This window comes from Clostridium sp. DMHC 10 (genome assembly GCF_001270375.1).
In the GTDB taxonomy this organism is placed as follows: Bacteria; Bacillota; Clostridia; order Clostridiales; family Clostridiaceae; genus Clostridium_S; species Clostridium_S guangxiense.
The window spans coordinates 749,728-865,070 of the sequence record NZ_LGVB01000015.1; the positions used below are offsets into that span (position 1 = coordinate 749,728).

106 protein-coding genes, 15 pseudogenes, 2 CRISPR repeat arrays and 1 riboswitch (2 of these 124 only partly in view) are annotated in these 115,343 nt (G+C 29.9%); of the genes and pseudogenes, 85 read left to right on the forward strand and 36 right to left on the reverse strand.

Annotated features, from left to right (window positions below; all coding sequences use genetic code 11):
- Together AGR56_RS05500 and AGR56_RS05505 are read left to right on the forward strand one after the other, a co-directional pair.
- Positions 1–109 carry the 3' end of a DUF6063 family protein gene (locus AGR56_RS05500; protein WP_053241439.1) on the forward strand. The gene continues 656 nt to the left of window position 1, outside the view, so the window shows 109 of its 765 coding nt (coding positions 657–765); its start codon lies off the left edge, out of view; it ends in the stop codon at positions 107–109.
- Complete coding sequence (locus tag AGR56_RS05505) at positions 93–4,586, forward strand: hypothetical protein (protein ID WP_053241440.1); 4,494 nt, start codon at positions 93–95, stop codon at positions 4,584–4,586. The genes AGR56_RS05500 and AGR56_RS05505 overlap by 17 nt, the downstream gene beginning before the upstream one ends.
- A 337-nt stretch (positions 4,587–4,923) precedes the next feature.
- On the opposite strand, the gene AGR56_RS05510 is transcribed toward AGR56_RS05505, so the two are convergent.
- The gene (locus AGR56_RS05510; RefSeq protein WP_053241441.1) at positions 4,924–5,229 is read right to left on the reverse strand and encodes a hypothetical protein; all 306 of its coding nucleotides are present in this window, start codon (positions 5,227–5,229) and stop codon (positions 4,924–4,926) included.
- 253 nt (positions 5,230–5,482) lie between these two features.
- Between AGR56_RS05510 and AGR56_RS05515 the strand changes: the two genes are divergently transcribed.
- The 23 genes and pseudogenes from AGR56_RS05515 (at position 5,483) to AGR56_RS05620 (ending at position 26,983) form a co-directional block, all read left to right on the forward strand.
- Entirely contained in the window at positions 5,483–5,827 is a 345-nt protein-coding gene (locus AGR56_RS05515; RefSeq protein ID WP_053241442.1) for a CidA/LrgA family protein, read from the forward strand.
- Between the two features lie 2 nt (positions 5,828–5,829).
- Positions 5,830–6,536 (forward strand): annotated as a pseudogene (locus AGR56_RS05520) (LrgB family protein).
- Between the two features lie 17 nt (positions 6,537–6,553).
- Positions 6,554–7,144: pseudogene (locus AGR56_RS05525) on the forward strand (hypothetical protein).
- A 45-nt stretch (positions 7,145–7,189) separates the two neighbouring features.
- Entirely contained in the window at positions 7,190–8,365 is a 1,176-nt protein-coding gene (locus tag AGR56_RS05530) for a cyclopropane-fatty-acyl-phospholipid synthase family protein (RefSeq protein WP_053241443.1), read from the forward strand.
- A gap of 121 nt (positions 8,366–8,486) precedes the next feature.
- The gene (tlp, locus tag AGR56_RS05535) at positions 8,487–8,762 is read left to right on the forward strand and encodes a small acid-soluble spore protein Tlp (protein WP_053241444.1); all 276 of its coding nucleotides are present in this window, start codon (positions 8,487–8,489) and stop codon (positions 8,760–8,762) included.
- A gap of 135 nt (positions 8,763–8,897) precedes the next feature.
- Positions 8,898–10,574 (forward strand): annotated as a pseudogene (locus AGR56_RS05540) (2-oxoacid:acceptor oxidoreductase subunit alpha).
- A gap of 1 nt (position 10,575) precedes the next feature.
- Positions 10,576–11,418, forward strand: coding sequence for a thiamine pyrophosphate-dependent enzyme (locus tag AGR56_RS05545; protein WP_053241445.1), 843 nt, complete (start codon positions 10,576–10,578; stop codon positions 11,416–11,418).
- A 276-nt stretch (positions 11,419–11,694) separates the two neighbouring features.
- Positions 11,695–12,159, forward strand: coding sequence for a hypothetical protein (locus AGR56_RS21430; RefSeq protein WP_242851327.1), 465 nt, complete (start codon positions 11,695–11,697; stop codon positions 12,157–12,159).
- Positions 12,160–12,203: 44 nt separating this feature from the next.
- Entirely contained in the window at positions 12,204–13,274 is a 1,071-nt protein-coding gene (locus AGR56_RS05550) for a glycosyltransferase family 39 protein (protein WP_242851328.1), read from the forward strand.
- Positions 13,275–13,369: 95 nt separating this feature from the next.
- Positions 13,370–13,620: pseudogene (locus tag AGR56_RS05555) on the forward strand (YkuS family protein).
- Between the two features lie 383 nt (positions 13,621–14,003).
- Entirely contained in the window at positions 14,004–15,911 is a 1,908-nt protein-coding gene (locus AGR56_RS19365; protein ID WP_084756881.1) for an acyl-CoA dehydrogenase family protein, read from the forward strand.
- A 43-nt stretch (positions 15,912–15,954) separates the two neighbouring features.
- The gene (locus AGR56_RS05565; protein ID WP_053241446.1) at positions 15,955–17,151 is read left to right on the forward strand and encodes an FprA family A-type flavoprotein; all 1,197 of its coding nucleotides are present in this window, start codon (positions 15,955–15,957) and stop codon (positions 17,149–17,151) included.
- Positions 17,152–17,403: 252 nt separating this feature from the next.
- The gene (locus AGR56_RS05570) at positions 17,404–18,018 is read left to right on the forward strand and encodes a TetR/AcrR family transcriptional regulator (RefSeq protein WP_053241447.1); all 615 of its coding nucleotides are present in this window, start codon (positions 17,404–17,406) and stop codon (positions 18,016–18,018) included.
- Between the two features lie 338 nt (positions 18,019–18,356).
- Positions 18,357–18,767, forward strand: a pseudogene (locus AGR56_RS21435) (DUF6064 family protein); the annotation flags it as partial.
- 259 nt (positions 18,768–19,026) lie between these two features.
- A pseudogene (locus AGR56_RS05580) lies at positions 19,027–19,736 on the forward strand (ABC transporter ATP-binding protein).
- 145 nt (positions 19,737–19,881) lie between these two features.
- Positions 19,882–20,514 carry an NAD(P)-dependent oxidoreductase gene (locus AGR56_RS05585; RefSeq protein ID WP_053241449.1) on the forward strand — a complete coding sequence of 211 codons (633 nt, stop codon included), beginning with the start codon at positions 19,882–19,884 and terminating at the stop codon, positions 20,512–20,514.
- 14 nt (positions 20,515–20,528) lie between these two features.
- Positions 20,529–21,401, forward strand: a complete 873-nt coding sequence (hemC, locus tag AGR56_RS05590; RefSeq protein WP_053241450.1) for a hydroxymethylbilane synthase — start codon at positions 20,529–20,531, stop codon at positions 21,399–21,401.
- Positions 21,402–21,411: 10 nt separating this feature from the next.
- Positions 21,412–22,899: a uroporphyrinogen-III C-methyltransferase gene (cobA, locus tag AGR56_RS05595; protein WP_053241451.1), complete on the forward strand. Its 1,488-nt coding sequence runs from the start codon at positions 21,412–21,414 to the stop codon at positions 22,897–22,899.
- A 120-nt stretch (positions 22,900–23,019) separates the two neighbouring features.
- Positions 23,020–24,138, forward strand: a complete 1,119-nt coding sequence (locus AGR56_RS05600) for a helix-turn-helix transcriptional regulator (RefSeq protein ID WP_053241452.1) — start codon at positions 23,020–23,022, stop codon at positions 24,136–24,138.
- Between the two features lie 2 nt (positions 24,139–24,140).
- Positions 24,141–24,341, forward strand: coding sequence for a PLD nuclease N-terminal domain-containing protein (locus AGR56_RS05605; RefSeq protein ID WP_157055676.1), 201 nt, complete (start codon positions 24,141–24,143; stop codon positions 24,339–24,341).
- Positions 24,341–25,257 (forward strand): annotated as a pseudogene (locus AGR56_RS05610) (ABC transporter ATP-binding protein). Before AGR56_RS05605 ends, AGR56_RS05610 begins: the two are co-directional and overlap by 1 nt.
- Complete coding sequence (locus tag AGR56_RS05615) at positions 25,254–26,018, forward strand: ABC transporter permease subunit (protein ID WP_053241453.1); 765 nt, start codon at positions 25,254–25,256, stop codon at positions 26,016–26,018. Before AGR56_RS05610 ends, AGR56_RS05615 begins: the two are co-directional and overlap by 4 nt.
- 608 nt (positions 26,019–26,626) lie before the next feature.
- Positions 26,627–26,983 carry a GNAT family N-acetyltransferase gene (locus AGR56_RS05620; protein WP_053241454.1) on the forward strand — a complete coding sequence of 119 codons (357 nt, stop codon included), beginning with the start codon at positions 26,627–26,629 and terminating at the stop codon, positions 26,981–26,983.
- Between the two features lie 115 nt (positions 26,984–27,098).
- Here the strand turns inward: AGR56_RS05620 and AGR56_RS05625 are convergent, their stop codons facing one another.
- Positions 27,099–28,016: an AEC family transporter gene (locus tag AGR56_RS05625; RefSeq protein ID WP_278279579.1), complete on the reverse strand. Its 918-nt coding sequence runs from the start codon at positions 28,014–28,016 to the stop codon at positions 27,099–27,101.
- A 500-nt stretch (positions 28,017–28,516) separates the two neighbouring features.
- Here AGR56_RS05625 and AGR56_RS23260 point away from each other — a divergent pair.
- The 15 genes and pseudogenes from AGR56_RS23260 (at position 28,517) to AGR56_RS05695 (ending at position 41,356) form a co-directional block, all read left to right on the forward strand.
- Positions 28,517–29,032, forward strand: a pseudogene (locus AGR56_RS23260) (nucleoside hydrolase).
- Positions 29,014–29,256, forward strand: coding sequence for a nucleoside hydrolase (locus AGR56_RS05635; RefSeq protein WP_053241456.1), 243 nt, complete (start codon positions 29,014–29,016; stop codon positions 29,254–29,256). Before AGR56_RS23260 ends, AGR56_RS05635 begins: the two are co-directional and overlap by 19 nt.
- Before the next feature lie 35 nt (positions 29,257–29,291).
- Positions 29,292–30,209 (forward strand): nucleoside hydrolase, encoded by a 918-nt coding sequence (locus AGR56_RS05640; RefSeq protein ID WP_053241457.1) that lies wholly within the window; start codon positions 29,292–29,294, stop codon positions 30,207–30,209.
- A 185-nt stretch (positions 30,210–30,394) separates the two neighbouring features.
- Positions 30,395–31,441 carry a BMP family ABC transporter substrate-binding protein gene (locus tag AGR56_RS05645; protein WP_084756883.1) on the forward strand — a complete coding sequence of 349 codons (1,047 nt, stop codon included), beginning with the start codon at positions 30,395–30,397 and terminating at the stop codon, positions 31,439–31,441.
- A gap of 117 nt (positions 31,442–31,558) precedes the next feature.
- Entirely contained in the window at positions 31,559–33,085 is a 1,527-nt protein-coding gene (locus AGR56_RS05650) for an ABC transporter ATP-binding protein (protein ID WP_053241459.1), read from the forward strand.
- A gap of 103 nt (positions 33,086–33,188) precedes the next feature.
- Positions 33,189–34,285, forward strand: a pseudogene (locus AGR56_RS05655) (ABC transporter permease).
- A 3-nt stretch (positions 34,286–34,288) separates the two neighbouring features.
- On the forward strand, positions 34,289–35,221 hold the full coding sequence (locus AGR56_RS05660; RefSeq protein WP_084756884.1) for an ABC transporter permease: 933 nt from the start codon (positions 34,289–34,291) through the stop codon (positions 35,219–35,221).
- 72 nt (positions 35,222–35,293) lie between these two features.
- Positions 35,294–35,446, forward strand: coding sequence for a hypothetical protein (locus tag AGR56_RS21440; protein WP_242851329.1), 153 nt, complete (start codon positions 35,294–35,296; stop codon positions 35,444–35,446).
- Complete coding sequence (locus AGR56_RS05665; RefSeq protein ID WP_242851330.1) at positions 35,443–35,946, forward strand: RsiV family protein; 504 nt, start codon at positions 35,443–35,445, stop codon at positions 35,944–35,946. Before AGR56_RS21440 ends, AGR56_RS05665 begins: the two co-directional genes overlap by 4 nt.
- Positions 35,947–36,465: 519 nt before the next feature.
- Positions 36,466–37,233, forward strand: a pseudogene (locus AGR56_RS23265) (sensor histidine kinase); the annotation flags it as partial.
- Positions 37,234–37,281: 48 nt separating this feature from the next.
- The gene (locus AGR56_RS20715) at positions 37,282–37,938 is read left to right on the forward strand and encodes a response regulator transcription factor (protein ID WP_053243285.1); all 657 of its coding nucleotides are present in this window, start codon (positions 37,282–37,284) and stop codon (positions 37,936–37,938) included.
- Positions 37,939–38,152: 214 nt separating this feature from the next.
- Complete coding sequence (locus AGR56_RS05680) at positions 38,153–39,145, forward strand: ABC transporter ATP-binding protein (protein ID WP_084756885.1); 993 nt, start codon at positions 38,153–38,155, stop codon at positions 39,143–39,145.
- On the forward strand, positions 39,118–40,068 hold the full coding sequence (locus tag AGR56_RS05685) for an ABC transporter permease (RefSeq protein WP_053241460.1): 951 nt from the start codon (positions 39,118–39,120) through the stop codon (positions 40,066–40,068). The genes AGR56_RS05680 and AGR56_RS05685 overlap by 28 nt, the downstream gene beginning before the upstream one ends.
- A 269-nt stretch (positions 40,069–40,337) precedes the next feature.
- Positions 40,338–40,646: an ABC transporter permease gene (locus tag AGR56_RS05690; RefSeq protein ID WP_157055679.1), complete on the forward strand. Its 309-nt coding sequence runs from the start codon at positions 40,338–40,340 to the stop codon at positions 40,644–40,646.
- Positions 40,647–40,693: 47 nt separating this feature from the next.
- The gene (locus tag AGR56_RS05695; protein WP_053241462.1) at positions 40,694–41,356 is read left to right on the forward strand and encodes an ABC transporter permease; all 663 of its coding nucleotides are present in this window, start codon (positions 40,694–40,696) and stop codon (positions 41,354–41,356) included.
- A 59-nt stretch (positions 41,357–41,415) separates the two neighbouring features.
- Here the strand turns inward: AGR56_RS05695 and AGR56_RS05700 are convergent, their stop codons facing one another.
- Positions 41,416–42,708 (reverse strand): hypothetical protein, encoded by a 1,293-nt coding sequence (locus AGR56_RS05700; RefSeq protein ID WP_157055680.1) that lies wholly within the window; start codon positions 42,706–42,708, stop codon positions 41,416–41,418.
- An 81-nt stretch (positions 42,709–42,789) separates the two neighbouring features.
- Here AGR56_RS05700 and AGR56_RS05705 point away from each other — a divergent pair, with 81 nt between their 5' ends.
- From AGR56_RS05705 to AGR56_RS05720, 4 genes and pseudogenes are all read left to right on the forward strand, one after another.
- Positions 42,790–43,005: a hypothetical protein gene (locus tag AGR56_RS05705; RefSeq protein WP_053241464.1), complete on the forward strand. Its 216-nt coding sequence runs from the start codon at positions 42,790–42,792 to the stop codon at positions 43,003–43,005.
- A 44-nt stretch (positions 43,006–43,049) separates the two neighbouring features.
- Entirely contained in the window at positions 43,050–43,511 is a 462-nt protein-coding gene (locus AGR56_RS05710; protein WP_207642163.1) for a hypothetical protein, read from the forward strand.
- A 95-nt stretch (positions 43,512–43,606) separates the two neighbouring features.
- Positions 43,607–44,261 (forward strand): annotated as a pseudogene (locus tag AGR56_RS05715) (response regulator transcription factor).
- Positions 44,262–44,329: 68 nt separating this feature from the next.
- Entirely contained in the window at positions 44,330–45,694 is a 1,365-nt protein-coding gene (locus AGR56_RS05720; RefSeq protein ID WP_242851331.1) for a HAMP domain-containing sensor histidine kinase, read from the forward strand.
- A 238-nt stretch (positions 45,695–45,932) separates the two neighbouring features.
- Here the strand turns inward: AGR56_RS05720 and rd are convergent, their stop codons facing one another.
- The 3 genes and pseudogenes from rd to AGR56_RS05730 all read right to left on the reverse strand — a co-directional run bounded on the left by rd (position 45,933) and on the right by AGR56_RS05730 (position 47,285).
- A complete protein-coding gene (gene rd / locus AGR56_RS19370; RefSeq protein ID WP_084756887.1) occupies positions 45,933–46,097 on the reverse strand; it encodes a rubredoxin in 165 nt (54 codons plus the stop codon).
- 14 nt (positions 46,098–46,111) lie between these two features.
- A complete protein-coding gene (locus AGR56_RS05725) occupies positions 46,112–46,342 on the reverse strand; it encodes a glutaredoxin domain-containing protein (RefSeq protein WP_053241466.1) in 231 nt (76 codons plus the stop codon).
- 15 nt (positions 46,343–46,357) lie between these two features.
- A pseudogene (locus AGR56_RS05730) lies at positions 46,358–47,285 on the reverse strand (FAD-dependent oxidoreductase).
- 273 nt (positions 47,286–47,558) lie between these two features.
- On the opposite strand from AGR56_RS05730, the gene AGR56_RS05735 reads away from it, so the two are divergent.
- On the forward strand, positions 47,559–48,713 hold the full coding sequence (locus tag AGR56_RS05735; RefSeq protein ID WP_053241467.1) for a CapA family protein: 1,155 nt from the start codon (positions 47,559–47,561) through the stop codon (positions 48,711–48,713).
- 617 nt (positions 48,714–49,330) lie between these two features.
- Here the strand turns inward: AGR56_RS05735 and AGR56_RS05740 are convergent.
- Positions 49,331–49,921 carry a pentapeptide repeat-containing protein gene (locus AGR56_RS05740; RefSeq protein ID WP_242851332.1) on the reverse strand — a complete coding sequence of 197 codons (591 nt, stop codon included), beginning with the start codon at positions 49,919–49,921 and terminating at the stop codon, positions 49,331–49,333.
- A 295-nt stretch (positions 49,922–50,216) separates the two neighbouring features.
- On the opposite strand from AGR56_RS05740, the gene AGR56_RS05745 reads away from it, so the two are divergent.
- From AGR56_RS05745 to AGR56_RS20720, 25 genes are all read left to right on the forward strand, one after another.
- On the forward strand, positions 50,217–51,374 hold the full coding sequence (locus AGR56_RS05745) for an ROK family protein (RefSeq protein ID WP_053241468.1): 1,158 nt from the start codon (positions 50,217–50,219) through the stop codon (positions 51,372–51,374).
- 12 nt (positions 51,375–51,386) lie between these two features.
- Entirely contained in the window at positions 51,387–52,913 is a 1,527-nt protein-coding gene (xylB, locus tag AGR56_RS05750; protein WP_053241469.1) for a xylulokinase, read from the forward strand.
- Between the two features lie 477 nt (positions 52,914–53,390).
- On the forward strand, positions 53,391–54,800 hold the full coding sequence (locus AGR56_RS05755; protein ID WP_053241470.1) for an amino acid permease: 1,410 nt from the start codon (positions 53,391–53,393) through the stop codon (positions 54,798–54,800).
- Between the two features lie 67 nt (positions 54,801–54,867).
- Entirely contained in the window at positions 54,868–55,044 is a 177-nt protein-coding gene (locus AGR56_RS05760) for an aspartyl-phosphate phosphatase Spo0E family protein (RefSeq protein WP_053241471.1), read from the forward strand.
- Between the two features lie 274 nt (positions 55,045–55,318).
- Positions 55,319–56,404, forward strand: coding sequence for a hypothetical protein (locus AGR56_RS05765; protein ID WP_053241472.1), 1,086 nt, complete (start codon positions 55,319–55,321; stop codon positions 56,402–56,404).
- A gap of 11 nt (positions 56,405–56,415) precedes the next feature.
- Positions 56,416–57,012, forward strand: coding sequence for a hypothetical protein (locus tag AGR56_RS21450; protein WP_242851333.1), 597 nt, complete (start codon positions 56,416–56,418; stop codon positions 57,010–57,012).
- Positions 57,013–57,038: 26 nt separating this feature from the next.
- Positions 57,039–57,605, forward strand: a complete 567-nt coding sequence (locus AGR56_RS21455) for a hypothetical protein (protein ID WP_242851334.1) — start codon at positions 57,039–57,041, stop codon at positions 57,603–57,605.
- A gap of 11 nt (positions 57,606–57,616) precedes the next feature.
- Positions 57,617–57,871, forward strand: coding sequence for a hypothetical protein (locus AGR56_RS05775; protein WP_157055681.1), 255 nt, complete (start codon positions 57,617–57,619; stop codon positions 57,869–57,871).
- Positions 57,837–58,511 (forward strand): hypothetical protein, encoded by a 675-nt coding sequence (locus AGR56_RS05780; RefSeq protein WP_053241474.1) that lies wholly within the window; start codon positions 57,837–57,839, stop codon positions 58,509–58,511. The genes AGR56_RS05775 and AGR56_RS05780 overlap by 35 nt, the downstream gene beginning before the upstream one ends.
- Before the next feature lie 21 nt (positions 58,512–58,532).
- Complete coding sequence (locus AGR56_RS05785; protein WP_053241475.1) at positions 58,533–59,909, forward strand: hypothetical protein; 1,377 nt, start codon at positions 58,533–58,535, stop codon at positions 59,907–59,909.
- 101 nt (positions 59,910–60,010) lie between these two features.
- Positions 60,011–60,310 carry a hypothetical protein gene (locus AGR56_RS05790; protein ID WP_053241476.1) on the forward strand — a complete coding sequence of 100 codons (300 nt, stop codon included), beginning with the start codon at positions 60,011–60,013 and terminating at the stop codon, positions 60,308–60,310.
- Positions 60,307–61,233, forward strand: coding sequence for a hypothetical protein (locus AGR56_RS05795; RefSeq protein ID WP_053241477.1), 927 nt, complete (start codon positions 60,307–60,309; stop codon positions 61,231–61,233). The genes AGR56_RS05790 and AGR56_RS05795 overlap by 4 nt, the downstream gene beginning before the upstream one ends.
- A 249-nt stretch (positions 61,234–61,482) precedes the next feature.
- Entirely contained in the window at positions 61,483–63,213 is a 1,731-nt protein-coding gene (locus AGR56_RS05800; RefSeq protein ID WP_053243286.1) for a vWA domain-containing protein, read from the forward strand.
- A 216-nt stretch (positions 63,214–63,429) separates the two neighbouring features.
- Positions 63,430–65,694, forward strand: coding sequence for a tubulin-like doman-containing protein (locus AGR56_RS05805; RefSeq protein WP_242851335.1), 2,265 nt, complete (start codon positions 63,430–63,432; stop codon positions 65,692–65,694).
- Positions 65,691–66,836 carry a hypothetical protein gene (locus AGR56_RS21460; RefSeq protein WP_242851336.1) on the forward strand — a complete coding sequence of 382 codons (1,146 nt, stop codon included), beginning with the start codon at positions 65,691–65,693 and terminating at the stop codon, positions 66,834–66,836. The genes AGR56_RS05805 and AGR56_RS21460 overlap by 4 nt, the downstream gene beginning before the upstream one ends.
- 214 nt (positions 66,837–67,050) lie before the next feature.
- Entirely contained in the window at positions 67,051–67,332 is a 282-nt protein-coding gene (locus tag AGR56_RS05810; RefSeq protein ID WP_053241478.1) for a hypothetical protein, read from the forward strand.
- A gap of 65 nt (positions 67,333–67,397) precedes the next feature.
- Positions 67,398–69,362 carry a hypothetical protein gene (locus tag AGR56_RS05815; protein WP_198149945.1) on the forward strand — a complete coding sequence of 655 codons (1,965 nt, stop codon included), beginning with the start codon at positions 67,398–67,400 and terminating at the stop codon, positions 69,360–69,362.
- A 15-nt stretch (positions 69,363–69,377) separates the two neighbouring features.
- Positions 69,378–70,664: a vWA domain-containing protein gene (locus AGR56_RS05820; protein ID WP_053241480.1), complete on the forward strand. Its 1,287-nt coding sequence runs from the start codon at positions 69,378–69,380 to the stop codon at positions 70,662–70,664.
- 210 nt (positions 70,665–70,874) lie between these two features.
- Complete coding sequence (locus AGR56_RS05825; RefSeq protein ID WP_053241481.1) at positions 70,875–71,513, forward strand: hypothetical protein; 639 nt, start codon at positions 70,875–70,877, stop codon at positions 71,511–71,513.
- Between the two features lie 11 nt (positions 71,514–71,524).
- Entirely contained in the window at positions 71,525–71,662 is a 138-nt protein-coding gene (locus tag AGR56_RS20085) for a hypothetical protein (RefSeq protein ID WP_157055682.1), read from the forward strand.
- On the forward strand, positions 71,652–72,734 hold the full coding sequence (locus AGR56_RS05830; RefSeq protein WP_053241482.1) for a hypothetical protein: 1,083 nt from the start codon (positions 71,652–71,654) through the stop codon (positions 72,732–72,734). Before AGR56_RS20085 ends, AGR56_RS05830 begins: the two co-directional genes overlap by 11 nt.
- 64 nt (positions 72,735–72,798) lie before the next feature.
- Positions 72,799–74,097, forward strand: a complete 1,299-nt coding sequence (locus AGR56_RS05835; protein ID WP_053241483.1) for a hypothetical protein — start codon at positions 72,799–72,801, stop codon at positions 74,095–74,097.
- Positions 74,078–74,755 carry a hypothetical protein gene (locus tag AGR56_RS05840; RefSeq protein WP_157055683.1) on the forward strand — a complete coding sequence of 226 codons (678 nt, stop codon included), beginning with the start codon at positions 74,078–74,080 and terminating at the stop codon, positions 74,753–74,755. The genes AGR56_RS05835 and AGR56_RS05840 overlap by 20 nt, the downstream gene beginning before the upstream one ends.
- Before the next feature lie 36 nt (positions 74,756–74,791).
- Entirely contained in the window at positions 74,792–74,956 is a 165-nt protein-coding gene (locus AGR56_RS20090; RefSeq protein ID WP_157055684.1) for a hypothetical protein, read from the forward strand.
- A 73-nt stretch (positions 74,957–75,029) separates the two neighbouring features.
- On the forward strand, positions 75,030–75,281 hold the full coding sequence (locus AGR56_RS20720) for a YARHG domain-containing protein (protein ID WP_278279680.1): 252 nt from the start codon (positions 75,030–75,032) through the stop codon (positions 75,279–75,281).
- Between the two features lie 395 nt (positions 75,282–75,676).
- Here the strand turns inward: AGR56_RS20720 and AGR56_RS05850 are convergent, their stop codons facing one another.
- The gene (locus AGR56_RS05850; RefSeq protein ID WP_053241486.1) at positions 75,677–75,916 is read right to left on the reverse strand and encodes a hypothetical protein; all 240 of its coding nucleotides are present in this window, start codon (positions 75,914–75,916) and stop codon (positions 75,677–75,679) included.
- 461 nt (positions 75,917–76,377) lie between these two features.
- Positions 76,378–80,265: a CRISPR direct-repeat array (repeat unit 30 nt; unit sequence GTTGAACCTTAACATAGGATGTATTTAAAT).
- Positions 80,266–80,869: 604 nt separating this feature from the next.
- Between AGR56_RS05850 and AGR56_RS05855 the strand changes: the two genes are divergently transcribed.
- From AGR56_RS05855 to AGR56_RS05915, 14 genes are all read left to right on the forward strand, one after another.
- Positions 80,870–81,565: a CRISPR-associated endoribonuclease Cas6 gene (locus AGR56_RS05855; protein WP_053241487.1), complete on the forward strand. Its 696-nt coding sequence runs from the start codon at positions 80,870–80,872 to the stop codon at positions 81,563–81,565.
- 13 nt (positions 81,566–81,578) lie between these two features.
- A complete protein-coding gene (locus AGR56_RS20095) occupies positions 81,579–81,812 on the forward strand; it encodes a hypothetical protein (RefSeq protein ID WP_053241488.1) in 234 nt (77 codons plus the stop codon).
- 11 nt (positions 81,813–81,823) lie between these two features.
- A complete protein-coding gene (locus AGR56_RS20725; RefSeq protein ID WP_053241489.1) occupies positions 81,824–82,336 on the forward strand; it encodes a hypothetical protein in 513 nt (170 codons plus the stop codon).
- Between the two features lie 988 nt (positions 82,337–83,324).
- Positions 83,325–84,287: a type I CRISPR-associated protein Cas7 gene (locus AGR56_RS05870; protein ID WP_053243287.1), complete on the forward strand. Its 963-nt coding sequence runs from the start codon at positions 83,325–83,327 to the stop codon at positions 84,285–84,287.
- A gap of 3 nt (positions 84,288–84,290) precedes the next feature.
- Positions 84,291–85,031 carry a type I-B CRISPR-associated protein Cas5b gene (gene cas5b / locus AGR56_RS05875; RefSeq protein ID WP_053241490.1) on the forward strand — a complete coding sequence of 247 codons (741 nt, stop codon included), beginning with the start codon at positions 84,291–84,293 and terminating at the stop codon, positions 85,029–85,031.
- Positions 85,032–85,040: 9 nt separating this feature from the next.
- Entirely contained in the window at positions 85,041–86,738 is a 1,698-nt protein-coding gene (locus AGR56_RS05880) for a CRISPR-associated endonuclease Cas3'' (RefSeq protein ID WP_242851337.1), read from the forward strand.
- Between the two features lie 26 nt (positions 86,739–86,764).
- A complete protein-coding gene (locus AGR56_RS21465; RefSeq protein WP_242851338.1) occupies positions 86,765–87,589 on the forward strand; it encodes a helicase-related protein in 825 nt (274 codons plus the stop codon).
- 31 nt (positions 87,590–87,620) lie between these two features.
- Positions 87,621–88,115: a CRISPR-associated protein Cas4 gene (gene cas4 / locus AGR56_RS05885; protein WP_053241491.1), complete on the forward strand. Its 495-nt coding sequence runs from the start codon at positions 87,621–87,623 to the stop codon at positions 88,113–88,115.
- 97 nt (positions 88,116–88,212) lie between these two features.
- The gene (cas1b, locus tag AGR56_RS05890; RefSeq protein ID WP_053241492.1) at positions 88,213–89,220 is read left to right on the forward strand and encodes a type I-B CRISPR-associated endonuclease Cas1b; all 1,008 of its coding nucleotides are present in this window, start codon (positions 88,213–88,215) and stop codon (positions 89,218–89,220) included.
- Positions 89,220–89,504: a CRISPR-associated endonuclease Cas2 gene (gene cas2 / locus AGR56_RS05895; protein WP_053241493.1), complete on the forward strand. Its 285-nt coding sequence runs from the start codon at positions 89,220–89,222 to the stop codon at positions 89,502–89,504. The genes cas1b and cas2 overlap by 1 nt, the downstream gene beginning before the upstream one ends.
- Positions 89,505–89,714: 210 nt before the next feature.
- Positions 89,715–92,544: a CRISPR direct-repeat array (repeat unit 30 nt; unit sequence GTTGAACATTAACATATGATGTATTTAAAT).
- A 209-nt stretch (positions 92,545–92,753) separates the two neighbouring features.
- Positions 92,754–93,008: an aminotransferase class I/II-fold pyridoxal phosphate-dependent enzyme gene (locus tag AGR56_RS05900; protein WP_053241494.1), complete on the forward strand. Its 255-nt coding sequence runs from the start codon at positions 92,754–92,756 to the stop codon at positions 93,006–93,008.
- 113 nt (positions 93,009–93,121) lie between these two features.
- Positions 93,122–94,024 carry a formate/nitrite transporter family protein gene (locus AGR56_RS05905; RefSeq protein WP_053241495.1) on the forward strand — a complete coding sequence of 301 codons (903 nt, stop codon included), beginning with the start codon at positions 93,122–93,124 and terminating at the stop codon, positions 94,022–94,024.
- Between the two features lie 59 nt (positions 94,025–94,083).
- A riboswitch (THF riboswitch) is annotated at positions 94,084–94,184 on the forward strand.
- Between the two features lie 62 nt (positions 94,185–94,246).
- On the forward strand, positions 94,247–94,765 hold the full coding sequence (locus AGR56_RS05910) for a folate family ECF transporter S component (protein ID WP_053241496.1): 519 nt from the start codon (positions 94,247–94,249) through the stop codon (positions 94,763–94,765).
- 189 nt (positions 94,766–94,954) lie between these two features.
- Positions 94,955–95,149, forward strand: coding sequence for a YwbE family protein (locus tag AGR56_RS05915; protein WP_053241497.1), 195 nt, complete (start codon positions 94,955–94,957; stop codon positions 95,147–95,149).
- A 118-nt stretch (positions 95,150–95,267) separates the two neighbouring features.
- On the opposite strand, the gene AGR56_RS21470 is transcribed toward AGR56_RS05915, so the two are convergent.
- The gene (locus AGR56_RS21470; RefSeq protein ID WP_242851339.1) at positions 95,268–95,573 is read right to left on the reverse strand and encodes a helix-turn-helix domain-containing protein; all 306 of its coding nucleotides are present in this window, start codon (positions 95,571–95,573) and stop codon (positions 95,268–95,270) included.
- A 507-nt stretch (positions 95,574–96,080) separates the two neighbouring features.
- Between AGR56_RS21470 and AGR56_RS19385 the strand changes: the two are divergent.
- Positions 96,081–96,227: pseudogene (locus AGR56_RS19385) on the forward strand (hypothetical protein); the annotation flags it as partial.
- Here the strand turns inward: AGR56_RS19385 and AGR56_RS05925 are convergent.
- The 27 genes and pseudogenes from AGR56_RS05925 to AGR56_RS06035 form a co-directional block, all read right to left on the reverse strand.
- Positions 96,210–97,091 carry an MFS transporter gene (locus AGR56_RS05925; protein WP_084756889.1) on the reverse strand — a complete coding sequence of 294 codons (882 nt, stop codon included), beginning with the start codon at positions 97,089–97,091 and terminating at the stop codon, positions 96,210–96,212. The pseudogene AGR56_RS19385 and the gene AGR56_RS05925 overlap by 18 nt on opposite strands.
- 90 nt (positions 97,092–97,181) lie before the next feature.
- On the reverse strand, positions 97,182–98,150 hold the full coding sequence (locus AGR56_RS05930) for a permease (protein ID WP_053241498.1): 969 nt from the start codon (positions 98,148–98,150) through the stop codon (positions 97,182–97,184).
- A 114-nt stretch (positions 98,151–98,264) separates the two neighbouring features.
- Positions 98,265–98,504 carry a thioredoxin family protein gene (locus AGR56_RS05935; RefSeq protein ID WP_053241499.1) on the reverse strand — a complete coding sequence of 80 codons (240 nt, stop codon included), beginning with the start codon at positions 98,502–98,504 and terminating at the stop codon, positions 98,265–98,267.
- Positions 98,505–98,538: 34 nt separating this feature from the next.
- Positions 98,539–98,832: a metalloregulator ArsR/SmtB family transcription factor gene (locus tag AGR56_RS05940; protein ID WP_053241500.1), complete on the reverse strand. Its 294-nt coding sequence runs from the start codon at positions 98,830–98,832 to the stop codon at positions 98,539–98,541.
- 544 nt (positions 98,833–99,376) lie between these two features.
- Positions 99,377–99,997, reverse strand: coding sequence for a helix-turn-helix domain-containing protein (locus AGR56_RS05945; protein WP_053241501.1), 621 nt, complete (start codon positions 99,995–99,997; stop codon positions 99,377–99,379).
- A 23-nt stretch (positions 99,998–100,020) separates the two neighbouring features.
- Positions 100,021–101,007 carry a hypothetical protein gene (locus tag AGR56_RS05950; protein ID WP_053241502.1) on the reverse strand — a complete coding sequence of 329 codons (987 nt, stop codon included), beginning with the start codon at positions 101,005–101,007 and terminating at the stop codon, positions 100,021–100,023.
- Positions 100,982–101,146, reverse strand: a complete 165-nt coding sequence (locus AGR56_RS20730; RefSeq protein ID WP_198149947.1) for a hypothetical protein — start codon at positions 101,144–101,146, stop codon at positions 100,982–100,984. The genes AGR56_RS05950 and AGR56_RS20730 overlap by 26 nt, the downstream gene beginning before the upstream one ends.
- A gap of 20 nt (positions 101,147–101,166) precedes the next feature.
- Positions 101,167–102,000, reverse strand: coding sequence for a C39 family peptidase (locus AGR56_RS05955; protein ID WP_053241503.1), 834 nt, complete (start codon positions 101,998–102,000; stop codon positions 101,167–101,169).
- Between the two features lie 139 nt (positions 102,001–102,139).
- On the reverse strand, positions 102,140–102,868 hold the full coding sequence (locus tag AGR56_RS05960) for a GGDEF domain-containing protein (RefSeq protein ID WP_242851340.1): 729 nt from the start codon (positions 102,866–102,868) through the stop codon (positions 102,140–102,142).
- Positions 102,869–103,002: 134 nt separating this feature from the next.
- Positions 103,003–103,353, reverse strand: a complete 351-nt coding sequence (locus tag AGR56_RS05965) for a hypothetical protein (RefSeq protein ID WP_008423847.1) — start codon at positions 103,351–103,353, stop codon at positions 103,003–103,005.
- 128 nt (positions 103,354–103,481) lie between these two features.
- Positions 103,482–104,048 carry a type IV secretory system conjugative DNA transfer family protein gene (locus AGR56_RS23270; RefSeq protein ID WP_347460401.1) on the reverse strand — a complete coding sequence of 189 codons (567 nt, stop codon included), beginning with the start codon at positions 104,046–104,048 and terminating at the stop codon, positions 103,482–103,484.
- 250 nt (positions 104,049–104,298) lie between these two features.
- Positions 104,299–105,312 (reverse strand): DUF87 domain-containing protein, encoded by a 1,014-nt coding sequence (locus AGR56_RS23275; RefSeq protein ID WP_347460402.1) that lies wholly within the window; start codon positions 105,310–105,312, stop codon positions 104,299–104,301.
- A 20-nt stretch (positions 105,313–105,332) separates the two neighbouring features.
- Entirely contained in the window at positions 105,333–105,611 is a 279-nt protein-coding gene (locus AGR56_RS23280; RefSeq protein WP_347460404.1) for a hypothetical protein, read from the reverse strand.
- An 86-nt stretch (positions 105,612–105,697) separates the two neighbouring features.
- A complete protein-coding gene (locus AGR56_RS23285; RefSeq protein WP_347460405.1) occupies positions 105,698–106,006 on the reverse strand; it encodes a hypothetical protein in 309 nt (102 codons plus the stop codon).
- 120 nt (positions 106,007–106,126) lie between these two features.
- Positions 106,127–107,192 (reverse strand): annotated as a pseudogene (gene dcm, locus AGR56_RS05980) (DNA (cytosine-5-)-methyltransferase).
- A gap of 12 nt (positions 107,193–107,204) precedes the next feature.
- Positions 107,205–107,582: a DUF3846 domain-containing protein gene (locus AGR56_RS05985; protein ID WP_053241504.1), complete on the reverse strand. Its 378-nt coding sequence runs from the start codon at positions 107,580–107,582 to the stop codon at positions 107,205–107,207.
- A 6-nt stretch (positions 107,583–107,588) separates the two neighbouring features.
- Positions 107,589–108,155: an MT-A70 family methyltransferase gene (locus tag AGR56_RS05990; protein ID WP_053241505.1), complete on the reverse strand. Its 567-nt coding sequence runs from the start codon at positions 108,153–108,155 to the stop codon at positions 107,589–107,591.
- A 10-nt stretch (positions 108,156–108,165) separates the two neighbouring features.
- Entirely contained in the window at positions 108,166–109,893 is a 1,728-nt protein-coding gene (locus AGR56_RS05995; RefSeq protein WP_053241506.1) for a hypothetical protein, read from the reverse strand.
- 70 nt (positions 109,894–109,963) lie between these two features.
- Positions 109,964–110,497, reverse strand: coding sequence for a DUF6550 family protein (locus tag AGR56_RS06000; RefSeq protein WP_027626224.1), 534 nt, complete (start codon positions 110,495–110,497; stop codon positions 109,964–109,966).
- A 159-nt stretch (positions 110,498–110,656) separates the two neighbouring features.
- Positions 110,657–111,211, reverse strand: a complete 555-nt coding sequence (locus AGR56_RS06005; protein ID WP_008423829.1) for a hypothetical protein — start codon at positions 111,209–111,211, stop codon at positions 110,657–110,659.
- Complete coding sequence (locus AGR56_RS06010; protein ID WP_008423827.1) at positions 111,202–111,609, reverse strand: DUF4320 family protein; 408 nt, start codon at positions 111,607–111,609, stop codon at positions 111,202–111,204. The genes AGR56_RS06005 and AGR56_RS06010 overlap by 10 nt, the downstream gene beginning before the upstream one ends.
- An 11-nt stretch (positions 111,610–111,620) precedes the next feature.
- Positions 111,621–112,493 carry a hypothetical protein gene (locus AGR56_RS06015; protein WP_053241507.1) on the reverse strand — a complete coding sequence of 291 codons (873 nt, stop codon included), beginning with the start codon at positions 112,491–112,493 and terminating at the stop codon, positions 111,621–111,623.
- A gap of 65 nt (positions 112,494–112,558) precedes the next feature.
- A complete protein-coding gene (locus AGR56_RS06020) occupies positions 112,559–112,843 on the reverse strand; it encodes a helix-turn-helix transcriptional regulator (RefSeq protein ID WP_008423823.1) in 285 nt (94 codons plus the stop codon).
- Positions 112,836–113,042, reverse strand: coding sequence for a type II toxin-antitoxin system RelE/ParE family toxin (locus tag AGR56_RS21475; protein WP_347460515.1), 207 nt, complete (start codon positions 113,040–113,042; stop codon positions 112,836–112,838). The genes AGR56_RS06020 and AGR56_RS21475 overlap by 8 nt, the downstream gene beginning before the upstream one ends.
- Positions 113,006–113,200: a type II toxin-antitoxin system RelE/ParE family toxin gene (locus AGR56_RS21480; RefSeq protein WP_242851341.1), complete on the reverse strand. Its 195-nt coding sequence runs from the start codon at positions 113,198–113,200 to the stop codon at positions 113,006–113,008. The genes AGR56_RS21475 and AGR56_RS21480 overlap by 37 nt, the downstream gene beginning before the upstream one ends.
- Positions 113,201–113,275: 75 nt before the next feature.
- A complete protein-coding gene (locus AGR56_RS06030; protein ID WP_053241508.1) occupies positions 113,276–114,205 on the reverse strand; it encodes a hypothetical protein in 930 nt (309 codons plus the stop codon).
- Positions 114,202–115,343: pseudogene (locus tag AGR56_RS06035) on the reverse strand (CpaF/VirB11 family protein); it runs 222 nt beyond the window's last position. Before AGR56_RS06035 ends, AGR56_RS06030 begins: the two are co-directional and overlap by 4 nt.

The window sequence follows — 115,343 nt, forward strand, 5'->3', positions numbered from 1 at the left end:
ATTATACGAAAGATTAGACAAGCTGTATCACAATCAAGATAGATATAGAGAATTCATGAAACTTATAGAAGCTGCAAAGGAGGAAAAAAGCAATGCCGAGACTAACTAAAATTAGAATAGTAGGAAATAAGTATGATAATTTTAAAAAGTGTCACGACAATAGTATTTTTGATTTGACAAAGATGGGAGAACCAGACCATACTTTGTTTACTCTAAATAACGGAAGTGGTAAGGGAGTACTGATGCAGCTTATATCTCAGATAATGCTTCCAAATACGAGATGGGGTAAAAATGATGGAAATAAGATTGCTGGCATGTTTTTAAATAGAAACAATCAATTTAAACCCTACACTTTTCATGTGCTTTTAGAGTGGAAACTGGATACAATGCCGGATAGATGGTTAATGACAGGTATTTGCATCACTGCGGTAAAAAAGCTTGATAATAAGGAGGAGGAAAAGGAAGAAGAAAAAATAGGTGTAAAGTATTTTTTATATACTCATGAGCATTATGTTGATGACCCTTATATAGTAGAAAATATTCCTCTTTATTTAAAAGATGAAAGAAAAGCAGTGAGTTATAAAGCATTAGAAGAATTTTTAGGAGATAATAAAAGGGATTTTAGAAAATTTTCTGAGTCGGATTCCAGAAGTACAAACTCCGAATACTATCAGTATTTAGCGGGACTTGGAATATACCGCTCAGAGTGGTCTATTTTAAAGCTTATAAATAAAGTGGAAGGCGGAGTTGGGGAATATTTTTCAAAGGCAAAAGATAATAAAGGTATTTTTGATGAATACATAATTCCAGCTATTTCTGAAAATTTAAACAGTCAATTTGAAGAAAATAAGAATGTGCTTAAAGATATGTTTAAAAGCAATATTTCTATAACTAAAAATCTTCCTATACTTATAAATAGAGAAGTAGATTATAAAAATATATCTTCATTATTAGATCCGTTAATACGAGATGCAGAGCAGGGAATTATTTATGAAGATAAGAAAAATAGCTGTATTATAAATGGAAATAACCTTTACTGTAGTTTAAACAGTATTCAAAATAATGTGCTAAATGAAATAGAAACCTGGGAAAAAGAAAAAAGTAAGGCAGAAACAAGAAAACGTGAGCTGCTTTTTGAAAAGGACAATCTGGAGTATGCAAAACAAATTAGAGCAAAAAAGGATTATGAAGGGAATAAGGCCTTTGAACAAAAAGAATTTGACTATATAAACAGCGAAATAGATGATTTGAATGAGGAAAAGAAAAAATATGAAATAAATAAGCTTATTATTCCTATGGAGAAAGATGAATATAAGAAAAAATCTACTCTTGAAGAAATAGAAAAGCTCATGAATTCTTTAGCTTTAAAAGATGTACATGGGGAAATGAATAAGGTAGAAGAAGAAATTAAAGATAAATGGAAAATTACACAGGAAAAATGGAGCAATATAAGCAGCCAATATAAAGCTTATGAAGCTTTTCTAAATAATAAAGAAGCAAAGCTAAAAGTGGAAATTAAAAGTTTAAATGAAAAAAAGCAGAGTATACAGGTTAATTTAAAGGCAATTGAAGATAAAAAGAAAGAATTTAATAAAAAAGAAAAGGAACTTGGCACGGAGTTTGATCCTTTTAGGATAGTTTATCCAGAATTATTGCTTGAAGATATTAAAAAGGAAAAGGAAGAAGAGGATAAAAAACTTTTAACTTTAAATAGCAAGTGCGAAAAGCTGGAGGAAAAAATAAATAGCCTAAAGCTAAAAATAGCTGAGTTTAAAATGAAACTTGAACAATATGGGGATAGTAAAAAAGATATTACAAAAAAGTATAATGAAAAGAAAGAGGAGGAAGAAAAACTTTTTGCAAGAGTTTTAGAAGTTTGTAAGCTTGATCCTTTGATGGAAACTTATTCGGAAAATTGGCTTCAAAATAAGGCATTTGAGGTGAAGAAGCTTAAAGAAGAAAAAGAACTTCAAGAAAAGAAGCTTTACAAGGAATTATGGGAAAACAGTATTGATTTAAGCTTAAATACAGAAGAATACTGGATAGCAAATAACGATGTAAATAGTGTGAAAGATAAAATAGAGGCTTTAGGAATAAAAGTTATTTATGGAACTCAGTTTTTATATGCTCTTCATGAAGAACAAAAAAAGAACATGCTTTCAAATTACCCAATGCTGCCTTTTGGTTTAGTTATATCTAATGTTAATGAATGGAAAACCATAGAAAGTAACATAGATAAAGAAAGTTTTCTAAGAGCTTTAGTTCCAATTTATGTTCGAACAGAAATGAATAAGGTTGAAAGTGTTAACTATAAATTAGTAGACCACAAAGCTTTAAAGTTTGTAGAGGATTATGATAGTTATGTATCTTGGAAGGAAAGCTTAAGTAAAAAAGAACTTGAAGCAAAAGAAACTATTAGAGTAGTTGAAGGCTCTATAGAAAAAATAGGAGAACTTCTTAATGCTATTAGTCTTGCACTTAAAACTGAAAGCTCTGCAGCGTTAGACCAAAAACTTAAACAAATAGAGCTTAATATTAATGAAAATTTAAGTGAGATAAGTGCAGCGGAGACTGGCATAAATAATTCTACAGAAAAACTTAATATTAATAAAAAAAATAGAGAAAATGTGGATGAAAATATTAAAAAGCTTTCTTATCAAATTGAAAAACTTGTGAATTTTATAGAATTTAAAAATAAAATAGATAAAAAATTAAAAGAAGAAAAAGAAGCGATGCAGGAGTTAAACAATTTAGTTTCTAAGCTTAGTGAAAAAGAACTAGAAAAAGAGCTTTTAGATAAAAATATAAATGATGAGAATTTAAACTATGAAAGATGGAAGGTTAAACTTGTTGAGCCAGGACTTAAGGACATAAGGGAGGTTGTAAAGGAAGCGGAATTTAAGGAAATAAATCCTAAAGATAATTTACAGTGCAGCACAGCTCCAAATTATGAAGCTTCAAAAAAAGATGAGATATACAGCAGTATTTCCTACAGAAAGAGTTTAAATACAAAGCTTGAAAGCAAAAATAATAGCATTGCTCTTTTGAAAAAGAATGCAGAGGATATTCAAGAAAATATAGACAGGCAGATTAAAATGCTTAAAAAAATTGATTTGAATTGGAAAAACTATAAGGTAGAAAACATATCCTTGGAATTTGCTGAAATGGAATTTGATAATTTAGCTAAGAAAATAAAATTAAAAGAAAAGTTGGCTAAAGAGAAGTCTCAAAGCATAAGCAAGCTTGAAGGTCTTATAGAAGCTGTAATTAAAGACATAGAAAAGCAAGCTAATAAAATACTTGAAGAACACCAAAAAGCAGCTAATGTGTGGGAAAACTTAAATTTAGAAGAAAAGGAATTTAAAATTAAAAGTGGGATAGAGGATAATAGCAAATATTTAGCTAGAACAGAAAATATATTGAAAGCTTTAGAGGTTAGAAAGGCAAATATAAATAATTGTATTTCAGAAATTAAATACTTTGAAATTGATCCGCTAAAAGGAAAGACCTCAGAGTACGATATGAATAAGATAAAAGACAATGAAAAGAATGAAGTAGACAAATGGATACAAGATTTTAAGAATATAGATCAAAGTATAAAAAATCATACTACAAATGCCGAGGAGAATTTTGAAGTTTTTTTAGAGGCTTTAAAAAATGATATAAAAGATGAAATTTTAAAACACAAAATCAAAGAAATTATAGGGGATAAGACGAATATAGGCAATTTTACAAGCAACAAGGATTCTTTTAAAAGTATGAAGGAACACGCAGAAAGAGAAATAAATCAAATAAAAACTGACAAACTTGAAGCGGAAGAGGCAAAGGAACAGTGGGTTTCTAGAGCTGCAAGACAGGCAATTAAAATATCAGAGTGCTTAAAGGAAATGGTAAATAAAATGGTATATGTTAATGAAAATAATTATGCCTTTAAGCTTGTAAGACTTAAGGGAGAAGAACTTTTGCCTAAAGAAGAAAGTGATATTAATATACTTTTAAATGAATACTTTATTGAGTGCATTGAAAAGCTAGAAAAGAAGGACGCCGACTTTGATAATCTTGATAACAAGGAACTAAACGAGCTTATGAGCGATAAAAAAATATTCTCAAAGGCTCTGAGGGGGAAATATCCCAGCTTAGAAGTATACAAAATGTCAGAGAAGAATGAATTTTTATACGCAAAACCACAGGATTATCATTACGCAACCTGGGGAGCAGTGAATTCAGGAGAAGGAGATTCACCAGAAGGCAGCGGGGGACAAACTCTATCTATAAATACCTTTATAATTATGATGCTTATGAATTATAAAAAGAGAACCTTAGGCAATGAAAATCCATGGACTGTGTTAATGCTGGACAATCCTTTTGGCAAGGCTTCAGGAGCTCATGTATTAGACCCTATATTTACCATAGCAAACAAACTTAATTTCCAAATTATAGCCTTTGCAGCACCAGAAATTATAAAAACAGAAATAAGTGAAAGATTTCCTGTTTTTTGGGCTTTAAAGATTAATAATGAAGAGGAAGATGGAAATCTAGGCAATGTAGTTGGTAGAGTAGTGCATGGAGGTAGAGTTAGAGGATAGTTATCATAGATAAACCACTTGAAAGCTTTAAAATATGTTTGGTAAGTTTTACAAGTAATGTTTTTTTAATTCACAATTCACAATGCACAGTTCACAATGAAGGATGATTTTCTTTCGCTTTGTTACAGAAAATTTAAAACTTATTGCTGACGCCAATTTGAGATAAATCCATATCAGCTCGCTTTGCCAGCTGAACATTGCATTTTTATATAATTTTAGATTTATCTGGCGAGAGGAAGATAAATCATCCTTCATTGTGCATTGATTTTAAATAAGTTAAATGTTACCAAAAAAATCTTGCTAATTTTAACCTTTCAAGTTGTTTATCTTTAATCTACTATCTATTGTGTATATACACATCTACTGCTTCTTTTACATGTTTTTTTGCAGCTTCACTGCAGGTTATGCTAAACTCATTTCCTATAAGCTCAGAACTAAATTCAGTAAAGCCCTGTGTTTTTAAAAAACTTTTTATATCCTCAACTCTTTCACCTTCAGCTGCTAATACTTTTTTGCCAACATAATCTTTATTTACATATATATCGTAAAAATCATGAGCTGTTTTAGAGCTATAATCATCTCCGCCAAATTTATTCCAAAGAACTGGAAAATTCCAAAATCCATTATTATAATTACCATACATAAGAAACACATCCTTATAATATTTACTGTATATTATGTATTAAAAAATATTTTTTATTCATGCCTTTAAATTTATATTATTTTGCTGTATAATAACGCCTATTCATGAGCAAATAATTAAGTAAACGATAAGATTACAGCGAAAGTGGTCATAGTTGAGAATACGTTAGTTGAACTAATAAAAAATATATGATATATTAGCGCCATATGGTCAGACCACTACACCAATGATAAATTACAAAAGAGGTGATTTTTTGAAGCATATAAAGCAATTAATGATTATTTTGACCGCATATTTTTTAGGGGTGATTATACAGCTGGCTCTTAACTTGCCTATACCAGGCACAGTTCTTGGTTTGATACTACTTTTCTTGGCCTTATATTTTAAGATAGTTAAAGTTGAAATGATTGAGGACATATGTGAAGTTTTAATATCTTGTATGTCATTTTTATTTGTTCCTGCTGGTGTTGGCTTAATGACATCTTTTGGTATGCTTAAAGGTAAAGTTATGGCATTTTCTATTATTATTTTTATTTCTACCGTTGTTGTCTGGGTTGTAACTGCTTATGTTGTTAAATTTTTAAGAAAGGTGTGCTAAAGATGAGGGCTATAGCAACTTCACCTATTTTTGGTGTGTTAATATCTATAATTGCCTATGAAATAGGTGCTTTAATCAAGCAAAAATTCAAGTTATCAATTTTTAATCCATTACTTATTGCAATAATAATTTTAATTGTATTTTTGTTGAAATTTAATATTAAATATAATGATTATGATAAAGGCGGACAAGTAATTTCTTTCTTTTTGGCTCCTGCTACTGTGGCTTTAGCGTTACCTTTATATAAGAAGTTTTCCTTATTTAAAAAAATGCATTACCTATTATAGTAGGTATTTTATGTGGTGCTATTTCCGGAATGATATGTGTAATTGTACTTTCAAAATTATTCAATCTTTCAGATAAACTTACAAAATCATTAATACCTAAATCTATAACAACACCCATAGGAATGGCATTATCTAGACAATTAGGGGGAATTCCATCTATAGCTGTGGTTGCTATTATAATTACTGGAATATTAGGTTCTATTATTGGACCATTCTTGTACAAAATATTAAAAATAAATGATAAGGTAGCTATGGGAATAGCTATGGGTAGTGCATCGCATGCTGTTGGAACGGCTAAAGCTATAGAAATAGGGGAAATTGAAGGGGCTATGAGCAGTTTAACTATTGCTATTTCTGGAATTATGACAGTAATTATAGCACCCATATTGTGGAATTTATTTTCAGCGTTTTTTATTAAGTAATTTATGGAGGTATTAATGTGACTGATAATAAAAGTAATTCTAAAAAAGCATATGTGCATTTAATAAGTTATTTGATTCAATTGATAATTTATTAGTTGAAGAAAGAGAACAAAGATTAAAATTAAAACTTGGCAAAGAAATAAAAAACAATATATTTACTAATGAAATCTTAATAAAACTTAACGAAAATGACTTTTCTGGTTTAATTGATGAGGAAAATAATAATATGACAGAACTTTTTTCTAGCATATTCCCTATATTTATAAAGAATGGCGATATAATTTTTAGATTATACAAGCATAAAATTGAAGTTGATTTATCTGACGAAATGAGAGATAGATATATTTACATATTTTCTGATGGAAGATTAACTTCTGGATTATTTCAATGTTTTAGTCTCGGCGATGATGAATATGTGTATGGAATAAAAAAAATAATTGATGCTATCCCACTTTTTTAAAAATGCTATCATTGATACTTTGGAAAATTTTAAAAAGAATATTGATGTACATAATAATAAAATAGAAAATTCAAAAAATAGGGAACAATTAGCGGAAAAAAATTATAATGAATTACTTAATTATTTATCAAAAGGCAAAGAGAATTAACTTTTAGTAGAAACATATCAATTTAAGTAGAGGGAGATGACAGTCATGATTATTGACAAAATATTTTATAAAACATTGTTTAAAAAATTATTTTCAGATACCTTTGAATTAAAATTATGGGATGGAAGTTCTGAAGTTTATGGAGAAGGAGAAGTAAAATTTAAAATAATCTTCAATGAGCCTATTCCTAAAGCTGATATTATTAAAGATCCTTCATTAACCTTTGGAGAAGCTTATATGACTAAAAAAATAGATATTGAAGGAAGCGTTCAAACGGTTATAGAATCTCTATACAACAATAAAGAAAGTTTTTTATCCAACAGTGATAAATATGCAAGCTTATTAAAGATGGCTACAAATAATATTAAAAATAGCAGAAAAAATATCGAATTTCACTATGATATAGGAAATGATTTCTACAAGTTATGGTTAGATGATACTATGACATATTCTTGTGGTTACTTTAAGTCTAAAGACGATTCTTTAAATCAAGCTCAAAAAAATAAAGTACAGCATATTCTTAAAAAACTAGATTTGAAAGAAGGAGAGACTTTACTTGATATAGGTTGCGGCTGGGGAGAATTGATTATTTCAGCAGCAAAACAATATAAAGTAAAGGCTATGGGTATAACTTTAAGTTCTGAACAACTTAATAAAGTTAAGGAAAGAGTAAAAAATGAAGGCTTAGAGGATTTAGTTGAAGTTCAACTTGTAGATTATAGAGAATTAAAAAATAGAAAGTTTGATAAAGTAGTCAGTGTAGGCATGCTTGAACATGTAGGACAAGATCATCTTTCTGAGTATTTTGATACTATAGATAAACTACTAAATGATAAGGGTGTATCTTTACTTCATTGCATAACAGGCATAAAAACTGGAGGAAACAACACATGGATAAATAAGTACATTTTCCCAGGAGGATACGTTCCTGGAATTGCAGAACTCATTAACTGTATGTCGGAAAGAAATTTTAACGTAATTGATGTAGAGAATTTAAGATTGCACTATGGAAGAACTTTGGAACACTGGGCGGAAAACTTTGAAAATGCACTGCCTGAAATAAGAAAAACTAAAGATGAAACTTTTATAAGGATGTGGAGATTGTATTTAAATTCTTGTGCAGCATCATTTAATTGTGGAAATATAACTATCCATCAATTCTTATTTAATAAAGGCGTAAATAACGATTTAGAGTGGACTAGAGATTACATGTATAAATAGAAACTGTTTAAATATAATTTACCCTAGCTGGTCTATAAAAGAATAATACACATATCTCTTGAACATAATAAGCATTGAGTCAAAATCAATTTTAAAATTTTATTAAAGGAGATGTGTAGTTATGAGAAGTAATCCAGATGATAGAAGAGATAATGTGGATAGAATTCAAGAAAATATAGACAATACTATTCAAAATATTCATCAAGCAAATGAAATGATTAAAAATGAAGATAATGAAAAAACTAAACAAGATTTAAAGGCAAAAAATTGTAGAAGAGAAGAATCGTTAAATGAATTAAGATCAGAAATTAAAGATGAAGCAGCAGATAAAAAAGAGGATACGAATAAAGATATATTTAAAGAAAAAGGATATTCACTAAATGATAGTATTATTTAGTGAATATCCTTTTTTATACTTAACAAAAATAATTACTTATTAATAATTAATATTGATTAATAATAACTGGAGTGATATGATTAATTTGTAAGATAAATAATATTTTGAAAATTTAAAGAAAAGAGGGTTTTGAGTATGATTTACAATATTCTCATTGGAGGAGCAGCAGGTCAAGGTATGGAGACTCTTGCTTCTATATTAGAAAAAATCTTAAAAGAAAAGGGATTTGGAACTTTTTCAATTCAAGATTATATGTCTAGAGTTAGAGGTGGACATAATTTTTTTTCAAATTCGTTTTGGAAATGAAGAAATATACTCTCATTCTAAAAAAATTGATGGAATATTAGCGTTAAATAGTGATACAGTTAAACTTCATATAGGAGATTTAAAAGAAACAGGATTTGTAATTTGTGATGAAGAAGTAGATTATGAAGATGCCAGAATATATAAATTGCCTTTAAAAAAGATTGCTAAAAAGATAGGCAATTCAAGGGTTTTTGGAAGTGCTGCTTTGGGAGCAATTTTGAAATTATTTAATCAAGATTTGAGCTCTGTAGCGGATGTATTAAATAGGAAATTTAAGGCTGAAATTGCTGTTAAAAACCTAGAGGCCTTTAAAGAAGGTGCAAAATTGGTTTTGCCTAAATACTATACAGTATCAAACGGCAAAAACGATAATATTTTAATTAATGCTAATGATGCTATAGCACTAGGAGCTCTTGCTGCAGGCTGCAAACTTTATTCGGCTTATCCAATGACACCATCTACAAGTATTATGACTTATTTGGCATCAAAAATGGGAGAAGCTGAAATAGTTGTAGAGCAGGCAGAAGACGAAATTGCTGCTATTAATATGGCAATCGGTGCAGCCTATACAGGCGTTAGGGCAATGACTGGTAGCTCTGGAGGTGGCTTTGCATTGATGGTTGAAGCGGTAGGACTTTCAAGCATGCTGGAGGTTCCTATTGTAATAGCGGAAATACAAAGACCAGGCCCAACAACAGGACTACCTACTAGGACTGAACAAGGAGATTTAAGCTTTGTTATTCATGGTACGCCAGGAGAGATACCTAAAATGGTTATTGCAGTAAGAAGTCCAGAGGATGCTTTCTATCAGACGATGAGAGCCTTTAATCTTGCAGACAAGTATCAAATACCAGTAATTTTACTTGGAGACCAATTTCTTGCAGATAATTTAAGGACAGTAAAGCCATTTGATTTTAATAAAGTAAAAATCGAAAGGTATTTAAGTGATGATAAAATTGCAGGTGGTAAGGAGTATAGAAGATATGAGGTTACAGAAAACGGAGTTTCACCTAGAATAACACCTGGAAAGATACCTGGAACATCCGTTCTTGTAGACAGTGATGAGCACGATGAATCTGGACATATAACTGAATCCAGTGAAGTTAGAATAAAAATGAATGACAAGAGGCTTAGAAAAATTGAACATTTAAAAGAAGAACTTTTGGAACCTGAATATATAGGAGGAGAAGAAATAGATACACTTCTTGTTGGATGGGGTTCACTTTACAGCCCTATAAAAGGTGCGGTTAAATTTTTAAATAAAGAAGGAAAAGTAAAATATGGAGCTTTAGTTTTTGGAGATGTTTGGCCTCTTCCAGAAAAGCTTATAAGAGAAAAGGCAAAAAAGGTAAAGACACTTATAGATGTTGAACAAAATGCAACGGCACAGCTTGCTAGACTTATAAGAGAAAACACTGGAATAGAATTTGATGCTAAGATTTTAAGATATGACGGAAGTCTCTATCTTCAGAAGATATAATTAAAAAAGTAAAGGAGGATAAATAAAATGGAATTTTGTGCTTTAGAAACTGCATGGTGTCCTGGATGCGGAAATTTTATAATATTGGACGCGCTTAAGGAGACCCTCATAGAGTTAAATAAAAAACCACATGAAGTGCTTTTAGTTGGCGGTATTGGTCAGGCTGCGAAAATGCCTCAATATTTAAATACTAATGGATTTTGTGGACTTCATGGAAGAGCTCTTCCAGCAGCAGCGGCAGCAAAGATTGCAAACAAGGCTTTAACTGTAATTGTTGATTCTGGTGATGGAGATTCTTATGGTGAAGGAGGAAATCACTTTATTCACAATATTAGGAGAAATGTTGATATAACACATTTTGTTCACGATAACCAAATTTATGGACTTACAAAAGGTCAGGCATCTCCAACCACTGATATGGGTCAAGTTACATCAATACAGCCTTATGGATCAAATAACATTCCAATGAATCCTGTACTTCTTGCAATTACTTTAGGAGCAGGTTTTGTTGCAAGAGCTTTTAGCAATGATAAAGAACAACTAAAAGAAATAATGAAGGCGGCCATAAATTATAAAGGATATGCCTTGGTAGATATACTTCAACCATGTGTAAGCTTTAATAAGGTTAATACTTATCAATGGTATAAAAAGAGAATTTATACTTTAGATGAAAGCTATGATAAAACCAATAAATTAAAGGCCATGGAAAAAGCTATGGAATGGGGAGATAAGATTCCTGTTGGAATTCTTTATGAAGAAGAAAAGGAAGACTTTCACGATAAACTTAATTTCTTAAAGGATGGAAAACCCCTTGTATATAGTGATTTTGATATTGATAAGATTAGCACATTTATTGATGATTTTAAATAAGGATTACCTTCATAAAAAATAAGGATGTGAAAAATGTAGGTATTCTTTTTACGGACCGCTTATAATGCTTTATGCGTGGTGTAGTAAAACCTATAGAATACCTTTTTCACAACCTCCTATAAATGTTATGTAATAAAAATTTTTGAATTTATTAAGCATAATAATATAATATAAACAATTAATGTAAAATAAGTTAATAATAGGAGGATAATGAAGCTTTTTATAGTGCAAGCTTAGTTAAAAGAATAACAATTATCATAAAGGGGCTTTTATATGTTGGGGTTTATTAAAAAGATAATATATTTTATACTTATTTTTTTTATTGGGCTTTTTATAGGGTCTTCATTTTTTGTTAGAGCAGAGTATAACAACTTTATATATGGAGATAGAGCAGTTTTCCAAAGACAAAAGCTTAGTGATTTTATTTTACTTATAGTGATACTAATCTTATTAAGCATAGTCTTGTATTGGTTGTGTTTAAAGCTTAATAAATATAGTAGAAGAGATGTAATTACATTAACTCTCATAGCTAGTTTTATAATTCAAATGGTTATTATAGTTATATTTCCTAAGTTACCTACAGATGACTCTAATGAGGTACTTTCATTGGCTTTAAAAATGTTATACAATAATGATTATTCCTCATTTCAAACCGGTGGATATCTTTATATGTTTCCTTTTAATTTTTCAACGGTATTATATATAAAAATTTTATTATCTATATTTCAAATAGCTATTTGATTTTAAAAATTTTTAATATATTATTTTCCCTTGTTACAACTTCAATGATTTACTTAATATATAAAGAAGTAAACTATAGGTCAAAAGAAAATGACTATGGTGTTTTAATATTTGCTGCGACGTATATACCATCATTATTTATGAGTAACTATATATATAATGACATTATAGCTGCAGCATTTCTTACTACTGCTGTGTATTTTTTTGTAAGACTTGTAAAAGAAAAGTATATTAAGTATATTATTATTGCATCAATTCTTTTATCAATCGGTAATTACTTTAGAGGAATAGGAGCTATTTTCTTAATAGCGGCGCTTATCTACGTTTTACTAAATACAAAAGAGCTTGGAATTAAGAAGGCAATGATATCCCTTTGTGTAATGGGGCTGATATTTAATATTCCAGGATGGACTGAAAATATTGTTTTACAGGCAACCCATGTTGTAAATCAATCCATCACGAAAAATTCTGCACCTATATCTATGTGGCTTAATATGGGGATTAATAAGGACAAGTTTGGCTTTTGGGACGATATGCAAAGCTACAATATATATCAGGTAAAAGCAAAGTATAATAAAGAAAAAAGTACAGAGTTATTTAAAAAAGAAATTAAAAATAAATTTTCTAATGCAAGTTTTAGTGACTTAGTAAAAATGTATTATAAAAAGATTATATGGATTTGGACGGAAGGAACATATCAAATTGATACATTTGGTATTGGTAATGTAAGAATATTTAAATTAAATCAGAAAAGGATCATTATACAACAACCTTATAGCTACTATACTTTTGCCACAAAATTATTTAAAGGAAATTCAAAATATAGGAGTGGACTATTTTGGATATTATATGTAATGAATTTTCTAATGTATTGTTTCATTTTTATTAGATTAATAAATGAAATGAAAGTTAAAAGATTTGGGGAAGTGTTTTTAATTCTAATAATTTTAGGATTTATTGCATTCTATATTTTGTGGGAAATTAAATCTAGATATATTTATCCAGTATATCCACTATTAATAATTTTATCATATATGGGCTTTAAAGATTCATATGACTTTGTGTCAAAAAGAAATATTTCGCAGCACTTATCATTGCTTAGAAGAAGGTTGTAATGTAATTTTATTTGAAAATTTTTACTAGAATAAGCACGTATATCATCACCTATGAGTGGAAAAAATAAAAACGAGGTGATAACTTATGAAAAAAAATTGGCGTAGAAGAAGGATTATCTAACATTGCTAGTTATTTAAAAACTGAGGGTTATTCAGTAGAAACTTTAGGACCAGATATTGAAGGTAATGTTTGCAAGTGCAAAATTTAGATGCAATTATTACATCAGATCGCAACACAGACATGATGGGGATTAGTGATACTTCTACTAAGATACCTGTTATTAACGCTAGTGGTTTAACACAAGAAGAAGTAAAAAATATGATTCAGCAGAAGACAACTAGATAAATGATTGGATAATAGGATTAAGGAGAGAAATGCCTTAGTCCTATTTTTGGAGCGATATTATAAAAATACAATTAGTTAATTATTTTTATGTCCGCGTATTCGTACTATGAACATATTTTTACATATGATGTTATTTGAAATTGAATACATACTGGATAAATTTTGTAATTAGTATTGAAAACTATACCAATAAGGTATATAATAAATGTATACGATTTGGGTATACATTTAAGAAATATTTTTTACAATATGATTGGTGTAAAAAGGTATTCATTAAACCATATTAAGGGTTACAATTTTAAAACTTATTTGTATCAAAATTCTGTGTTCTTAGTATTTTATTACAAATAGTAGTATATCTATAATTAAAAGGAGGTGTTCTTATGTATTTCACAACTACAAAACAACATGAAATTTTTAGGACAAAAATTAGGGAGTTTGCTGAAGAAGAAGTTAAACCTATTGCATTTATGTTGGATCAGGAAAATAAATTTCCTGCAGAAACAATTCATAAGTTAAAAGATTTAGGAATGATGGGAATTCCATATTCTAAGGATTATGGTGGAGCAGGGTTGGATGTAATCAGCTATGCAATTGCTGTTGAAGAATTATCAAAGGTAGATGGTGGTACAGGTGTAATTCTTTCTGCTCATACATCTTTGGGAACATATCCTATTGCTGCCTATGGAACAGAGGAACAGAAGCAAAAATACTTAGTTCCACTAGCAAAAGGAGAGAAGCTTGGTGCTTTCGGTCTTACTGAAGAAAATGCTGGTAGTGACGCTGGTGGCACAGAGACTACTGCTGTTTTAGAAGGCGATTATTATATTTTAAATGGGGAAAAGATTTTTATTACTAATGGTGGTGAGGCTGATATTTACGTTGTTTTTGCCGTCACTACACCAAATATTGGTATTCATGGTATCAGTGCTTTTATCGTAGAGAAGGGCTATGAAGGTTTTAGTTTTGGCAAACATTATGACAAGATGGGTATTCGTTCTTCTGCTACTGCGGAACTAATTTTTAATGACGTAAAAGTACCAAAAAAAAATTTATTAGGCAAAGAAGGCGAAGGTTTTAAAATTGCTATGGCTACCTTAGATGGTGGACGTATTGGCATTGCAGCTCAGGCTCTTGGTATTGCTCAAGGTGCTTATGAACATGCACTTGAATATTCAAAAGAAAGAATTCAATTTGGTAAACCTATATGTCAGCAGCAAAGCATTGCTTTTAAGTTAGCAGATATGGCAACAAAGCTTAGAGCAGCTAGACTACTTATTTACAGTGCTGCAGAATTAAAGGAGAATCATGAGCATTATAGTATGGAAGCTGCTATGGCAAAACAATATGCTTCAGATGTTTGTCTTAAGATTGTAAACGATTCACTTCAAATATTTGGAGGAAGTGGATATTTAAAAGGAATGGAGGTTGAACGTGCTTATAGAGATGCTAAAATTTGTACAATATATGAGGGAACAAATGAAATTCAGCGTGTAGTTATTGCTGCTCATATAATTGGTAAAATGTCGAAGAGTGAGAGCTCAGGTAGAGCTTATAAGAGAGAATCTGCAACTGGCTATCGTAAAAAAGTGATTTTTAAGGATGGAACTTTGGAAGAGAAAGTTAATGCTCTTGTAGAAGCTCTTAAAAAAGATGGTTATGATTTCACAGTTGGGATTGCGTTGGATACTCCTATAAGTAAGGCTGAAAGAGTGGTTAGTGCAGGTTTAGGCATAGGAGAAAAAGAAAATATGAAGTTAATAGAAGCTTTGGCAGTTCAAGCTGGTGCAGCTATAGGTTCCTCTCGTCCTGTAGCTGAGACGCTTAGATATGTGCCGCTCAACCGTTATGTTGGTATGTCGGGTCAAAAATTTAATGGTAACCTTTATGTTGCCTGTGGAATTTCTGGTGCAGGCCAGCATTTGAAAGGTATAAAGGATGCAACTACAATTGTTGCTATAAATATTGATCCTAATGCTAAGATTTTTAAAAACTCAGATTACGGTATCGTTGGTGATTTAAAAGAAATATTGCCACTTCTAACTAAAGCTTTAGATAATGGGCAGCCGAAGAAGGAGGCTCCACCAATGAAGAAGATGAGGAGAGCAGTTCCAAAGAAAGCTGCTAAAGTTTGGAAGCACTATGTTTGTAACGGATGTGGTTATGAATATGATCCTGGTGTAGGAGATTCAGAAGGGGAAATATCTCCAGGTACACTTTTTGAAAATTTACCAGAAGAATGGACTTGTCCTGCTTGTGGTGAAGAAAAGGACATGTTTATAGAAGTTTAATTTTTATAAGAATATGCTTTTGGCGTAAAGGAGGATTAAGGCCATGTATTGTGTTAGAAAAATAACTGAAGATCTTTATTGGGCTGGTGGAAATGATCACCGCCTTGCATTGTTTGAAAATATTCATCCCATTCCACGAGGTGTTTCCTATAACTCTTACGTACTTTTAGATCAAAAAGCTGTGTTATTTGATACAGTAGATTGGTCAATTTGCCGTCAGTTTCTTGAGAATATTGAAGCAGTTTTAAATGACAGAAACTTAGATTATATGGTAATTAATCATGTGGAACCAGACCATGCAGCTTGCATTGAAGAGATTATTCTTCGTTATCCAGATGCAAAAATTATATGTACTGAAAAGGCTTTTATGTTTATGCATCAGTTTGGATTTCCAATTGATGATAAGGCAATAAAAGTCAAAGAAGGAGATACAATGTCTTTTGGAAAACATAAGGTCGCATTTGTTTCTGCTCCAATGGTGCATTGGCCAGAAGCTATGGTTAGTTATGATACTACAAATGGTGTATTGTTCTCTGCTGATGCTTTTGGATCTTTTGGTGCTTTGGATGGTAAACTATTTAATGATGAGGTAAATTTTGACCGTGATTGGATTGATGATGCTAGAAGATATTATACAAACATTGTAGGTAAGTATGGTCCTCATGTTCAAGCTCTTTTAAAGAAAGCAAGTAATCTTGATATTAAGTTTATTTGCCCACTTCATGGACCAGTATGGCGTAATGATTTTGTATACTTGCTAGATAAGTATGACAAATGGAGTCGTTATGAACCGGAAGAAAAGGGCGTAATGATTGTTTATGCAACAATGTATGGAAACACGGAGTCAGCCGCTAGTGATTTGGCAACAAGATTAGTTAAAAAGGGGATGACGAATGTAGTTATGTATGATGTTTCAAAAACGCATGTATCATATTTGATTTCTGAAACCTTTAAATATAGTCATGTAGTTCTTGCTTCTGTAACTTATAATTTAAAGATTTATCCTCCTATGCTTAACTATATAATGGATATGAAGGCACTAAATCTTCAAAAACGCATATTTGCTATTATAGAAAATGGCTCATGGGCTCCTCAAGCTGGTAAGCTTATGCGTGAACTTTTGGATGAGATGAAAGAAATGACCATTCTAGATAGTGACGTGACAGTAAGCTCAGCTATGAAGGAAGATAACGTGGACTCAATGGAGGCCATTGCCAACAGTATTGTTGATTCAATATAATATTGAGATTTAGGCGGTAATCTATGTGATTTTTGATAAACTTCAATAGTCATAAAAAATGTGATGCCAAGATGAATGGTGCAAAGCTTTAAAGAAGATTCAAGGAACAATCATTGAAGATTTGCTTAAGCGTTATAATGTAATCTAAAGAATATGTGAAAACGGATGTGCAGGCTATTGACAAAATAATATTGAAGTGGTTAAAGTTGAAGTAGAGTAAATAAGTTCATATTAAACACTATGGAGGTTATTATGTCAAGAATAACAAAAGCGCCGGAAGAACGTAGACAAGAAATTATTGAAACGGCACTGCAGATATTTCAAGAAAAGGGATATGAAAATACAACTATTAAAGATATAGCAGGAAGGATGAATGTAGCACAGGGATTATGCTATAGATATTTTAAATCTAAGCAAGAGATATTTGCTGCAACTTCTGATTATTATGCTTTAAATTTTGTAGATCACATTAAGGCACCACTGTTAAATGATAATATTGTTGATAATTTTAATTTGATAATATTAAGGATGCTTGAGTATGCTGTAAAGCATGAAGAATTTGAAGCGGCTTTTAAGAAAGAACCAGAAATAAGTGCAGCACGTTTAGAAAGAATTACAGATCAGGTTGTAGAATTGATGATACCTATAGTTAATAAAGGCGTTGAAAAAGGAATTTTTGAATGTTCGGATGTTCCAACAACGGTAAGATTTTTAACATTTGGATTAGTCAATATTATTCATCATGATATGCCTGAACAAAATATAAAAGATCATATTCTCTCTTTTACTAATGTGATTAAAACTATTTGCAAAAATGTTTTGCAATCAACAGATGAAAATATAGGAGCTAATTGGGATGATTTATAAAAGTTAAAATAATTAAAAAGCATTGTGGAAATACCATGATGCTTTTTTTGACATTAATGGATTTATAAATTATAATTACTTTAGTGAATGAATTCATTCACTAAAGTAATTAAGTTGTCTAAATAGGAAAAGGAGAAATAAATGAGTAATGTATTTTGGAACACAATAGCAAATTATAATTTGAATACGTGGATTATTCAAATTATTTTATTGATTGTATGCATAGCACTTACAATATCATTGTATTTAAAACCAACACCAATTTTTAAAAAAATTTATTAAGTTTTATGTTGGAATTATTTTTCTATGGATTGGAATAGTTTTCTTTTTATACTTATGGATCTGCAGAAGCAAAAAAATATTTAACAGGATCTTTGTTTGTTATAATTGGAATTTTATGGATCATAGATGTTTTATGGAAAAAGATTGATTTTGTATTTGAAAAAAAGCAAATGATATTTACCTGCATATTTTATGCTTTATGGCTTTTATATCCGGTTATAAGTATGCTATTTGGAAAGAGATACCCATCAATAAGTACTAGTATTATGCCGTGCCCAATGACCGTTTTTTCACTGGCTCTGCTTTGTTCATGCCCTAAAAAAACAAACCTATTTTTAGTAGGGCTGCTAATTATATGGGCATTAACTGGTTTTCCTAAGATATTTATTTTTAATGTACCAGAAGATTCAATTTTATTTGCCAGCGGCATTTATGCAATTATTACTTTTGGAAGCAGAATAATATAGTGAAACTAGCTTAACTACAAATTATATGTGTACCATAATCCCTTTAAGAGTGGTATTTTGGTACATAAATAGTTCAAGTTTCGCAGTAGTTTCACTATAAAAAGTCATCATAAGTAAGTTTTTTTGTACATACTGTATATTGTTAAGGTCTCTATAACACAAGATTTTATAATAGGTTATAGGGGCCTTTTATAAAAGAGTTTTTTCATTAAAACTATATAAAAGTTCATCAAAATTAAATCCAATAGAGGTGATTGAAATGCATAATATAATAAGATTAAATAATATAAATAAAGCCTATGGATGGTGATAAAGACAAAAGTTTTAAAGGGTATAAATCTTTCTTTTGAAGAGGGAACGTTTAATTCAATCATTGGAGCTTCTGGCAGTGGGAAAAGTACTTTACTAAATATAATGGGAACTTTAGACAGACCTACGGAGGGGGAAGTTTATATAGATGGAATAAGAACAGATACTATGAATAAAGATGAGTTAGCTGAACTTAGAAATAAAACTATAGGTTTTGTATTTCAATTTCATTATTTACTTCCTGAGTTTACTGCTATTGAGAATGTTCTAATCCCCTATATGATTGGAAATTCAAAACCTTCAAAAGAAGTAATAAGAAGGGCTAATGAACTTTTAGAACTAGTTTGTCTTGGAGAAGTTAAAAACAATCTCGTAAATGATATGTCTGGTGGGCAGCAGCAGAGAACAGCTATTGCTAGATCGCTTATAAATAACCCCAAAATTATACTGGCAGATGAACCTACAGGTAATTTAGATTCCGAAGCAACAGAGAATATATATGATCTTTTAAGGGATATCAATAAGAAAATAAAAACCACCTTTGTTGTAATTACTCATGATGATAAAATTGCTGAAAAGGCAGATAGAGTTATAAAAATTAAAGATGGAGTGATAGCCATGGATTCTCTAAAGAAAAGCAGGATGAGAATAATAAAATAGCATTTATATACAAATCATAGTATAATTACACTGATTTTAAAGAAATAAAAAAACTTTAAAACTAAGCGTAATTGATATAATATTAATATAATGAAGTAAAATTATAACTGTAAAACTGTTAAAAGTTATATGGAAGTGATGAGGAATGCTTGAAAATGATATTATGTTTATTTCTATTATCCCAAGCAGGGTAAGAGTTGGAATAATAGGTGGTGGAAGAGGAGCTTATATTAAGGCTCGCAGTTTTATTTATCACAACTGCGAGGTGCAAGTTGTGGCTAGGAATTTCATAAAAGAATTTGAAAGTTTAAGTGGTGTAGAAATAATTCAAGGTGAATATAAAAGTGAATTTATAGAAGATAAGCATATTATAATCATAGCTGTGAAAAAGGGAGAACTTGAAGAAGAGATAATTGCTGACTGCAATAAAAAATCAAAACTGTTTTTTACTTTAAGTGACTTTAAAAGAGGTATGGGAACAGTTCCAGCTCAAGCTTCTTTAGAAAATATAAGCTTTGCTTTGAATACTAAAGGTGGCAATCCTAAAGCAGCAGTTATGTTAAAAGAAGAAGTTAAACATAGTTTAAAGGATTATGATATATTTATAGGTTTCATAAATAATTTAAGAAATAAGGCAAAGAAATTTGATAGGCATAAAACGGAAATAATTAATTTTATAGCTACAAAAGATTATAAATTTATGTGGGAAAAGGGGAAGGCTAGAGAAGTTTTAATGCTGTTTTTTCCCGAAGACGTAATAGGTGAATTATTTGATTGAGGTGAAGTGAAAATATGAGTTTGATTATTGCTACAAGGAAAAGTAAATTAGCTCAAATTCAAACAGAAATAGTAATGGATTTGTTAAAAAAGGCACATGGAATAGAAAGTGAAAAGTTATTAATAACTACAGAGGGAGACAAAAAGCTAAATGTTACTTTAGATAAAATTGGTGGAAAGGGTGTTTTTGTTAAGGAAATTGAAATTGCACTTCTAGAAGAAAAAGCCCATGCCGCTGTTCACAGCATGAAGGATGTACCTTATGCGTTAGATCCCGCTTTGGAAATCGCGGCTATCCCTGAAAGAGAAGATGTTAGAGATGCAGTTATCACTAGAGAAGGAATAGCTTTTGAGGAATTAAAAAAAGGAGCTAAAATAGGTACTAGTAGCATAAGAAGGGCAGTTCAACTTAAAAAGAAGCGTGAGGATTTAGAAATTGTACCAATAAGGGGTAATGTTCAAACAAGGCTCAAAAAGATGAAGGAGGAAAAATTGGATGGAATAATACTAGCAGCTGCCGGTATTAAAAGATTGGGTTTAGAAAGCATTATTTCAACTTATTTAGATCCAAAAGAGTTTTTGCCAGCCGTAGGACAGGGCGCTTTAGCTATAGAAGTTAAGAAAAGCAGCAGCAAAAGGCATTATTTTGATACTTTAGACAATAAGGAGGAGAGATGTAAGCTGGAGGCTGAAAGAAGTTTCATGAGAGAATTGAATGGCGATTGTCATTCTTTAATAGGAACCTATAGTGAACTTGAGGGTTCAGAACTTTATTTATTGGGAACATATGAGGTTAATGGAAAGGTGATAAAAAAGGATTTGGTTGGAAGTAAAGAAGATAGTGTAAGGCTGGGTAAGGAACTAGCTAAGTTAATATTAAAGGCTTAAGGAGAAGAGTATGGGAAAAGTTTATTTAATTGGAGCAGGGCCTGGAGATGAAGAACTTATAACTTTGAAGGCCGTAAGAAAACTAAAGGAATGTACAGCTGTGCTTTATGATAGGCTTGTTGGAAATAATATTTTGAATTATGTAAGTGAAGGCTGTGAAGTTTATTACTGTGGAAAGGAACCAGGTGCACATTACAAAACCCAAGAGGAAATAAATAAGATATTAGTGAAATTGGCTAAAGAAGGTCATATAGTAGGAAGGGTTAAAGGTGGGGATCCATATGTCTTTGGCAGAGGAGGAGAAGAAGCTTTAGAATTAGTTAAAGAAAACATTCCGTTTGAGGTGATCCCAGGAATAACTTCTGCTATAGCTGTATTAAATTATGGAGGTATACCAATAACTCAAAGGGGAATTTCCCAAAGCTTCCATGTAATAACTGGTATGTCTGCTAGTGGTGAAAAGGTTAATTGGCAAGCTGTGGCTAAAGAAACAGGTACTTTGGTGTTTTTAATGGGGTTGGAAAATCTATCGAAAATAGTAGAAAATTTAGTTTATAACGGTAAAAATAAAAGCACGCCAGCTGCCATAATAATGAGAGGAACCTCTTCAAAGCAGAAAAAAGTAGTGGGAATTTTAGAAAATATAGAAGTGAAAAGCAAAAGAGCAGAGCTTAAATCTCCGTGTATAATCGTTGTAGGAGAAGTTGTTAATTTTAATGAAAGTTTAAACTGGTATGAAAGCCAGCCTTTGTTTGGAGCTAATATTTGCGTGACGAGGTCAAAAAAGCAAGCTTCTAGCATAAGATATACTTTAAAGGATTTGGGAGCAGAGGTTACAGAAATAAACTCCATTAAATTTAAATCAACTACATACAATCTAAAAGGATACTTATCAAGGCTTAATCATTATAATCATATAATATTTACTTCTGTAAATGGAGTGGATTTTTTCTTTGAGTATTTAAAAGAACAAAACTATGATATAAGAAACCTTAAGGCAAAGTTTAGTGTTGTTGGAAAGGCTACCTCAAAAGCTTTAAAAGAAAAAGGCGTAATGCCTTTAAAGGTAGCAGAGAAATTTCAAGCAGAGGGACTATTTGAGATTATAAAACCTATACTTAAGCCAGGCGAAAAGGTGCTTATGCCTAGTTCCTCAAAAGCTAGAAATTATTTAGCTCAAGAAATAAGTAAATTGAGTTTAGAGGTAGATAAGGTTAATATTTATGAAACAATAGTAGGCGAAGTTAAAAATACAAGAGCCTTTGACGAAACGGATATAGTTTTATTTACAAGTCCTAGCACTGTTAGAAATATGATAGAACTTGTAGGAATAGAAAAAATAAAGGAGAAGATATCCATAGCTATTGGACCTATAACTCTTGATGTGCTTAAGGAAAATAATATAGGTGCTGTATTATGCGAGGAGCACAGTGAAAAAGGGCTTGTAGAAAAAATACAAGAAGTATGGATAAATTTTGCTGTTAGGGCAAATAAGTGAAGTGAGAAATCTGTATGTAAATTTACCCACAGTTGACTTTTTTAACTTAAATCAACCACAAATCCATTGAGTGGTTGATTTTTTTTGCATACAATATAGATGTAAGAAGGAGGAGATCCTATGAAAGAAATAAACTTAGCAAAAGTAATTGTAAGTAAAAGAAGAGAAAAGGGAATAACACAAGAAGAGCTTGCAAATTATATTGGTGTTTCAAAGGCTTCTGTTTCAAAATGGGAAACAGGCTTAAGTTATCCTGATATTGTTTTTCTGCCGCAGCTTGCAGCATATTTTAACATCAGTGTTGACGAGCTAATTGGATATGAGCCGCAAATGACAAAGGAGGATATAAAAAAGCTTTATCATAAATTAGCCGCTGATTTTGTAGAAAAGCCTTTTGATGGGGTTATAAAACACTGCCGTGAAATTATAAAAAAATATTATTCATGTTTTCCGCTGTTATTGCAAATGGGTATACTTTTACTTAATCACAGTATGCTTTTAAAGGATAGAGAGGAACAAATGGCTTTGCTGAAGGAAGCAAAGGAGCTTTTTATAAGAGTAAAGGTGGAAAGTGAGGATATAGAGTTAACTAGACAGGCATTGAATTTAGAAGCAGCTTGCTTAATATATACTGCTGACCCTAAAGCTGCACTTGAACTGTTAGAGGATGCAAATGATAGGGTAATGATACCTAATGAAACCTTAGCAGCAATGGCATATCAAATGCTTGGTAAAAATGAAAATGCCAAAGAAACTTTGCAAATTAGCATGTATCAATATATATTGAGTTTAATTGATGCCTTTGATCTTTACAGTACTTTTTATATTAATGATAAAGAGAAATATGAAGAAATATTCCGCAGGGTGTTTGCAATTACAGAAGTTTTTAATATGGAAAAACTTCACCCAACATTTTTATTAAAGATTTATATATATGCAGCTCAAGGCTATGCAAGTTTGGGAGAGCAAGATAAAGCCCTGGATATACTAAATAAATATACAGAAATTTCAATAGGCGATATTTATCCAATTAAACTCCATGGAGATGATTTCTTTGACTTATTAGATGATTGGCTTTTGCAGCTTGATCTAGGAGTAAATCCTGTAACGAATGAAAAAACTATAAAACAAAACATGTTGAATTCTGTAATATGTAATCCAAGTTTTGCAGTGCTTAAGGAGAGTTCCCGCTTTAAAAGTATAGTAAAAAAACTAAAAAATAATTGCGAGGAGGCATAAATATGAGTAATCTTTCAGAATATTTACCTTTTTTAATCCCACTTGCTATTATAGAAATTGTTTTGGCAGTTACAGCTCTTATTCATGTACTAAGACACCCAAATTACCGTTTTGGAAATAAAGTAATGTGGATAGTTGTAGTGCTAATTCTTGAATTTATAGGTCCTATTGTTTATTTTACAATAGGTAGAGGTGATGAATAATGAATGTTTTAGAGATTAAAGGACTTTATAAAAGTTTTGGAAGCAATGCAGTAATAAATGACCTAAATTTAGTGGTGCCAGAACATTCAATATTTGGTTTCATGGGACAAAATGGTGCAGGAAAGACAACTACAATGAAAATGATACTTGGACTTTTAAGGCTAATAGTGGAAATATTTACGTGTGCGGTGAAAAAGTCAGTTATGGAGAAACAAAAACTAATCGCAATATAGGTTATCTTCCAGATGTACCTGAATTTTATGGATATATGAAACCTATGCAATATCTTAAGCTATGTGGTGAAATCACTGGCTTATCAAAAAATCAAATTAAGGAAAGAAGCGGAAAACTCCTTTCTTTAGTTGGAATTTCAAATGTAAATAGGAGAATTGGAGAGTTTTCCCGCGGCATGAAGCAGAGGCTTGGAATTGCACAGGCACTTTTAAATGAGCCCAAACTATTAATTTGTGATGAGCCTACTTCGGCACTTGATCCGATTGGTAGAAAGGAAATTCTTGATATTTTGCTGTCTGTAAAAGGAAAAGCTACAGTAATATTTTCAACGCATATTCTTTCTGATGTTGAGCGTATTTGTGATCATGTTGCCATTTTAAATAAAGGGAAAATTGCACTTTCAAGTACTTTTTCGGAGATAAAAGAGCAGTATAGAAGAGATTCTTTTATTATAGATTTTATAAGTGAGAAGGATGCGGTTTGTTTTTATGAGTGTGAAGAATTAAAAGCTTTAAAAGTACAGCTAAAAAGAGATGGATCTGAGATTATAGCTAAGGTTTCAAATATAAAAAATGGTGGTCAATTTTTTATTGACTTATTATCAAAAAAGCAAATAACACCTGTTAAATTTGAAATGATGGAACCAACATTGGAGAGTTTGTTTATGGAGGTGGTAAAATGAGGAATTATATTGCATTTTTAAAAAAAGAGCTTCTCGAAAGTGTTAGGACATACAAGTTTTTTGTTATTATAGCTGTTTTTTTTGCTTTTGGAATGATGAGTCCTCTTGCAGCAAAACTAATGCCAAAGCTTATTTCTTATGCACAAAAGGATGGAATGAAGATATCTATGCCAGAGCCAGCTGCAATTGATTCCTGGAAACAATTTTTTAAGAATATTTCGGGGATGGGGATAATTGTTACTGCTTTAATATTTAGTGGAGTTTTAGCAAATGAGCTGTCTAGAGGGACTTTAATAAATATGCTTACGAAGGGTTTAAATAGAAGTACAGTTATAATATCAAAATTTACTGCTATGATAATAATTTGGACTACAAGCTATGCTTTAGCCTTTACAATGGCTTTCATATATACAGCATATTTATTTAAAAATCATCAAATGCATAATTTGTTATTTTCAATATTTTGTCTATGGCTCTTTGGAGTGTTTTTATTAGCAGTAATTTTATTAGGAGGGGTTCTTGCAAAAAGCAGTTATGGATGCCTTTTTATAACAGGTACAGCTGCTGTGATTTTGATGATTCTTAATGCGTTTCCTAAAATGCAAAAGTACAATCCTTTTTCTCTTTCTTCTAATAATGTAGCTTTACTTACTAATTCAGTAAAGGTATCAGAGTTATATTATCCAATTTTTATATCAGGTGTGTTAATATTAGTTTGTGTTATAGGTTCTATTTCAATATTTAATAAGCAGCAAATTTAATATAGTTCAAGTTTCGCAGTAGTTTCACTATAGATAGACAACTTGAAACTTTAAAATTGCAATCTCCAAATTTATCCTGATAAACTGGAATTTGTCGAGCACTATAGTGAAGGGTTTTAACTCACTTCGTTTGTTAAAAGACTAAGGTTTTCGCTATGCGAAAGGTGAAGGGTTTTACGGTGCTGTGCACGTAAAATTTAATTTAAAGATTTTTCGTAGAGAAGCGAAGGAAAATCCTCATTAACTTTTCATGTAAATGAAAAAGTTCACTTTTTAACAAGCAAAGCAGGTTAAAACCCTTCACTTTTTACCGAAGGTAAAAAAGTTAGTCTTTTAACTAGCAGAGCAAGTTAAAATCTTTCACTATAGTTGCTTCGCAATATTTATGAATTACGGTTAAAAATAAATTTAATGCGACAGCCCCTTTTATTTTTTGTAATGTTAATTAGAGTGCGCTAATGCTTAAATATAATGCTTTTGCTTCAATGTGATTTTTATTGAGAAGTATTACTTAGAAAGTTGTATTATTGACTAAAAATGTAAATTATACTAATATATAACTTATAAGTAAATATGCAGTAAAATTAAAGGGATAGGGTGATTTGAATATGTGTAACATAAGAGTTGCAAATTTAGAAGATGAAAATCAATTGATAAATTTAGTTAAAGCTGGATTAGATACTGATAAGGTTAAGAAAACGGCAAGACAGGTGGTACATGATTTTTTTAATGATACAAAGTATGAGATTTTTGTAATTGAGGAAGCAAATTCTCTTAAAGGTTTTGGAAGTCTTGAATTTAAAAGAGAACCTGGAGAAGATGAAATTGCAGAATTGGTTATGATGAATGTTAATGACGATTTAAAGGAAAAGGGATATCAAAATAAGTTAATTAATTATATTGAAAAGTATGCACGGGAAACAGGGGTTAGAGAGATATACTTAAGACCATGGAAGTTTAGATAATTAGTGCACAGTTCACAATGCACAATGAAAGCCGATTTTTGCAGTGTGCATTGTGAAGTGAAAAAGTATTAATTGCGAGACAAATAATATATAAAATTTTAAAGTTCTATGTAGTTTATTGTAAATTAGTTATAATCCATATCATTATGAAGCTCAATATCATAGTTATATTACATAAAGTTCCAACGAGTTTTTTATCATAGTTAAATTGAACTGCATAAGGTATAACAGCCATACCAATGGGGAGTATTAAACCTATGAGAATTGTATATCTAAATGTTAAATTAAACGGTAAAACAAAAAATAAAATGATTCCAATTACTAGTCCAAAGCTGTATCTTACAAATAATATCTTTGCTATGCTTTTGTAGTATATTTTATCTATAGAAAAGTTTAGGCATACTCCAAGAAGCAAAAGTGATAGTGGCATATTTGCCTTTGATATTATTTTACAAATACTTATAACCGGAGAAGGAAAATGAAGACCGGATAAGTTTATTAGTAAGGCAATTATGTAAGACATAAGTGGTAAAGAGGCAAAAGATTTTTTTGTGATTTCTTTTATTCCGATATTAGCTTCTGAAGTTGAAAAAAGTGATGCAATTATATAACAAAATACGAATATTGGTATAGAATTTCCAATATCAAACATGCCTATATACTTTAAGCCTGGTTTACCAAATATTGCTTCAATAATTGGATATGCAAATAAGCCTACGTTAAAGCCAGGGACTACCATTGATAAAGCACCTCTTACATTTTGCGGAGCTTTTCTGAAAATAAACACTCCTAAAAATGACATAGCAAGTCCATAAATAGCACCTATTATTGTAAGTATTATTAAGGAAGAATCTAGTTTCATTGAGTTAAAGGTATCAATAATTAATGCAGGAAGTGTTACATTAAACAAAATTCTTGCCATACCATCGCCATCAGCTTCTTTTATTAAACCAAATCTTTTAAGTATATAACTCAATGTTATTATTATTACAAAAGAGATAAATTGATAATTCACACTACTAATTCTAAACACATCCAATCTTGAGTATATAAGAGTTAATACTTAGATAAGTTTATCATATGAGGATGAGGAACTTCAACATATGATTTAGTATATAAATAAAATTTTTTATAATAAAAGGATGTATAAACATTAACTGGTCACAACACGAACAAAAAATTAAAAAATAAAAAAATGTATGTTATTTTTTTATGATATCTGGTATAATATACACTGACATTAAAAAATGTGCAAAGATTTAAAGGCTTTATTGTGTATTTTGAATAAAAATGCTGGAATTTATGTTGTACATTTTTGAAATGGTGAACATTATATAATTAACGAATTTTATTGTTAAGGAGGAAATCTAGTGAAGAAACCAATTTTCATAGATTATAATATTGGTTTGATAATATTATTTTTATTTTAAGTGCCATTTTTATAAGGGGCATCAGTTTAGATACTATTAATATAAATATATCACGTGACGTAAAATTAATAGATATTAACAATATTGTTAAACTTGACAAAAATTGTCTGATAAGAATATTAAGCTTATATTTGAAAAAAATAGTCCTATAATAAATTCAAATAAAGATGAAGATAGGGTTAATGAAGAAGTATTAGATTTTATAAGAAAGATTGATTATCAAATTGAAGATTCACCTAAAATTATGCTTAGGAAATTAAAGGAAAGTCATAAGAAGGCAAGTATTATTTCAACAGGAAACTTAAGTAATATAGCTAAAATGTTTTTATCATGTCCAGAGATTAAAAAGAACATAAATAAAATAGTAGTCGTAGGTGGCGCAATTTATGGTGGAAATTGTACTCCTTGTGCATGAAAAAAATATTTTTCAGATGCGTACGCAGCAGACATTGTTTTTAATTCAGGAGTTCCTATAATTATGTGTGGACTAGATGTAACTGAAAAAACACATCTAAGTAACGAAGAAATTAATGAATTATTAGAATGTATAAGGTCATCTACAAATAAATATATTACAGATTATATTAAAAATGAATTAATTTGTTTTTTGAAAGCTTAAAAATATCTGATAAGTCTCTTGCGAATTTGTGTGGTGTTATATATGCAAGTAATCCAGATATCTTTAAATTTGATAAGTGTTCAGTTTCTGTTGAAACTGGAGGAGAATTTACATATGGGTGCACTGTAGTTGATATTAATCATGTACTGCAAGAAACTAGAAATGTGGATGTTGTTTATTCTTTAGACATTAAAAAGTTTGTTTTCATATTAAAAAATTTTTAAGTAATATGTAATTTGATTTTATGGAGAGATGAATAGTGAAAATACCTATTATTATAGATACGGATCCTGGAATTGATGATGCCATAGCAATACTCATGGCATTTGCAGCAAAAAATATTGATATTAAGGCAATAACGACTGTAGTTGGAAATGTAGAACTTGAAAAGACCACTGTTAATGCGCTAAAGCTTGTTGAATTTTCGGGACTTGATATAAAAGTTGCGAGAGGTTCTGAGAAGCACATTAGGAGAGAACATTTTTCGGCAGAATGGTATCATGGAGTTTCTGGACTTGGTAATTTGAAATTTCCAGATCCTAAAATGAAGGTTTATGAGAAAAATGCATATGACACTATATATGAAGAAGCATGTAAATGCAAAGGAAAGTTAAAGCTTGTTTGCCTTGCACCACTTACAAATATTGCATCAACTATACTAATATATCCTGACATAGTTAATAAAATAGATAGTATTGTACTTATGGGTGGAGCAATAAATGGAGGCAATGACACCCCAGCGGCAGAATTTAATATGTATGCTGATCCAGAAGCTGCAAGAATAGTTTTTAATTCTAAAATACCAGTTACAATGGTTGGCTTAGATGTCACAAATAGAGCTTTGCTATATAAGAATGAAATTGAAGAAATAGATAAAGCTAATAACAAAATGGCAAAGTTAGTAGCCAAAATAGCAACTAGAATATATGAAAATTGTGCTAAATTTAATGTAGAAGGAGCTGCAATGCATGATCCATTTGCTATGGGATATGTAATTGACAGCAGCATTATGAAATATAAAAGTTTTCATGTAGATGTTGAAGCAAGCAGTGAATTAACTAGGGGGAAAACTATCGTAGATGTAAATAACCTACTTAATAAGCCCACAAATGTTAATGTAGGTGTGGATTTAGATAGGGATGCGTTTGTTTCAATGTTAAAAGAACTTTTTATATAAATAAGGCATCTTCAAAAAAATAATAGGTTCATCTAGCGGCTAATTTTGCGTAATATTTCGTCAACTGAACCCGCTAAGACTCCTAGTATTAACGGAACCAGTTTCCTTGTATTACACAAAATTATCTCGCAACATGGACTTATTATTTTCTTTCAGATGCCTAAATTAATTTTATCGGAGGTAATATAATGTTTAAAAAAGCAGCAGCAATTGTTTTATCATTAACACTAGTATCAAGCTTAATGGTAGGATGTGGAAGTACTAATGCTTCTAAAAGTGGTACTAGTACAACAAAGAAAATTAAAGTTGGGTTAACTACTAGTGAAGGTGGATTAAATGATAAATCCTTTAACCAATCAGCTAATACTGGAATAGAAAAAGCTAGGAAAGAGTTAGGTGTAGATTACAAGGCAGTAGAATCTATGAAAAAAGATGATTTTCAACCAAATCTTCAAGCCTTAATTAGCAATAATTCAGATCTTATTTTTGGTATTGGATTTCAAATGGGAGACGATTTAGATGCTATAGCTAAAAAGAATCCTAACAAGAAATTTGCAATAGTTGATACAGTTGTAAATGAAAAAAATGTAGTTTCACTTGTATTTAGAGAGCAAGAAGGTTCATTTTTAATGGGTGTTATTGCCGGAAAAATGACAAAATCAAATAAGATAGGTTTTGTTGGTGGAATGAATATTGATTCAATAAATAAATTTGCTGCTGGATATATTGCTGGAGCAAGAACTGTAAATCCTAAAATACAAGTAGAAGAAAAGTACGTAAACAGTTATACAGACACTAATATGGCTGAAGAAATAGCTAAGACTTTATACAATGATGGTTGTGACATTGTTTATCATGCAGCTGGCGGTAGTGGTGTTGGAGTTTTCAAGGCAGCAAAAGAAATGACTTCGCAAAGCAAACAGTTATGGGCAATTGGAGTTGATATGGATCAAGCTGAGACAGTTCCACAATATTCAGATGTAATACTTACAAGTATGGTAAAGAGAGTTGACAACGCTACATATCAAGTTGTTAAAGATCTTACTAAAGGAAAATTCGAAGGTGGAAAAACAGAGTACTTTGGTCTTAAAGAAAGCGGAGTTGATATAGCACCTTCTTCAAAGAAACACGTACCAGCTGATATATTAACTTTAGTTGACAAATATAAAGATGCAATAAAAACTGGAAAGATAAAAGTTCCAGATACAATTAAAGATGCTAATGCGTTTTAAGGCTGAAGCATTAAAATAAATTGAATTTACTTTTGTTATAAATAAATATCATTGATTCTTTTTAAAGAATCAATGATTTTATAATATAGTAAAAAAGTTCTTTTAGGAGGACAAGTAATGGAAAAAATTATAGAAATGAAAGAAATAACAAAAATATTTCCTGGAATCATTGCTAATAATAAAGTTAATTTTGACTTACTTCAAGGAGAAACACATGTACTTTTGGGAGAAAATGGTGCTGGAAAAACTACACTTATGAATGTACTCTATGGTCTATATCAACCGGAAAGTGGAGAAATATACATACAAGGTACAAGCACAAAAATTAATACACCTCATGCTGCAATTAAACTTGGAATAGGAATGGTTCATCAGCATTTTATGCTAATAAATAATTTCACTGTAGCTGAAAATATTATCTTAGGCATGGAACCTAAAAAAGGACTAAAAATAGATATGAAATCGGCTATTCTTGAAGTTGAAAAATTATCTAAGGCATATGGTTTTAATGTAAATGCCAAGGATAAGATAGAAGATTTATCTGTAGGACAGCAGCAAAAGGTTGAAATTTTAAAGGCTCTTTATAGAAAAGCAAGGGTATTAATATTAGATGAACCTACAGCAGTTTTAACACCTCAAGAAATAGAAGAACTTGCAAATATAATTAGCATGCTTAAAAAAGAAGGCAAATCATTCATTCTCATAACACATAAGCTTAAAGAAGTTATGAATATGAGTGACAGAATAACAATAATTAGGCGTGGAGAGGTTATCAAAACTTTAAACACTAAAGGCACTAATATAGATGAACTTGCGGAAATGATGGTTGGTAGAAAAGTTAATCTTAAGGTAAATAAAAGCAATAAAGAAGCTGGAGAAGCTATACTTGAAATAAATAAGCTTAATGCCGAAGATGAAAGAGGAGTAAAAGTTGTTAAAGATGTGGATTTAACAGTTAAAAGCGGTGAAATATTTGGTATAGCTGGTGTAGATGGTAATGGTCAAAGTGAACTAATTGATATTTTAACAGGACTTAGGAAAGCACAAAGCGGAAGTATAAAACTAAATGGTAAGGAAGTAACAGGAAGAAGCACAAGAGAAATAATGGATGAGGGTGTAGGACATATTCCAGAAGATAGACATAAGAGAGGTTTGGTTTTAAAATTTTCACTATTTGAAAATAGTATTTTAGGGCTACAAAACAATAAAGCTTTTAAAAATAAATTCTTTTTAAATTATAAGAAAATAAAAGAACATTGCAGAAGTTTAATAAAACAATTTGATGTAAGAACTCCTAGTGAGGAGGTAACAGCAGCATCTCTATCTGGTGGAAATCAGCAAAAATTAATTATTGCCAGGGAAATTTTTAAACAGCCGTCACTTTTAATAGCAGCTCAACCTACGCGTGGACTAGATGTTGGAGCTATAGAATACATTCATAAGCAGTTGGTCTCTGAGAGAGAAAATGGAAAAGCGGTACTACTTGTTTCACTTGAACTCGATGAAATTTTGAGCTTATCTGATAGAATAGGCGTTATGTATGATGGGAAAATTGTAGCAGTGCTAGAAAACAAGGGCGTAGATGAAAAGACATTGGGAATTCTCATGGCTGGCGGAAGTATTAATAAAGATAAAACACTTTGAAACTTGAAATTTATTTGTACCAAAATGTTGATTTCTAGATATTATGGTGCACATAAATTTCAATAGTTGAATTGGTTTATCTATAAATAGGAGTTGAATACATTTGAGTGAGATTGATGTTAAAGGTAAAATGAAAAATTCAAAAATAAAAGATAGTTTAAATGCGTTATTGTTTCCACTTATTTCAGTATTTCTTTCATTATTTATAGCTGTTTTTTTTGTAATGTGGGCAAAAAATATTCAATAACAGACTATTTTACTGCACTATCTGATTTAATGTCTATTATTGTATCATCAAGCTTTGGAAGTACACAGCAGATACTTGATACATCTGTTTATGTTGTGCCGCTTATTTTTACAGGTCTTGCTAATGCCATAGCAAATAGATGCGGATTATTCAACATTGGTGCAGAAGGTCAGTTCACAATGGGATTTCTTGCCGCATCACTTCTTGGACTAATACCTGGCTTAAGTGTGTGGATACATGTTCCACTTGTAATAATAGGTGGACTACTAGTTGGAGGTTTGTGGGCTTCTCTTCCAGGATATTTAAAAGCTAAGTTTGGAATAAATGAGGTTATCAACACTATAATGATGAACTATATTGCCATGTATGTTGTAAATATGGTTATAATGGAAACACATTTTGGTGTAAAGAATAAAGCTTGTACTCCTATAATACAGGAAAGTGCTCAATTGTTTAGATTTATTTCTGACAGTAGAGCTAACATTGGAATTATATTTGCTTTAATAGCTGTAGTATTAGTATATCTTTTAATGTCTAAAACTACTTTGGGATATGAAATAAGAGCAGTTGGAATCAATCCTTTTGCAGCAGAGTATGGTGGAATAAATATAAAAAGCAAAATGATTTTAGCTATGTTTATTTCAGGTGCAGTTTCGGGAATTGGTGGAGCACTTCATTTGTCAGGAACAATGTATCAAAGCAGTAGCATGACAAGTTTTATAGGATATGGTTTTGATGGTATCGCAGTTGCTCTTCTTGCAAAAAATAATCCTATAGGATGTATACCAGCGGCTATTTTATTTGGAGTACTTGAAAATAGTTCAAGGGTACTTCAGCTTAACAATATACCTAAAGAAGTTGTATCCTTAATTGAAGCAATAATAATAATATTTGTTTCAACTGATTATGTTTTGAAATACATAAAAAGGAAAAAGGAAATAAAAGGGGTGTAGAAGGTGAAGGATATAAATTTTATAATTTCAATAATAGATTCTACTTTAAGAATGGCAGCTCCTTTGATATTTGCTGCAATAGGCGGTGTTTTTTCCGAAAGATCCGGTGTTGCTAATATAGGAATTGAAGGTATGATGATTATGGGAGCTTTCTTTTCTGTATTAGGTACGTATAAAACAGGAAGCACTTTAGCTGGAATATTATGCGCAGTTTTAGCAGGGGCGGCTATATCGGCATTACTTGCTTTTTTAAGTATACATTTAAAATCCGATCAGATAATTGTAGGTACAGCAATTAATATATTTGCAGCAGCATTTACAAGTTTTATGATTTTTAAAGTATTTAAGATTGGTGGGCAAACTGAAATAGTTAAAGGAATTTCTTTTAATGTACCTAATTTCATAGTGAATATTCCTATACTTGGCAAGTTTATAAGCGGACTTAACTGGTTTATTATAGCAGCTTTTATACTTGTAGTAGTTGCAAACTTTATACTTTTTAAAACTCCACTTGGACTTAGAATAAGAGCAGTTGGTGAAAAGCCAATAGCAGCTGATACTATGGGAATAAGTGTTTATAAAATAAGATATTTATGTGTAATAATATCTGGTGCTCTTGCAGGAATTGGTGGTTCCTGTTTAACGCTAGGAATGACTCCTATATTTAAAGAAGGTATGGTATCCGGACGTGGATTTATAGCTCTTGCAGCACTTATATTTGGAAACTGGAAACCATATCCTACAATGATTGCATGTATTATATTTGCATTAGGTAATGCTCTTCAGATAAATGCACAGGGACTTGCATGGCATATTCCAAATGAATTGTATGCTATGTTCCCATATATATTAACAATGCTTGCTCTTGCAGGATTTGTTGGTAAAACTGTGGCACCAGCAGCTGACGGTATACCTTACGAAAAAGGTCAGAGATAAAGTTTATTTATGTATATTCTCTTGGATGCTTAAATATAATGTATTGAAATAGTTTTAAGAAAGGGAGTATACATGATTTATTTAAGAAATCCACTTGAAAGTAATAAAATGAGAGTTGTAAATAGTGTAACGCTCGTAAAACAAAAGCTTGTTCCAGATAAAACCACTATAGAGTATCCGTTTATTCCAAATGATAATGGTGATAAAAATTTTATCAAAAAGTGAACAATTATATTATAGATGAAGTAAGCAAACTTTTTAAAAGTCAGGTTTTGCTTCCGGAAAAAGTAGACTTTTATGAAATATTTGGTACCTATGAAGTTACAGTAAATAAAAATGATATTTTAAGTATTTTATTTAGTATGTATACCTATGTTAATAAAGCAGCTCATGGTGTTACAGCTTATTCATCATTAACTGTAAATACAAAAACTGGAGAAGTATATTCTTTTAATGATCTATTTAATCCTAAAATGAATTATGTGCCTATAATAAATACAATTGCAAAGCAATATATTAAAGATAATAATATTCAACTTATAAGTGAATATAATGGAATTATCCCAAATCAGCAGTATTACTTAACTGAAAATAAACTTGTACTTTATTATCAGCCTTATGAATATACTCCAGGTTATTATGGTATTTTTAAAATAGAAATTCCTTACGATAAAATTAGAAACCTTATAACACCATTAAGCCCGATTAGTAAACTTATTTTGTGAAGAACAGCTGTTTAGCTGTTCTTTTTTTAAAATTTATAAGTAGTGCTTAATTTCATATAATAAAATATCTGAAACTGATTTTTATTATGTAAAAATAATGCAAAGTAACTAAAGTTGAGATATGATATAATATCATTATATTATTTCTGGAGGAACTATAATTATATGGGTAATAATGAGAATTTTGTTATTATAAGATACATTACTATTTTCTTTATTATAGTAGGAATGGTAATATCAAAGAAAACTCTAACTAGTTCAATGTTCATTTTTATACTTATATTCATTATTAACAGCCAACTTCGCTTTTTTTCATTACAAAAACACTTTCATAAAATGTTTTCTTTTGTAATAGAAATTATTTTTACAATTACTGCAAATGTTTGGATAGGTGGTTTTCTTTTTACATATCTTATTTTGCTTGCTATTGACAGCAATGTAATATTCAATAAAAAAGAAGCTATAATATTTGATATTATAATAATTATTGAAGGAATAGTATTTTCTTTAAATTACGGAATGGAAAATAGGGGGATTAATTTAGGGGTAACGATACTAGTTATATTTGTTCTTTATTTTACCAAGGATGAAAAAGAAAGAAAACTTAAAGCACAGGATCTTTATGATAGGCTTAAAATATCAGAAGAAAATTTGAAAAATGCAAATAAAGAGCTTGAACTATATGCAGCTTCAATTGAAGAAATAACAACTCTTAGAGAAAGAAATAGAATATCTAGAGAAATACATGACAGTGTTGGACATGCTCTTTCTACAATGGTAATACAACTCGGTGCAGTGGAAAAAATGATAAAAAAAGATCCAGATGCGGCAGAGAAGATAACAAAGAATTTGAGAAAGTTTACTCAAAGGAGCCTAGATGAGGTCAGAATGGCTGTGAGAGAAATTAAACCTAAGGAATTTGAAAAATTTGAAGGTATTTTAAATATACAAGAGCTTATAAATAATTTTAAAAAAATGACAGGGGTAGATGTAAGACTGTCATTTACAAAAGAAAAATGGTCTTTTAATTCGGATCAATCTTTTGTTATATATAGAATAATTCAAGAATTTTTGTCTAATAGTGTTAGGCATGGAAAGGCTACGGTTATACATATTATGATGGCTTATACTCTAAAAAGTGTTGTTGTAACCTTGAAGGATAATGGAATCGGCTCGGATGGTTTAGTAGAAGGTTTTGGAATGAAAAGTATGAGGGAAAGAGTAGGAGCTTTAGGGGGATATTTTGAATACACAAGCAAAAAGGGACAAGGATTTTTAGTAAGAATTGAGATTGAAAAGCAAGAAAAGCTTAAGGTACACAATGAGGGGATTTTAATGGGAGCAATTAAGGTTTTATTGGCTGATGATGAAAGGTTAGTTGTGGATGGTCTTAAAATTATACTTGAAACTTATGAAGATATAGCAGTTGTTGGAACAGCAGCTAATGGTGAGGAGGCACTTAAAGAATGCAGGAAAAACAGCCCTGATGTAGTTTTAATGGATATAAGAATGCCCAAAAGTGATGGAGTTATGGGAACGAAACTTATAAAGAAAGAATTTAACAATATAAAAATACTAATATTAACAACCTTTAATGATGTTCAATATATTCACGAAGCACTAAAGTATGGAGCATCAGGTTATATATTAAAGGATAGTGATTATGATCTTATTTATGAAGGAATAAAAGCATGTACGAAAGGGAATGTAGTTATTAATCCCGAGGTAGCATCTAAAATAATAAGTGAAAATGTAGAGTACAATCAAAAAAATTCAATAGATAAGGTGAAAAAAGATTATAAGCTAAGTGATAAAGAAATTAGTATAATAAAAGAAATAGCAAATGGTTTTTCAAATAAAGAAATAGGCGAAAAGCTTTTTTTAACAGAGGGAACTATAAAAAATAATATAAGTTCAATACTTTCTAAGCTTGAACTTAGGGATAGAACTCAGCTTACAATTTTTGCATTTAAAAATAATATAGTTACTTAAGTAATTTTTTTAGTTACCATAAGCACTAGGAAAATATGTTATCATCTTCTAATATATATTTGGAGTGATAAATGTGACAGTACAAAACTTAATTGATTTTATAATTGAAAAGAAAATGGCATTTGTATGGTTAATAGTATGTGTATTTTTTAGTTATATCTATATACAACAATATATTTAAAAGAATAAATGAGATAAACGCGGGGTTGATTTTATGGATAACGATGTTAAAGTTGATAATATTACTAAGAGATTTAATGATAAACTTGTCTTAGATAATATTTCTTTTCATGTTAAGTCAGGCGATATATTTGGACTTATAGGTCCTAATGGAGCAGGAAAGTCAACTTTAATTAATATAATGTCAGGAATTGTAAAACCAAACAGTGGTGACGTATTGCTTGGAAAATATTCAATTTTAAAGGATACTGTGGAGGCAAAGAAAATGATAGGCCTTGTCCCACAGGAACTTGCTCTTATGGATGTATTTTCAGCATATGATAATCTAATGTATTTTGGAGCTTTTTATGGTCTTTCGGGAAGGCTTTTAAAAGACAGAATTAAGATGGCACTTGAAGTAACTGGTCTTACAGATAGAAAAAAGGAAAAGGTAAAGAAATTTTCAGGAGGAATGAAAAGGAGGCTTAATCTTGCTGCAGCAATCATGCATAAGCCTAAGATCTTAATAATGGACGAACCCACAGTGGGTGTAGATCCGCAGTCCAGAAATTGCATTTTTGAGTTCATAAGAAGAATAAACAAGGAAGATGGAACTACTGTGATTTATACATCACACTATATGGAGGAAGTTGAAGCACTATGCAATAACATATTTATCCTTGATTTGGGAAGTGAAGTTGCCTATGGGTCAAAATCTGAAATTAAGTCTATGGTGAGTGTGCATTCTACTATAAGATTGAAAATAGATGATTTTAACGATGAATTGCTATTAAGGTTGAAGGAATTAAGTGGGGTCAAAGATGTTTTCCTTAAAAATGAAGAAATTAGCGTATTTATAGATGAAAACAAATTTAATGTAGAAGAGCTCATCATGCTTTTATCAAAAGAAAATAAGAAAATAAGAAGTTTTAATCTTGAGGAAGCTTCTTTGGAGGAAGTCTTTTTAGCTATTACGGGTAAAAAAAAATTTAAGAGATTAAACATGCGAGGATGGAGTATATGTCAATTAGGAGCAATATTATTTTAGCGCTTAAGGGTATAGCTATAAGTTGGAAACAGATAGTATTAGTTTATTGCATTTTTCCTATTTTAATTACAAGTTGTTTAGGATACTTCTTTAAAGATGCTTATGAGCCTGAAACAAAAGTTGATAAAATTAATATAACCATAGTTGATAAGGATGATAGCAAAAGTTCTAAAGAGCTTAAAAAAGTTTTTCAAACACAAAATATAAAAAAAATATTTAGTGTATCTAAAAATTCCAAGTGCATCATTACAATACCAAAGGGATATGAGAAGAAAATAATTGAGCTAAATAAAGTGACCATAACCATTAGTGATAAAAGTGGTATAGCTCAAGGTGATAAAAACACCATAGAAAATGTCATAAACGAATATGGAAAATTCATTACAGAAAATAAGATGATTTCAAATAAAGTAATGTCTTTAAGCAAAGAAGATAGACAAAAAGTATATGATGATTTGGAAAATATATATTCAGATAAAATACTTAAGAATAATTTTGTGAAGCCTAAAAAAAATTTAAATGCTTATGAAAATTTAGGGTATACACTAATTAATTATATCATTATATCAATAGCTATCGGAATAGTTGGTTCTTATAAAAAAGAGAGAAAAGACGGTGTTCTTAAAAGAATCATGGCTATGCCAATGAAGAAGGAGAAGTTATTTAATTTAAATGTTATATGCTATTTTATATACAGTGTTGTTTATGGAGGGGTATATATATTAGGTTTTATTGTAACTGGCTTTGCCTTTGGAAAATGTAATTTTATAAATTTATCAATCATTTTAATTTGTCAAAGCTTAGTGGTTGCAAGTCTTTCAGCATTTATTATAGCATTTTTCAGCGAAAGGTTTTCTCTTTCTTTTCTTACGGCTTTACTTTTTTTTTCAAACACTTTTTTGGAGGAGCATTTATTCCAATAACAGAAACAACTAATAATGCTTATGCAAAAATATGTGATTTTTCTCCTTTAAATGTTATATCGGAAGCATATAAAAATTGTATGATTTTTAATTCTTTTGCAAGCATAGAAAAAGATTTATGTTATATGATTTTTTTCTCTATAGTTATTTATCTTATAGCATTTTTTAAGATTAAAATTAGATGGGAGACTAACTAAAAATGGATTTTATTATTGTGATATTTGCTAACTGCAAAAAGGTATCTTAAGGATAATAAAACTATAGCATATATGTTTTTTATACCAATATTTATTACAGGTTTTGTATATTTTATTAATAATAAAGGTGATGAAGCTCCTAATAATACGGCAGCAGTTATAAACTTAGATAAAGGAGTTTATGGAGATAAGCTCATTAAAAAATTAAAGGTTAAAAGGGTTTATAAAAGTAAAACTGAAGCTTTAAATGCGCTAAAAAGTTACAAATATACAGCCATATATGAACTTCCATATGATTTTTCTAACAGTATTAATAGTAAATTAAAGCCTATAGTTAATGTTTATAAGGTACAAGATGGGAATATCAATGAAAGACTTTGAAAACAACCTAAAGAATAGCATAAAAGAGAGCATGAAGATTAAATGTTTTGGAGAAAAATAATGTAATTAAAAATGGAAAGGAAATTAAAAAGAATATTTTACATATTAGTTATAAAAATATAAGCAATTCTATTAAGTATGATAAACTTTTTCCTGTAATAAATATTATGTATCTTATGTTTATATATTCGGTTTTGTTTAACAAGGACTTATTAGAACTTAAAAAAGATAAAATATTAAAGAGAGTATCCTCCACAGCAAGTTATGGATATCGCATATTAGCAAGTATATATATATCTATTGTTATAGTTCAATCATGTATTTCTATACTTTCGCTTTCAGCAGTAAATTTAGTTTTTACACACAGCTTTCAAAATTTTTCTATGGAAGTTTTAAATATAATTCTGGTAAGCATGATATCTACCTCTATAGCAATTATGGTGTCAAGAATTTTTGAAGAATATAGTATTGGATGTTTTATCATTACCTTAATGTATTTATTAATGTTTTCTATATATTTAATAGGCAGCGATGATAAAAGCAAATATGCAGCAGCTAAAATTTTAATGAAATTTACACCATTTTATTGGGCTGTAGATAGCATTAGAAAATTTAAAGTGTTTCCAAATGCTATAATTTTAATACTTATTGCTCTAGCATTTTTTACAGCGGGCAGTGTAAGAGATTCAACATTTGCCAAGAGTAAATAAACTGCCATTGACATAGATATGAAGGATAAAAAGAAGAGCTTTGCTTGGTACATTTATCTTTATTTATATTCAGCATTATTGTTTTTCTCCAGTTCCTCGTAAAATTTACGTACCCCTTCTCCCCAATGAGGATCTTCAGCATACTTTTTATTTATCCAGTGAAAAGGCTCCTCATTACTAGGCTTATCTTTACATAAATTAATTACAGTTCTGCTGGCTATTTCTGCAGCATCTTTAAGATTAGTATTATACTCTTTCCAGCTGTGGTAAACATTGAAAGGGTTGTTTACTATTTTTTTTGCGTATTGATTATTAGCTGGGACGAAAGCCTGTTCTTGTCCTGTAATTGCAAATAAAATAAGCGGGTTTAAATTAAATTCCCTTGCAACTCCAAGTAAGGTGGAAAAGTAAGGCTCTTGCTCTAAAATAGAATTTTTGCTCTTCAAATATTTTTTTAGAGAATTTTGATTTATATTTTTATAGTTAAAATAATTAGGCAAACTAGAATTAGATATTTTACTTGAAGCAACAAAATTTTCAGATTTATTTACTGTTTTTTTAGCAGAAATTTTTATATTATTTGATTTGGACTGACTTAAAATGTTTTTGATTATATTGTTATTTTGGATTGTTATCGAAAAAACAAATAAAGCTAAAATAGAAAACCTAAATGGCTTTGAAATGAAAATTGTTTTTATGATATTTTCATTTGTATTTAAAGGTGTAATTTTACGGATAGCTTCCGCAGAGGAATTCTCAGCTTCAATATTGGTTTTAGGTTCTTCCTCTTTATAAGGAGTTAATTTTATATTAAATTTCTCAAATTCTGACAAAGAAATTTTATTTTCAACCTTGGAGTTAACCCAATTTAAGACGCTTTCATAAAAACTAATTTCAGCACTTTTATTAGAAATGCAAGTGTTAAATATATCTATAAGAAAAATTGTTTGTCCATTTTTTAGTAAAGTATTTTTTAAAAGATCTTGTTTAAGCTTAGTAATATAATTCTTTTCTATACCATCAATATTTTTATCGAGAATTTGATGTATTGATGAAGTTAAAACATTTAGCTTTTGAACTTGAGTGTAATCACTAAACTTTTTATTTATATATTGTTTTAAAATTAAAACGTCATTTTTAGAAATAACTTTTTTACTTTGAAGCTCATACATAAAACTTTCCATAAAAAATCCATCCTTACTATAAAAAAGAAGAATACTACAATATTTAAATATTCTTTGTTTTATTACAAAATCCTCTTTATTATCGTTATAAAGTATAGTTAACATAAGCTGCCTGATTAAAATTAATATTAAAACTTTAAATTCACCTATGATAAATTTAACAAGCAATTTAACAGCATCTTTTTTTGCTGTATAATAAAAGTTAGATAAAAATCCATGCACGAAAAAATGTTTTGGAGGTAGTTCTTTATGAATAAAATAAGATTAATGGGAGTTGCTTTGGCAGCAGTAGTAACATTAATAAGTATGTCGTTTATTGCATTTGCAAGTAAAAATACAGAAAATTCTACCAGGAACATTGTTAAGGTTGCAGCTAGTAATGTAAATAATACATCAGTTAATATTAGTAATAAATTAATTGACATAAGTGATGATCAAGCTATCCAAATTGCAAAAAAGCTATAATAAATATTTATGGAGTTGATGTGGATAAGCACGGTTTTACTAGCATGCCTATACTATTTAGGATAACTGATTCTGATAAAGAAGCATATAAGTTGGAGGGGCCTACTATTGATGTGGCATTTAGTAAACCTGATGAGATGCAGCGTGTTGATAAGGAAAATCATCTACTTAGTTTCGATGATGTTAGAGTTGAAATATCGTTAACAGACGGAAAAGTTAAAGCTGCTTCATTTATAGACGGCATAGATATAAAAACAGAAGCTAAATATGATGAAAATAAACTTAAAGCAGCTGCTGAAGAATTTCTAAAGGAAAAGAGACTTAGAACAGATTATAAAAGTATAGTAAAGGTACAAAGAAGTCCTTATATACCTATTGGATGTGTTTCTTTTGATTATGGAGATGGGACAGGAGAAATGATAAGTATAAATTTACAAAATTATAAGGCATATGGATACTCTCCTTTAAATATAAAGGTGTTGTCACAGCTTAAACTGTTAAGATAAGTTAATTAAAAAACTAAAATAGATAAGAAGTGGGTCTTATCTATTTTAGTTCCTTAAAGTTTTAATTCTGAAATTAAAAAAGGGTGGGCGTAATAATGGTAAAAATATTAATTGTAGAAGATGATATTTCAATTTCTGACTTAATAAAGCTAAATCTTAATATGGCTAATTACGAGAGCAGACAAGCTTACGATGGTGAAGACGCATTAAAGCTAGTTGAAAGTGAAAAATTTGATTTAATACTTCTTGATGTCATGCTTCCCAAGGTTGACGGTTTCACTTTATTTGAAAAAATAAAAAAATTAAATATACCAACTATTTTTTTAACAGCTAAAGTCTCAGTTGCTGATAGAGTATATGGATTGAAATTAGGAGCCGATGATTATATTACAAAACCTTTTGAGGGGATCGAGCTTTTGGCTAGAATTGAAAATGCATTAAGGCACTAACAATAAAAAGAAAAATATATTTTTGTATAAAAATATAGAAATAAATGTAGATGAAAGAAAAGTAAAAATAGATAATAAAGATGTAGAACTTACTTTAAAGGAATTTGAACTGCTTTTATTTTTGGTTGAAAATAAAAATAGTGTGCTTACTAGAGAGAAAATACTTGAGCGAGTATGGAATTATGATTATTATGGAGAAACGAGAACGGTGGATAATCACATACAGCGCATAAGAAAAAAATTAAATTTAAAAAATGAAATAAAAACTATATTTGGATTAGGGTATAGGTTGGTGGATTAAATGAAACTTTGGGAAAAGATTTTTATGTGCACGTTAATTGTCTTTGAAGTTTTTTTATTCCATCTACCATGTATTTAATAAATAGAAGCTTTAAATTAAATTTAAATAGTGAGATTAATTCTGCAATAAGCGAGCAGAATAGATTTTGTAATTCTATAAAATTAAATATAACAGTCATGAATAAGGCAGAAAACCCTTTTACATATAATGATGTCAATTATGGAAATTTAAATAAAAATATTGTTTCTTATATGAAGTATTTATCTAATAAAAAAACACATTTTCAAGTATTCGATGATAGTGGTAGGAAAATATATGATGATTTTAAAATAGGGGCTATAGAAAATAAAGGACAATGGAATATTTCTAAAGATAAAGTAAGTTATGAAGTAAGTGAGATAAAAGAAAAAAATTATTTATATGTAAATAAGAGAATAAATATGTACAATAGTTATTATAGAGTCTCTTACATAAAAGAAATATCGTGGGTTTATGAAAATTATAGATACTTATGTAATGTTCTTATGAAACTAAATATTTTTGTATGCATAACATTGGTAATCATTATGATAATATTAAGTAAAATGATTATAAGTCCTGTTAATAAACTCATAAAATCAACTCAAAAGATATCAGATGGAAATTTTAATGAGAGGGTTGATATTAATAGTAAAGATGAAATTGGAATTTTGGCAAAAAACTTTAATTATATGACAAGTGTAATTGAAGATAACATAAATGAATTAAAAGAAAGCTCTGAGGACAAGCAGAAATTTATAGATAATTTATCTCATGAAATAAGAAGCCCTCTTACATCAATCATAGGATATACGGATTATCTTATAACCAACAAAGATTTTGATGAGGAAACTTTTAAGGCTTTGAATTATGTGTATAAAGAGGGAAAAAGATTAGAAAAGATGTCATCAAAATTAATGGATTTAATAGTAATAAGAAAAGAAAAACCAAAAATGAAGTATGAGAGCATCAAAGAAATCTTAGAAGAAATAAAAGCTTCAATGGTACCAAGATTAAGAGATAAAAATATAGATATTGTAGTCTCTTCAGAAGAATCTAGTATATTAATGGATAAGGAACTGATAATAATACTTATAAAAAATTTTATTGATAATGCGATTAAAGCATCTGGGGAAGGCAGTAAAATATATGTAAACGCGTATTTGAATATTGTTCCCATTATTGAGATCAAGGACAGAGGAGTAGGAATACCTAGAGATGATATAAAGAAAATTTTTGAACCATTTTATATGGTTGATAAATCTAGAGATAGGAGAAATAATGGGGTTGGACTTGGACTTTCCATATGTGCTAAAATTGCAGAAATACATAATGCTGAAATTAAGGTGGAAAGTGAAGTAGGCATTGGAACAACGGTGAGAATTGAATTTAATAATATGGAAGTGGAAGAATGAAAATAGGTGAATTTTATATAAATTTGTTACTTTACATTTAGCAGAAGCAATAAGTGATCTTGTATTTGAAAACATTTATTTAGTAAGCAATCTAAATAAAAGCCAATAAATCTTAAAACGTAAATCTAAAAAGGCTTAGAGATTTCAATTTGTCTGAACGATAGTAAGTTATCGAAATTTCTTGGAATTTTGGATTTACGCTGTTAAATTTATGGCTTTTATTTAGTGTTTAAAAATGCTATTCATCGACCTCTTCAAATTGATCTTTGCCAACGCCGCAGAGAGGACAAGTCCAGTCGTCAGGAACGTCTTTAAAAGCGGTTCCTGGGTTTACACCATTATCTGGATCACCTTCAGCTGGGTCATAAATATATCCGCATACTACACATACATATTTTTTCATATAAAAGCCTCCTCTTATTTGTTAAATAGTAAATTATCTATAGCGGGTTTGTCAAAGCCTACAATTATATTCCCATCTATATTTATAACTGGAACACCTGATTGCTTTGATAAATTGAGCATTTCCTCTCTTGCTTTTAAATCATCCTGAACATTTAAATCTTGAAAATCTATATTTTTTGACTTCAAGTATGACTTTGCCTTTGAGCACCAAGGACAAGTTGGTGTAGAGTATACTTTTACCATAATTAAATTCCTCCTTTAAAATCCTTTGATATATTTTTCAGCCATTAATGCAGCTATAGAACCATCATTAACAGCAGTAGTAAGCTGTCTTACTTCTTTTTCTCTAACATCTCCAGCGGCAAAAACACCTTTAATGTTAGTTTCAAGTTTTTCATTTGTTTTAATATGACCAGATTCTGATAAAGCTAAAGTATCTTTAAAAAGATCCACTTGAGGTTTAGTACCTATATATACAAAGATACCATCTGCTTTTAAGGAACCAGGTTCACCGGTTTTTCTGTTTTCTGTTATAATATTTTCAATTGAATTGTCACCAAGTACATGAAGTATTTCAGTATTTAATAATAATTTTACATTTTTATGTTTAAATAATTCATCCTGATTAATTTTTTGTGCTTTTAAATTTTCTGAGTGATGAACAACTGTAATGTTTTTTGCGTATTTTGTTAAAAATAATGCTGCATCAATAGCTGAGTTGCCACCTCCAACAACTATTAAATCTTTCCCATCATACATTGCTCCATCACATAATTCACAGTAGTGTATGCACTTACCATGAAGTTTTTCTTCTTCAGGGACTGTCAATCTTCTGCTTTTAGAACCAGTAGCTATGATTACAGATTTAGCTTTATATATAGAACTATCTGTTTCTATTATTTTTTCATCATCAGTTAGTTTAACCTTTTCTATATTTTCAAATTCATTTATATCTGCACCTGAATTTACAGTTTGTTCTTGCATTTTATCAGCTAGATCTGCACCTGAAATAGAGTTAAAACCGGGAAAATTTTCTACGGAAAAAAGTTTCTCTAATTTGACCTCCAACAAGACCATTTTCAAATATTAAAGTATTAAGTTTTGATCTTGAGGCATATAGACCGGCTGTAAGACCAGCAGCTCCAGCACCAACAATAGCTAAATCAAGTTCCTTTTCTTCCTTCATAATATATCAACTCCGATACTTGTAAATCTTTATTGCACTATAAGCATAGTATAAACAAAAATGCTTAAAATAATAATTACTTATTGATAATTATTATCTATTAATAATATAACACTTTTAGTTTATTTTGACAATAGTTTTTTGCATTATTATATATTTTATTTACAACGCATCCATAAGTGTATAAAATTAATATATGGAAATGCTACTTAAAAGTTTAAAATTAATAAAAAGTTTTGCATCTATACATAAACAGAAGAGGGCGAGGTTATTATGATTAATAAAAATATGCATTCGTTTAAAAGTATAATTGCGCAGACAGCCTTGTGCTTCATATCAATCTTAATAATATTATTATTTGCATATAAGTATGGTTACTTTGGAAAAAACTCTGCAAACATAAATAGTTTAGAAAATAATAAAATGGGAAATAAAAATTCAACATCACAAGATGCAGGTAAAACTAAAAGAAATCCTAATACCAGTGTGGTGATTAGTTTAGTTGGAGACTGTACAATAGGAACAGATCCTAGATTTGATGAATCAACGTCACTTATTACAGAAGTTAAAAAGCACAATAATGACTATTCTTATTTGTTTAAAAATGCAGTTAATATTTTTAAAGAAGATGACATAACTGTTGCAAATCTCGAAACAGTTTTTACAAATTCTAATATTAGAAGTAGAAAAACATATACATTTAAAGCACCACCAGAGTTTGCTGAAGCACTGAAAAAGGGTTCAATTGAAGGGGTGGATATAGACAACAATCATACTAAAGATTTTCTTGAAAAAGGGTTTGAAGATACGATTACTGCGTTAAAAAAATATAATATAAGTTATTTCGGAAATGATAATAAGTGGATTAAAGAAATTAAGGGAAACAAGATAGGATTTTTAGGATATCAAGCATGGACTTATGATGATGATGCTATGAACAAAGTTAAGAATGACATAAAAGATTTAAAAGGCAAAGGAGCTAGTATTGTAGTTGTAAGTTTTCACTGGGGAACAGAGGGGAGCTACTATGCAAATTCTCAGCAAAAGGAAATTGCACATTATGCTATAGATAATGGTGCTGATTTAGTAGTTGGCCACCATCCACATGTAATTCAAGGAATAGAAAGTTATAAAGGAAAGATAATAAGTTATAGCCTTGGAAACTTTTGTTTTGGAGGAAATTCAAATCCAAAGGACAAAGATACTCTTGTACTTCAGGCAAAATTTGATTTTAGTAATACCAAGCTTTTAAAATCAAGTATTAGGGTATTGCCATTTAGTGTTTCATCTATAAGTTATGTAAATGATTATTGCCCAAGTCCTCTAAAGGGTGATGACAAAGATAGGGTTCTTAAAAAAATTAACGATTTGTCTCCTAATTTGGGATTTAAGGTTAATGATTCTTTTAGCAAAAATATTGCGAAGTAACAGTATCTTGAGATGTTAAATGAAAACTATAAATCTAAGGCAATGATTGCCAAAATTCTAAGAAGTTTCAATAACTCGCCTGTGGCTCAAACAAATTGAAGCTTCTAAGCCTTTTAACAATCATTACCTAAGATTTATTAGCTTTCATTTAAATCATCTCTTCAATACTGTTACTTCGCTAAACCGGAAATGCAAGGTAAATTTTTCTCCGGTTCCCTACGAAAAATACTCTATAATCACTGTTAATCAATAAATGAATGGACAAGTTCACACCAAAAATTCCGTAGGTACGGAGGAATTTTTTTCCTTGCACTACCGTGGGAGCGAAGTAATACTGCTGAAGAAACAATTTAAAAAAAATTCTAATAAATCTTGGTAAAAAAATCATAAAATACTTAGATATTTCAATTTGTCTGAGCGCCCAGCGAGTATAAACATACGCGGGGTTTGGGCTCTGCCCATTATCCTTCTAGAACTCAAAGCAACCACTTTTTTTTAAATAACCACTTAGATTTATAGAATTTTTTTAATGTTGCAAAGCAGTATTACTTCGCAATATTTTTATTTTATGATGACCCCAAGAACATCAGCAAAGCACATTAACTGGTCTGGACGAACTATGCACCTTTTAGGCTATCTATTGTTACATTAATACCATCGATTTCACAAGTGCTTAGATCAATTCCATTAAGCTTTGTTTCACACATTTCAGTATCTGTTAAATTGCAATTTTTAAAACTTATTTTTGAAAAATTCGCTTTATAAAAATCTGAGCTTGTAAGTATGCAATTTTTAAAAAGCATTTGAGTGCATTTTGAAAAACGAAATAATGAATATTTTCCAATACAGTCTTCGAACAATACATTTCTCAAACCCGATTCAGTTAAATTGATGCCTGTTATTTTACAATTTATAAATTCAACTCTGCACATTATTGAATTTGTAAAATCAGCATTTGATAAATCACACTTTTCAAATTTAACGTCAGTTAAATCAACTTCACTAAAATTAGTATTTTTAAATATTACATTTTTAAATACTACTTCATTCATGGAAACTTTTCGTGCGCTTTGATTATCTATTTCTGCATTTTCAATAAGTTTTAAGTCAATAAATGATTCTTCTATTAGTAAAATATTATCATACATTTTATCGAGATTCTCCGAGATATTAGGAGAAACAATTTTAAGATCATTTTTTTTATTCATAGCGATACTCCTTTAAACCAATATATATAATTATATCATTTCAAATTAAATTGTTTAGTAAAAAATTTAATTTAGAATTATATAAATTATCTAGTAAAACTTATTAAAAATACTTTATAAAATGTATTTAAAAAGATTTATAAATATGATAAAATATAAGCATAAACCGTTAGGGGGTATGATATAGGTTATAGACAATAATATTAAAACTGTTTGTCTAGAAATATATTTTAAAAATTAGTGATTGTTTATGGACAACTTTTAGATTATAATCTGTCATGAGGTGTTATGAAGAATGTTTAATGTGGAAAGAAATCAGAATAAAGGTAGAATATTAAATTTGCTTTATAAGAAGAAAAAGCTTACAAAGCAAATTATTGCCAAGGAATTGGATATAAGTATACCTACAGTAATATCAAATGTAAATGAATTGATAAAAGATGAACTTGTAGAGGAATACGGAGTGGCAGATTCAACAGGTGGAAGAAAACCTGTTATTGTAAAATTTCTTGAAAATAGTAGATATTCTTTTGGAGTTAATATTAATCCAGAAAAAGCAAGAGTTGTACTTGCAAATTTAGATCTTGAAATAAAATATGATGAAGAATTTTTAATTGATGGTCTTAAGGATTTTAAGGCTATTATGCAAGAAATATCAGAGTGTGTAAAAAGAGCTTTAAAAGTAGAAAATATTAAAAGTGAAAGAATACTTGGTATAGGTTTCTCACTTCCGGGAACTGTAAATGAAGAAAAGTTTCTTTTAGAGCTTGCACCTAATATTGGAATAAAAAATGTAAATTTTAAAGAATTTGAAGATTATTTTAATATGCCAATGTTTGTAGAAAACGAAGCAAATGCAGCAGCATTAGCAGAGCTTAGTGTTGGCGTGGTAAAAGAGGATAAAAATCTTGTTTATATTTCAATCACTAGTGGAGTTGGTACAGGAATTGTAGTAAATGGATGCTTATATAAGGGGAAAAATAAAAGAGCAGGAGAGTTTGGGCATATGTCAATAATGCCGAATGGTAGAAGGTGCAAGTGTGGTAAAACTGGATGCTGGGAAATGTATGTTTCTGAAAAGGCACTTCTTAATGGATTTAATGAGATAAGTGATAAAAAAGTAAAAAATTTATTTGAGTTTTTTAAAGCATTGAGTTCTGATGATGAGAGATATAAACAATATTTTGATGATTATCTTAACATGCTTGCAATTGGCATTCAAAATATTGAGCTTATTTTAGATCCGCACTATATAATTTTAGGTGGAGAAATAAGCAAATATGAAAAGTATTATATGAAAGAACTTAAAGAAAAAATATTTATAGAAAATAGCTTTTATTCTAAGGGGGATATGAAACTTCTTACATCAAAGCTCAAAAAAGATTCTTCTGTAATAGGAGCAGCATTACTCCCTATAACATCAGCATTTTCTATAGAAGAAAAAATAATATAAGGAGGAGTCTTTATGGCTTATGTTTTAGGGATAGATATAGGAACTTCAGGAACTAAAACAGTACTATTTGATGAGAGTGGAAATAATATAGCAAGTGCACTTGAGGAATATCCCCTTTCTCAACCAGAAATAGGTTGGGCAGAGCAGAATCCAAAGGATTGGTGGAATGCTGTAGTAATTAGCATAAGAAAGGTGATTTCAAAAAGTAATGTAAATGTTAACGATGTTAAAGGAATAGGATTATCTGGACAGATGCATGGTCTTGTTATGCTTGACAAAAATGGAGAGGTTCTTAGACCATCTATTATATGGTGTGACCAGAGAACAAGCGAAGAGTGCGACGATATAACAGAAAGGGTTGGAAGGGAAAGATTAATAGAGATAACTGCAAATCCAGCTCTTACTGGCTTTACTGCATCAAAAATAATGTGGGTAAAGAAGCACGAACCAGAAGTATATGAAAAAACTGCAAAAATACTTTTGCCTAAGGATTATATAAGATATATGCTTACTGGAGAATTTGCCAGCGAGGTATCTGATGCTAGTGGCATGCAGCTTTTAGACGTGCCAAATAGAAAATGGAGTGATGAAGTTTTAGATAAACTTGAAATTGATAAGAATTTACTTGGAAAACTATACGAATCACAAGAAGTTACAGGTAAAGTGAATAGGGAAACATCAAGATTAACAGGACTTACGCAAGATACTATTGTAGTAGGTGGAGCTGGAGATCAGGCAGCTGGTGCAATAGGAAATGGAATTGTTAGACCAGGTGTAGTATCATCTACTATAGGTACTTCAGGAGTTGTGTTTGCATATACTGATAAGGTTACAATAGATAAAAAAGGTAGAGTTCATACATTCTGCCATGCAGTTCCAAACACTTGGCATATAATGGGTGTTACGCAGGGAGCAGGATTATCTTTAAAATGGTTTAGGGATAATTTCTGTACAGAAGAAAAGTACGCTGCTAACCTTTCAGGAATTGATGCATATGATATTTTAAATAAAGAAGCTGCAATGATTAAAGCAGGATGCGAAGGATTAATATACTTACCATATCTTATGGGGGAAAGAACTCCACATCTTGATCCATTTGCAAGAGGCGTATTCTTTGGGCTTACATCTAGACATGACAAAAGAGCCATGTTAAGGTCAGTAATGGAAGGTGTAGGATATAGCTTAAATGACTGCATGGAAATAATAAAAGGTATGGGAGCCGATGTAAACGAAGTCAGAGCATCTGGTGGCGGTGGAAAGAGTGCACTTTGGAGACAAATTCAAGCTGATATATTTAATTCTGAAATTACAACCATTAATTCTAGTGAAGGACCAGCTTTAGGAGTTGCAATATTAGCATTAAAAGGTGCTGGATTATATTCGTCAATACCTGAAGCTTGTGACAACATTATAAAAAGAGTTAGTACTCAAAAGCCAAATGAGGAAAATAGCAAACTTTATAAAAAATACTATGAGGTTTATAAAAATTTGTATGTTTCGCTTAAAGATCAATTTAATGTTTTAAGCAAAATAAGATAATTTAATTATATAATTAAAAAAGGCAGCTAAAAAATTGAAATGAAATACTGACTATTGCCAATAATACGATGTTTTATAAGTAGGATAAAAAATTAGGAGCTGTCGCACTAAATATAAAAAATTGCGAACCAATTAAAGTGAAGTTAAAACCTTTCACTATTATGATTGTTTCGCAACTTTTTTAGTGCGACAGCTCCTTTTGCTTATGAATAAAAACCCACATAGAATATTATGAAGTATACATTAAATTATTCATAAAATTAAAGACAGCTAATGGTGCTATTTTGGCTTAATTGTAAATTAAATACAAATTATAACGTTATTGACTATTGTACAGGTTTATACTAAAATGTAATAAAAAATAATAATATGTTATATAAAAAATAAAAAATATATTAAATTTCTAAAATTACAATATAAGTATTGAATAAATATATGTTGTGGTTTTGAAAATCTTTAAGTTAGGGGGAGACATCTTTGGAAATATTCAGAAAAAAAACAGTGTCTAATTTTAGGAGTGATGCCAATAAAAGTGCGCTTAAGAAAAGACTTACCAGTTTTGATCTTGCTGCAGTTGGCATAGGTTGTGTTGTTGGAACAGGAATATTCGTTGCAACAGGTCAAGGAGCGAAAATTGCAGGCCCAGCAGTTATAATTTCTTTTTTAGTAGCAGCAATAACCAGTGGATTATGTTCACTTACGTATTCAGAACTTACTTCTATGTTCCCGGTTTCTGGAAGCACATACTCATATTCGTACATTGCATTTGGAGAAATTGTAGCGTGGATAATAGGTTGGGATTTAATGCTTGAGTATTTAGTAGCTGCAGCAGCGGTAGCGTCTGCTTGGTCCGGAACTTTTGTTGGAATACTTAGTAACTTTGGAATAAAGCTTCCAAATGCTATTATTAAAACTCCAATGCTTGGAGGAATTGTAGACTTGCCAGCTGTTTTAATAACTTTGGCAGTAACTTTACTTTTATATAAGGGTGTTTCAGAAAGTGCAAAGGTAAACAATCTAATAGTGGGATTAAAGATAGTCATAATACTGTTGTTTGTGTTTTTTGGAATGACTCATATAAAAGTGGTAAATTATCATCCTTTTGCACCTTATGGAGTAAGCGGTGTAATGTCGGCTGCGTCCATAATATTTTTCTCATTTATAGGTTTTGATGCTATAGCAACTGCGGTAGAAGAAACTAAAAAGCCAGAAAGAGATGTTCCAAGAGGTATTATGATATGTTTCGGTGTAGTAGTAGTTTTGTACATGTCTGTTGCTTTAGTACTCACAGGTATAATACCGTTTAATAAGATTGATATAAACAATGCGCTTCCAGGAGCTCTTTCTTATATCGGAATAAGTTGGGGATCTGCTCTTGTTGGAGTTGGTGCGGTAATAGGAATGATTTCTACTCTTTTAGTTGTTTTGTACGGACAAGTTAGAATTTTTATGGTTATGTCAAGAGATGGACTTTTACCTAAGGTTTTTTCTCATGTGAATGAAAAACATGGTACTCCTGGTTTATGTACAGTAATTACTGGAGTGTTAATTTGCGTTCTTGCTGGTGTTGTTCCTCTTAATATAATAATGGAACTTTGTAATATAGGTACATTATTTGCGTTTATACTAGTGTCTTTAGGAATCATGGTTTTAAGGAAGACTATGCCAGATATAGAAAGAAAATTTAAATGTCCTGGGGTTCCATTTACGTCTATTCTTACAATAATTTTCTGCGTTTATTTGATGCTGGGTTTAAAACCTGCTACGTGGTTAAGATTTATAATTTGGCTTGTATTAGGTTTAGTTATATATTTTTTATATGGGGTTAAACATAGTATCATTAGAAATAATAAGGCTAATGGTGAAAATATATCAAATGATATTTAAATAAGTATATGTTTTAAATAAATATTTTGTATGCCTCTGGATAGAATAGTATTTAGAGGTGAATGATATGTCGGAAATAGAAGATTTATTAAAAGATATAGAAATATTGGGGGGCCAACTGGAAAAACTAATCGAAGAACATGAAGGAAATTTAATAGATCCTGAAGTGGTAGCAGCAAGCAAGATTTTAAATGGAGCGCTAAACCAGTATAATAAACTTATACAAGATAAAATAAAAAAATGAGCATGCAGCAAAGTTAGCTTTATTTGAAATGAAATGGATAAAAGTGCTTTAAATCATAGGAGTTAGTGATTTAAAGCACTTTTTATATAAGTAAACCTAAAAAATTCATGCTAATTAAATTAATATACGTATTTATTAAAAATTAAAGAAAATTTAATAAATTAATGTTGTCAAAGTGCCTGTTTTATCTAATTCTAAAACTATGATAAAGTAGACAACCAATCCGAATGAAATTATAATTAAAAACATAGTGTATTGATTTGAGGTGAATTTATTGCAGTGCGAAAATAAAGAAAAGATAATTAGCGAATTGAGAGATGAAATAGAGGTAGTTTTATCTGTAAAAGATGAAATTACGCAAGACGAAATAAATAACTTTAAAGAGGAATTTCCTATGATTACGGAAGAGGAAATAAGAAAGGAAATTTCAAAACTTACAAAAGATGAAAAATATATACAAAAGTGTTCGGAAGAAACAGATGATGTTAAGAAATATAAAATTAAAGAAAATAGCGGAAATCAAGAAGATACTAGTCTTAATGATACAATAAGAATTGACAGAAATAAAATAAAAGATGCCATTTTAAAGCTTAAAAATGAAGAAAGCTATAATAATAAAGATACTGAAATTGATGAGGATATTAAAATTAAAGAAATAAAGGAGTTAAATGAAGTCCCATATGGTGTAAAAGAAGTGGAATATATTGAGCCTGGCAGGTTACCTGAAAATATAAAAGTAATAAGAGGAGAGGTTAAGTACAATCACCTTTCAATAGACTGGGATTGGCCTTATGGTGTCCACAGGGTAATGATTTTATATAGGAATGATAAATTTCCAGCAAAGGTTGATGATAGTAGTGCCGTAAAAATAGCAGTAGAAAAAAATTGCGGAGAAGCTATAGGTCAGTTTACAATTCATAAGATAAAAGATGAAAGTTATTATTTTTGTGTTTTCCCTATTATTGAAACTGATGGTGAAATAACCTACCTTGAAGGCAAGAAAAGACTTATTGTAAGTAAAGCTCCAAATGAAATTTTCTACACCTTAAATGTTAAAAAAAGATTGTTTGGCGGTATTAAGACCATAAGTATAATATTTTCGACTTCAGTTGAAGAAGCTAATATGCCACCTACAGTACTTATTGATAAAAAGGGGAATATTCCTGTTTTAAAGTCTGACGGAGAAGAAATTTATAAGTTTGATTATATTAAATTAAGTAAGGATGAGTCTGTAGAGGTTGAATTACCAGTTAACATAATAAAGAAAAATACGTATATTAAATTGTTTTTAGATGATGAAAGAAATAGCTCTATGTTTAGAATAATACCACCGGAAAAAAAAGAATTATATTTTAAATAGGAAGTGAATTTATGAATTTCAGTAAGAAAGACTATTATATATGCCCATTTTGTTTTACAAAACATGCTTTAAATGAAGTTGGCTTCGTATGTAAAAACGATAAATATAATAAAGATGGACAAATATGTGCAAATGCTAAAGATAATAAGATAATGCTTTACGGGGAAAGTGAAGTTAAAGAAATTCCAAAATCCATGTATTGTGATGAATGTGGTGAAATATCAAATACAAAAGTATGCCCAACTTGTGGGTCTGAACTTCCATATACAATTGGTGAGTATGAGGATTTAGTTTTTGCTGTAATAGGAGCTAAGGAGGCTGGAAAAAGCCATTATATAGCAGTATTAATAGATAAAATAATGAACGAAATGGGTGCAGCTTTTGATTGCAGTCTTCAAGCAATAGATGATGCAACTATAAAAAGATATAGAAATGATTTTTACTATCCTGTATTTAGAAAAAACGAGCTTATAAAAATAACGCGTTCAGCCAAAGCAGATGAAAGTGTAAGCAAGCCTTTATTGTATACTCTTTCTTTTAGAGAAAAAAATAAGTTTGCAAGATTGATTAAGGGAAACAGCGTAAAAAAAAAAAAGTTGTTACTATAGCATTTTTTGATACGGCGGGTGAGGATTTGAATGAAGAAGATACTATGAAAACTGTTAATAAGTATATATACAATTCTTCTGGAATTATTTTTCTTTTAGATCCTCTTCAGCTTCCCGAGGTAAGAGAAAAGATGCCAAATGAAATGAAGCTTCCAGAACAAAATATAGAAATAGAAGACTTACTTTCAAGAACAGCAAATTTAATAAGAAAAGCAAATGATATAAGCTTAGAGAAAACCATAGATATACCAGTTGCCGTTGCATTTTCTAAAATTGATGCTTTGGAAGAGATAATAGGAAAATCATGCTGCATTAATTACCCTAGTAAGCATGTAGAAGAAGGAAAATTTGATATAGCAGATTTTGAGGATGTAAATGACACTATGGAGGCTCTAGTAAACGAATGGGGAGGAGCTAACTTTACAAATCAGTTAAGTGCTAACTTTAAAGATTATGCATACTTTGGACTTACGGCACTTGGATGTAATCCAGAAAGTAATAAAATATTAAAATTAAGACCTCATAGAGTAGAAGATCCTTTTCTATGGCTGCTTTGGAAACACAAACTCATAAAGGCTGAAAAAAGGAAGTGATCTTCTTGCCTATGAAGATATATCAATTGTATTATACATCTTGTAAAAAAGGGCTTACTTCTGGAATGGGGTTCCAAACATATTCTATGTCTGAAGGAATTACCGAAGAAGAAAGGCAAGAAATAGAAAAACACTGTAATTACATTCAACCAAGTAGCCTCCCTAGCAATCCAACGGAAGAAGAAATAAAAGAGCTTTTCCCAATAGCTTTTTCATTTTTTAAATTAAAAAATGAAAAAATCATGTGTTTGCAAAATAAAATATAAAGGAAAAGATTACTCTGGAAGGTTTGGAAATTATTTTTGCCATGTGCTTATATGGGATAAGGGGGAGCTGCCTTTTTACCCTATTGAAATTTATAATTCAAAAGTTTTTAAAGATGAACTTACAAAGGAAGAGGAGAATGCAGACTGTATAAAACCACTTCCAATATTAAATTATATTTCAAGAGAAGATTTTATAACTCCTCTCGATATTGAAAAATTTTTAAAGGGAACTTCTGCAAAAAAGAGAACTAAGTGTTTAAAGGATTTAATTGATGGTGTTATTGATGCTAAAGAAAGTGATAAGAAAATTATTTTTTTAGATGATGTTAAAAATCTTCATATGTGGATTGCAGCAGTAACTATGGTATTGCCAGTTTCTATGGCAAACAGCATAACGTTCAATACTTATAGTTTTGATTCTTTTACTAATAGTGAATTCTTATGTGGAAGTTTAGATGAAAATTTGGAAGTTAAATTAAATACTTCAAATAAAAATTATAAATTTAATATGTTTAATTTTAAAGTGGGAGATAACAGTGAAATAGAATTAAAAACTAAATTTGCGAAACAAGCTGGACTAGAATACACAATAATAAAAGATTATAGAGAAGCGATCATAAATTTTATTGAACTTTTTTAATTACAAAAAATAGATTTAAATATGGATAATTGCGTTAATCTATTTAGCATAATAAATAATGGACTTCAAAAGGTAAATGATGAGGATGCGGTAAATGCCATAGATTTTGCAAATAAATATGGCAGTGAGAATGCGCTTGAGAAAATCATGAGCACAATTAATGCTGAGGCTTTAAACAAAATAACTACAAATTTAAATCTCAAAATGGCAGAAGTTATTTTTAAGTTCTTATTTAGAATATCAAAAATGACTAAAAAGCATGAATATGTTGATAAGGCTTATGAATTTTTTTTTGATTCAATTCATTTTATGGTAGTAGACGGTGAAAATGTAAGTGTAGAAGATATAATAAGGCTTTATGAGGACATAAGAAGTTATAACGAAGATAATCTTAAAAATTTTGTTTCAAAATCAGCTTATGGCGATAGACTAAGAAATATTGCTGTTTATCTTGAAGGTGGAGCAGCAAGGCATGCTCAATTTTATTTTTGCAGTATAATTGGAGATTTTATGACTCTTGGAAAGGAAAATAAATCTCCAGTACCATGGAAATACTTTGGAGAAAATATGAATTTTAAAAAATTTATAGTTATGTGTGTTAAAGTACTCATAGGGGACAAGAATAAATTTAGCTACATACTTAGATATATCCATGATTATGCAGAGTATTTCTCCAATATAGTGAACATAGCTTATGAAGTTTGCCAATCGAGAGATAAATATATTAACATAATTTCAAGCTATAGTGAAATTTTATCTGAGATTTCTTATTATAAAGCAGCTGAGATAATTAAAAAGACTCTCGAAAAAGAATACGGTGCAAATATATTAATACTTTCATTTAAATATAAAATTATGAGTACAAGTGATAAGGTTAATTATTTTAACAGTTATTGTACTAATATATTTGATGAAAATATAGATTATAGGGATAAGTATTTTTCTAAGGTATTAGAAATGCTTATTTGTGATTTTACTAAAGTTGATTTTAATATGAGCTTTTATGAAACACTTACTAAATACATTGAACCAAGAAAGCTTGAAAAAAGCTTGGATAAAAAAATTGCAGAAAAGTTAGTTTGCCAGTTTCAAGATTTAGTTTCAATTAAGGTTCCAGAGGAAAATGAAAGAGATATTATAGCTGAGATTAATAATATAAAGTGTTTATACAATATAAATGTTAGTCCCAATATTTCGGAAATGATTGAATGTGTGGAGCTACTCTATGATGATAGAATGTTTGTAGAGGATTTTCTGTGCAACAACGATATTTTTAATTTTGATGGCATTAGTAAAGAAAAATATGAAGATTTTTTGAATTTAATGTTTAAAATGGTATGCCCTAAGTTAAATGATATTTTTGTCACATATGAAAATGAAAAAAATATTTATGTATGACAAATATATGGTTGTATATTTTAATAATTACATTAGAGCTATTGAGGAACTTTTTTGATTTAAAGGGGAGCAATAAAATTTATTTGGATTTTGTTTGCTTTATGATAAAAAATCAAGGTTTGTTTTCTAAAAATCAATTTAAAGACATAGAAAAAAATATAATTAGTAATGTGAGCAGGGGAGATATAACTCATATTGAAGATTATGATAAATACATTCAAAAACTATTGAAAATACAACAAAAGGCGAGGAAACAAGGGAAGTACGGAAAGTATGGCAGGAAATTTACAAAGCATCAAAGCAAAACATACAGGGAAAGTCGATTTTTAATAAGATACAAAGAATATACAAGAAATAAAACTCTGTGTTTTTTAATATATAATTGGAGGGGGATAAGGTGATTGCCGTAATTAAGGAATTTTTTATTGTGGCACTGTTATTTGGATTAATTAAAGTTATTATGATTATGTGTAAGCCACTTGATAAAATTATATCTTCTATAATTTTAAATATAGGTAAATGTATACTCTATGTAGTTACAGCAATAATTATTTTACCCAAAAGGATAACAGGTAAAGCCAGTGAAAATGCAAGTAAAAATAAGGATATACCTTTCAGTAAAATATTAACTAAATTTTTTAAGAGTGCAGCTGCTGAGCTTGTAAAACTTATTGGAAGGATATACATGTACAATAAAGTTAATTATAATATATGTCCTAAATGTTTTACAAAATACAGTGAACCTAGATACGTGTGTCCTAAATGTGGAACTGTATATCACAGCCTTGAACCTAGTATTAATGGCATACTTAATATAGAATGCAGCTGTGGATATAAAATACCTGTGACTGCTTTTGGAAAACGAAAATTAAAAATACTTTGCCCTACATGTGGAAATGAAAATCAACTTTCTGAAGTTCCTTCCTCTGTTATTGTAGTAACAGGAGGGGAAGGAAGTGGCAAGAGCACTTTCCTTGAAAATAGCAGCTTGAAAAAAAGAGTAAATGGTACGAAAGAAAATTTTTATGAAACAATAATTGAGAATGAAAAAGGCAAAGAACAACAGATTATAGTGGTTGAAACAAAGGGTATGGATTTTGCAAGCAGTGAAAGTTTAAGGAAATACAGGTATTATGAGTATAACAGTGGTTTTATATTTATAATTGATCCCTTTGCTGCAGCAAATGCAAATGCATTAAATAAGCCAAGTTATATGTTAAGTGATGTATTGGATACAATTATTTTAAATCTTCAAAGAAATTATAATTTTAGACCTGGGGAAATGATAGAAAAACCAACTGCATTTGTTTTAACAAAAAAGTGATATGCTCAGCAATATCGATATTAAAAAAAGGTGTTGAAAAGTTTCTTATAGAAAACGGAGAAGAAATGTTTATAAATAAGATATATAATAATTTTACAAACTACAAATTTTTTTTGAAACAAGGTTAGATAATAATACTATAGAAATAATTAAGTGGATCACAAGAAATATGTAATAAATTATTAAGAATTTTGACACAAAAAGTATGATATAGTTTAGATATAATTAGTTCTGGAGGGTTTTATGAAAATGTCGTTAAAAAAAGGTTATAAGCTGCTTTTAGTTATGCTAATAGTTATAATACAAGCTTTATACATACCAGAAGTTTATGCAGAAGGTACTTCACATTCAAATTTGGACACTGTGTTTTTACTTGATTCCAGTGGATCAATGAAAGAAAGTGACCCTGAAGAAATCAGAACAGAGGCTATTAAAATGTTTCTAGATATGAGTGAGGATTCTGGAAATAAATTTGGACTTGTAGCTTATTCTGATAATATCGTTAGAGAGCATAGCTTGGATGCTGTGAATTCAAAAGCTGATAAAGAAAACATTAAGAATATGACAAGTGGAATACAACTTGGACAAAAAACAGATACAGGCTTGGGGCTTAAAGAAGCTGTAAGTTTGATGAATAATGGACATGAAAGTGGACACAGACCAGTTATAATACTTTTGTCTGATGGAAAAAATGATCCGGAGAGAAGTAAAGCTGATTCAGAAAAAGATTTAAATAGTTCTATAGAAACAGCTAAAAGTAAGGGGTACAAAATATACACAATAGGACTTAATTATGATGGTACTGTGGATAAAGGTCAGCTTTCAAATATATCCGAGAGTACTGGTGGTAAAAGCTATATAACAAATACCGCAGCAGATTTACCTAAGATACTTACTGATATATATGCTGATAACTCAAAAGTAAAGGTTCAAGATGGTGGTGGAGTAACTGCAAATGGAGCTTTTCAAGATGTTAAGATAAGCATTCCTAACTCAGATGTAGCAGAGGCAAATATATCAATGCTTTCCAGTAAGCCTTTGGAAGTTAAGCTTGTTGATAATAAAGGTAAAGGAGTGGCACTTCCATCACAAAAGGCCTATTTATCAACATCAAAAAAGTATACACTGCTTAAGCTCATAAAACCAGAAAAGGGTGATTGGACGCTTAAAGTGAAGGGCATAAGTGGAGATAATATAAAAGTAAGTTTTATATACAATTATGATTTAACAGTAGGTACAAGCATAAATCCAACTTCAATAAATAAAGGTGACAGTGTTAATGTTTCTGCCTATCTTATGAGTAGTGGACAAAAGGTATCTGATAAAAGTGTATATAATGGCGTAAATGCAAAGCTTATAGTTAAAAATTTAAAGGATAATGATGCAAAGGAAATTGACTTGACTAAGAATTCAAATGATTTTACAGGAAAATATAAGTTTGACAGCGAAGGAAATTATGAAGTTAACGTTAAGCTTGATGGAAATAGCTTTTTTAGAGAAAGCAGTCCAGTAAAAATAACTGTGAAAAACGGTACAGCAGTAGGTTCTAAGAAATCAAATACCGTAAAGATAATTATAATAATTGTAGCAGCTTTAATTGCTTTGCTTTTAGCTTTATTTATAATAAAATCAATTAAAAAGAATATAAGAAAAGGCTTTGGACGAGTTATGCTGGAGGTAAGAGATGAAAGCACTGGTGAAGTAATGTCTCCTAAATACAAGCTTCTCGAAGGCTATACCGGCAAGTTTAGTTTATATGAAGTTTTAAGCTTAAAAGAAGAATTTTCCGAGACAGAAAACCTATATTTTAGATTTGGCAATGAATGCTTAATATTAGATAATAAATCTGAGTGCATTGTAAAAAAATCAGGAAGAAATGTTGAAAAGGGAGAAAATACAGAAATATTAAATGGAGATAGAATAGTTGTTTGTTTAAATAAAGTTGAAAAAAGTGTTTCGATGGAATTTTACACAGACTAGAAAACAAAGTACAGAGTACAAAGTACAAAGTACAAAGAAGGAGGATTTGCCTTCCTTGTGTCAGGCAAATCTTTAAATTTATAGATTCACTTTTGGTGAAAGGTAGGTTTGGGCGATAGCCCATTAAGTTATAAAATTTTTCGGCGATAGCAGAAAATTAACATTCATTGTACTCTGTACTTTGTACTTTGTACTTTGAACAAAGGAGTGTTTATAGTGAATGGTAAAGTAAGAGAACAAATAAGAGAATTTGATGTTATGACTGGCGGCGGTATTATAAGTGACAAAATCCGTATAGACAAGATAGATAATCCTGTACTTATTATTGGTATAGGTGGAACAGGAATAGATGCCCTTTTAAGAGTAAAGTATCAAATAAACAGGAGATTTAATCTTCCAGAGGACGAAATAACAAAGGTGAGAAAGGAAAAACCAAATGGGGTTGAATTCCTTGCTTTTGAAACCAATGCATATGAAAAAAATAAAAACTTTAGAGGAATAGGACTTGACCCTCAAAGTGAATTAGTGCTTTTATCAAATGCTCAAATAGGTTCTATATTAAATGACAGAGAAATCCTTGATGACTGCATAAAAGAATGGCTTTCACCTGAACTTAGCATATCAGACGGTATGCAGGGAGCAAACGGAAATAGGCAGGCAGGTAGACTTCTTTTATTTACAAAGATAAATGAAGTTGTTGAAAGCATAAGAAAGAAAATATGGAATGTAATGCAAAACACCAACGAAAAACTTGAAGTATTTATACTTACAGGTATATCAGGAGGAACAGGAAGCGGAAGCTTTATTGATATTGCATATTTAGTAAGAGGACTCATACAAGAAAAGTTTGGAGATCAGGGAATAGACAAGGTAAATGTACTTGGATATTTATTTACTCCAGATGTAAATTTGTCTAAAAACCCAGAAATAAATGCTAGAAGCTACATAATAAAAAATGGTTATGCTGCACTTAAAGAAGTGGACTATTTAATGAACATACCTGAAAGAGGAGATAGGTTTGTACAAAATTATAAAAACTTTAAAGTGGATTCTCCTTCAGCACCTTTTGACGTTTGTCATTTAATATCTGCTACAAATAAGCAGGGAAAGATACTTGAAAATGGCTACGAGTATTCTATGAATGTTACAGCAGAAATAATAACAAACTTTATATCAAATGAACAGAGAGAATCTGGACAAGAATTTGCAATACACGATTGGCTAAGCAATGTGCCAACACTTATAAATCAAATGCCAAAGCCATATAAAGCAAATTATAAATACGTTATAATAGGAGCTTCTGCAGCAGTGCTTCCTATTGAGGAAATAACAACTTATCTTGGCTGCAGACTTTTTGATAAGATGAACAAGATGTTTGAAAAGTCTCCTACAGAGCAGGAAGTTGACCAGTTTATAAAAATTGTTAAGCTTGACGCAGATTCTATAGAAGCTAGATTTGAAAAAGAATTGTTTGGAAAGAAGCCATTATCAGGTTACGCAAACAGAGAAAAATTTAATTTTGACAATGTAATAAAAAAGCAGTCAATTAATGTAGATGATGAACTTTCAGCATATTTGAGAGAAGCAATTGATGAGTATGCTAAGGTAAATTATCAGTATCCAGGTGAAATGTCAAAAATTATAAGAGAAAATATAGATAGAATGTTCAAGGATGCAAATAAAGGACCATTTTATGCATCTAGAATGCTTTTTACAGATAAAGGCTTTAACGCTATAAAAACTGTTGAAGTTATAATTGAAGGTCTTGAAGATAAGAGAAGAAGTATGCCAGAATTAATTTCAGAGCTTAAAAATAGAGCAGAGGACAAGTTTGGGGAAGCAAGAAAGGCTCTTTTATCAAGAGAAACTAAGAAAAATGATTATATAAAAGCAAAAATAGAAGAATACAATGCAAGAGCTGATGAAGAAAAGCTTTCAAGAATGATAGATTTTTATCACAGAGTAATAGAAATAATAAGTCATGAAAACAATGTAATATACAATGTTTATACTGAAATACTTAATGAATTAAACAAGATATTTAAAGAAGATGCGGATATACTTGTAAAAGCTCATGAAGAAAATAATTTAGTTGGAGGAAAAACTTACTACTGGAATGTAATAGAGGTTCCAGATGTAGTTAAATCCATAGATGATATGGTTGACAGTCAAGATGCAGACGAGGTTATAAGAAGATTTACATCAACACTTTTAGAGGAATCACAAAAATGGATTGATGAACAGCAGGTTGATATAACAGGATCAATTTCAAAATTTGTTTCTGATCAATTTGAAAGCATAATAACAAAATCCATGGAAGAGTTTATAGTAATGAAATATGGTGAAGAAAAATCAATAGAGGACTTTGTTAGAAAGACTATAGCTCCTAAACTTGATGATGATGCAGTGCCTGTGTTCCAGCTTAATGATGCTGGCTCAAGCTTTACTTTCCCATCCTGGATATGGTTTCTGTGCCTATGAGAACATCAAGAATCAAGAAGGGTATAGAACAGTATAAAATGACATCAACTCACGGAAACCAAGTTAATGTAAGACAGAGCAAGGTTACAAATAGAATATTTTGGCTCAATACAGAGGTTGGAGTGCCACTTTATTCATATGCTCCAATAAAGCAATATGAACAGGAATATGAAAAGACAATACTTAAGCAAGATGGAATAGGAAGACACTTAGTTCAAAATAGGGACAACAACTGGGCATATCTACCATCACCTATACCAGAAGCTTCATGGGGAGTAACCTACGACAATGAAAGAGTGAGAAACCATAATAATGACATAAGAGAACTTTTTGACAAAGCAGTAAAATATGAATGCATAGTTATGACAGATTCTCAGTTAAGTTCAAAATACAAATGTGTAATAACTAAAGATTTTGATGTAAATAGTGTAATTAAAAAATATGAGCTTGGAATAGAAGAAGGAGAAACTCCGAGTATTGGTGAAATTAATAAGTGCTTAATGGAACTTAGAAAAATAATGAAAGAAAAGAGCCTTGAAAGGGTAGATTTTTCAGATAATCAAAAGTACTTTATATTTGACAGTAGAGATGAGGTATCCGCAAAAGAAAGCTTTTTAAGAACTCCAAGACTTATAAAATTAATAAAGGAAGAAGTACGCAAATATTCTTCAATAGAAGAAGAAATAAACAAACTGCAAGCTTATGTTGCAAAAATAAACAAGAAAACCAAGATAATAAATGACTTTTTACAGGCACTTTACACGGATACAATATGTAAAAAGGGAATAGTTTATATTTATGACAAGGATGAAAGTGAAAAAACAGATGTACCACCTTTCTTAAATATAATGAAGCAAAAGGAATACATTGAATTTTATATTTATAATAAATATAAAGAACTCGAAGAGAAAGAAATTAGCGTAATAAATGCGAAGGCGGAAAAGAGATTCAACGATCTTTCCATGGAAGAAAAAGGTCCGGATATAATCTACAAAAAGATAAGCGAAATGGTATCAAACTATAGCAAATATTTAAATGAACTTGAATACAGAAAATTCGAGTTTGAAAATGGAGACGAAATTTATAGTTTCTATTCTGTTATGCTTGATAAGGTTAAGGAACTTAAAAAGACGCTAGAATAACAGAGTACAAAGTACAGAGTACAGAGTACAGTGAATGAGGATTTATCTTCCTTACGTCAGATAAATCTTTGAACTTATAAAATCAGCTTTGCTGAGTAAAAATAGAGGTTTAGGCGTTAGCTCATTAAGTTGCAAAATTTTCTGCGATAGCAGAAAATTAACCATCACTGTACTCTGTACTCTGTCAATTGTCCTCTGAATAAAGGGTGATTTTATGGAAGAATTATTTGAAGAGTTTACGCATAAATATTCTAATGATATGGATAAAGAAGCACATAAGAGTGATGAGCAGAGAAGTGTTAGAAACCCCGTTCTTTTTGTATTCTTAGGAGATAAAGTTATTGAAGCCTCTAAAAAAATTTATTTACATATAACAAAGACTATAGATAACGGAGATGGAATTTTATTTTTTAATATATTTTCTGAAAAAAATTTGAAGGGAACAATGTATTTAATTTTAATATTCAATATGACAAAGAAGATTTTAAAAATTTAAGGAAAAACATATATGATAAATTGTATTGTGATGATGAAATATTAATCAATCTAAACAAAGAAATAGTGAAAATTAAAAATAAAATATTGGAACATGGGGAGGAATTTTCAAGCTTTGAAAAAATCAACATAGACGTTGTAACAAGGGCAGATGACGAACTTAATGTTTTAGTTCCAGAACTTACGATATTGATTAAAACAAAGCTTATGCAGCATTTTTTAATTACAGCGTGCGATTTATATACTCTTGTAGAAACTAAAATTCAAGATGAGAATGATGAATTTCATAGAGGAGCTTTGGCAGTAAGCTTCTTTAAAGAAATGAAAATTTTTCAAAGTAATAATTTTAATTATGAAAAAGAAATAGAAGTTTTCGATGGAAATAGAAAATTAGCTGTAAAATGGAGTAAGCAGATATTTGAGCTTGTTTATGTTTTAAGTGATGTTAATAAAAAGGGTATAGTTACTAAGAATAGTTTGGAAGAAAATTACAATATAATTTCATATATAAGTTTTATAAAAAATAGAAAGATAAATAGTGAAAGCTATTATGACATAAAGAATAAAATTTATGATGATAACATATTTAAAAGAAATATATCTGATGAAAGCGGGGAACTTACACTTGCTACAGCAGGACTGGCAGTTATAAAAAGACCAAACAGTGCTGTTTCAATGGCAGTACTTTCTTGCGTTTATGAAGATATGTTTAATACACTAAAGGATACTTCTGAAATAAAAGAAACAGATGTGCTTTTGAAGCTTAAATTGGATGAGGAAGCAGTTAATAAGGAAATAGAAAATCTTATACCAAGAGACAAAAGTGTAGAAGATATGATGGCAATTATGACTGTAAGCTCAAGAGTTGAAGGCGGTAGAGTAACTATTAAAGAAGCTGAAAGAGAACTATACGATGATATGTGCAAAAAGTTCTATGAAGCAAATTTTGAAAAATATGCAAGTAATAAATTAAGTGGTGTAAATTTTAGAAAAGAAATAAGTGAGGATATAGAAAAAATATCCAAAGATCCTACGCTTGGGGTGTATGCAGCATATTTATGTACTAAAGATGATGAAATAATAGATACGCTTAACGAAAGAATAAAAGAATATGAAATTTCTATAAAAAAGCTTCAGAGCGAAATTGATGAGATATATGAAAGTGAAATAAAAAGGCCCCCTTTTTTAAAAGCAGTGCTTGGAAAAGGCGAAATTACAAGAAATATAAAAAATCAGATATTTAATGGAGTATATCTTAGAAAAATAGAAATGCTTAAAATGCAGTTAAATTGTACTTATCTTAAGAATTGTATGGAGGAACTTTCAAATTTAAACACATTTTTTAGTAAATTGATAGAAAAATTAATTGTAACTAAAGAAAAAATCGATGGTTATACTCTAGAGCTTATAAAGGAAAATGATAACTATATAGGCCAAAATATAAGAGAATATTATGAAAGCATAGTAAAAGAAAAATTATCAAAGCTTAAAGAAAAGTTTGGAAAAAGATTTTATTTCAATCAAGAATTTGTAGGAAGCGTGTATGACGTAATTAAAACTGGAATAGATGAGATGCTATATAAGCTTCAAGATATATGTTTAAAATATATACTTACAGAAAATAAATTTTCAATGGCTTTTGAGGATGAGTTAAGTGAAAGAACCAATATATCAACTGCAGCTTACAATAGAGAAATATCAACTAAGGATGAAATATTTAAAAATTTATGCACTATACTTGAAAATAATTCTATTCCAAAGGCATTTATAATTGATTATAATGTTACAAAGTATGAGGAAAAGTATTTCTTTGGCGATTACAGCAGTGATTTTATAAAATATGTATATAATTTTGATAAGGAATCAAAAAGCTGTGAAATAGGATATATTCATGAGAGAAGGGCAACTGGAATTGAAAAACTTACTTTAATGGGAGGTTTTAAAATAAAGGATTTAATATATTATAAAAACTCCATTAAATATTATGAAGAGGCTTTAAAAGAAGGATATAAGCTTCATGGAGAAGTATAGATAAGGAGAAGTTTTATGAAATTAAAAATAAATTGGCTTATGGTTTTAATGAGTGCAATTGGTGGGGCAGTGGCTTTTGTAATTGGGGAAATACTTATGGATTCATTTAAGTACACAATGCCTCACAGTTTACTTATAGGCTTGTACTTTGGAATACTTTCTCTTTTAGTAGGATTAATGTGTTTATTGGCAGAAGTCATTCATCCAAGAATAAATGGACAGGAGTGGAGAAGGGATTATGTCAGCTTATCCTTTAAATTTTTAATTCCCTGTACTTTAGTAGTAACTTTTGCAGCGGGAACATTATTTCAATTTTTGTACGAGCTATCTTTTAAACAAAGTAATAAAATTATAAATGATGTTGTAGTTCTTATAGACACCTCTGGAAGTATGTCTAAAACAGATCCTAATAACGAAAGGTTTGATGCAGTAAATAACCTTTTAAATAGCATGAACAGTGGAAATAGGGCTGCGGTATACAAATTTGACGATCATGCAGCAAAGGTAAAAGAGATGTCCTATGTCACCAAAGCTGTTAAAGAAGATATAATAAATAAGCTTCAAGAGTATAGAAATCCATATGGAAATACAAATATGGGTGAAGCACTTAATATGGCTTATGACGAAATAACTAGGTCCAAAGAAAGTGGCAGAAATCCAATGGTTATAATGCTTTCCGATGGAGGAGACAATTATAATCTAGATAATAAGTTTGATAAAACAATGAAACCTTATAATGATAATGAAATACCAGTTTATACAGTTGGAATGTCGAGTGGTGATAATTTTTATATGCTTAAAAAGATAGCTAAGGCATCGGGTGGGGACTATTATAATGTAAAAGATGTTAAGGATATAAAAAATACTTTTGTTAAAATATATAGAGATAGACAAGAAAGAATTTTAAATGATAAAAGAAATGGAATTCGTGAAGGAAGCATATTTTATGGATTTTTAAGGGTTTTCTTTATAACTTTAATTGCAGTATTAATTTCCTCAGCTGTTAGTTTTGTTCTTGATAACAAATATCTCTTAAAAGGATTCATAATAGGAGGAATTGTTGCTGGAATAATTGCAGGGTTAATACTTGAAATTGGTTTTAACAATGTATCTTGGCATGGCACGATGTATAGATTTTTTGCAGATTTAGTAATAGCAGTTTTATTTACCTTATTTGCACGTGAGGCTTATGATGAAAAAGGCAGTGGAGAAAGAAAATCTTTTAGTAAAAAGAGAAGTGGAGAAGTAAATTTGCACAGCTTTGGAAAAGACAATAAAAATTCTAGACACAGCTTTAGCTAAAGCAGAGTAAAGAGTAGAGAGTAGAGTGAAGGAGGATTTATCTTCCTTGCATCGGATAAATCTTTGAACTTATAAATTCAGCTTTGATGTGAAGATATTGCAGGTTTTGGCGGCAGCACATTAGGTTTTAGATTTTCTGCGTTAGCAGAAAATCAACCTTCACTGTCCTCTGTACTTTGTACTCTGTTCTCTGAATACGGGGGTGATTTTTTGGAAATACGAGAATTAAATGCAGAGGATGGAAGGATAACGGATTTAAAAGCAGAGATTGATGAAAATATCCTAACACTAACGTGGAGGTGGCAGAGAAATTCTGATATTGTTTATATATTTAAGCAAAGAAACTCTAAAAATATAGACGAGATTAATATAAACGAAAAAAATGTAAAACTGTATACAAAGGATGAATACAGGGAATTCAATGGATATGTTGAAAAAATAAGAGATATAAATGAATATAAGTTTATTGTATTTCCAGCAAAAGAAGAAAAATTGGATGTAATTTTAATAAAACAATTAGATGAAGATAATCAAATTACAGTGTGTACAGGAAAACCTGAAATTATATATGACATTGCGGAGCATAAAAAATTATTTTCAAAAATGAAAAATGTTCAATTAATTATATTTGTAGATATACCAATAAGTAAAGATACACTTTGCTATGTTAAAAAGAAAGGTGCATATCCAACAGGCATCGATGATGGCTTAAAGTTTCAGTTCCCAGCTAATTTTCATGTTGGGAAAAATGAAATGCAGTCTTTTGAAATAGGTAAGGATGAATATATAAAAGTGTTTTTAAATGATGCCCAAAAAGGTGGAAGCAAATATATTTTGAAGCGAAGGTAAAGGTGATGTAAGTGGCTTTATTTAATAAAATATTTGGAGGGAAAGATAATAAGACTAAAATATCAAATGTAAATATGCGTAAGGGAACTTATGATATAATATGTCCATTTTGCTTTAAAAAAGTTCAAGTCAAACAATGTGGTTTTTAGAGCAGAGCACAGCGAAGAAGGCGATCCAGAATACGAAAAAACTGTGGATGAGGAGTTAAATAACTATAATCAAAAAATAGGCAAGTCATCTGTTCCAGAGCTTAATCCTATAATAAAGCCAGAAAGCCTTCCCAAAGGGAATATAAAAGTAGTTGATGGTGTTATTTTAGAGATTAAGGATAAATATGATGTGACAACAGATAAGAGATTGTGTCCATACTGTCATAATGAACTCCCAATAACTTCTGGAAGAGGGCCTACTAGCATAATATCTGTAGTAGGAGCATCTCAAGTTGGAAAGTCTGTTTATATGACATGTCTTCTTTATGTTTTAGAACATTATGTATCTGAGCGTTTTAATGGAGCTCTTATTGCAGGAAACTCGGAATATAATGAAGAAATAAAAGAAAATCAGCAGATAGTATTTGAATACAATAAGATGCTTGAACCAACGCCAAAAGAACACATAGATCCACTTATAGCAAATTTTAGATTTAAGGATGACACAAAACCTCCAATAACCTTTGCATTTTACGATGTTCCAGGAGAAGGAATGACAGATAAATCGTATATAGATAAACATGGGGAGCATATTAAAAATTCTAGTGGAATAATATTTTTAGTTGATCCACTTCAAATGAAAACCTTAAGAAAAAAATTAAATATTTTAAATAAAGAAGAACAAGGGGATTTTACTGCAAAATATCAAGAACCAAAGGATATTTTAGTTTATTTTTATGAAAATTTTATAGGAAAAGAAAGCGGGGCAGCAACAGATATACCAACGGCAGTGGTTGTCACGAAAACGGATATGCTTAAGAATTTAAATGATCCGGAGTACTTAAGTCCAAACAGCAATATATTTAAAAACTATAAGCATAGTATATATTTCGATTTAGATGAATTTGAAAATATAAATGGGGAAATGAAAAGATTTCTTGGTAAGGCTGATTCTCCATTTAAAGGAGCAATGGAAGCGTATTTTAGAAATACATCATATTTTGGAGTATCTGCTCTTGGAAGTAATCCTCAAAATCTTGAAATAAACATTAATAATACAATAAACCTTTGAGGGTAGAAGAACCATTTTTATGGCTTATGTACAAAATGAAATATATACCTGGAGGCAGTGAAAAATGATAAAACAACACTATTATACAAGGGAAAAACGTGGGATTTACAGTGATAATCCAGGCTATGATACAGTAGCAAAGAGCATGGGACTAAGTGATGAGTTTGTAAAGGAAGTGCTTCATAAATATTGCTTTTATGAAATTCCAGTAGAGCTTTTAAATGAAAGTAATTACGATAAATTTCCTAAGGCATTCACTGTATTTAATATTCCATCCGGTGAAATGATTATTGGAAGAACCTCTTTTGTACCAAAGGATTTTGAAGGAAAGAGGAGTACATTTTTTACTCATAATTATGTACTTGGAAGGAAGGAAAAAGAAGAATTTATAAAAAACCCTGATAAAATAATATATGTAGATGGTTTTAAAAATAGCTATAATATTGCATATGGTGGTGTTTTAGAGGATATTCGTAGTATTGAAATGGAAAGCATGGAAATGGGATTTTCATCATTTCAAGATTTACTTACAAAGCTTAAAATTGAGGAAAATACATTTAAAGAAATAGTAATGGCATGCTTTATTTCAGTGCTTCAAAACAGGAAAATATATATAATACTAGATGTAGATGTATCTATGCTTTCATTTTATGCAAAAGAGCTATTGAAGTTTATATATAGATCTCTTCCATATGCAGTTAGAGAGAAACTTGGCTTTATAACCTACACTAAAGATTATAAAAGTAGAGAATTCATACATATCGAATTTGTATCTAGGAGTGGGATAAAAAGTATTAATACAGATATAAATGCTGGTTATTTATTTGATTTTGTGAGAGACAGATTTTTGAAGGAAGGAATTAAAACTGAGCAGCATGAATATTTAGATTTTGTAGTGAGGAATATGAAGGATACTGAAAAAATCAACGATTTTATAGAGAAAGTTAGCAATTTTTGTCTTGATTCTCTCAATATAAATGAGTATGACGATTTCTGCAAAATACTTTTAACAAGTGAAGAAGAAGCGGCCTTTAGAAATGATGAAGAAGGCAAAATAAAATTATTTGAGAGTATAACGAAGAACGAAAAGCTTCTAGCGGAATTTATAAGAACAAATAAGCAAAATGAAAAAGTAAGTAAGAGCTTAAGGGAATATGCAAATTATTTAATAGAAAAATGTACTAACTTTGAAGAATATTTTCAAATTGTTGAGTTTTGTTTTATAATTTCATCGAAGTTCATTGGAATTTTAGCAGAAGAGCTTGAGGAAAAATCAGTAAAGCTTTTTTCACCTTCTATTTGTATGGCAAATGAGTTTGTATTTGCAGATGAAAAAAATTTCAATGCTAAAATACAAGCATAAAAATGAAGAACTTAAAAACTTTTTAAATGATATACTTGAAGGATTATTTACTATATTTATAAATACAGTACAACCTGAATTTATGAGTATATCATCAATAGAAAAAATTAATTTGTTACCACAAAATGTAGATAGTGAAAATTATGAAATTATAAGTGTACTTAAAAAAGTAGTAAATATTAAAAATTTTGATGATGCTGCATATGTGGGAGTAGCTATACAAGATTCAAAGTATAGAAATAAAATAGAAAAGGCTATAACAAGTGCATATAAAACATCAATAAACAATGAAAATTATTTGAAGATAACATGTGGATTTTTAAATAGTACCGGATGCGATATTAATGGAGTTATAAACTATGTATGGGAAAATGGTGAAATAAAGGAAGCAAGGGAATTTGTAATATGGCTTTGCAGCATGTATGAAAAGTTGTTTTCAAAACAGGCTGAACATGATCTTAAAAAAGCACTTTTAAATTATTTTGAAAACTTAGATCTACATTTCTTTCAAGATGCTGAAACTAGAGATAAGCTTATAAAAGAAAGCGAGAAAGGCATAAGGGCGTTTATAATTAGAGAAGATAAAAGTAAAGCAAAAGGAATTAGAAAATTAAAAATTACCTTAAGTAAAATTTTTCAACATAGCAAAGCGCACTGAACAAAGCTATAAATAAAAAAAAGTGGAGTTGGTATTGTGTCAAATTATGAAAAAATGAATAATTATATAAATTACCATAATGAAATAAAAGTAAAAAAATCTACTACAAAGCTTGTAGGTGCAGTTGCAGCTTTTATTATTATATTGATGATTTTTATTCATTTTAAAATACTAGCTGGTACATCTGCGAAAAAAAGTTGATAAATTAAACACAACAAATTCAAGCAAAACTGTAACAAAGGTTCACAAAACTTCGAAGAGCAGCAAATATATCCTGCAAGATAGTGATAAATATAAAGTGACGGATGTTCAGCTTAAAAAGCTTACAGGTTATGAGCTTATGATGGCAAGAAATGAGATATTTGCAAGACACGGATATGTTTTTAAAAAAGAGCCTTTTAAAAGTTATTTTGAAGCAAAAAGTTGGTATGCACCAAATCCAAGCTTTAAAGGATATGATTTACAGCTAAGCAGTGTAGAGAAATACAATATTAAACAGATATTAAAATACGAGAATATGAAATAGAATGTTTGCTTAATCTAAGGAACTTAATGTCTCTTTAGATTATTTGATGTTAGATACTATGAAATATTCTGAAAACAATAAAACATTATCCAATAGTATAATGGTACTAACGGGGAAAATTACAATTAAATCATATGATGGAAAATCAATTTATTTATTAAATTCAAGATACAGTTATGAAAAGTAAGCACTGTAAATTTGTAATGTCACGAAAAAAATTCTTGATTTTTGATTACAAAATCCTACAATATTAAATTTTCATATATAGTTGACAAAACATAAAATAAAGTTAGTTATAAAAGATTAACACGCAGCCTTCATGCAGTATTTTATATTGATATGTAAAGGTTGTGTGTTTTTATAATTGTTAAAAAAATTAATCAGTTACCGTTACTTCATATCAATACCTTTACTACTACGGCATCGACATTTTTTAAATCTTGAATCATAGCTTTTAATGTTTCTTCTTTGTCGCGAAAGTTTAAAGTTATAAGTCCATGCTCCCTTTCACCTGGGTCATGGGTTCCAAATCTAGAAATAATGCTATCACCGTATTTTGTTAGTATTTCTTGAACCTGTGGGGCAGACTTTGTTCTCTTATCAACAAGAATTCCAACTATACTTAATTTATCCAAAATGATTCATCCTCCTTCAATGTTGTATTATTATATCCAATTTTGGGTTTAATATTCATTTTGATACATCAAAATTCTTTGAAAAATCCAACACCTTTGAAGTTTTTAAAAGTAATGCTTAATGTTGTATGGCGTTTTAGTTTTAACTTAAAAAAGGAATTATAAAAAGAGAAGATAAAATAAAGTTATTTCAAAAAATACTATTTGATTTTGGAATAGGTACTAAAACTAATGTCGGATATGGAAGACTTGATGAAAATTACGACGGAGTTTAAATAAAAGAAATTTTCCAACCGCTAGAATAAATTAAAGTGTTTCAAAACATTGAATACCAATGCATTGAAGCGATTCTTATATGCTTTTTTAAAAAATGAAAATCGGTTGGAAAAATTTCTATGAAGTCCTTTATTAGCGCGGGCTAAAGGAGTATAATAAAAATAAAGAATGGCTTATTTACAGTGGTTGAACCTTAACATAGGATGTATTTAAATACTGACATATAAGCCAAACTTTTTTAGCACTTGCTTGTTGAACCTTAACATAGGATGTATTTAAATAGCTTTTAACTATAAAGCCACAGATAAAAAAAGTATGTTGAACCTTAACATAGGATGTATTTAAATTAAACAATACGTAACTCTACAGCATCTATTATATTGTTGAACCTTAACATAGGATGTATTTAAATTAATATTCACATCCTTTTATTATATAGTATATCCTTGTTGAACCTTAACATAGGATGTATTTAAATAAAAGAAGGACTTAAGTATTTTATACTTAACACCTAGTTGAACCTTAACATAGGATGTATTTAAATATAGAAAATGGTACTATTTCATTATCTACCTCAAAAGTTGAACCTTAACATAGGATGTATTTAAATTCCATAACTATAGCTGAGTCTTTTGGTTTAATTTTCGTTGAACCTTAACATAGGATGTATTTAAATATGTATTGAAATAGCAAACGAAAGGGACATGACTAGGTTGAACCTTAACATAGGATGTATTTAAATGTGTTTACATTAAATATGGCTGATTATATGTCTCGGTTGAACCTTAACATAGGATGTATTTAAATTTAGTAGTTTTAGACACTGAAAAAAGAAAATGCTTGTTGAACCTTAACATAGGATGTATTTAAATCAGACCAATACTAGCAGATTTAAGGGAAAGTGGAAGGTTGAACCTTAACATAGGATGTATTTAAATAATGAAAGAAAGTGTGGAAATGAACACTAAAACAGTTGAACCTTAACATAGGATGTATTTAAATAAAGTTTACAAGAAAGATTGCCGGATTTAGCAACTGGTTGAACCTTAACATAGGATGTATTTAAATGGTCTATGTGTATTTCCACCACTAAATCCTTCATCGTTGAACCTTAACATAGGATGTATTTAAATGAAGTAATTCATATAAGAAAAAAATATAGTGCAAATGTTGAACCTTAACATAGGATGTATTTAAATGACTTGGAAGAAAAAATAAAAGAAAAATTAGAAAGTTGAACCTTAACATAGGATGTATTTAAATATATACGTGGTATTTTTACTTCGTTTCTAATTATTTGTTGAACCTTAACATAGGATGTATTTAAATAAAGTTGTAAATAAAATAACTACATCTAATGACAAGTTGAACCTTAACATAGGATGTATTTAAATCTGTTTTGCCATCTGCTGTAGTAAAAGTTCCATTAGTTGAACCTTAACATAGGATGTATTTAAATAATACTGGTTGAAAATATGCCTCTATACCAAGTACAGTTGAACCTTAACATAGGATGTATTTAAATGTGTCTAATTTTTTATACATATCTTGAAAATACCCGGTTGAACCTTAACATAGGATGTATTTAAATTAAAAAACCACATTCTGGAAAACGACAAATAAAAAAGTTGAACCTTAACATAGGATGTATTTAAATGTAATTTTTATAGCTTGTTCTATTTTTGTTATTAAGTTGAACCTTAACATAGGATGTATTTAAATGACTTAGAAAGTGAGCAAGAAGACCCACAAGAAATTGTTGAACCTTAACATAGGATGTATTTAAATGCGACTCATTCAGAGAACCTTTTATTTTGTTTTTAAGTTGAACCTTAACATAGGATGTATTTAAATTTCTTAAATTTGATACCAGTATATTTATTTTTTGGGGGTTGAACCTTAACATAGGATGTATTTAAATGCGAGACAAGTGCTTATTACTAGAAGTGTTACTGCAAGTTGAACCTTAACATAGGATGTATTTAAATATAGGTGTTAAATCCGTATCTCCTCCATCAATAATGGTTGAACCTTAACATAGGATGTATTTAAATAAGAGAATAAACAGCTAGAAAAGGAAGTAAACCAGGTTGAACCTTAACATAGGATGTATTTAAATGTATTCATGCACATCATATTTATAGCCATTCTAATAGTTGAACCTTAACATAGGATGTATTTAAATAAGTCTTTAAAATAGCTGGGAAGTTGCCATTAGTGTTGAACCTTAACATAGGATGTATTTAAATTAATATAAACGTTGTGGCTAATTATGGGAATGGTTAGTTGAACCTTAACATAGGATGTATTTAAATAACACAGCTAAATGATTTTAAATCTCAAATTCAAAGGTTGAACCTTAACATAGGATGTATTTAAATAGCATATGGTAAAGATAGCGAAGTAACTCAAAATGGTTGAACCTTAACATAGGATGTATTTAAATTTACAAAAGCAAATAAAAGCATTAGCTGGGAAAGCAAGTTGAACCTTAACATAGGATGTATTTAAATGTATCATTGTTGCCATTAACCCAATCTTTTAATCTCGTTGAACCTTAACATAGGATGTATTTAAATTATCTTATTGCCTCCTAATTAAATTTTTTTCATAGTTGAACCTTAACATAGGATGTATTTAAATAATATATCATCAACAAATCTTCTTAAATCCTCACACGTTGAACCTTAACATAGGATGTATTTAAATATATTTTTCAGCTCCATTTGTATCAAAAACAATTGGTTGAACCTTAACATAGGATGTATTTAAATCAAGAAGAAGGATGGATGAAGTCGACAAAAGTATGGTTGAACCTTAACATAGGATGTATTTAAATAGCTAAGATAATGACAGGAAGTTATAACGAAACTCGTTGAACCTTAACATAGGATGTATTTAAATCTTAAAATAATGTCCGCTATTGTGTATGTTTTTCCGGTTGAACCTTAACATAGGATGTATTTAAATGAAGAATTCACCATACAAAGTAGCTGTTGAAGCCTGTTGAACCTTAACATAGGATGTATTTAAATACTGCATTAGGATTTATCTTTCCTGTTATCTTTAAGTTGAACCTTAACATAGGATGTATTTAAATCGATCTTAAAGTTTTAGATGTATATGCCTGTTTAATGTTGAACCTTAACATAGGATGTATTTAAATATTACAACACTTTCAGGGATGATTTTGATGTATGGTTGAACCTTAACATAGGATGTATTTAAATGTAAACTGATTTTTGCTTATACCAGAAACACCTATAGTTGAACCTTAACATAGGATGTATTTAAATTTCTTAATTACTTCCTTTCCTTTACCTTATGTACTGTTGAACCTTAACATAGGATGTATTTAAATATTTATGATTACAACACTATGATCTGGTATGATGTTGAACCTTAACATAGGATGTATTTAAATTAGATATTCTATCATTTGAGTATATGTTTAAACCGTTGAACCTTAACATAGGATGTATTTAAATTGCCCTTAAGCATTAAATACGCATCTGTGAAATAGTTGAACCTTAACATAGGATGTATTTAAATACCGATTTTTTAACATTTTCCGTTACTTCTTTAGGTTGAACCTTAACATAGGATGTATTTAAATTCACTGAGCCTCTCCAGCTCAGCAAATAAATGATTAGTTGAACCTTAACATAGGATGTATTTAAATTTAGAGGATGTGATGAAAGCTCTAAAACATCACACGTTGAACCTTAACATAGGATGTATTTAAATCCCGGAAGATTTGCAAGCTCATGGACTTTTTCTTTTAGTTGAACCTTAACATAGGATGTATTTAAATAATATCTTATAGGACTTACAAAGCAAGAAATAATGTTGAACCTTAACATAGGATGTATTTAAATCCACCATGGTTATAGATTGGAGTTCCACTTGCACGTTGAACCTTAACATAGGATGTATTTAAATTTATCACAATTCCAATCGTATTCTTCCCATTGCCAGTTGAACCTTAACATAGGATGTATTTAAATTGTCCATATTGCTATACTTACTGGAGATAGTAGACTGTTGAACTTTAACATAGAATGTACACATCTAGAGTTTGCGCGAGAGCGCATATGACTTCATGAACAAAATATTCGGCAATTAAAAAAATAATGCTCCAAACAAATAAACTATAATAAAATAGATAAAAGTTTGCGCGAGAACGCATAGGACTTCAAAAACCAAATATTCAGTAATAGAAAAAATAATGAACCAAACAGAATATAAGGATGTATTTAAATTATTTATGCACTTATAGGTTATACAATTTTAAGAGAGTACTTTATTAATTGAGTAAAATTGGTTATAATAAAATAAAAAGCAACTATTTATTGATTAACTTTAACATATGGTGTATTTAAATAAGTTTTTTATCTATTTTTTATTAGAGTTTGAACATCAACATAAAATGTATAAAAGAAGAAATGGTCATAAAAGATGTATGATTGTTTCTTTTTTTATTTATATCAAAGTTTTTTATATATTTTTTAAAAATAGTATTGAAATTCCATTTATGGAGATATACAATATAATTACAAAGTGATTTACAAAACTCTTAAAAGTAATAAACAAATAATGTCCTTCCATAATTTTTTTACTTAATGCAAATATTTTATACAATTAAGATTTTAATATCATAAGGGGAGGTGAACAAAATTGCTAAAAGTATATGAACTTTCGCTAAAAACATATCTTCTTGAAAATATAGAAGAAAAAAATGTCCTTCAATCAATAGCAGAACTAATAGATAAAAGTTTTACTAAAAATTCAGAATTGGCAGAATTTCACGAAACAAATACTTACAAAAAATATGTATTTAACGCATTGTACCCAATCGAAAGAAATAAAGTTTATTTTAAAGGGAGAATATATAGTTTTCAAATAAGAACTGTAGATGAAAAGCTGTGCAGTCATTTTGAAAAGGTGCTTGTTAATGAATATACTGATAAGCTTAAAGTTTTGACAGTACAGAAAAGAGTTGTTCCTAAAAAGAATATAGAAAAACTATATAGTATTACACCATGCATAGAAAAATTTGAAGAAGGCTATTGGAAAAACAATCATTCTGTAGAAGAGTTCGAAAAAAGATTGACAGATAACTTAATAAAAAAATATGCCCAAATCTTAGGTGAAAAAATAGATAAAGATATAGAGCTATTTACACTGATTAGCTTTGATAATAAAAAACCTATAGGAGTTAATTACAAGGGCGTAAAGCTGCTTGGAGATAAAGTAACACTATATGTAGCAGGAAATTCAACAGCTCAGGAAATTGCTTATCTGGCCCTTGGAACAGGAATTTTGGAAATGAATGCCAGGGGATACGGTTATGTAAACTACAAATGGATGTAGGAGGTGAGAAGACATGCTCAAGGATTGCATTGATAAGTTTTATAGTATTTATGATGAAGATAAAGAAAATTATATCTTAGATGATTATTATTTAAGAGAAGGAACTTATCTTTTGGTAAATGATAATGGAGATATAGAGCAAGAATTGAAAGTGAGTAAAAATAACATTGATAGAACTTATGAATATTATGGTTATTTTGTTGAAAGAGACTATTTGTCAAAATTTTCGATACAAATAAATCAATAGAAAATAAGAGATTGATTCACAGCAATAATTATCTGTCTTTTTTTATAAAGAAGGACAGCATAAAGGAAAAGCTTACAGAAGATATTATAGATACATACTATGATATACTTTTAAATCCTATGAAAAAATATGAAAAAGATAAAAACAAGAAGAGTATGTATGAGGAAGTTGAAAAGGAATGTGGCAAGGTAAATGAAGAAAAGCTGCAAAAAAATAAAAAGTTGGATCAAAGAACACATAAAAAAATTTTAATTGGAGACGGAAACAAGGAAAAAAATTATCTTAAAATATTTTTTGAAGCAGATATTGAGGAATATAGAAAAGAAAGCAAAAAATATATAATTCCTAACATATACAACAGTACGCAATATAACATAGATATTAGAGGTATAACTTATGGACTCCCAAATGACAATATGGGACTTAATGCTAAAAAGCCATATCTTGAAAATAAATCACGCAAAAACACACTTCCATATTTAATATCAACTGAAGAAGTAAGTAAGCAGAAAAAAGTTTTTTGATTACTTAATGAATAATGCAAACCAAGGAAAAAACAATGTATATATAAGTGACGATAAAATAAAATGCCTGCCTAAGGGGCAATTCCTAGAAGATAATTTTAATGGATATTTTTTGAGAATACAGAAAGGAAAAGAACTTGAAATTCACGATTTTGACAACATAGTAGGAATGAGATTTAAAATCAAAAATCTAAAAATTCAAATGGTTATCCCAATTGATTATAAAAATGTCAAACCAGCTTTAAAGCATGATAAGATAGAAAATCTTAAAGAACTTGAAGCTAATATAAATGCAGTTTTATTTAATAAATTTTTGTCTAACAATTATTTTACAAAGCCAAAGGATATAAGACTAAATGATTTTAGAGTTAAGGAAAATTTGCTAATATATAGAGAAGCTTTTTTTGCATGGTTTTATAAAGGAAATTCAAGTGTAATAAGAGAAAGCTTCGGAAAATTGACAATGAGTTTGATAAAGAACTCAATTAGAAATAATAATTTAATCAGGGCAAAAGAACAGTATAACCTTGGATATGGTGTACTAGAATATTTTGAAGGAGTGAAGAATATGGCAGATATCTTAAAAGGTTTGGCAGACAAGCTTAGAAGGAAAATCAATAGCGAAAATCCTAATGAAATTAGTCTTGAAAGCGATGATGAGTATTATTTTGCTGCGGGACAAGTTGTTAGTTACTTAATATCCTTAAATAAATCAAGTAAAAAAAATCTTTCTTTTATAAATCCTATCTTGAATTGTAAAAGCAATGAAAGGTTTAAACAAGAAATAATTTATCTACTGAGAAAATATAGTTATGCCATTTGGGATGTAAATAAGAGGTTTAAAAATTTACAGTCAATGATTTGCGGATATATACCAGAAGGAAAATTGAATGAAAATTTATTTGTTGCAGGTTATCTTTACATCAATTTAATATATGAGAAAAATAAAGTTGAAAATCAAAATAATGAAACTGAGGGAGGAAAAATCATGAATAAAAGAGTTTACGGAGTTATAGGAATAAAATCTGTTATGGCAAATTGGAATGCCGATTTTAGTGGGCATCCAAAGTCTATATTTAATGGGGAAATTTTTGGAAGTGATAAAGCACTAAAATATCCAATGAAAAAAATGTGGGATGAAAAAGGGGAAAAGGTGCTGTATATTAAATCCTTAAAAATTGAAGAGGATAAAAAGGAAGGCGTAAAGGTTAGACCAAAATCTCTTAAAGAAAGATATGAAGAGATATTTGAGGTGAAGGATTTAAAGAAAGAAAAGGATAGTAAAAAAGTTATTACAAATTTATTTAGTGCAGTAGATGTGAAAAATTTTGGAGCAACCTTTGCAGAGGAAGGAAATAATATAGCTATAACAGGGGCAGTGCAGATAGGTCAGGGCTTTAATAAATATGAAGATACAAGCGTTGAGGAGCAGCAAATATTATCACCATTTAGGGATGCCAGCAAGGAAAAAAATAATACTGGCGGAGAAGATGATAAAGAGGCTGCTAATTCAACTACCTTGGGAACTAAAATTGTAAGCAGCGAAGCACATTATTTTTATCCTTTTGTAATTAATCCACTTGCCTATAAAGATTATGTAAAAATGGAAGTGACAGAAGGATATACAGAAGAAGACTATAGTAAATTTAAAGAAGCTGCAATAATATCAGCAACAGCCTTTAACACAAATTCTAAGCTTGGTTGTGAAAATGAACTTGCAATTTTCATTGAGACAAAAGAAGATTTATATTTGCCAGACTTAACTCAATATATACATTTTGAAAAAGGAGAAGATAAAAATATTATAACTCTAGGTTTTGACAGCATATTAAGCAAGGTTTCAGATAGAATTTTAAATATTGAAGTATACTATAATCCACTAACTACTGAATTTGCAAATACGCTAGAAAAGGCAAAGCATTTTAATATTTTTACAAGGGAAGTGCTCTAAAACATGAAGGCTTTAAAATTTACACTGAAAGGACAAACGGCTTTTTTTAAGAAACCAGACGTGAATACATATTTGTATTTTACATATGGAAATATTCACAAAATAGCAGTTTTAGGTATACTCGGTGCTGCCTTAGGCTTTAGTGGTTATAATCAGCAGGATAAAAAAACTGTTTATCCAGAGTTTTATGAGAAGCTTAAGGATATAAAAATAGCTATAGTGCCTTTAAATGAAAGAGCTTATATTCCTAAGAGAGTGCAGAGCTTCAATAATTCCGTTGGATATGCCTCAAAGGAAGCAGGAGGAAATTTAATAGTTACAGAGCAATGGCTTGAAAAACCGCGTTGGGAAATATACGTGGAGCTTAATCCAAATATATATGGTGAGGAAATAGCAGGAAGTTTTAAGAAAAGCAGCTTCGTGTTTCTGCCATACCTTGGGAAAAATGATCATTTTGCTGATATAGAAGAGGTAGAAGAAGTAGAACTTCATGAAGAAAAAGAAGTTAATAAGCTTCATAGCTTGTTTTTTAAAAAGCACTTTGAAATATTGAAGAATGATAGCTTAGATTTATTTGAAGAAGAAGAGATTGTTTGGAAATACGAAGAAAGATTACCTGTACTTCTAGAGGAAAGCACAAATCAATATATAACAGAGAGAATGGTATTTACTAATGCCAGACTTGAATTAAAAGAGAAGTGCAAGGTTTATTCATCTGGCGATAAAAATCTATTTTTATTTTAGGAGGCAGCCATGTATTTTGAGGATGTAAAAAAATTTGATATAGAGAAAAATGTTTCGGATTTAGACGAGTTTTATGCGCATTTAAAGAAAGATGGAAGAGAAAAGCTCAAAAATCACATAGATTTAGTCTATAGTTATTTTTTAAAGCTCTGCGCAGAAAAAAATTTAGATGATGTGTTTTTGCGGCTCGAAGGAAGTTTTTTTAAACCTTCAGATAAAGTGGCAATAGGGCTTTGGAAGGAACTAATAGTCAATGCAATATATATCCATGATATTGGTAAGGTTAATGAACAATTTCAGCTTTTTAAAATGAAAAATGAGAAATTTAAGGATATAGATACTCTTACTGTGCATTCTAAACATTCAATGCTTTCTGCATGCATATATTTTGATTATTATTTAGAAAGGGTTAAGGGCATAGAAAAAAGTAGTTCAAGTACAATCATTTTGTTTTTAACCTTAAATTCATACATTATATCAAAGCATCATGGAACATTAGAAAACCTTGCACAGTTTAGAGAAAAGTTTTTTGATGCGTTTAGTGATTATAAAGAAAAATCAGCTTTGTATAGAAGCTATAGAGGGAAAATTAAAGAAAAATCTGATGGCTTTTTTGAAAAAGTATATAAAAATATAGAAAAAGCAATGTTAGATATTGAAAAGAATGAAAAGTGGAAATCCATTGAAGTATATATTTATTCAAAGCTTCTTTTTTCTCTTCTTACAGCTTCTGATTTTTATGCAACCTCAAATTACAGTACTGGCAAAAAAATAGATTATATGGGTACCATTAAAGATATAAATAAGTACTACTCTATTTATAAAAATAGCGAAATATATGAAAAAATACAACTTCATAAAGAATTTTTAAAGGGAAATGGAGAAAGTCCTTTTAAGAAAAATGATATAAATAGACTTAGGACGGAAATGTTTTTGGAGGCGGAGGAAAATTTAGAAAAAACAATTAATGAGAGTATATTTTATTTAGAAGCACCTACAGGGGCTGGAAAAACTAATACCTCAATAAATTTAGCTTTTAAATTGCTTGAAAAGTGTAAAAATTTAAATAAGATTTTTTATATATTTCCATTTAATACTTTAGTAGAGCAGACTAAAAATTCTTTGGATGATATATTTCAAAACAATAAGGAAATAAAAAGAGAAATAGCGGTTATAAATTCTATAACACCAATAATGACAGAGGATGAAGAAGAGGACGATAAGGAAATATATAATAAAGAGTTAAAGAGAAAGGTAGATTATGATAAATCACTTTTAGATAGACAATTTTTTCATTATCCTATTGTATTAACCACGCACGTAAATTTATTTACTCATTTATTTGGAAACAGTAGAGAAGCAGTGTTCCTAATAGCACATCTTGCAAACAGTGTAGTTATTCTAGATGAGATACAAAGTTATAGAAACAATCTTTGGAAGGAAATAATTATATTCTTAAAAAAATATGCTGAGGTACTTAATATTAAAATAATAATAATGTCTGCAACCCTTCCAAGGCTTGATAAATTAACTGATTCAGATAAGAGCTTTGTGCAGTTGATTAAAAATAGAAGTAACTATTTTGAAAATCCACTTTTTAAGAATAGGGTTAAATTAGATTTTTCATTGCTAAACGAAGAAGCTCCAATAGAAAAAATAAAGGAAAAAGTTATAGCTATATCAAAAATTCTAATAAGAACATATTAATTGAATTTATAAGTAAGAATACTTCTATGGATTTCTTTAAAGCTTTGATTGAAATCAATAAAAGTGAAAAGCTAAAAAGAAAGCTGCTGCTTATAACAGGTGATGATAATAAGGCAGAAAGAAATAAAATAATAAAACAGGTTAAAACGGAAAAAAATATAATTCTTGTGGCAACACAGGTTATAGAGGCTGGTGTGGATATTGATATGGACATCGGTTTTAAGGATATGTCTATATTGGATGCAGAGGAGCAGTTTCTTGGAAGAATAAATCGTTCCTGTAAAAAACCAGAAGGCGGTATGGTATATTTTTTTAATCTGGATAAAGCCACTTATGTTTATAAGGGAGATTATAGAAAGGAAAAAGACATTACGCTTCTAAATAAAGAAATAAGAGATATGCTAGTAAACAAAGATTTTTCTAAATTTTATGATTTAGTTATGGAAAGAATAGAAAAAGGCTTAAGCAAAGAAAATGATAGAAATATTGATGAATTTAGAGAAGATATGATTTTAAAATTAGATTTCCAGGGTATAGAAAAAAGGATGCAGCTTATAGAAGATGAGGATAAGGAGTATCAAATTTTTTTAAGCAGAAATATAGAGCTTGAAAATAGTGAAATCTTAAATGGGTATGAAGTTTGGGAGGAATACGTTGAACTGCTAAAGGATAACAAACTTGGGTACGCCGAAAAGAAGGTTAAGCTTTCTATAGTAAATGAAAAGATGAATTATTTCATATATAAGGTAAAACATTTATCTATTTCATACAATGATTTTGCTGGAAATATATATTATATAAAAATGGAGAAGATTATTTTACAGAAGGTAAGTTTGATAGAGATAAATTAAACAAAAGTGAGACAATTGGATGTGATATGTTATGAAAATAAATGGAACGCTAATAAACTATTATTTCCACTGCAAACGGCAATTTTGGCTTCATGGAAATAGAATCAATCTTGAAGATAACAGTGATGATGTCCGTATTGGTAAAATTCTTCATGAGCTTAAAAGCGAGGGTAAAAAGAATACTGAAATTTCAATAGATAATGTGAAAATAGATAAAATAACTGATGAATATCTTGTTGAAATAAAAAAATCTGATGCTGACATAGAAGCTGTGAAGTGGCAAGTACTCCTATATTTAAAGATATTGAAGGACAAAGGCATTGAGAGAAAAGGCAAAATTGAATTTGAAGAAAAAAACAAGCAAAATAAAAAAATAATATATATTGAGCTTACGGGAGAACTGGAAAAAGAATTGGAAAAATTAAAGATAGATATGGAAGAACTTATGGAAAGTGATATGCCTCCTAAAACCTACGAAGTTAAGAAGTGCAAAAAGTGTGCGTATTATGAATACTGTTATGTATAAGGTGTTAGGATGAAATTTAAGTCATTTAATTTTCAAAGGCTGTGGATTCGGTGTGAATAATTGGCAATCTATAAAATAAGCTGATGAGGAAGTGGAAATGGTGAGCAGTGGAACAAAATATATTATGAGTATGGGAGATATTAAAAGAAAAGATAATTCCATATTATTTAAAAATGAAAAGGGTAATTCTTATTTGCCTATAGAATCGGTAAAAGAAATATACTGTATGAATGAAGTGAATGTTAACAGCAGATTCCTCGATTTGGCAGCTAAAGCAGGTATTACAATTCATTTTTTTAATTATTACGGATATTACAGCGGAACTTTTTACCCTAAAGAGAATCTTGTAAGCGGTAACTTAACTATAAAGCAAGCTGAGGCATTTTTAAATAAAAGGAATGTAATAGCAAAGGCTTTTGTGCAGGGGATTGCAGATAACATATATGAGGTTTTATATCATTACTACAGACATGGCAAAAGTGAACTTAAGGAGACTTTAGATTGGATAAAAAAGGCTGTCCCTCTGTATTTGCAAAATGATAAGATAAATATAAAACAGATACTTAGAGTGGAAGGTGAAGTTTGGCAAAGATTTTATAGTGACTTTAAATATTTCCTTCCAGAGGAGTTTGTATTTAATAAAAGGGTAAAGAGACCGCCAGATAATCCTATGAATGCTCTTATTTCTTTTGGAAATTCTATTTTGTATTCTAAAACTGTGGCTCAAATTTACAATACCCATTTAAATCAAACTATAAGTTTTCTACACGAGCCATCCGAGGGCAGATTTTCGTTAAGTTTGGATTTATCGGAAGTATTTAAGCCAGCAATAGTATATAAAACTATATTTGAACTGGTCAATACTAAAAAGCTTCAGGTTACAAAGCATTTTGATAGAAAATATAATTATTGTTTATTAAATACTGCTGGAAAAAAGATATTTGTACAAGCTATAGAAGAAAGATTTGATGAGGTTTTTCAGCATAATAAATTGAAGAGAAAGATATCCTACAAAACTGCAATAAAATTGGATGGATACAAGCTTATAAAATTTATACTTGAAGGTAAGGAATTTAAGCCCTTTAGCTTGAAGGAGATGGTTTAATGCGGAAAAACTTTAATTTTAATTATGCTTTTGTTTTTTACGATGTAAATGAAAAGCGAGTAAATAAGGTTTTTAAGGTATGTAAGAAGTATTTTTACCATCACCAAAATTCTGTGTTTAGGGGTACAATAACCCCAGCCAATCTAATAAAGTTGAAGAATGAAATCGATAAAATAATTGAAGGTACAGACTTTGTAACGATAATAAAGCTCATAAATGGTGATTGCTTTGATGAGGAAACCTTAGGGATAAATGAAAAAAATACAGAGGATTTAATACTTTAAGTTACAATTTTAGTGACTATAAATAAATGAATTTTTCCAACCATTAAAATGAATAAAGGTGGTTCAATCTATTGCAAATCAATACCTTGAAGCACTTTTTATATACTTTTTTGAAAAAATGAAAATCGGTTGGAAAAATTTCCGCGAAATCCTTTATTAATGCGGGTTAAAAGAGTATAATAAAAAATAAATAATGGCTATTTTACAGTGGTTGAACATTAACATATGATGTATTTAAATAATAAATAATACTAATTTAATTACTAGAGTTGAAAGTTGAACATTAACATATGATGTATTTAAATTTTTTGCTTCATGTAAATCTAAGTCTTCCATAATGTTGAACATTAACATATGATGTATTTAAATTTTATTTATTGATACTGAAATAGAAATGTAACCTGTTGAACATTAACATATGATGTATTTAAATTATAAAGGACTATGTACCTTAGAACGTTGGAAAGCGTTGAACATTAACATATGATGTATTTAAATTGATTTAATGTCTCTTATACTTTATAAAACTTACCGTTGAACATTAACATATGATGTATTTAAATATAGACCACTTAACTCAGTAAGACTTGCACTTAAAGTTGAACATTAACATATGATGTATTTAAATCTTTAATGACTATGACCAGCGAGATTACGATTTTGGTTGAACATTAACATATGATGTATTTAAATAAATCATTCTGTTTTATTGCCTTTACTCCGTTCAAGTTGAACATTAACATATGATGTATTTAAATTCATCAGCCCACATTAATCCGCCACATTTGCTTGCAAGTTGAACATTAACATATGATGTATTTAAATGATTATTGAACCCCTTTTTTCCAAAAGCATATTTATGTTGAACATTAACATATGATGTATTTAAATCTTTTTAATCTCTTGTAATATAATCTGTCTTATTTGTTGAACATTAACATATGATGTATTTAAATTTTACTATCATCTTAAATGTTCCTATTCTACACATAGTTGAACATTAACATATGATGTATTTAAATTCAACACAGATAGCCTCATATTCCCCATTTGGAACGTTGAACATTAACATATGATGTATTTAAATTATTTAAATTCTACTATAATTGTTTCTGATATCTTCGTTGAACATTAACATATGATGTATTTAAATACAAACTCCATTGAGCCAAAAATCTTCATGAATAGTTGAACATTAACATATGATGTATTTAAATTTATTGTATTTATTTGTAATTATAGTATCATCACGTTGAACATTAACATATGATGTATTTAAATTTACATGAAGCCTATTGAAATAGTAGACGATAAACGTTGAACATTAACATATGATGTATTTAAATATTTTTAAATTTACATCCCCAGTTTCATTTTAAGTTGAACATTAACATATGATGTATTTAAATGAATTAAAACATTTTTGAACACCTTCTATAATAAAAGTTGAACATTAACATATGATGTATTTAAATATATAATATTAATATTATTTATTAAACATTTCAACTGTTGAACATTAACATATGATGTATTTAAATATTAAAAAGACTCTGTAAAACGGAATATAACGTTTGTTGAACATTAACATATGATGTATTTAAATTATGAATCAATTTACGCTGGGAATGGCCAAACGGAAGTTGAACATTAACATATGATGTATTTAAATGTTGCAAGCAATACAGCAGCACAGCAATAATAAAAGTTGAACATTAACATATGATGTATTTAAATAGCAATAAGAACAGCAGTATTTGCAAAAGACGTAAGTTGAACATTAACATATGATGTATTTAAATTATCAAATATAATTCCATTCTTTAAATCTATCTTTGTTGAACATTAACATATGATGTATTTAAATGTGCCAAAGTTTCTTTAGAAACAGAGGTTTTGCCGTTGAACATTAACATATGATGTATTTAAATAGTTCATAATGAGTATAAGTTACTCGATTCATATTAGTTGAACATTAACATATGATGTATTTAAATAATTCCTCCAATATATTTTTTATTTCTTCAACTTGTTGAACATTAACATATGATGTATTTAAATGTAAGTAAATACGTATCAAAATAAGTTACTGCCACGTTGAACATTAACATATGATGTATTTAAATTATTTAATTGTATTTACATTTTCAACATAAATACTGTTGAACATTAACATATGATGTATTTAAATTATTCCTTTACCTCCTAATTCTTTGATTCTCTTATGTTGAACATTAACATATGATGTATTTAAATCGATAAAAGACGCATTGTATTGACTTTTTTATGGTCAGTTGAACATTAACATATGATGTATTTAAATATACTTAATCCTTTAATTGAACTTCCATAATTTCTTGTTGAACATTAACATATGATGTATTTAAATAAATGCCAACGTGTTGTTTTATCTTTTGCCAATTGTTGAACATTAACATATGATGTATTTAAATTAAAATGACAAAGGAATTGAAAAAAGAATATTCTTCGTTGAACATTAACATATGATGTATTTAAATTCATCTTATTCATTGCCTGTTCACCATACCTTGCCGTTGAACATTAACATATGATGTATTTAAATCCGCTTAAGATTACTCTTGGTATAATATGCAAATAGTTGAACATTAACATATGATGTATTTAAATGAATTCAAAACAATGAATTCAATCTTTTTTACTTGTTGAACATTAACATATGATGTATTTAAATTTATAATATTAAAAATTCAATACTTCTAATATTATGTTGAACATTAACATATGATGTATTTAAATAAAAAGATGTCAAAAAGATACAATAAAAATTAAATGTTGAACATTAACATATGATGTATTTAAATACATAAATTATCATCCTCCTTTATATGTTATTTATTGTTGAACATTAACATATGATGTATTTAAATTAAACAGAAACCATATTTTGCATTAAATCAAACCAGTTGAACATTAACATATGATGTATTTAAATTGGCACTAGAATGTTATGTCTTAGATTAATTGGAACGTTGAACATTAACATATGATGTATTTAAATGTAAGCGTCAAAATTTTAGTACCTTTAATATGTTGCAAAACAGTATTAAAATATCCTAGTAGGCAATTTAAAACCTACTAGGATTAATTATTTCTTCGGTGGTGGTAAATAATGTTACAATGTGGGAGTATCAGTTTAAATTCTTCGTGAAATAGTGTTCTTTTAAGCTAATAAAAAATGCACGTGGAATTTAGGTTATAGTTAATGGATTGAATTCTATAAAGGGTATAACTTGTAAAAAACCTGAAGGTGCTTTTTATGCATTCCCAAATATAAGAGAAACAGGAATGACTAGTAAGGAAATAGCAAGCTATCTTCTTAATACAGCAGGGGTTGCAACTTTATCAGGAGCTAGTTTTGGCAGTTGTGGCGAAGGCCACCTGAGATTGTCTTATGCAAATTCAGTAGAAAACATTGAAAAAGCTTTGGAAAGAATTGATAAAGCCTTGAGAACAAGATTATAGTTAATCAATTAATTAATAGTGGTTGGAACTAACTCTCCAGCTAATCAAAATAGTGTCCAATCACTATTATTTGCAACAATATTATGAATATGAGTTATATTGGAGAATTTGATATGGATGAACAAAAATATCTTACCCCCGCTGAAATTGCGGAGTATACCATAGAGGCAGGGGTAAAAAAGACCAAATTAACTGCACTTAACATGTTTATTCTTGGTATTTTAGCTGGAGCTTTCATAGCTTTTGCGGCAGAGGGTTCGAATATGGCAGCTTATAACCTGTTTGCAAAACCTGATACCTACGGTCTTGGAAAGACTTTAGCAGGAGCAATATTTGGAACAGGGCTTATGCTGGTATTAGTTGCAGGAGGAGAGCTTTTTACAGGAAATACAATGATAATAGCAGGAGTTTTGGATAAAAGAGTAAATGTAAAGGCTATGCTTAAGAACTGGTTTTTCGTGTATTTAGGCAACTTTGCAGGAGCTGTATTTATTGCATACATGATGAATAAATCAGGATTGTACAGCAGCAGTGCAGGACTTCTTGGAGGAATGACCATAAAAATTGCCAGTTATAAAGTAGGGTTGAGCTTTATGCAAGCATTTTACCTTGGAATAATGTGCAACTGGCTGGTATGCCTTGCTGTATGGATGTGCTATGGGGCCAAAGACATGGCGGGCAAGATTTTGGCAGTGTTTTTTCCTATATGGCTGTTTATAACTTCTGGCTTTGAGCACAGTGTAGCAAACATGTACTATATTCCTGCAGGTATTATGGCAAAGAACACAAAGGCTTTTGCAGATGCTGCAATAACACTTGGGGTAACTTCTGAGAAACTTGCACACCTCAACTGGGGTAGCTTTGCAGTAAACAATTTAATTCCGGTGACCCTTGGAAACATAGTGGGAGGCGGAATATTTGTAGCAGCGGTATACTGGTTTGTATACCTGAAAAAAAAGAAACCAGCAGAAATTAAAAAAGAAGGGCAAAACAAACAAAGCCAGGCTGCAGTTTAAAAGAAAAATATACCATAAATAAAAGAAATAATCACATCAAATACAAGATATAAAAGAAAAGTAGAGTAGACAGGGCACGTTAAGTGTCAGATGACGGGAAGTTTGCATCTGAACGAAAGATCTTAACTGATTTGCGTTGCCTCTGTCGCATTCCGCTACTAAAGGGAATATCCTTCTCTTTAGGGGTAATTAATCAGGTGATATTGAGAGGAGATATTCAATATGAAAAATATAAATACCAAGAAACTAGTCTATTTAAGCTTGTTCATTTCTTTAGAAGTTATTCTCACCAGGTTCATTTCTATTCAAACTCCTATAATAAGAATAGGATTTACATTTCTTCCTGTAGCGCTTTCTGCCATAATGCTAGGTCCTATTTCCAGTGGAATATCAGCTGCGTTAGCTGATATTATAGGAATGGTAATCTTTCCGTCAGGAGCTTATTTCCCGGGGTTCACATTTACAGCGTTTTTAAGCGGAATAGTTTATGGGGCATTTCTATACAACAAAACTGTAAATTTATTTAGGATAAGTGCTGCAGTGATTATAATATCACTATTTGTTAATCTTGGATTAGATACGGTATGGCTTTGGATGATTACAGGAAAAGGTATAATGATACTGCTACCTGCAAGATTGATAAAATGTACTGCTATGATTCCTATTCAGATTATAACAATTGAAATTGTGTGGCGTCTTGTATCAGGCCGTATGAACATATCCTTGGAAAGTGGTTTCTAACCATGATTTGGGTCTGAAGAAATACGAATACATTTCAAATTGTATAAATGCAATAAGAATTAAGGACTTTTAACTACTTTACCTAGAAAATTAAAGTGTGGTTCATTTTCCTTCAAACTAATAGCGCGGTTGAATTCGAGGCCCATGATGGTATATAGTATATATTAAAATAGTAGAAGGAGAATGATTATGGATGGTACAAAAAGAGAAAATATTAAACTTGGTGCCAGGGTAAAGGTTGTTCAAAAGCAGGACCAGCGAACCGGAAAACTAACTGAGGGAATTGTATTTAAAATTCTTACAAACTCATCAAATCATCCGCATGGAATCAAAGTAATGCTTGAGGGCGGTATTGTTGGAAGAGTCAGTGAGGTTATGGATTAAATTTTAAAAAGGCACTCTGGGTTGTTTCTTTACAGAGTGCCTTGTGAATTTTGGAGTTATGCTTTTATATTTGGAAAATATGGATTCATGGGATATCCACCGATGCCTATAAATTTATTCACTCACAATACCTTTTCAAAGCTTCCATATCCTTTATTCTAAAGGCTGACAAATGAAAATCAATTATGCCTTCATCTCTCATTTGGCATATTTCCCTGGACATAGATGGTCTGGATACATTTAAGAAATCGGCCAGTTCGTTTCTCTTTAATGAGAGCGTCATATTTACGTTTTTCGTAATCTTATATTGATCCAGCAAATAGGTGCAAATCTTGCCCCGGATACTTTTTATGGATAAATATTGAACTTTTTTATTAAGCATTAAAGATTTATCAGATATCATCTTCATAAAGTTTTGAAGCATGGAAATATGCCAGGAACAATTATTTCCACACCTGGTTATCAGGTCTGAGTTAGTAAGAAATAGAACCTTGCAGGGGGATTGTGCCCACACTGTTACAGGACATATCTTGTTGCTTGAAAAGACAAGCATCTCTCCGAATAAATCACCTTTTTTAGAACTGATAAAATAACTCTATTTCCTTCGGCATTTTCTTTAACGATAATGGCCTCACCTTCTAAAATCATGCCAAACTTGTCAATTGACTCACCGGCATTTACTATAGATTCATTTTTGCCAAAGCTTTTTATTTTTGGTGTTAAGCATTTCAGCAGTGAGTATATCTCTTCTTTTTTATACCACGGAATAAAAGAGATTCCTTAATTATATCTATATATGCGTCAATCATTTTTTAATGTTCTCCTTTTTGTATCCTGAGATACCGAATTGTATCTAGTTAAATAATATAATTAAACCATGGATTTAACAAGTAGCAATATTAAATAAAAAATATAAATTAGGAGGCACATTATGTCAAATATGTTTTGTTTTCAATGTCAGGAAGCTGCAGGAGGTAAGGGCTGCACTGTAAATGGTGTATGCGGTAAAACTGCAGCCGTGGCAAATACTCAGGACTTATTAGTTTTTGTAACTAAGGGATTAGCATATAATAATGTCAGCAAGTGATGCTGAAATAAGACCCAAACTAAGAACTTTACGCTGACCAATCTTACTTGTAATTTTCCCACCCATTCTTCCACCGATTACTGACATAATTCCAAACCCAGTCATTATGAAACCAATGTAAAGATTATTATAATGATATATCTTAGAAATAAAAGAACCAGTATACGAAAAACTTCCAACTATAAACATTCCTTCAAGAATCACTATTATATAGGTAAATAAGCTTTTAGTATTAGAAATAAGTTTTATATAAGGCTTTATAATTTGACTATTAGGATTCTTTTCTGAAGGTAATAATTTATAATTTTTAATTAACAAAATTGCAGGAATAAGAGATATTATAGAATATATCAAAAATACCCCTCTCCAATTTAAGAAAAATGCAATTGTACCACCTATAGCCATACTTAATCCTTGCCCAAGAAATGATAATCCCATAAAAGTACCAATTGCTTGTTGTCTTTCTTGCATTGGAAAAACATCACCTATTAACGCCAGTGATATAGGCATTACTGAGGCTGCAAAAATTCCTGTTAATGCACGAAATAAAGCTAAACTTGTTAAGCTTGAACCTAAAGCACATAGACCCGTAGCAATTGTAAATGCCAACACCGAAAATGTAATTACTTGTTTTTTGCCATATCTATCAGCCAAAGGTCCGAAAATAATTTGGAAAATACCAAAAGGTATCATATATGCTGTTATTAGTAATCCTGCCTTTGCTATGTCTATATTTAAATTCTGAGATATAGTTGGAAGTATTGGAGACACTACCCAGTTATCAGCCATAACTATAAATCCAGCAAGTCCTAATAATACAATAAGACTTTTTTTATTAATAATTTTTTGTTCCATAATTCAAAACCCTCCCTAATTCATTTAAGCCCAACAATTTCATTTAAATTACCAGGACTAAATATGCTAATAGCCCTGGTATAGAACCCACTATTTAATTATGAAATTAAATAGATATCCAATAAATATAATTCCTACAGATACAATACTATAGAATACTGCTAATAATTTAGGCTTTAAAACTCTTCTTAAAAGAATCCCCTCTGGTAAGCTTAATCCTGTTACAGCCATCATAAATGCAAGAGAAGTTCCCATGGAAACCCCAGCTCTTGTAAGTTCACTAACTAATGGTATAACTCCGGCAGCATTAGAATATAACGGAACACCAATTAGTACAGCTATAAATACTGCAAATGGATTACTCTGTCCAGCATATTTTGCCAATGCCCCTGCTGGAATCCATCCATGCATAAAGCCACCTATAGCAATACCAATTATCACATATATCCATATTTTCTTTATTAAATCTTTTGTAAAGCTCCATGAGTCTAATAGTCTTTCCTTTGTAGTTGGATTAGGTAATTCTACATCAGAATTAACCTGCATTTCATAGACATAATCTTCTACCTGCTTTTCCATTTTTAGTTTTCCAATTATGATACCACTTACTATTGCTATAATTTCACCAGAAACTACATAAATTAGAGCTATTTTTATTCCAAATAAACCATATAAAAGCCCTAATGCAACCTCATTTACCATTGGTGCGGCCACTAAAAAGGAAAATGTAACTCCAAGTGGTACTCCTGCTTCAACAAATCCTATAAAAAGTGGAACTGCAGAGCATGAGCAAAATGGAGTAACAATACCAAGTAAAGCCCCAAGAATATGTCCTATAAATGTACTTCCTTTACTTCTTGCAAGTATCTTTCTTGTTTTTTCAGGAGGAAAGAAACTCCTTATAAAAGTGATTACATAGATAATAATTAGCAATAAAATAAATATCTTTATAGTATCAAATACAAAGAAATTCAAAGAACTACCAAGTTTACTTTCTTTAACAAGTCCAAACACAGTATAAATAAGCCAATCAGCAAAAATTTGTATAAGTGTAAACATACTATCCCTCCATCTAAATTATAACTTTATAATTAAATACTTATATAGTGTTTTAAAATAATGGACTTTTATCCTATAATATAGGGTTAAGTCCAGTTTTAATATTGTACACCATTATTTTTCATCGTTAATATATTTCTTAATTTCATCAACAGTGGAAACTTTACCATACATTTTTACTTTTTCATTAACAACTAAAGCAGGTGTTCTCATAACTCCATATTTCATAATATCTTTAATATCCTCTACCTTCGTAATTTTAGCCTTTACCTTAAGTTCTACAACAGCTTCCTTAGCATTAGCCTCCAGCTTCTTGCAGTTTGAGCATCCTGTTCCTAATATCTTAATTTCCATAATCTTACCCTCCTAAATTTATTATTAATATATTCTATTTAGAGTTATCAGAGTAACTCATAACATACTTCTCTACACTATCTATAATATTTTTTATTTCCTCACTACTAATTCTATAATGAGTTTCCATTCCTACCTTTTCAGATAGTAATACACCAGCCTCTTTAAGTATTTTTAAATGCTGAGATAAATTAGCTTGACTAAACTCTATATTTTCATTTAATTTGCATACACACTTTGGTCCATCATACAAAAACTTTACTATTTTATACCTTATAGGATGTCCTAATGCTTTAAAGATTCTAACACTTACTTCTTGTTGATTCATAATTATCCTCCGGAAATATAACCATATAATTAAATCGTTATAAAGTTAGTATATTCCTTATGGCTATATTTTGTCAACGCATAATAAAAAATAAAAACTTTCAAATTTAAAGCCTTTATTTCTAATACTTATACAACATTATTTATCTTTTTTTAATTTATGATTCTTATTTTGGTAGTTATTTTTGTCATATCCTAGATGTTCACCCATTTCTCCTTTAATCATCGGCTGAAGCAACCATACAAACAAATCTAACAATACATTTTGAGTATCCTCAGATGTTTTTATATTTGAATCCTTATAAAATATTTTTTTAATTCATCCTTAGAAAAAGACATAGTCTATACTCCCTTCAATATGATAATTTATTATATCATCTTCTGAAGTTTACAAAGACTATTTTACACTCTAAATATTAAAGTATTTTGATGTTTTTTATACCTTAAATATTTCCATTGAACTCATATTAATTTACAATCATTTATTGCCAATTATAAATATATACTTATCTTTCAATATCACTATAACTCTTATATTGTATAGTTCATGGAGGGTACAAATTGTCCCCCACCCCATGACATAGAGAATTTAATGTCAGTATTGTTCTAAGATTATTAATTCTTCTGTTTATTCTATAGAAAAGCATAGGGTGGCATTTTCCTTTGTTTATAAAATTTATATACTTCAAAGGTCTTTGGATTGAAATACTTGCTATACTTTGATTTAATTCCTCTATATTATTTGTTTCTATTAGTTTTGACTCTATATAATCCTCAAAACTTATTGCTTCAATATTCTTTATGTTGCTTGTCTCCTCTTTCACTTCAATATCTTTTAGCTTTTTTTCATCAAATTTCTTTTTATTAGCACTAGGTTTAATATTATTATTATTTTCAGACTCCATTTGAAGTCTATAAAGATTAGAACTTTGTCCCCCATTATCCCTATATCTTTCTTCTTTAAGAATGAATCCTTGTTCTACAAGAATATTCATGTTCCTTTGTATAGTTCTTTCTGATACTCCGCAGTCACTAGCTATAGTTTTTACAGAAGGAAAGCAGGTTCCTTCTGCATTGGCTCTATTTATAAGATAAAACATTATTTGCTTTGCTCTGCTTGGTAGATTTGATTTATATACTTTATCAAGCATTTCTCCTTTTTTCACAATAGCTCCTCCTCTCTTCAATTTTAGGTAATAAATGCATTAATTATTTCTTTGTATATATCTTCATTAATCTTTCCATCAAATAAACTTGGTGAATATTTAAGAAAATGTATATTATCATTACTATTTTCAAAGCTTTTTCTTATTTTAAAATTCTCTTCATTAGATACTGAAGTAAACAAAATATTATAATTAAAATCTTTTACAGAATTAGTTGTTTCATATGTTTCTATAAGCTCATAAGGCTTGCTTCCACTGCATAGAATTTTAATATTACAGCTTTTAAATATTACTATATTCCCTTTATTTAAACTGCCTAAATCAAAGATTTGATAGTTTACATCATTAGGAAATTGCTTATTAGGATAGTATTCAACTCCTTTGTATCTATAATAATTTTCTACCTTTAAAAATTCATAATAAGCAGCTATTTCTTTTAAATGCCCACTGTCATTAGCTTCTGTATAACTTACCTTAGCTCCAATATTAAATAAAAATCTTGCCATATTAAAAGCAGTTGTAGTTGTACCAACTCTTGATGATACTCCCGCAACTGCTATTTTTATATTTTTATGATTAAATATATACTGATTTTCATGAATTTCTTTTATGTTCCAATCTTCCTCTGTCTTTCCTATATTGCTTAAACATTTTAATATTTCATCTTTAATCTCTTGTATTTCTTTAGAAATTATAACATTATAGATTTTTTCTTCTATAAGGTTTGATATTATTTTGTCTTCTCTTTTTAATCCTTCAGCAAAGATTATTATTCTTGAATCATACATGGCTTTAAAGGCTGTTATTGCTTCAATTATTTCATTTTCGGTATCTTTAAGAGCTTTTAAATCAATGGCAAAATAAGAGTAGTGACTTAAGCTTCTCATATCATGAATTACAAATTTTTTCAAATAGAATTCCCCCGAAAGCTTTTTAATAACCATACCTTTTTCCTTAGATAAAAAATCAAATAATCCTATATTTTCACTGCTTGATAGATACAAAAGCACTGCCCTCACTCCTTGCCACTTTATAGTCTGCTGGTACGTCTATAGGTTTGTGTTTAGGTTTATAAGTAAATAGTAAAATAAACCCTATAACCACAATTACAATATATATAAATAGCTCTATTAATAACTTCTTTTTCAAAGTACTCTACCCCTTTCTATTTATTGTTTACTGATTATCCAAAATGGACCTCCTGCATCTGCTCCTTTATTTGCTTCATTTAATACCATTGATAAATCCCACTTTTTTTCACTTCTTGTCCTACTTACTGGATCAGCAACTAAAATCTTTTTATCTTCTGTTACTCCCCTAAGAACAATAAAATGTCCACAGCTAGTAAAATGACCCTTTGCCATAATGGCAATTATAAGTTTTCCTGCGGAAAGTGCATCTATAATTCTTTGTGGTTGACTAGAAGTACAACCTTCTACTGAAAGTCCAAAGTGTTTTGCTCCATCAGGTATTAAAGTATGATAAGAACCCACCCCTTCGCAGTAATAACCATTTTCATAAGCCCATGTGCTCATTTGAACTGGATCAATTTTTTTATCTGTAAGGCTTGACACAACTATAGCAAGAGAAGTCGGACCACAACCACTCCTTCCTATAGTACCTGTTCTCCCATAAGGCTTGTCCTTCCACCTTTCATCAGCTTGATTATAATAAACCACTTCTGTTACTCCATCTTTAAAAGATACTCCTGAAAAGTCTAATCCACTACTTTCTAAATAGCTATTATCATTAGGATTTATCAACTGTTCATATCCATACTGGCTTCTTATATTTTTAATCTGTGTTAACTCATTTCCAAAGAAAATGCTACTCAGCATTTCAAGTGGATTTGTAAGAATATATACAATAAAAGCCAAAATTAAAAGCACCGAAATAATCGGTGCCAGTGATATAAAAATTATTTTATTTCTGGTTTCATCATCTTTTGCAGCTTGAATTACTATTTTAGCAATTGTAGCTGCTGATTTCGGATCTAATAGCATAGAACCCGCCTCCATTATTATTTTTAAACTAAAAAAGAAGGATTGAATTATTACATATCCATCTCTAAACTAATATACAAATTGTTACTATACTATAGATTTATTAAGATTGTTACTATACTATAGATTTATTAAGATTTTATGCCGTTATACCTGTTTCAAAATCTTCAATAATAATATGATCATTATTATTCTGTTTTGCTTTTGTTGATGCTAAACTTGCTACATTTACTAAATTTCTTATTGTTTCTATCCTATCGTCAATTATTCTGTCACTGAAATTACAACATGCTATGCCAACAGATGCTGAAACTGGAATATTATAAGGATAATTATAATCTTTTATTGCCGTTACTATTTTTTTAGAAAGAATTTTACATTTATTCGCATTATATGTAGTCAAAATTGCAAATTCATCCCCTGCATATCTACATAAAAAATTATCTGGTTGTATATTTTTTTTAAGTAAATCTGCCACAATTTTCAAAACTTTATCTCCATTTATGTGTCCAAACTTCTTATCAATATATCCAAAATTATTTAAATCTATAAATATTAATGAAACTTCTTTTCTTTGCTCTATTAAACTATATATATTATAAAATAAATAATCGCTTTTATATAAACCCGTTAGTAAATCAATATGTCTTCCCAATTCTATCTTTAATTGACTTTTCGTAATAACCCCTACAACTTTACTATTATCTTCTACAAATATTACATCTATGTTCTGATTAAAATCAAATAAATTTTTAATTTCCCATGTAGAGGTTTCTGAGCCTACGCAAATATATCTATTAGTCATAACATCCGCAACTATTCTGTTAGGATTTGCAATTCCTAATTCTCTTAAAGTTAAGACTCCCACTAACTTTTTCTTATCATAAACGGCAGAACACTCTATGTTATTTTGATAAAAAAATCTCCTGAACTTTTTTTACTCCATCTAATACGTCTTACTTTATAAAAAATTTTTATCTATTATATCTAAAACCCTTTGTATCATAAATCTATAGATTTGCTAACATTGATAGTTATATTAACTTGCGCCTTTATAATCATATCTTCATTAGCAATCCTTTCAACCTCCTCCATTATTATTGGAATAAGTTTATCTTGCGGAAGCATATTTAAGATAGTCCTTCTAACAACTATTGCTTCCACGCACTGATGTTCTATTTTAACTATTTCATATTGATCAGGAGATAATATATCTACCATTCTTCTAGCAGCCTCTGGACCTATTGGAGCTTTCTTACCAACAATTAATATGTCTTGCATAGGAGGCATTTCAAACTCTGAAAATCTCATACTTATTTCAGCTTTTTTAGTTCCTTCTGATTTATATCCCATAAATATGTCACCTTCCTTAATTTCATAAACTATATTATCATAAATTGTCTAATTATTCTATTATTTTACTTGAAATTTATTTTATTGTCGATAAATTCCATAGTTTAATAATATTACTCTTATATTATTTATCTTCCCCCAGCTTTCCCCATATACTCAAATTTATATTCAGGTATCTCAAACACAACATGAAGTCTTTTAGACCCAATCATGAATAAGGCATTGCCTCTCTTTTTACTTGCAAGAAGCTCTTCTTCTGCATCTGTTAAATTGTAAAGTTCCTTTGTTTCTTGTAGATTTCTACCATCTGTACCCATTATGATTTTAAAGCAAGGTATATCAAGAAGTGCCTGTCCATACATTTTTATTTGTGAATCAAGAAAATCTACAACTGAATGGCTTATTATAGCAACTCCTGCTTCATATTTTCTTGCTCTCTTTTCAACATTTCTTAAAAATACTAGACTTTGAGGTACATTGGTATCAATCATAAGATAAGCTTCATCGCATATTAACAATACTCTTTCATTTCTATCTTTGCTCATCTCCTGCCAACACCAGGTAAGAATATTAAAATATTGAGTTCTTTTAATATTGTCATTAGTATTTTGTAAATCATGGGTATCAAGACAAATACATCTTGTGTTAGTCTTAATAGAGCTATATCCATTCCAAAGAAAAGAATCACTTCCCATAGCTATATCTTTTAAAAGCAGTGCAAGGTCATCATAAATATTAGCTTCGCTTTCTTTTCTTGTTTTTCTTTTGCTTTTTTATCTATCAAATTATATAAGTCTAAAAACATAGGAAAATCTTCATTACTAAGTTTGGTTATATCTGTATCCCAAGTTATGCCAAAGTTATTATATAGCTCAATTAAGCAATCTTTAAGAATAGCTCTTTCTCTATCTGTTAAGGATGGAATGTATAGACTAAAAAATATTTCTAAATTCTTAATATAAAGAGCATATCACCCATACCTTGACCTTCATCTTTATAAACTTCATCATTATCATCTACTGGTGTTGGTCTTATTTGGAGTGGATTTATTCTTCCATTGCTGCCTCCACCTGCATTAATCCAATCTCCATTTAAAGCTTCGCATAGCTCTTTGTATTCTCTTTCTGGATCTACAAATATAATTTTAGTACCTTTCATATATTCAGATAAAGCTATATGCTTAACTGCTGTAGACTTTCCAACCCCTGCTATGCCCATTATAACCATGTTAGTGTTGGTTCTATCATTTCCTCTTTTCCATGTATCCAGTATAATTAATCCACCACTAGAATCCCTTGCAAAATAATAACCTGTTCCATCATTATAACCGCTTGATGAAAAAGGAAATCCACCTACGAAGGTGGATAAAGGAACTATTCTGCTTACTATCTGCTCTATATTTTCATCTGAAGTATAGAATGGTGAACAGTTTTTAAATGCCTGTTCTTGCAAGTTTGACAGGTTTCTTGGTTTACATTTACTCATGGCACAGGTACTTTCAGTTTTTCTGCAAACTTTATTGAAATTTTCATCTTCTCTTGATATTGGCATAATGGTAATTCCCATAAGTCCAACTGTTTCACCGTTTTGATCTATTTGCACCATTATCTTTTCTCCATCTAAAGCTGAACGTTCTGCCCTTTTCTGAGCTAGTGGATCTTTGGCACTTTCTGCTGCCCCACGACTTTGTATTACATTTCTTGAAAGACTTTCGATAAAAGAAGAATTATCAATAGGTTTAAAGGTTATACTGACAATAGTACTTGGTATATTTGTAATTTTAGAAAGCCATCCATAATCAACTTTTTGAGGATATTTAACTATTCCATATACTTTTCCCGTATTTTCGCCTATAACTAAGCTGTTTCTTTTTATTTCTAGTCCCATTGGAGTTATTATATTTAGCAAGGATTTGTTTAATAATATTTCTTGATTTAAGGTATTTTTATTTTTTATCATTTTCACATCTCCCTTTTCTATTAAAAAATAGGGATAGTGGCTTCAAACTCACTATCCTCTATATTTGTATAAGCTGGATTATTTACAAGATTACATAACCTTACTATATCCTGCTGCTTTAATATTTCACATTGTATGTTTCCACTTTCAAGCTTTGACTTAAATTCATAGCATCTTTTAGATATTTCTCTTTCTATATCTTCTTCATACCTTTCCCAAAGCATTATATAAAACTGCCTTTCAACAACTTCTCCAGATAAGGCATAATTACTCATTACAAGCATTTCATTTCTTAACAAATCCTTTTGCTTTTGATCTGAGCTATTTGAAATAATACCAGTATACTCATTTATAAGTGGTGAAATATCTACTGGTCTTGATACTGCTAAAAACTTATAAGGCTTTTGCTCACTTGAAAGTTCTGCTGTGAGAGTCTTACATAAAGCTTTTTTTCTCTTTCTGATAGCAAATCAATGCTTATAGGATTAATTTTTATATACATGATAATGTAGCCATCTCGTGTATATAAATAGCGTTCTTTAACATCTTTTACATTTACAAACTCATTAGCAGTTTTCTGCTCTTTATTTTCTGTAACCTTTGTTCTTTTACTATTCTTCTTTAAAAATAACAGTGTTAAACCTCCACAAATTAAACAAAGCAATAACATAACAATTGGTATAATAGGTTTCATGGTGCACCTCCTATAGCTTTAATCCTTCTTTAATTCTTTCATGTTTTAATATTAATATCTTTTTTTCATAATCCTCATTTTTGCTATTCTTTAAGCAGTGCATATTATCTAAAATTCTAGTCACTCTACTCTTAATCTTGTGCCAATTTCATATACTATTGAAACGGTAACTGAATTACCAGCTTGCTTATATAACTGGCTATCTGAATTGACTGATTGTGCTTTATAATAAAATTCATCAGAAAATCCTTGCAATCTAAAACATTCAAGGGGCGTAAGTTTTCTTATCGCCCCACCCAATAATATTCCATGTCTATCTTGTGTTGTTAAAGTAAACATTGGTTCATTTTCATTTTTAAATCTACGCCCATTTTGACGTTTTTTTTAATCTTTCTGGGGTAAGAACAGCTCTTGGAATAACTAAAACTCCACTATTATCTGCAGCTCTATTTGTAATTCCAGAATTATATCTTGCTTTTATACATCTTGCATTTTCAGTTACTTGAGGTTTTAAATTTAAGTCAACAAAATATAATCCTGTTTTTGCTCCTTGACCGCCTCCATGAGAAGTTAATGTTGTACTTAAACCATCTATACTATATACCCTTTGTCCTTGTTTACCTCCTATAAGCTGCTTAAGAGTTTTTGGGTTGCAACTGATGATAGGAAATATTTTTGTGAAACTTCTTCCTCTAATATGTGCAATAATGAACACTCTTTCACGGTTTTGTGGCACTCCGAAATCTTTGCTGTTAAGCAATTGCCATTCAGCATCATACCCCAATTCATAAAGTGTACTGAGGATGGTTTTAAAAGTCCTGCCTTGGTCATGCGATAGCAGTCCTTTGACATTTTCAAGAAGAAGAAGTGGAGGTTTTCTTTCATTAACCAATCTGGCAATTTCAAAGAACATAGTTCCTCTAATATCTTCAAATCCTCTCCTTTTTCCTGCAATTGAGAAACTTTGACAAGGAAATCCTGCACAGAGCAATTCAAATTCGGGCATTTCTTTTGGATTGATTTTTCTGACATCATTAATAAACCACTCTCCTTCACAACTGTACATAGCTCTATAACTTCTATCTGCAAATTTATCTACTTCGCAATGACCTACGCATTCATGTCCAGCCAATTCAAGTCCTAATCTAAATCCGCCAATACCACTAAACAAATCAATAAACTTCAAGTATTCTCCCTCCTATATCTCCATATCATCTTCATAATCTGGTACATAAACATCCATAAAAGCTGAGTCTTCTACTTCTTCCCGAGAATAATACTCTGGTTCTCTAAACCTTTCATAGTATTTTGAAATCTGCTCATCTGTTAGTGAAATAGATGCTCCATCTTCATTAAAGCCGCAAAGAAAAAACGTACCAGCAATTATGTCTCTGCCGATACGTCTGTTTCCTTCAAGACCTCTTATTTTACCTTCTTCATTACAAACAAGGCTTGTATTATCATCTAAGTCTACCATTTCAATTGAGCCTCCAACTATCTCCTGCATAGGTTGTAAACCTTCTTCTATTTCTGCAACATAAGGCCTTATTTGAGGTTGAACTATTAATACTCTCATAAGTTTTTACATCTCCTTTACTTTTTTAATACTTTCTCTAATATCTAAACCATCAATTTCATTACCAAGACAAACCCATCCTTCATGAGTTTCTCGTGCAAAGAGTTCAACTCTTGGTAAATCTCCGCAAAGCTCAATTATTCTTTTCCTTACTTCCTCAGGTTTTTTACTATGCTTTTCAATAGGTAAATCTATAACTGAATGAACTGCTTTTGATATTCTTTTAGGGTGACCTTTAGTTCCAATTAGGCATATTTCCGGATTAGCTCTTGTCCAAAATCCCAGTCCCCAAAACCAATTTGGGCTTTTCTTATTTCTCTTTACCCAGCAAAACCCTAAAGTTTTATAAGTAAATCCCCATCTTTTCATAGTTTCAAGACCTACAAGTAAGTTAGGAAAAGTAACCCACAAAAATAAAATACAATCTTCCATAGCTAAACTTGCTACGTCAAGATTGTATATGTTTTCATGACTCATAGTATTATAATGATTTTCAGCAGATCTACCTCTACCTTTTTTAGAATATACTTTATAGCTCCAAGGTGGATCAGCATAAATTATATTAAATCGCATAAGTTTCACCCTAAAACTGTGGGCCTATATGCCAATCGTCATACAAGCTGCCTTTTATGTTTACATAATCATTCAAATTAACTGAAAGCATACCCTCTGGCGTCCATGCATCTATTACTTCTGCATATACAGAATAGATTCCATCTGGATACCATATTGGAGTAAAATGTACTCTTTGATTATAGGTAGAATATTTATTTTTTCTAAGCTGAAAACTTGAGGAATAACCTGCTGTTATCATTTCTAATACTCTATTATAGGTTTTATAATTAAATTCAGGATAATAAGAAATAACATTTTGAGCACCTGTTATGGATGAGCTTGGAGCATTAGAACTAAGATTAGAAGTTACATTTAAGTTTATTCCATATCCTGATTTCATAGTTTTTGAATAGGCTGTAGGGACTTTAGCATCTGGCTGAAGGTTCATATTGGCTGAAAGATAAGCATAGTAACTTATCCATTTATATTTCCAATCTCCTCTATCAACCCAATGACCATTATCAACCCAGTATCCAGTGTTTTTACCTGTACTAACCCAGTTCCAGTTTGCCTGCCATTCCCATTTAGGTTCCCAATAACAATCCCATTTTCCCCATGTAGCAGAAGTTTTTGGAGCTTTACTTGGAATACTAGAAGCTTTAAAACTTGGGTTCTTATCATTAGCAGTAGGATTTGGTGGAGTATTTTCTTTAAGGTCTACTATTTTGGCTGTAATATTTGCTTTATTTGCAGATGCTCCACTTATACTTACATCTATATTTAATGTTTGTGGTGTTTTGGGAGTGTGCCATTTAAACCAAACCTTTTGAGATTCTCCTTCTGGAATATAAATATTACTTACAGTGTAGTTTTGTCCATTTACTCTAAAGCTTACAGATACAGGATTGTCAGGTGTTCTTCTTCTATCTGTATTTACAGTTATTGAAGTAATAACATCTGTGTCACATCTATATTCATAGGAATTACTATCAATATCTACTCCCTTATCCGCCTCACTAAACCTTATAACACCAAGCCCTAAATAAGCTTTTATTTGAGTATTTGATACCTTTTGATTACTAGATCCTGACCAAGCAGCAAACCCTAAATCAGAAGTTTGTAAAAACAACGCAAGGGGTAAATTCTTATGAGATAAACTTACCATCTTTGCTCTTAATCCTCCACCGAGCTTTTCATCATATAATGCTGCTTCATGTGCAGTCATTGCCATATACACTCCTTGAAAAGTCATGTAAGCTATAGGTTCAATAAGTATTTTATAATCTCCGCTTATAAGATTTTCATAATTCATACCAGTAAGACTTGCAATTAACCTTAGAGCATATTCAGAACAAAAGTATTTTTTAGTAGCTTCAATATTTATAGTATAGCTACTTGAACCAATTATCCTTGGCATAGGTTGAGATGGAATATAATAGTTATACACACTTGTGTATGCTTGCAAGGAACTTCCGTTTCTATATTGAATTTTTGATTTCTTTCCAAAATGTATTTTTATATTATTTTGATTTTTATTTGAGAAATCAATAGGTGTAGTTACTGGCATTTGATCTCTACACCTGATAACAGTAATCCTTACCCCATCATTCCCTGGATTCCAAAAGTTTTGAGATGATCCATTTCCCATTCCACCTCCTCCGCCGTCAAAGTTTCCATCTCCTTCAGCAAATACACTTATAGGTACAGAAAAAATTATTAACATTAAACAAAGTAAAAATGCTGTTACTCTTTTCATAAGCTTACACCTCCAAAAAATAGAGAGTACAGATTTTAACCATACTCTCTAAAAATACTTTTTTATTAAACTAATCCATTGTACCCACTTGCTTATTAATATCACCATCAGATGTTACATTTGTTCCTTGACCACCACCACCTTCATCGTTAACCCAACCAAACCCTGGAACATATACTTGTCCTTTGTTATTTTTTTCTCCTCCCTTAGGACTTGATTCTTTCTGTGGTTTTACTGCTTTTTCAGGATAAGTAGGTACTTTATTTTTATTTGTTATATCATCTGTAGTCTTAGGTTTTTCCTTTGGTGGTTCTGGTTTTTTAGGTACTGTTTCAGTATTACTACTTACAACATTATTTTGAGAGGATTTTTCTGTACTATCAGCAGCATTAATAACTGGTACTTTAGCTTTTTCTTCATTTTCTGTTTTTATTTCCTCTACCTTAACTTCATCTACCTTATTAATATCTGATAAGACTTTATCCTCTTTATTTTTAGGTGTTTTATTTACATAACTTATTAAGCCTGCTCCAAGAGCTATAGCTAAAACAACAAGAAGTGTTACAGTTAAATTTTTCTTTACATTAAAATTAAGTTTTTTCATCCACATTCACTCCCTTAATTTTTTTCAACATAACGGGTTTTTCTGCCCTTGTTAAAAAATAAACACACTTTTTGTATTTTGTCCAGATGTTTTTTTATTTTTTTATTTTTACTTATTCACACGTTGTCCACATCCTCTCTTGTGGATATGTGATTAACTTTAGAACTTAGAAGTATACCCTGCATTGACCTTTAAGTTTATTTGTAGTGGTGGCAGCTTATCCCATCCAAAAGATAAAGGCACTTCAATATGGATAGTAGCTTGAGCTTGAAATTTATTTGAAGTATTAGGATTTAACGGTGCTAATGGTGTATTTATAATATTTATTTTAAGATCTGAAAGCTTATATTCTGTCTCTTTTCCCGTAAATTTAATGTGATATACACCATTTTTCTCTAAACCTAAAAGATTATCAAGATAAGTAAATATATCTCCTGTATCTACTTTACTCTCCCATAAATTAGCTTGGTTTAGATTATAGCCTCCACTATATCCTTCACGTAGCCCATTATATACATCATCATAATTTTGAGTCGCCACAGCTATTACAGAAGTTTGAAGTGCATCCCTTACTCCCTTTGCTATAATTTGAAGCCTCATGTATTCTGATACTGCACTAAATATTATTATCAGTGATAAAACTATTGCACAAGCAAGAGAAAGAGCATTTCCTTTTTTCTCCTTCAATATCCTTCTTATGTTTTTTACTTCCAATACACTTCACTCCTCCCCGTAGCTTTAGATTTAAGTTCAATAGGAAAAGAGCCAAAACTAAAGAACCCTATATCCACCGTTTTAGTAACTGTTACAGTAATTTCATCATTTAGCTGTACTTTATTTGTTCCACTAATGTAATTTACCTGCCATGATATAGCAGGACTTATTCCTGTTTGATCTTTTAAACTTTCTACCTTCGCACTTACTTCCGTACCTACTCTTCCTGAAATTTCTGCGGTTCTCATAATTTCATTGGCATAAGTATTTAATTGATTTTTTGCCACAAATACAGGAAATATTTTTACTGCAAAAGCAATAACCATCATAGCTGCAATTATAATAACTACAGTATCAATATATCCTTCGCCTTTCTTTTCTTTTAAAAGTTTAATCACTGCACCACCTCCTAGAACAATTGCCCCATGGTTTTCATTATTTGAATCCCCATTACAGCAAGATACATTAGTACAAAGCACATAAGCATTGCAAAGGAATATTTTCTTATTTTTGATGGCTGTTTTGCTGCTAGTGTTTTAAGCCTTTGAAGTTCTAATTGCTTTAAATCATGGGATAACATCTGAAAATATACCACTCCATCATCACCACGAAGTACGCTTATAAGCCCTCTTACGACCTCTGAAAGTGTTGAACTTCCAAGTCTTGTTTCAAACCTTGTAAGTGCTCCCTCAAAGCTTCCTGATTTCATATCTGCAACAGTTATTTCAAGTTCTCTTTTCATGGCTTTTCCTGCATTTTGCTTATAAGTTTCAAGAATAGACAGTATATCTCTGCTTGCTTTAAGCTCTTGAGTTAGAGTAGCAGTAAATCTTGGAAGTTCATATTCTATTTCCTCTCTTTGATTTTTAACCTTATCCTCAGCCACCTTAATTTCTTTAAAATATATTGCTATAGCTAAAAATAAGATTACTGGAGTTATTATTGGTAAAATAAATAAAGCAGGAATAATACTAAATAGTACTAAACCTGCTTTAACATAAGCTTTTGCAATATAGGTTTCTGGAGTTAAATTTATTTCTGCGGATTTTAAAATTGCTGTAAGTTTTCTTTTTTTATACTCATTAAGCTTTATAATTTTTGATAGCTTAGTTGATAGCTGTAATATATATAGTTCCGAATTGTGTGTCTTTTTCTTTTCTCTCCTGCTTATGCTTATTACTGCCTTTGAAGCTTTTAAACTAGGGAGTTTTAATAAATCTGCCATTAGCATGTATACTCCAAATGAAAATAGACAGGAAAATATAAATAGTATTGTTAACATATATTAATTTCACCTCACACAAAAACACGCAAAGCTTTTGCCTTGCGTGTTCCAATTATTTTACATTACCTTAATTCAATATGAATTTCTTTTCCTAATCCTTTTGCAAGCTTGCTAAGAAAGTCTAAAGAGGGATTGTAGTTTCCACTTTCAAGCCTGCTAATATTTGATTTTTGAGTTCCTATACGGTAAGCTAATTCTTCTTGAGTTAAATTTAGTTCTCTTCTTGCTTTTATTACTTCTGAAATAAGCTCATAGCGTGGTTTTAGTTTTTCATACTCATCTTTGAACTCATTATCCTTCATAAGTTCTTTTTTAATTACTGAAAAATCAACACTTGCTTTACTCATCTTCACACCTCTTTTCAAAATCTTCTTTATACCTTTTTGCTTTTTCAAGCTCTAGCTTTGGCGTTTTATCTGTTTTTTTAAGAAATCCATTTAACAATACAAAAGTGTCTCTATGATAAGTAAAATAAAATATTCTTGATGCATCTGATCCTAATTTTATTCTTAACTCATATACTCCTTTATATTGTTCCCCTTTAATGGTTTTACATAAGGTTCTTTTAAATAAATGCCATGCTCCTTTAAAAGTTCTATTTCACTATATGCTTTTGCTCTCATTTTAGGTGAGAGTGATGATAAAAATTCCATTACAGGGATATTACCATTTTCTCTTTGGTAGAATTCAACCTTCCAATCCACGTTTATATCTCCCTCTTTATAATATATGCATTTATTAATTATATGTTATCATATACGATAACTTTAGTCAATGTCTTATCTCTTATATTCCACTGGTTTAGTTAATTTAATTACTGCTGCTAATGATATAAATATGACAGTTATGCAAACTGCAAGTATTGCTTTCCCTATGCCAGTAAATAGTAGCGTTTCGTACCATTCCTTATTTAGAAAATACATTAGTGGAATATTTCCTATTAAAAGTATAGTCATAGTTATAAACTCTTTCATAGGTTCATAAAGAAGATAATCAAGTTCAGCTCCTACTATTCTCATATCTGAAAGCTTTGACACTATTGGTGTTAAGGTGGTTTTTAAGTTTTTATCCTCTTGGCAGGCTATTACTGCATCCACCCATTCTCTGAATACATCATTATCTATTTTGCTCCTAAGGTTTTCTAATGCTATTTTCATATTAGAATTTATAAGCTTTGTTTGAGTTAAAAAGCCTTTAAAAACATCTGATACTGGTGGATTTAGATAGGTTATATTTTCATCTACTGCGGTTATTATGCTTTCATTTCGCATATAGGATGTGGTAATTACTGAAAGAGCTGTTTCAAGTTCAGCATTTAACTGCTTTTTAAAAAAGTTTGCTGTGAATTTTATATACCAAAAGGGTACAAGCGAAAAGCCTATAGAGAGCACTGGAACTAAAAAGAAGTTATTCATAGATACAGCTACAATAACTCCCATTAAAATAAGAAAAATGAAGCTACACATAGAGTATAAAACTTTTTCTGTTTTTCCTGTAATCTTTATTATTTCTTTAGTTTCTTCAAGAAGAAGCTTTATTCCTCTTGGCTTTTTCTTATTTGTGGCTTCTTTAACCTTTGTTTTAATAGTTTTTTTCTTTCCTTTAAATTTATTTGCTATAGCTTCAAAAAATTCAAAGGGTGACAAGGAAAGTAATATAAAACTCCCTGCAATTATTCCTAAGAAAGCTATTAATTTTAATAAGGTCATTTTTCTTCACCTTCCTCTACTATATTTTTAGAAAGCAAGCTTTCTAGTACACTTAATGGCATTCCATTTTCAAGAAGCCTTTTTTGAAGATTCTTTGATATATCCTTTACTTTTTCATAGTTACCTATTATTTTAACTTTTCCATTTTTACTGTATTCTCTTTAATATGATAACGAAAAAGAGTGTGAATTTGCCTTTTACCATTAGGCAGTATTTCACACTCTGTAATTTCCATTACTTTTCTTGAATTATCTTCAAGCTTTTTAGTAAACAAAACTATTGGAAAAGCTTCTGTAACTAAAGAATATAAGGTGTCATCATTTATATCATATTTCATTTTACAAAGGGTCATCATGCGAAAATAGGTAGCCTCACAGGAATTTGCATGGGTTGTAGTTATTACTGCATGTCCTGTTCTTGCTGCCTCCTGAGCTGCAAAGGATTCTTCTCCCTTCATTTCAGCTACACATATATAATCAGGGTTAAAAGTTAAAGCACTTTCAAGGAGCTTTTCTTGATCTATATTCTGCTTTTTATCTTCACTATACCTTGTAACTGTATGGACTATATTGTTTATTACCTTTCCTTCTTCATCTGTTTTCACAAGGTCAAACTCTCTTGTTCCATTTTCTATGGTAAATATTCTTTTATCATCTGGAATTGTAGATAAAAGCCAGCTCATTAAGGTAGTTTTACCTGAAGACGTTGCTCCTGTTACACACATACTTATGCCATATCTTAAGCATATACTTAAAAAATCCAACATTTCTTCTGTAGCTGTGCCATTTTTAATAAAGTTCTCTTTAGCTAATTTTTGAGGATTTACAATACGGATAGAAGCTGAAATTCCTTTATCATCATCTATAACACCAATACCAAATACAGTTATTCTTATTTTATTTGATAAATGTCCTCTTACTATGGGCTGAGAGTTATCTAAAATCATTCCCGACTTATGAAGCAGTCTTCTTATTACATCTATAGCATGTTCAGGTGAATTGAATTTCTCTTTTGTAGGCAGAATTTCTCCGTTAGTATAAGTTATTTTAATATCTCTCCACTGATTTATATTGATTTCTTCTACATCTTTTCTAAATAAATACCTTGTTAAGAATGAAAACTCTGCCATTTCTGAATA

What these genes read in the sequence shown, in the direction of transcription:
- AGR56_RS05690 (WP_157055679.1), top strand. Translation starts at nt 40,338, where the DNA reads ATGTTTTTTATACCAATATTTATTACAGGTTTTGTATATTTTATTAAT.
- AGR56_RS06015 (WP_053241507.1), bottom strand. Translation starts at nt 112,493, where the DNA reads ATGTTAACAATACTATTTATATTTTCCTGTCTATTTTCATTTGGAGTA.
- AGR56_RS05990 (WP_053241505.1), bottom strand. Translation starts at nt 108,155, where the DNA reads ATGCGATTTAATATAATTTATGCTGATCCACCTTGGAGCTATAAAGTA.
- AGR56_RS05785 (WP_053241475.1), top strand. Translation starts at nt 58,533, where the DNA reads ATGGATAATTGCGTTAATCTATTTAGCATAATAAATAATGGACTTCAA.
- AGR56_RS05760 (WP_053241471.1), top strand. Translation starts at nt 54,868, where the DNA reads ATGTCGGAAATAGAAGATTTATTAAAAGATATAGAAATATTGGGGGGC.
- AGR56_RS21460 (WP_242851336.1), top strand. Translation starts at nt 65,691, where the DNA reads ATGAGAACATCAAGAATCAAGAAGGGTATAGAACAGTATAAAATGACA.
- AGR56_RS05780 (WP_053241474.1), top strand. Translation starts at nt 57,837, where the DNA reads ATGAAAAAATCATGTGTTTGCAAAATAAAATATAAAGGAAAAGATTAC.
- rd (WP_084756887.1), bottom strand. Translation starts at nt 46,097, where the DNA reads ATGAAAAAATATGTATGTGTAGTATGCGGATATATTTATGACCCAGCT.
- AGR56_RS05585 (WP_053241449.1), top strand. Translation starts at nt 19,882, where the DNA reads ATGCTTGAAAATGATATTATGTTTATTTCTATTATCCCAAGCAGGGTA.
- AGR56_RS05565 (WP_053241446.1), top strand. Translation starts at nt 15,955, where the DNA reads ATGTATTGTGTTAGAAAAATAACTGAAGATCTTTATTGGGCTGGTGGA.
- AGR56_RS05935 (WP_053241499.1), bottom strand. Translation starts at nt 98,504, where the DNA reads ATGGAAATTAAGATATTAGGAACAGGATGCTCAAACTGCAAGAAGCTG.
- AGR56_RS20715 (WP_053243285.1), top strand. Translation starts at nt 37,282, where the DNA reads ATGGGAGCAATTAAGGTTTTATTGGCTGATGATGAAAGGTTAGTTGTG.
- AGR56_RS05545 (WP_053241445.1), top strand. Translation starts at nt 10,576, where the DNA reads ATGGAATTTTGTGCTTTAGAAACTGCATGGTGTCCTGGATGCGGAAAT.
- AGR56_RS05745 (WP_053241468.1), top strand. Translation starts at nt 50,217, where the DNA reads ATGTTTAATGTGGAAAGAAATCAGAATAAAGGTAGAATATTAAATTTG.
- AGR56_RS05905 (WP_053241495.1), top strand. Translation starts at nt 93,122, where the DNA reads ATGGATGAACAAAAATATCTTACCCCCGCTGAAATTGCGGAGTATACC.
- AGR56_RS21440 (WP_242851329.1), top strand. Translation starts at nt 35,294, where the DNA reads ATGATTTATTTAAGAAATCCACTTGAAAGTAATAAAATGAGAGTTGTA.
- AGR56_RS05550 (WP_242851328.1), top strand. Translation starts at nt 12,204, where the DNA reads ATGATTTACTTAATATATAAAGAAGTAAACTATAGGTCAAAAGAAAAT.
- AGR56_RS05810 (WP_053241478.1), top strand. Translation starts at nt 67,051, where the DNA reads ATGGAAGAATTATTTGAAGAGTTTACGCATAAATATTCTAATGATATG.
- AGR56_RS05600 (WP_053241452.1), top strand. Translation starts at nt 23,020, where the DNA reads ATGAAAGAAATAAACTTAGCAAAAGTAATTGTAAGTAAAAGAAGAGAA.
- AGR56_RS05940 (WP_053241500.1), bottom strand. Translation starts at nt 98,832, where the DNA reads ATGAATCAACAAGAAGTAAGTGTTAGAATCTTTAAAGCATTAGGACAT.
- AGR56_RS05570 (WP_053241447.1), top strand. Translation starts at nt 17,404, where the DNA reads ATGTCAAGAATAACAAAAGCGCCGGAAGAACGTAGACAAGAAATTATT.
- AGR56_RS05530 (WP_053241443.1), top strand. Translation starts at nt 7,190, where the DNA reads ATGATTATTGACAAAATATTTTATAAAACATTGTTTAAAAAATTATTT.
- AGR56_RS23285 (WP_347460405.1), bottom strand. Translation starts at nt 106,006, where the DNA reads ATGAAACCTATTATACCAATTGTTATGTTATTGCTTTGTTTAATTTGT.
- AGR56_RS21450 (WP_242851333.1), top strand. Translation starts at nt 56,416, where the DNA reads ATGAATTTCAGTAAGAAAGACTATTATATATGCCCATTTTGTTTTACA.
- AGR56_RS05510 (WP_053241441.1), bottom strand. Translation starts at nt 5,229, where the DNA reads ATGTATGGTAATTATAATAATGGATTTTGGAATTTTCCAGTTCTTTGG.
- cas2 (WP_053241493.1), top strand. Translation starts at nt 89,220, where the DNA reads ATGCGGAAAAACTTTAATTTTAATTATGCTTTTGTTTTTTACGATGTA.
- AGR56_RS05725 (WP_053241466.1), bottom strand. Translation starts at nt 46,342, where the DNA reads ATGGTAAAAGTATACTCTACACCAACTTGTCCTTGGTGCTCAAAGGCA.
- AGR56_RS05740 (WP_242851332.1), bottom strand. Translation starts at nt 49,921, where the DNA reads ATGAATAAAAAAAATGATCTTAAAATTGTTTCTCCTAATATCTCGGAG.
- AGR56_RS05775 (WP_157055681.1), top strand. Translation starts at nt 57,617, where the DNA reads ATGAAGATATATCAATTGTATTATACATCTTGTAAAAAAGGGCTTACT.
- AGR56_RS23270 (WP_347460401.1), bottom strand. Translation starts at nt 104,048, where the DNA reads ATGGGAAGTGATTCTTTTCTTTGGAATGGATATAGCTCTATTAAGACT.
- AGR56_RS20095 (WP_053241488.1), top strand. Translation starts at nt 81,579, where the DNA reads ATGCTCAAGGATTGCATTGATAAGTTTTATAGTATTTATGATGAAGAT.
- AGR56_RS05930 (WP_053241498.1), bottom strand. Translation starts at nt 98,150, where the DNA reads ATGTTTACACTTATACAAATTTTTGCTGATTGGCTTATTTATACTGTG.
- AGR56_RS23275 (WP_347460402.1), bottom strand. Translation starts at nt 105,312, where the DNA reads ATGATAAAAAATAAAAATACCTTAAATCAAGAAATATTATTAAACAAA.
- AGR56_RS05995 (WP_053241506.1), bottom strand. Translation starts at nt 109,893, where the DNA reads ATGAAAAGAGTAACAGCATTTTTACTTTGTTTAATGTTAATAATTTTT.
- AGR56_RS06020 (WP_008423823.1), bottom strand. Translation starts at nt 112,843, where the DNA reads ATGAGTAAAGCAAGTGTTGATTTTTCAGTAATTAAAAAAGAACTTATG.
- AGR56_RS05965 (WP_008423847.1), bottom strand. Translation starts at nt 103,353, where the DNA reads ATGGGATATAAATCAGAAGGAACTAAAAAAGCTGAAATAAGTATGAGA.
- AGR56_RS05605 (WP_157055676.1), top strand. Translation starts at nt 24,141, where the DNA reads ATGAGTAATCTTTCAGAATATTTACCTTTTTTAATCCCACTTGCTATT.
- AGR56_RS05650 (WP_053241459.1), top strand. Translation starts at nt 31,559, where the DNA reads ATGGAAAAAATTATAGAAATGAAAGAAATAACAAAAATATTTCCTGGA.
- AGR56_RS05790 (WP_053241476.1), top strand. Translation starts at nt 60,011, where the DNA reads ATGATAAAAAATCAAGGTTTGTTTTCTAAAAATCAATTTAAAGACATA.
- xylB (WP_053241469.1), top strand. Translation starts at nt 51,387, where the DNA reads ATGGCTTATGTTTTAGGGATAGATATAGGAACTTCAGGAACTAAAACA.
- AGR56_RS05840 (WP_157055683.1), top strand. Translation starts at nt 74,078, where the DNA reads ATGCTAAAATACAAGCATAAAAATGAAGAACTTAAAAACTTTTTAAAT.
- AGR56_RS06000 (WP_027626224.1), bottom strand. Translation starts at nt 110,497, where the DNA reads ATGAAAAAACTTAATTTTAATGTAAAGAAAAATTTAACTGTAACACTT.
- AGR56_RS21470 (WP_242851339.1), bottom strand. Translation starts at nt 95,573, where the DNA reads ATGCTTCAAAACTTTATGAAGATGATATCTGATAAATCTTTAATGCTT.
- AGR56_RS05505 (WP_053241440.1), top strand. Translation starts at nt 93, where the DNA reads ATGCCGAGACTAACTAAAATTAGAATAGTAGGAAATAAGTATGATAAT.
- AGR56_RS05910 (WP_053241496.1), top strand. Translation starts at nt 94,247, where the DNA reads ATGAAAAATATAAATACCAAGAAACTAGTCTATTTAAGCTTGTTCATT.
- AGR56_RS05915 (WP_053241497.1), top strand. Translation starts at nt 94,955, where the DNA reads ATGGATGGTACAAAAAGAGAAAATATTAAACTTGGTGCCAGGGTAAAG.
- AGR56_RS05800 (WP_053243286.1), top strand. Translation starts at nt 61,483, where the DNA reads ATGTCGTTAAAAAAAGGTTATAAGCTGCTTTTAGTTATGCTAATAGTT.
- AGR56_RS05680 (WP_084756885.1), top strand. Translation starts at nt 38,153, where the DNA reads ATGGATAACGATGTTAAAGTTGATAATATTACTAAGAGATTTAATGAT.
- AGR56_RS05985 (WP_053241504.1), bottom strand. Translation starts at nt 107,582, where the DNA reads ATGAGAGTATTAATAGTTCAACCTCAAATAAGGCCTTATGTTGCAGAA.
- AGR56_RS05620 (WP_053241454.1), top strand. Translation starts at nt 26,627, where the DNA reads ATGTGTAACATAAGAGTTGCAAATTTAGAAGATGAAAATCAATTGATA.
- cas5b (WP_053241490.1), top strand. Translation starts at nt 84,291, where the DNA reads ATGAAGGCTTTAAAATTTACACTGAAAGGACAAACGGCTTTTTTTAAG.
- AGR56_RS19365 (WP_084756881.1), top strand. Translation starts at nt 14,004, where the DNA reads ATGTATTTCACAACTACAAAACAACATGAAATTTTTAGGACAAAAATT.
- AGR56_RS05705 (WP_053241464.1), top strand. Translation starts at nt 42,790, where the DNA reads ATGAATAAAATAAGATTAATGGGAGTTGCTTTGGCAGCAGTAGTAACA.
- cas4 (WP_053241491.1), top strand. Translation starts at nt 87,621, where the DNA reads ATGAAAATAAATGGAACGCTAATAAACTATTATTTCCACTGCAAACGG.
- AGR56_RS05615 (WP_053241453.1), top strand. Translation starts at nt 25,254, where the DNA reads ATGAGGAATTATATTGCATTTTTAAAAAAAGAGCTTCTCGAAAGTGTT.
- AGR56_RS05925 (WP_084756889.1), bottom strand. Translation starts at nt 97,091, where the DNA reads ATGGAACAAAAAATTATTAATAAAAAAAGTCTTATTGTATTATTAGGA.
- AGR56_RS05880 (WP_242851337.1), top strand. Translation starts at nt 85,041, where the DNA reads ATGTATTTTGAGGATGTAAAAAAATTTGATATAGAGAAAAATGTTTCG.
- AGR56_RS06030 (WP_053241508.1), bottom strand. Translation starts at nt 114,205, where the DNA reads ATGACCTTATTAAAATTAATAGCTTTCTTAGGAATAATTGCAGGGAGT.
- tlp (WP_053241444.1), top strand. Translation starts at nt 8,487, where the DNA reads ATGAGAAGTAATCCAGATGATAGAAGAGATAATGTGGATAGAATTCAA.
- cas1b (WP_053241492.1), top strand. Translation starts at nt 88,213, where the DNA reads ATGGTGAGCAGTGGAACAAAATATATTATGAGTATGGGAGATATTAAA.
- AGR56_RS05835 (WP_053241483.1), top strand. Translation starts at nt 72,799, where the DNA reads ATGATAAAACAACACTATTATACAAGGGAAAAACGTGGGATTTACAGT.
- AGR56_RS05710 (WP_207642163.1), top strand. Translation starts at nt 43,050, where the DNA reads ATGCCTATACTATTTAGGATAACTGATTCTGATAAAGAAGCATATAAG.
- AGR56_RS21465 (WP_242851338.1), top strand. Translation starts at nt 86,765, where the DNA reads ATGGATTTCTTTAAAGCTTTGATTGAAATCAATAAAAGTGAAAAGCTA.
- AGR56_RS05870 (WP_053243287.1), top strand. Translation starts at nt 83,325, where the DNA reads ATGAATAAAAGAGTTTACGGAGTTATAGGAATAAAATCTGTTATGGCA.
- AGR56_RS05720 (WP_242851331.1), top strand. Translation starts at nt 44,330, where the DNA reads ATGTATTTAATAAATAGAAGCTTTAAATTAAATTTAAATAGTGAGATT.
- hemC (WP_053241450.1), top strand. Translation starts at nt 20,529, where the DNA reads ATGAGTTTGATTATTGCTACAAGGAAAAGTAAATTAGCTCAAATTCAA.
- cobA (WP_053241451.1), top strand. Translation starts at nt 21,412, where the DNA reads ATGGGAAAAGTTTATTTAATTGGAGCAGGGCCTGGAGATGAAGAACTT.
- AGR56_RS05955 (WP_053241503.1), bottom strand. Translation starts at nt 102,000, where the DNA reads ATGCTATTAGATCCGAAATCAGCAGCTACAATTGCTAAAATAGTAATT.
- AGR56_RS05685 (WP_053241460.1), top strand. Translation starts at nt 39,118, where the DNA reads ATGTCAATTAGGAGCAATATTATTTTAGCGCTTAAGGGTATAGCTATA.
- AGR56_RS05735 (WP_053241467.1), top strand. Translation starts at nt 47,559, where the DNA reads ATGATTAATAAAAATATGCATTCGTTTAAAAGTATAATTGCGCAGACA.
- AGR56_RS05820 (WP_053241480.1), top strand. Translation starts at nt 69,378, where the DNA reads ATGAAATTAAAAATAAATTGGCTTATGGTTTTAATGAGTGCAATTGGT.